This is a genomic window from Glutamicibacter bergerei, from assembly GCF_054495185.1.
The window spans coordinates 1,784,556-1,899,898 of record NZ_CM137131.1 but is presented as its reverse complement, the minus strand read 5'-3'; the positions used below and the strand labels follow the sequence as shown (position 1 = coordinate 1,899,898).

Genomic DNA, 115,343 nt, shown 5'->3' with positions numbered 1-115,343 from the left:
AAGACACCGCACATTGAAGCGTGCAAGCAGCCAATCCATGAGCGCCTGCGCCACGGTATGCAATGGTGCAAAACGCTGTGGGTGGATGGTCACCGAATAACTTTCCTCCGCAGGTTGCCCAGGCCACCGCTGACCATAGGAGATGAGTGCAGCTTGGTCATCAAAGTAATCTTGCCCGGCGATGACGGGGCGCCGGTAACCTTCTAACTGCATGCGATGTTCCTTCCATCCGCCGAGATAACCGCCGGCTAGTGCCCGAACTCGTCCGAGTCGGTAAATGGTCCGGCGCCGGTATCCAGCGCCTCGATTTGCGCCATCTGCGCCGTACTGATCTCGAAGTCGAAGATATCTAGGTTCTCGGCCTGCCGCAGGGGGTTTGCCGATTTCGGCGCGGCCGCCCGCCCGGACTGTACATGCCAACGCAAGGTCACCTGCGCAGGCGTCTTAGCGTGCGCCGCGGCAATCTGCACGAGTGTCGGATGCTGTAAAAATTCAGATTTCCCCCGCCCCAATGGTGAATAGGCTTCGGTGAGCACCCCGTGTTCGGTGTTAAACGCCTGCCACGGTGCACTGCGTCGCTCGGGGTCCAGCTGAATCTGATTAACCGCCGGGGTGAGTCCCGCATCAAGCAAAACCTGTAATTGTGCGGGCTTAAAGTTTGAGACGCCCGCTGCGCGAATCACCCCTTCGTCCACAAGCTTTTGCATCTCGGTGAAGGCTTGAACAAAGGTGCCCTGCTCCGGGTTGGGCCAGTGAATAAGGAATAGGTCCAGGTAGTCCAGGCCTAAACGATTCAGGGAATTTTGCAACGCTTGGCGCACCCCGGTGGCCGAATGCCACTGCTTGTTGAACTTTGTGGTCACAAAAACTTCGTCGCGCGGCACCCCACTATTTCGAAGTCCCAGACCCACCGCTTGCTCGTTTTGATAGTTTTCTGCCGTGTCGATCCGGCGGTAACCAATGTTGAGGGCCGAGGTGACCGCGTCACTGGCTTCGGACTCGCGCATCGGCCAGGTTCCTAAGCCGATCGCGGGCATCAAGAAATCACCGGGCAATTTAAAGGACGAAATATCTGCACTCATAGGCCTGAACCTATCAAGTCCGGCAAACTTCTGGCGACACACCGAGAAATAAAACGGTGCAGTGTGGCCTGCCGGCATTAACGTTATTTCGGCGCTTCCTGCGCCAACTACCCACAAACTGTGAAGGCTCAACATGAGCGAATTTGGTGTGCTCGCATTACAGGGCGACTTCCGTGAGCACCTTGCCGCGCTCGACGGCTTGGGAGTCAAGGCTCGCATGGTGCGCACGCTCGATGAGCTGAAAGCCGTGGATGCGCTGGTCATTCCCGGTGGGGAGTCTTCTGTGATCGACCGGCTCACCCGCAACTACGGTCTGGCGCAACCGATCACGGAGCGCATCGCGGCTGGCATGCCCACTTATGGGTCCTGTGCCGGAATGATCATGTTGGCGGACCGGCTAGAAAACCCTGCGGTCACCAGTACCGGGGAGCAACAGCAGACCCTGGGCGGAATCGATATGTTGGTACGCCGCAATGCCTTCGGGAGACAGGTCGATTCCTTCGAGCACACGCTCAAATTTGCCGGCCACGACCTCACCGCGGTGTTCATTCGAGCTCCCGAAGCAGTTCAAGTAGGCCCCGACGTGGCTGTGCTCAGTACGGTGCCTGCGCCCGATAGCCGTGCACAAGGTAGAATCGTTGCAGTACGTCAGGGAAATTTGTTGGCCACTAGCTTTCATCCGGAAGTTACCGGAAGCAGGGCCATCCACGAATTTTTTGTTAATCTCACGCGAGGAGACGCTTAAAGCATGTCAGGCCACTCCAAATGGGCAACCACCAAGCATAAGAAGGCAGCCATTGACGCCAAGCGCGCCAAGGCCTTCGCTAAATACATCAAGGGCATCGAAGTTGCCGCTCGCGCCGGCGGCGCCGACCTGGCCGGTAACCCGGCACTGGAACTCGCCGTCAGCAAGGCGAAGAAGAACTCCGTGCCCATCAACAACATCGATCGTGCGGTTAAGCGCGGCGCCGGACTTGACGGCGAAGTTGTTGACTACACCGAGATTATCTATGAGGCCCGCGGCCCGCAGGGTTCGGCACTGCTCATCGAGTGCCTGACCGATAACAAGAACCGCGCAGCTTCCGAGGTCCGCGTGGGCATCACCCGCAACGGTGGCACCGTCGCCGATCCGGGCTCCGTGTCCTACCTCTTCGCCCGCCAGGGTGTTGTACGTCTGCCCAAGGGCGAGCTGACCGAGGATGACCTGTTGATGGTTGTGCTCGATGCCGGCGCCGATGAAATCGTCGACGAAGGCGAAACCTTCGCTATTGTCTGCGATCCGTCGGATCTGCGTGCTGTAGCTGCCGCGCTGGATGAAGCGGAAATCGCCTACGAAACCGATGAAATGGAATTCATTCCGTCGATGAAGGTTGATTTGGACGTTGAGGGTGCACGTAAGTTCTTGCACTTGTACGACGCGCTGGAAGAACTCGACGATGTGCAGGGCATTTACACCAACGCCGATCTGTCCGACGAGGTCCGTGCGGCCCTCGACGATGAGCAGTAGGACTTGGCCCTACGTGTCGTAGGCGTCGACCCCGGACTGACCCGCTGTGGTTTGTCCGTGGTCGACGTCGCAGCCAACCGCAAGGTTGAGCTGATTGATGTCACCGTCGCCGGCACCCCGCCGGGCACCCCGCTAGACGCGCGGCTGCTCACCATCGCCGACGCAATCGATGCCTGGCTTGATAAACATCAGCCCGACGTACTCGCCCTAGAGCGGGTTTTCGCCTCGGCCAACGTTTCTACCGTCATCGGTACCGCCCAGGTCACCGGCGTCATTATTCTTGCAGCCGCCCGGCGCAATATTCCGGTGGCGCTACATACCCCCACCGAGGTCAAAGCCGCGGTGACCGGCAGCGGACAGGCTACCAAGGCAGCCATCGGCAAGATGGTCGCCAAGATTTGCCGGCTCGATGAGCCACCTAAACCCGCAGATGCCGCCGATGCGGTGGCCCTGGCCATCGCCCACGGGTGGCGTGGTGCGGCCGTTGGCTCCAACGCTTCGGCCTCAGCATCCGCCGCACGCACTGGTTCCCAACAGCTGACCGCCGCGCAGCAGGCATGGATTGCCGCCGAAGCTTCCTCAAAACATCGTGCGGCTCGTCGTTAATCGCCATTCGTAACTATCTTCGATAAGCTAGAATTGTTCGAACATACTTTTGAGGAGTGGCATGATCAGCTCACTGACCGGCACGGTCCAGGCGGTAACCCTAAACACCGCGGTTATCAACGTCAACGGCTTCGGCATGCTTATCCAAGCTACCCCCGGCACGCTATCGACCTTGCACGTAGGCCGTGAAGCTACCGTGCATACCGCGATGGTGGTGCGCGAAGATTCGATGACGCTGTTTGGCTTCGCTACCCCCGACGAACGTGAGGTATTCGAAGTAGTTATCGGCGTCTCGGGTGTTGGCCCCCGCACGGGTCTGGCGATCTTGGCGGTACACACCCCCGAAGAGGTCCGCATTGCGGCGAACACCAAAGACACCGCCGCCTTCACCAAGGTCTCCGGCATCGGCCCTAAGGGTGCCAGTCGGATCGTGCTGGAGCTCAACGGCAAGCTGATCCCCACCGGCGTAGACACCGCTACGGCACGTCCGGGCACCGACTCGGTCTGGGAGCCACAGGTCATCGAGGCGCTAACCGGTCTAGGCTGGACCGAAAAGGACGCGCAATCAACGCTGAAGGCACTGGGCAAGGCGAACCCTGAAGTTGTCGAAACCGGCAACGTCTCCGAAATTCTGCGTGCGGCGCTACGTAGCATGTCCACCGGCACCCGTGCCCGATAGGATAACCCTGTGAATGATTCCTCGCAGCTGACCAACGCCGGCAGTGAACCCGAAGAGCGGGTGATTGAAGCAGCCCTGCGTCCACGCAACCTGGACGACTTTGTCGGTCAGGGCCGGGTGCGCCAACAGCTCTCACTCATGCTTGAGGCAGCGAAGATCCGCGAGCGCACCGCCGACCACGTACTGCTCTCCGGACCTCCCGGATTGGGAAAAACGACACTCTCGATGATTATCGCCGCGGAAATGAACGCCCCGCTACGCATCTCCTCGGGCCCTGCCATCCAGCACGCGGGAGACTTGGCCGCCATTCTCTCCTCGCTCACCGAGGGTGAAGTGCTCTTTTTGGATGAGATTCACCGGATGTCCCGGCCAGCGGAAGAAATGCTCTACATGGCCATGGAAGATTTCCGCGTCGACATTATTGTCGGTAAGGGCGCCGGGGCCACCGCCATCCCGTTGGAACTTCCGCCATTTACTTTGGTGGGGGCGACTACTCGTGCCGGGCTGCTTCCGGGGCCGCTACGCGACCGCTTTGGGTTCACCGGACATCTAGAATTTTATGCAGTTGAAGAACTCGAACTGGTACTTCGCCGTTCGGCGATGATGCTTGATTTACGCGTGACTTCCTCCGCCTTCAGTGAAATCGCCGGACGCTCGCGTGGCACCCCACGTATCGCGAACCGCTTGCTTCGTCGCGTGCGGGACTGGGCGCTGGTGAACAAACTTGAAGAGATCGATCACGGCGCTGCCGCTGCAGCACTTGAGATGTACGAGGTTGACCCCAAGGGGCTAGACCGTCTGGACCGCTCGGTACTCGAAGCACTGTGCCTTAAGTTTGGTGGGGGACCGGTAGGACTGTCGACGCTGGCCATCGCGGTGGGCGAAGAAAGCGAAACCGTAGAGACCGTCGCCGAGCCCTTCTTAGTTCGTGAAGGGCTCATGGGACGCACCCCGCGCGGACGTATCGCGATGCCAGCTGCTTGGGAGCATTTGGGCCTCGCGGTGCCTAAGGATGCGATCTTTGCCGGAACCCAAAGCTATGAATCCGATGAGGATTAGATGAATACCTCTACTCTGCCCGCGTAAATGGCTTGGTGCTTTGCTTCTAGCCATTAGACTGGAGACGCCCGACACACGCCCTGACTTTGGCGTGCCCGGGCGTCTTCGCTCTTTAAACGAATCGTTAGCAGGTATTACAAGTGAATTCCCTCGTCCTTGCACAGGGAGCCGGTGGCGGCTTCAATCCATCCATGATTCTGATGGTCGCACTCTTCGCAGTGCTGATCATCATGATGATCCGTGGCCGCAAAAAGGTTTCCAAGCAGCAAGAAGCACTGAAGACCAAGTCGGTTCCAGGCGCCAAGGTGATGACCAACTCGGGCATCTTCGGTACCATCATTTCCATCGATGAGCAGGATCGTGTGCTTGTCGAGGTCGCCAACGGCGTTGTGCTCACCTTGCACCGCCAGGCTATCTCCACCTTCTTGGACCCAGCAGTAACCGAGGCTCCCGCCGAAGAAGCCGCTGACACTCCTGCCGTCGCCGAATCCCCAGAAGAGAGCCTTCGTCGTTTGAACGACCAGGGCAAGGACGACCGCAACGCCTAAGGCAGGCACCATCGTGGTGGCTGTCTAGCACGCCACCAGTTCAAGAAAGCACAATAGATGTCATCAATTGGACCTGTAAAACAGGCACGCAAGGCGTTGCTGTGGTTACTGGTCGTCGTCATCATTGCAACCGGTGTTCTGGTTGCTGGTGTGTCGACGGGCAAGACCGGCGCGGCCCCAAAGCTGGCGCTCGACCTCGAAGGCGGCACCCAGATGATCCTGGCGCCCCGGGTTAAAGGCGACGTAGCTATTAGCCAGGAGCAGCTCGATCAAGCGGTGGAGATCATTCGCCAGCGTGTAGATGGTTCCGGTGTTTCGGAAGCCGAAATCACCACCCAGTCTGGACGTAACGTCGTCGTGTCGATGCCCGGTACCCCGGATGCTGAAACTCGCCAGCTGATCCAAGCCTCGGCGAATATGGAATTCCGTCCGGTGCTCATTACCGGTTCCTACGAGGCAACTCCAAAGGAACAGCGCACAGCTGACAAGGACATTCCAGCGCCAACGGCCAAGCCGGAGAATCCTTCGGATACCAGCTGGATCACCAAAAAGCTCTATAAAGAGTTCGAGGCCTACGACTGCCCTATCGAGCTCGAGAAGCGTGAAACCACCGAGCACGATCCAAAGACCGCGATGATTTCCTGTGATCCGCGCCAGGGAGTGAAGTACATCCTCGGCCCGCAGGAAATCCCAGGTGACCAAATTTCTGATGCCTATGCCAACTTGGCACGCGGTGTGCAGGGTGCGGTTACCGGCGAGTGGGTTGTGGTGATCGAGTTCAACAAGCAGGGCGCCGCAACTTTTGCGGAAACGACTCAGCGTCTCATCGCGTTGCAGGGTTCACAGAACCAGTTCGCCATCGTGCTTGACGGAACCGTCATCTCAGCTCCAACCACCAATGCGGTGATCTCCGATGGTCGCCCACAGATTTCTGGTGGCTTCACCGAGGAATCTGCGCAGGCGCTGGCCCAACAGCTCAAATACGGCGCACTGCCGATCAGCTTTGATATTCAGTCTGAGCAGCAGGTATCAGCCACACTCGGTGGTGACCAGCTCAAGGCAGGTATTATCGCGGGCATCATTGGTCTAATCTTGGTGTTCATCTATTCGCTCTTCCAGTACCGCGCGCTGGGTCTCGTCACGATTGCTTCGCTGATCGCAGCTGGCCTACTGACCTATCTTTCGCTTGTACTACTTGGCTGGGCGATGAATTATCGCCTATCCCTGGCAGGTGTGGCAGGTCTGATCGTGGCCATCGGTTTGATCGCTGACTCCTTCATCGTTTACTTCGAACGTGTCCGCGATGAGTTGCGCGATGGCCGGTCATTGGCCAGCGCCGTCGATGTAGGTTGGTCGCGCGCTAAGCGCACCATTCTTGCTTCGAAGGCAGTGAACGTGCTGGCCGCTATCGTGCTCTATCTGGTAGCAGTGGGCAACGTGCGAGGGTTCGCCTTCACGCTGGGCTTGACCGCAATCATCGACCTCATCGTCGTGTACGGTCTGACCCACCCAACATTGATGCTGCTGGCACGCACGAAGTTCTTCGCCGACGGACACCGCCTCTCCGGCCTGGATCCATCGCTGCTTGGCGCGGTGCCGCTATACCGCGGTGCCGGCAAGGTGCGCAGCTTTAATGAAAATGCGCAGGAGAACCGCGGCAAGAAGAACTCTAAGGCGAGCGGTGAGGCTGCCAAGCGGCTGACCATCGCCGAACGTCGTCGCGCCGAAGCAAACCGGGAGGAGAACAATGAATAAGCTCGCAGAGTGGGGCAATCAGCTCTACACCGGGAAGCGCTCCTACCCGTTCACGCAAAAGCACCGCTTGTGGTTCCTGATCGCAGGGATCCTGATGATCTCCGCGATCCTGGTCCCAGTGGCTAAGGGTGGGTTCAACCTCGGAATCGATTTCCGTGGCGGTTCGGAATTCATGGTCTCTGGTGTCCAGAACACCCAGGTCAGCGTCGGCGAAGACGTAGTCAAGAACGCCGCAGACGGCGCCGAAGCCACAGTCACGAATATCGCTCCGGGCACCATGCGCGTGCAGACCGATCGACTCAGCGATGATCAGACGATCAGCGTTGCCGGGGAACTGGCCCAAGCCTACGAGGTGGAAGCTAGCGAGGTGACCAGTAACTTCATTGGTCCAACCTGGGGACAGGACGTTTCGCGCCAGGCGCTGTTAGGCCTCTTGGTCTTCATCGTGCTGGTGGGTCTGCTGATGGCAGCGTACTTCCGCACCTGGAAGATGTCCGCCGCAGCCATCATTGGTCTACTGGTAGTGATCATCATTACCGCCGGAATTTATTCACTGTCCGGTTTTGAGATCACGCCCAGTGCGATTATCGGCTTCCTAACGATTCTCAGTTACTGTCTGTACGACACCGTGGTGGTCTTCGACAAGGTTCGAGAGAACACCAAGAACTTTGATCAACAGACCAAGCGAACTTTCCAGCAGCAGGTGAACCTCGCGGTGAACCAGACGTTGGTGCGTTCGATCAACACCTCGGTGGTTGCAGTGCTGCCAGTGGCTTCGATCTTGTTCATCGGTTCCTACCTGCTCGGTGCCGGTACGCTCAAGGACCTGTCGCTGGCGTTGTTCGTCGGTATTATCGTCTCGGCACTATCGACCCTCTTCGTTCAAGCGCCGCTGTATTACCAGCTGCGTCACGGCGATGAGGACGTGCAAAAGCACAATAAGAGGATGGAAGCGCTGGACGCCTAAGCACTAAAAACCTTCTTGGCATCAAGCCACGAGCGAAGTGCCCCGGATCAACCGATCCGGGGCACTTTTTTATAGTAGTGTCGAACGGGTAATTAGTTGTCATTGCGCGAATGTGCTATAACGAATGAACTAAAACATTGCACGGCGCCGGCATCGCTAGCTTGGCACCTAGCACCGTTAGGACCGGCAACGGTGGGAAGGAGCGAGGCATGGCTAACACGCCGACCCCGAACAATTCGAAGCGACGCTCTATCTCACGTCTAGTACGCTTTGCGGGCCGAGGAAGCACCCCCAGCACCTCGCCAACTTTGGAACCGCTGCTGCGCACGGTCAAATCCAAACACCCCAAGGCTGATCTGGACCTGCTGATCCACGCCTACGAGGTGGCAGAAAAGTACCACGAGGGTCAAAAACGTAAAAGTGGCGACCCCTACATCACCCACCCGGTGGCCGTGGCGACGATCCTTGCAGAAATGGGTATGACAGGTTCGATCCTGGCTGCCGCGTTGTTGCATGACACCGTGGAAGACACCGACTACTCGCTGGAATCGGTCACCAAGGAATTTTCCGAAGAGATCGCGATGCTCGTCGATGGGGTGACCAAACTCGACAAGGTCACCTACGGGGATGCCGCCCCGGCGGAAACCGTGCGCAAAATGGTCGTCGCGATGTCCCGCGATATCCGCGTGCTGCTCATCAAATTGGCTGACCGTCTACACAACGCGCGCACCTGGCGCTATGTCTCCCCGGAGTCCAGCTCGCGCAAGGCGAAGGAGACCTTAGAGATCTTCGCTCCGCTGGCGCACCGGCTGGGTATGAACGCGGTTAAATGGGAACTGGAAGACCTTTCCTTCGCAGCCCTGCACCCACTGGTGTACCAAGAGATTGTTCGCATGGTGGGGGACCGCACCCCGGAACGCGAAAAATACCTCGCCGGCATCCGCGAACAGCTGAACAATAAACTTAACGAACTCAACGTCCATGCCCAAGTCTCCGGCCGACCGAAGCACTACTACTCGATCTACCAGAAGATGATCGTGCGCGGTAAAGACTTCGACGACATTCACGACCTGATGGGCGTGCGGATCACCGTGGACTCGGTGAAGGATTGTTATGGCGCACTGGGTGTAGTGCACTCCGAATGGAATCCGCTGCCCGGACGTTTCAAAGACTACATCGCCCTGCCTAAGCTAAACCTTTATCAGTCTTTGCACACCACCGTGATGGGCCCAGAGGGCAAGCCAGTGGAAATTCAGATCCGCACCCATGAGATGCACCTGCATGCCGAAAACGGGGTGGCAGCACACTTCCAGTACAAGCACGGCGACCGGTCAGATGCGATGCTCTCACCGGAGAAGAACATGGAGTGGCTACGCTCCTTAATGGAGTGGCAGGAAGACACCACCGACTCCGAGGAATTCCTCGACGGGCTGCGCTACACCATCAACTCCGCCGAAGTTTACGTGTTCACCCCCAAAGGTGACATCATGTCGCTGCCGGTGGGTGCTACACCGATCGACTTCGCCTACTCCATCCACACCGACGTCGGCCACCGCACCATCGGCTCCCGGGTGAATGGCAAGCTCGTTCCGCTGCATACCGAGTTGAAGCAGGGCGACGTGGTGGAGGTCTTCACCTCCAAGGCCGAAGACGCCGGCCCTTCGCAGGACTGGCAGAACTTCGTCAAATCCCCGCGGGCCAAGGCTAAAATTCGCGCGTACTTCTCTAAGGAACGCCGCGAGGAAGCGATTGAAAAGGGCAAGGAGCTGCTCACCAAGGAGCTGCGCCGCAATCAGCTGCCACTGCAGCGATTGATGACCCATGAGTTGCTGACCACCGTGGCCACCAACCTGCACCACGTGGATATTTCAGCGCTCTACCAGTCGGTGGGTGATGGGCACACCAGTGCACAGAACGTTATCGAACATCTGGTCTCGCTCACCGGCCCTCCGGCGGGCGAACAGGTTGATGAAGAAGCCGTCGTCAGTACGAGCCTGTCCAAGCCCACCACGGGCAACGACGCCGGCGTCATCGTTCAGGGTGTCGGCGATGTGCTGGTCAAGCTCGCTCGTTGCTGCACTCCGGTCCCACCGGATGAGATCCAGGGCTTCGTCACCCGCGGCGCCGGAGTATCGGTGCACCGCACCGACTGCCTCAACCTCGCACAGCTTGCCCAACAACCTGAGCGGCTGGTTCAGGTATCTTGGGCGGAAAAGCACCACGGGGTGTTCCTGGTGGAAATCCAAGTGGAGGCGTTGGACCGCAAGTCACTGCTTTCCGATGTCACCCGGATCTTGTCCGAAAGCCACCTGAACATTCTCTCGGCCAGCGTGCAAACCAGCCGCGAACGAGTGGCGATCTCACGGTTCTCCTTCGAAATGGGCGATCCAAAGTTCCTGAGCCATGTGCTCAACCAGGTCCGCCGCATCGACGGGGTCTACGACGTCTACCGCACCACCGCAGGAAGCCGGCGCTAAACGCTAAACCCTGCCGGTTTAGGCAGCACGCGCCTCATAGGACTGCACCAACCGTAGTGCGCGCGCCACCGGGGCACTAGCCTCCAGTTGGGCCAGGCTTTCGCCCACGGCGTCCAGATTCAAAAACGGATCACCGAGGCGTTGCACTTGATTAAACACCGAGGTGGCGATCGGCAACGGGTCATAACAGGCCACATCGCATACCGTGCGCAATGAACTGCTCAGCCTGACCCGCTTGCGATTGACCACATCCTCATCGTCAATCGGCAGCTGCACAAATTCAAAGTTCAGCCCGTTGCCCGGCCGGTAAGGCCGGTGATAGAGGTCCGATGAAATACAGACGGTGTTCACATGCGGCAGTAAGCCGTGAATCCACGCGGCGGTCTGCTGGCAGAAAATATCAGTTCTGCCAAAGTGCCGACCGGCAAGAAACGCGGCTATTTGCGCCCGCGCGGTCGAGTCATAACGAAACCTGCTCTCCACAAAACACCCGCCAATGGATTCGCGCAGCAACCCATGGGTAGCCATGGCGCCGAGCTCATTGCGGGTAAAAGGTTCGCCGACGATAAACAGGTCTTCGGGGATACGCAACGCGGCGACGCGCTGTCCGGTAACTTTTTCCATAAAGCTACTGAACCAGCAAGCGCCGCCGCGTAGGGGGTGTTTGTGCGATCTGTGGATTCTAGTCGAGATCCGCCGCAGACTTCTCCAGGGTGTTCAACCACATCTGGCGAGCCTCCAGGGCCTCCTGAGCCTTCGCGATCCGCTTGGCATTACCCTGCTTTTTCGCTGCTTCAAGATCGTCTTCCAAAGCTGCAATGGTGTCCTGCAACTGCGAAAGCATCGAGTTCGACCGAGCCTTGGTCTCCGGATTTGACCGGCGCCACTGCTCTTCTTCGGCACCCTTGACGGCCTCTTCAACCTGACGCAATGCCGATTCCACTCGCTGGAGGTCCGCGCGTGGCACCTTGCCAGCTACTTCCCAACGGCTACGAATTGAATCGAGTTTCTGCTTGGTGATGGAAAGATCCTTCACCGGTACCAGGGCACGAGCCTCTTCAAGCAGCGCCTCCTTGACGATCAGGTTTTCACCGTATTCGGCGTCGACCTTCGCATTTTCCGCGGCGCGAGCCTGGAAGAATACATCCTGCGAGGCACGGAAGCGGCTCCACAGTGCGTCGTCATCCTTACGCGAAGCACGGCGGGATTTTTTCCACTCGTCCATCAGTTTGCGGTACTCGGCGGCGGTGCCTGCCCAGTCGGTGGAGCTTTGCAACGCCTCGGCGCGGCTGATCAGCTCCTCCTTGGCAGACTTCGCCTGCGCGTTGGTGGCATCGAGCTGTGAGAAGTATGCCCGGCGGTGCCGGTCAAAGGTGGTGCGCGCGGCACGGAAACGTTTCCAGAGCGCATCTTCGGTGGCACGCGGCAAGCGTACGGCCGAACGCTGAGTTCCCTTCCACGTTTCGAACAGTTCGTTCATTGCGGTGGAAGCGGTCTTCCACTGGATCTGCTCGGGGCGCTTCTCAGCCAATGCTTCGGCTTGCTCCACTAAGGCTTCGCGGACCTTGAGCTGTTCGGCGCGGGCGGCCTCGGTGACCTGACGCTGTTCGCCAGCCAGAGCACTCACCGCGGTACGTGCAGCGGCGATCCGTGCTTCGAGCTTAGGAATATCGCCGACCAGATGACGTTCGGCCACGGTGGCGGCCAAGGTATCCAAGGTCTTCGGCATATCGCCGCTTGGTGCCTTGGCACTCACGCGCTGTTCGAGCAGCATCAACTGGGACAGGACATCGTCGTACTTGCGCACAAAGTAGGCCAAAGCCTCATCCTTTGTGGCATCCGGGTACTGTCCGACCGGGTGCTCGGCGCCGTCAATGATGACAAATACATGCCCATCGTCGGTGACGCGGGCAAATTTTGCCGCTTCTTCAAGGGGGGTACTGTGGTCGACGGGCTGAGCCACAACCTGCTTTGCCACTGGCTTATGCGCCTGTGGCAAGGGGATGTTCGGGCTGTCGTCGGATTTCTGACTGGTGGTCACCGCTGAAACTCTTTCGCTTTACTGTTCGCTTGCTTTGGCTAACTCTACCTGTGAGCTGCACTTCTTAGTAAGCCGACGTGCACAGTATTGCTAGCTGTTGCGTCGTAAGATGGATAGGCAACCATTTTGTATGAAGGAGTTTCATGGCACGCAAGGCCTCATTATCAGGTTTCCCCGAATGGCTTCCCGCCGAGCGGGTCGTCGAACAACATGTGTTGGACACCTTGCGTCGCACCTTTGAACTGCATGGTTTTGCCAACATTGAAACGCGCGCGGTAGAAACCCGCGGGCAGCTACTGCGCAAGGGCGAGATCGACAAGGAAGTTTACGGCCTCTCCCGGCTGGCGGCTGAAAATGAAGATAAGCACGATCCCAACGCACTAGCCCTGCACTTTGATCTGACGGTGCCTTTCGCCCGCTACGTGGTAGAAAATGCCGGACACTTGGCTTTCCCCTTCCGCCGCTACCAGATGCAGAAGGTGTGGCGCGGCGAGCGTCCGCAAGACGGCCGCTTCCGCGAATTCACCCAAGCAGATATCGACGTCGTTGGCGAGGGCACCCTCGCCTTTAGCTACGACGTGGAGCTGGCACTAACCATTGCCGATGCGCTGTCCGCACTGCCGATCGGCGACTTCCGTTTGCGCGTGAACAACCGCAAGCTGGCCGAAGGCTTCTACCGTGGTCTGGGCCTAGAAGATCCGGACGCGGTGTTGCGCGCCATCGACAAGCTGGAAAAGATCGGCAACGAGGCGGTCGCCACGATCCTCATCGACGAGGTCGGCGCCACCCGTGAACAGGCCGACGCCGCGCTGGCCCTGGCTGCCATCCGCACCCTGGATACCAGCTTCGTGGAGCAGGTGCGCGCGCTCGGCGTAGAACACGAACTCTTAGACACCGGGCTCGATGAACTCTTCCAGGTCATCGACGCCGCCTCCAAGCGCGCCCCGGGCAAGGTGATGGCGGACCTGTCCATCGCCCGCGGCCTCGATTATTACACCGGCACCGTGTACGAGACCGTGCTGGTGGGTCACGAATCCTTGGGTTCGATCTGCTCCGGCGGACGCTACGAATCGTTGGCTTCCAAGGGGAAGAAAAATTATCCGGGCGTGGGCCTGTCCATTGGAGTCACTCGTTTGGTCTCGCGGATCCTTGCCGAAGAGCTGGTGAGCGCCGCGCGCACCGTGCCGTCGGTGGTATATGTCACCTTGGCTGATGACGATTCCTGGCACCAAGCCCAAGACGTTGCAGCTTCGCTGCGTGGCCGGGGGATCGCCTGCGAGGTCGCCTCGAGCGCCGAAAAGTTCGGTAAGCAGATCAAGTTCGCAGACCGACGCGGGATTCCGTTCGTTTGGTTCACCCAGGAAGACGGCACCCACGAGGTGAAAGATATCCGCACCGGTGAGCAAATCACCGCCGATCCAAGCAGCTGGACCCCACCGGCAGAAGATCTGTACAACACCGTCAACTAGTTGCGGTGCACTAAACTCGTCAACGAGAAGAACTGAAGAGATTTCTAGTCTCAACCGACCGAAAGGATCGTAGTGCTACGCACTCATCAGCTGGGCGAACTTCGCGCCGAGCACATTTCACAGCAGGTCACCCTCACCGGTTGGGTTGCGCGTCGCCGCGACCACGGTGGCGTGGCGTTCCTCGATCTGCGCGATGCCTCTGGTTTCGCCCAGGTAGTCGTACGTGATGAAGAGGACTTCCACCCGCTGCGCAATGAATTCGTGTTGCAGATCAAGGGCACCGTTGAGCGTCGCCCGGCGGGCAACGAAAACCCGAACCTGCCGACCGGCGAGATCGAGGTGATCGCCGATGAGGTGATCGTGCTGAACACCGCAGCCCCGCTTCCTTTCCAGATCGATGAGCACGTTGAGGTCGGCGAGGAGGCGCGTCTGCGTCACCGCTACCTTGACCTGCGCCGTCCGACCCCGACCCGCAACCTGCGTTTGCGCTCCGAGGTCAACCGTGCCGCGCGTAACCTGCTGCACGATGAGGGCTTCGTCGAAATCGAAACCCCAACGCTGACCCGTTCCACCCCGGAAGGCGCCCGCGACTTCGTCGTGCCGGCACGCCTTTCCCCGGGCTCCTGGTACGCCTTGCCACAGTCCCCACAGCTGTTCAAGCAGCTGTTGCAGGTCGGTGGCTTTGAAAAGTACTACCAGATCGCTCGTTGCTACCGCGATGAGGACTTCCGCGCGGACCGCCAGCCAGAATTCACCCAGCTGGATATCGAAGCCTCGTTTGTTGAGGAAGACGACATCATCGACCTCGGTGAGAAGCTGGTCAAAGAAATCTGGTCGTTGATCGACGTGCAGGTCCCCACCCCGATCCGCCGCATGGCGTACTCCGAGGCGATGGCCAAGTACGGCAGCGACAAGCCAGATCTGCGCTTCGGTCTGGAATTGACCGAAATGACCGAATACTTCTCGAACACTTCCTTCAAGGTGTTCCAGTCCGCGTATGTCGGTTCCGTGGTCATGCCAGGTGGCGCATCCCAGCCACGACGCACCCTAGATGCTTGGCAAGAATTTGCTAAGCAGCGCGGTGCCAAGGGTCTTGCCTACGTCCTACTCAAGGAAGATGGCGAGCTGGCTGGTCCAGTGGCGAAGAACCTGTCCGACGAGGAGAAGGCCGGCTTGGCCGAGGCGACCGGCGCGAAGCCCGGCGACTGCATCTTCTTCTCCGCGGGAGACAAAACCGAATCGCGTGCACTGCTTGGCGCGGTCCGCGTGGAAATCGGTCACCGCACCGGTCTGATCAAGGACGGCGACTGGGCTTTCGTCTGGATCGTTGACGCACCAATGTTCGAGCCAGCTTCCGCCGCCGTAGCCTCCGGCGACGTGGCAGTGGGTGCCGGCGCATGGACCGCCGTGCACCACGCGTTCACCAGCCCGAAGCCCGAGTTCATGGACACCTTCGACACCGATCCGGGTTCGGCCCTGTCCTACGCGTATGACATCGTCTGCAACGGTAATGAAATCGGTGGCGGTTCGATCCGTATCCACCAGCGTGACGTACAGGAACGTGTCTTCAAGCTGATGGGCGTGTCCGACGAGCAGGCGCAGACCCAGTTCGGCTTCCTGCTGGAGGGCTTCAAGTTCGGCGCCCCTCCACACGGCGGCATTGCCCTGGGCTGGGACCGCGTACTGCAGTTGCTTACCGGTTCCGAGTCGATCCGCGACGTCATCGCCTTCCCGAAGACCGGCGGCGGTTTTGATCCGCTGACCGCTGCTCCTGCGCCGATCACCCCGGCACAGCGCAAGGAAGCCGGCATCGACTTCAAGCCAGAGAAGAAGGTCGAAGAGACCGTCAAGGCCGAAGCTAAGTAGCCTTCGGTCGCTTCAAGAAGCCGGATGGAACGCACTTTCGCGTTCCATCCGGCTTCTTTTTTGCATCAAAGTCGGTCAAGAGATGGATTAATGATGATTTTAATACTAGGTTATTTTTCAACCTAGATATTTCGATCCAAGGAGACCGTTTGGCCTCGGCAGAACCGGACGGCATCATCGAGCGATACCCGGAAAGCGACCGCGCATGGGCGCAGGACTTCGGCCTGGCCATGTGGCTGAATGACCTGACTGATTCGCAGAGCGATCAAGAACTGGAAAATGCGTTGGCTGCCATCCGAGATAGCGGCCAAGGTGCAGAAGATCTCTTTGGCGATCCAAGCGAATACGGCGAAGTCCGGTCCTACGCGCGATTGACGCCGCAACAGCTCGCGGATTCGGAGATGTCGATCAACAGCAGTGTGTTGCTACTGGCTGGTTTTGGCCTTGTGGTTGGCCTACTGTGCGCCGGTTTTGGAACTTGGGTCGGGTTCCGTGATGGATGGGCTTCGAATTCGTGGCACTATTGGCAGCTTGCCGCCTTGAGCGCAGGCACAGGAATCGCATTATCCGGGCACCTGTGGTGGCTCTACCGGTTGAAAGGCAGGTTCGCCCGATCATGGACGCTGGGTTTGGCAGGAATAGTGGTTTCCATCGCAGCGGCTGCGATCATCGCAGTACTCGGCGGTGAAGAAGCCATGCAACTGCCCAACTGGCTAGCGCCGATCCTCGGGATCGCACTGGCCGTCGGTGTCTTTTGGCTACCATTCAATAAAGAACCTGCAGCACCGCGTAACTGCGCCTCAGCTTTCACCGATCCAGAGACCTGGTTTGCCGAATCCACACGTTTGTTGCGCGGACGCTACGGAATGCGGGGTAAAGAAGCGGCATCTGCATTGGAGCCTGCCCGCGAGCACTGGTCGAATATGAGCGTGGAAGGCGGTGAGGCAACAATTGTCGAAGAATTCGGTACGCCGGGCGAATTCACCATAGGACTCGGAGTCAACACCGCAAATGCGCTGAAGCGACGCTGGTTGATGCGCCGCTTGCTGCCACTGGCATTAGTAGTTTTATACGGCACAAGCCTCCTGCCGGAGGTGCTTGCCCCGGACCGCAGTGGCTGGGATATTTTCTTCGGAGTTTGCATTCTGATTTATGCAGTAATTACGCTCTACGAGTTACGCTCCGCAAATCGCGCGGAATACGTGCAATCGAAACTTGCCGAAAGGCGCGCCCACGCCCGCGGTCTGGAAGAAGGCCGCGATGAGTAAGGATTCACCATTTCCCGGCAGCTGGCAACGAGCCATGCTACCGATGCTTTTGTTGGCTGAATTATCTACGGGGCACGCCCACGGTTACGCCCTGTCCAAATCCCTGCAGGACCGCGGTTTTGGGCCGATCAAGGGCGCAACGCTCTATCCCGCATTAGCGAAGTTGGAAGCATCGGGACTCGTTGAAACCCGATGGGAAGAAGGGCAAGGCGGGCCGGGGCGGAAGGTCTACGAACTCTCGGATTCCGGCTATGCCGAGCTAGAAAGCCATCGCGCAAACTTCGATATGCTCGCGCAGCTGGTGAGAACTACCGGACGCTAAGCCAGCTCCGCCGAATCAACGATCACGGTGAACGGGCCGGTGTTTGTCAGCGACACGTTCATCATCGCGCCAAATTTTCCGGTCGCAACCGTGGCTCCCAACTCACGCAGGTAGCGCACGAAGTACTCGTAGAGCGGCTCGCTGATCGGGCCGGGTGCCGCATTTGACCATGAGGGCCGCCGCCCCTTGCGCACCGAACCGTAGAGCGTGAATTGGCTGATCACCAGCAACGGTGCATCAGTTCCGGCCGCCGAGGTTTCATCTTCTAAAATGCGCAACTGCCAGATTTTCTCCGCAACCTTGCGCGCGGTGTCCTGGTCATCGTCGTGCGTCACGCCCAAAAGAATAACCAGCCCCGGGGCATCTAATTTGCCGACAACTTCCCCTTCGACCTCGACGTGGGCGTTGCTGGCAACCTGGATGACGGCGCGCATAGGGCAGGGTCCTTTCAAAAGGTGGTGGGTGGTGGGTGGTGGCGGTGAAGTGTTGAGCTGCACCGCGCAACTATCAGAATATCGGTAGGCTGGGTCTGTGAACGATTTGCTGGATGCCCTGGATGACGGTTCGATCAAGCGGCCGCGCCCACCCCTTGCGGTACGTATGCGCCCCAAGACGCTAGATGAACTGGTCGGCCAAGGCCACCTGCTGGGCCCCGGCTCGCCGTTGCGGCAACTCGCCGAACATCCCGAAACCGGTTTGGCCGGGCCTGCCAGTGTGATCTTGTACGGCCCGCCAGGTATTGGCAAGACCACCATCGCCCACGTGATTGCGCGCGCCACGGACCGTAAATTTGTGGAGCTTTCGGCAATTACCGCCGGGGTGAAAGATGTCCGCCGAGTGATCGAGCAGGCCAAGGATGACCGCGATCTACGCGGGGTGACCACGGTGCTTTTTCTCGATGAGATTCACCGCTTTAACAAGGCTCAGCAGGACGCATTGCTTCCCGGGGTCGAAAATCGGGTGGTGGTGCTGGTCGCTGCCACCACCGAAAACCCCTCCTTTTCGGTGATTTCTCCGCTACTCTCGCGCTCCTTACTGCTGACTCTGCGCCCGCTGACCGATGCGGATCTCGCGCAGCTCCTTGATCGTGCGGTGGCGGACGAGCGAGGTTTTGACGCGCAGGTAATCCTTCCCGAAACGCAGCGAGACGCGATCGTCCGGCTGGCCCAAGGCGACGCCCGGCGTTCCTTGACGGTGCTGGAAGCCGCCGGGGCGGTGGCCTGGAACGCTTCCGGGACAAAGCCGGAACCGCCGATCGAAATCCAAGACGAACACGTCCAGCTCGCCATGGATCAAGCGGTGCAACGTTATGACAAGGACGGGGACCAGCACTACGACATCATCTCCGCGTTCATCAAATCCATTCGCGGCTCCGACGTAGATGCCGCCCTGCACTATTTGGCGCGCATGCTCTCCGCGGGGGAGGACCCGCGGTTTATCGCCCGCCGGCTGATGATCAGTGCCAGCGAGGACATCGGCATGGCCGACTCCAGCGCACTGCCGCTGGCCGTAGCCGCCGCCCAATCGGTAGCGCTGATCGGCATGCCCGAGGCGCGGCTGATCCTTGGGCACGCCACCGTGCACCTGGCCACCGCGCCGAAATCAAACGCCGCCTACACCGCGGTCAACGAGGCCATCGCCGACGTGAACGCAGGCAAGGGCTCGCTGGTCCCAGACCACCTGCGCGACGCCCACTATCCGGGAGCTAAGCAGTTGGGCCACGGGGTCGGCTACATTTATTCGCACGATGCCCCGCATTCGATCGCCAGCCAGCAGTATCTGCCCGACGATCTGCTCGGCACCAACTACTACCGTCCCACGGCCAACGGCACCGAACGCACGTTGAGTGATCGACTGGCAAAGCTACGGGAGATCATTCGCCGTAAAGACAAGAAGAAACGATAGCGAGCTACGTTACAACGGGCCTGGCTGGCCCCTGCATTCGTGTAGACTTGATCTTTGGCTGGCAAGCTAAGTTGCGCCCGCGAGTAATCGCAGGGGTAACAAGGTTGCAGTGGTTCAGGGGCGCGACGCCCCAACACTCTCCGTCCCGGAGGCCAGTAGATCCCGTCGCTAAAACGAAAAGGACACACTTATGGCTAACGCCCGTGCCCGCCGTACCGTGCGCCTCTCGCGCGCACTCGGCCTTGCCCTGACTCCAAAAGCTGAAAAGTACATGGAGCGTCGTCCCTACGGTCCCGGCCAGCATGGTCGCGCCCGCAAGAAGCAGGACAGCGATTACGCGGTACGTCTGCGCGAAAAGCAGCGTCTTCGTGCCCAGTACGGCATCCGCGAAGTTCAGATGCTTAACGCTTTCAAGGAAGCAAAGCGCCTCGGCGGCCAGACCGGTGACAACCTGTTGGCACTGCTCGAGTCCCGTCTAGACGCTCTGGTTCTGCGTGCAGGCTTCGCCCGCACCATCCAGCAGGCTCGTCAGCTAGTTGTGCACCGCCACATCCTAGTTAACGGCCAGCGCGTGGACCGCCCATCGTTCAAGGTGCAGCCGGGTCAGCTGATCCACGTGCACGAAAAGAGCGAGAAGATGGTTCCTTTCCAGATGGCAGCAGCCGGAGAGCACGCTACCGTGCTTCCAGCAGCTCCTGCTTACCTGGACGTGAAGCTGGAAGCCTTGCAGGCTACCTACCTGCGCGCTCCTGAGCGTGCAGAGATCCCAGTGACCTGCGAAGAGAACCTCGTGGTCGAGTACTACGCACGCTAAACTTAGTGTGTGTTTGGTGGCCCGCAACCGACTCGGTTGCGGGCCACTGGCTTAACTACCTTTAATCGCCTCCGGTTCGATAAGGTGGACTGGCAGCAAGCACCCAAAGCAGAAGAGGAAGCACATGTCGGGTTCGGATATTGCAGGGCTCATCGCGGCCGGCGTCTTTGCCATCTTGGTGGCACTGTTGGCCGTACCAATTATCAAGTTGGGCAAGGTGTTTGATGAGCTTCGCAACTCGATCAAGGACCTCTCCGACGGGACCACTCCGCTGATCGGCGAGGTTGTTAACACGGTGGCCACGACCAATGACCAGCTCAAGAAGGTCGACGCGATCACCTCAAACGTCTCCGATGCGAGCGCCAACGTCTCCGCGCTGTCCTCCTTGGTGGCAGCCACGGTGGGCAAGCCACTGATCAAGGTCGCAGCTTTCACCTCGGGTGTGAAGGCAGCGATGAACGCGAATGCCAGCGGCAAGGGCCGCCGTAGCCGTTAGGGGAGACTAGAATGAAGAAGCTTTTGTGGGTTGTTATTGGCGTGGGCGTCGGAGTCCTCGCCACCAAAAAATACACCGAAGTATCCTCCGGGGCGGCGCTAAACCGTCAGGTCGGTAAGTATGCCGATCGCATCTCGGAGGTAGTGGGAGCATTCCGTGAGGGAATGAACTCCCGCGAAGTAGAACTACGTTCCGCCTTAGGCGTGGACACCGCTAAGTGAAGGGACCATCCGTAACACGATGAAAACGCAGGAAATTGCACGCCGCTGGGTAGACTTCTTCGTCTCCAAGGGGCACACGGCGGTACCCAGCGCGTCGCTGGTCTCATCTGACCCTTCGCTGCTCTTTACGGTGGCCGGCATGGTCCCGTTCATCCCTTACCTCACCGCACAGGAAGAGCCGCCCTACACGCGCGCTACCTCGGTGCAGAAGTGCATTCGCACCGGTGACATCGAAGAGGTCGGTAAGACCTCACGTCACGGCACCTTCTTCCAGATGTGCGGCAACTTCTCCTTCGGCGATTACTTCAAGCGCGAAGCGATCCACTTCGCCTGGGAACTGCTCACCGGTTCGATCGAAGACGGTGGCTACGGGCTAGATAAGGCTCGTCTCTGGGTCACCGTCTACGAGGACGGCGACGAAAAAGACACCGAAGCTCGCAGCATCTGGGAAGACGAGATCGGCATGCCTTCCGAACGCGTAGTCGGCACCGGCAAGGAAGATAACTACTGGAACACCGGCCAGCCCGGCCCCGGTGGCCCCTGCTCGGAAATCTACTACGACCGCGGCCCGGAATACGGTGTGGATGGTGGCCCGGCCGTCGACGAAACCCGTTTTGTCGAAATCTGGAACCTCGTCTTCATGCAGTACCGGCTTTCCGCGGTACGCTCCAAAACCGACTTTGATGTTGCCGGCGAACTGCCCAAGCGCAATATCGATACCGGTCTGGGTCTGGAACGTCTGGCAATGATCTTGCAGGGCGTGGAGAACATGTACGAGACCGATCAGCTGCGTCCGGTGCTCGACAAGGCCGCGGAACTCGCCGGCATCGTATACACCTCCACCGAGGACCCGGCAGACCCGAACCACGCCAACGACGTGCGCCTGCGCATGATCGCTGACCACACTCGCTCCTCGCTGATGCTCATCTCCGATGGTGTCACCCCGGGTAACGAAGGCCGCGGCTACGTACTGCGCCGACTGATCCGCCGTGCCGTGCGCGCGCTGCGCCTGATGGGCGTGGACACCGCGGTTCTGCCAGAGCTGCTGCCGGTCTCGCGCGACGCGATGAAGGGTGTCTACCCAATCGTCGCCGAAGACTTCGAACGTATCGCACGCATCGCCTACGCAGAGGAGCGCGCCTTTAGCCGCACCATCGCCTCGGGCACCATCCGACTGGACGACGCGCTGAAATCCGCTCAGGCCGAAGGACACAACCTCTCCGGAGATGACGCCTTCACCCTGCATGACACCTTCGGATTCCCGATCGACCTGACCTTGGAAATCGCTTCCGAGGCGGGGCTTGCGGTAGATGAGAAGCGCTTCCGCGAACTGATGACCGAACAGCGCACCCGCGCCCAGAAGGACGCCAAGTCCAAAAAGGGTGGGCACGCTGATCTGAGCGTATTTAACCAGTTGGCGCAGGCCGGCAAGGTCAACTTCACCGGTTATGACACGCTCGTGGGTGAATCAAAGATCCGCGGTATCGTTTCCAACGGTGCGGTGGTGAACTACGCCGAGCAGGGTCAAGAAATTGAACTGGTGCTCGACGAGACCCCGTTCTACGCCGAATCTGGCGGCCAAGCCGGCGATATCGGCTTGATCACCGGCGACGGCTTTGTCCTTGAGGTCACCGACGTGCAGGCTCCGGTGAAGGGGCTGAACGTGCACAAGGTGATCGTGCGCGAGGGTGAACTTCCCGCCGACGCGCTGGTGCGCACCCAGGTAGATGCAATCCGTCGCCACTCCGGTGAGCAGGCCCACTCGGCCACCCACCTGGTGCATGCCGCGTTGCGTCAGTTACTTGGCGACACCGCCACCCAGGCCGGTTCTTTCAACAAGGCTGGCTACCTGCGCTTTGACTTCTCCTGGACCGAGGCACTCTCGGCCCAGGCACGTACCGAGGTTGAGGAGGTCGTGAACCTCGCGATCGCCGCCAACCACCAGGTGGTCACCAACGAGATGGCTTTGGCCGAAGCGCAGCAGCTGGGCGCGATGAGCCTGTTCGGTGAAAAGTACGGCAGCGCGGTGCGCGTCGTTGAGATGAACGGCGCCTGGTCCCGCGAGCTCTGCGGTGGCACCCACGTGCCAACCACCTCACGCATCGGCCAGCTCACCTTGCTCTCCGAAGCCTCTGTCGGTTCGGGCAACCGCCGCGTCGAAGCACTGGTAGGCATGGAGGCGTTCCGTCACGGAGCGGCCGAACGTGCCCTAGTTTCCGAGCTGTCAGGCCTCTTCCGGGTGCCTTCAAATCAGGTTTCCGAGCGGGTCAATGACACCGTGGCGAAGTTGAAGGCAGCGGAGAAGCAGATCGCCGAGCTGAAGAGCCAGGCGATGCTCGCACAGTCGGCAAAGCTGTTGGAGAAGGTCGAAACCATCGGCCAAACCCGGCTCTTGGCGCACAATGCCGGGACCATCGATTCGGCCGATGCGCTACGCACCATGGCGTTGGATCTGCGTGGCAAACTTGGTAGCGAAGCGGCTGTCATCGTGCTGATCGGCGAGTCAAGCTCCCGTCCGCTGGTGCTCGCAGTGACTAACGATGAGGCCCGCAGCAACGGCTTTAAGGCCGGCGCGCTGGTTCGCACCGCAACCGGGGTACTCGGAGGAGGCGGCGGCGGCAAGGACGATATGGCTCAGGGCGGCGGCCAGGACGTGTCAAAGATCGATGACGCGCTGGCAGCAATTCGGGCGGCACTTGCCAATGGCTAATATTGCGTTCGGCGTCGACGTGGGCCTGGCCCGCGTCGGCGTCGCCGTGTCCGATCCCTCCGGAATCCTCGCCACCCCGGTGATGACACTGCGCAGGGACCTGAAGAAAAACTCTGATCGACGCATGTTATTACGCATGATCGTTGACCGGGGCGTGTCCGAGGTATTCATCGGCGAACCGAAATCACTGGCCGGAAACTCAACCGAATCCACAAAAATGGCTCGTGACTACGCGATTGCCTTGGCGGAAGAGGCAAATGAGGCTAAAATCGAGGTTGGAATTTTTTTGGTCGATGAGCGTTTGAGCACGGTCAGTGCCCATCGTTCATTGCATGCCTCAGGTCGCCGCATGCAAGATCACCGCCAGGTCGTTGACCAGGTGGCAGCCGTCGAAATCCTGCAACAGGTGCTTGAAATGCGTCGCAACTCCGTGCGTGTGCAAGCCAGCCGTATCGTGTTGAAATAACGGCGCGACGCGAGAAACCACTTGGGAGAATTAATGCGAGATGAAGCCCGCCGCAAACGGCAGCGTGAAACCCACTCCGAGCTTTACGCACGTTTTGCTGCCGGGCAACGCTCGGTTTTACCCGAGGCTTCGAGCCCGGAACTGACCGGCGGAGGAGTGTATCTTGACGCCGACGCTGGCGCGCCAGAGCACTCTGCACCGGAATCCGCGCCGGTCGCACAGGATTTCTCGCAGCCCGAACCCGAGTACCACGACGAGCCCGGCACACAACAGGCGTTGCGTGCCGGCTCGGCCGGCCACGGTGGCAAGGCGCGCAAAAAGCGTAGCAAACGCCGCCGTAACTTGGTGATGCTGGCAACTTTCCTGATCTTTGCCGTGGTTGTCGCCGGATCTTTCTACTTCATTCGCTCGCTGTACAAGCAGTTTAACCCCGATGATTACCCGGGTCCTGGCGGCCAAGCGGTGGAATTCACCGTGGAAGACGGCTGGGGTCCGGCCCTCATTTCGCGCAAGCTTGATGACCTGGACGTCGTGGCCAGTGACAAGCTGTTCATGTCGGCCATCGACAATTCGGATGCCAAAAGCAAACTCATCCACCCCGGCACCTACCTGCTCAAGACGCAGATGTCCGCCGCGGCTGCCGCGGACGAGCTGATCGACAAGCGACCGGATAAGGTCTTTTACGTCGGGCTGAAGGCAAATATGCGCCTGAGCGCTACGTTGGAAGAGATTGCCAAGGGTTCGGGCCTGAAGCTTGAAACCCTTCGTAAACTGGCTGATCAGCCAGAAAAATTCGGGCTACCCAGCGAATCAACAAACCTTGAAGGCTGGCTGCACCCCGGAGAATACCGCTTCCCGTTGGACACCAAGGCCGACGAGGTACTGACAACCATGGTTGACTCCACCAAAAAAGCGTTGACCGATGCCGGCGTCAGCGACCTGAGCGAAGGCTATCAGGCGCTAAAGATCGCCTCTATTTTGCAGGCCGAAGCCACCCCGAAGGATTACGAGGTCGTTTCCGGAGCCATCCAGAACCGGCTGGACCCAAATAATAACGAAACTCATGGGCTGCTGCAGACCGACTCCACCGTGATTTATGGGCTGAACCGCTATTCGCTGCAGTTCACCAAAGCGGAGAAGAAGGACGCTAGCAACAAGTACAACACCTACGTACACACCGGCCTGCCGCCGACTCCGATCGGATCCCCGGCCACCTCGGCGATCAACGCCGCGGTGAACCCACAGGATAACGGCTTCTACTATTGGGTCACCGTGAACACCCAAACCGGTGAGACGAAATTTGCCTCCACCTATGCGGAACATCAGGTGAACCACGCACAGTTCAGCGCCTGGTGCGACGCAAACCCTGAGGTATGCAAATGATGCGAGCGGCGGTGCTCGGCCAGCCGATTAGCCATTCCAAATCGCCGATCCTGCACCGGGCCGCCTATGCGTTGCTCGGCGCAGACATTAACTACGAGGCGATCGAGCTGACTCCCGCCGACGCTGGAGAATTCGCGCAACAGCTGCGTGCCAACCAGTGGGCCGGCTGTTCGGTGACGATGCCGCTCAAAGATGTCTTCGTGCCACTGATGGACGAGGTGTCGGACCGCGTGGCCCGGCTCGGTGCGTTGAACACCATTGTGGTATGCCGCGATGGAAGACTCTACGGAGAAAATACGGATGTTGATGGGATCGTGTTGGCCTTGGCCGACGCGGGCGTGCGGCACAGTAGCCAGGCCACCATACTTGGCGCGGGAAATACCGCGCTGGCAGCTATTGAGGCGACCGCCGAACTGGGCACTACCGAGCTGAAACTTGTGGTCCGTGACCCGGCCCGCGCTAGCCTCGCCATCTCCTTGGCCCAAGAACTTGGAATGCGCGTTGAGCTCGTCGAAGTTAATTCGTTTGACGAGCTCGGAATTATCGCCGATCCACTGGTCATCAGCACCTTGCCGCCGCGTGCGGCGGACAGTTGGGTGGCGCCATTAGGCGCCGGGCGAGGCATCCTGCTGGACGTCGCTTATGACCCTTGGCCCAGCGAGCTGGCGCAGAACTGGGCTGGAACGGTGATTTCCGGGCTTCATATGCTGGTGCATCAAGCGGTGGAACAAGCCCGTTATTTCAGCGCTTTACCCTTTGATGAGCTAACCCGTGAACGCGTCACAAATGCGATGTATCACTCACTTGGGCTTCATCGACGCGGTTAAAGAAGCCATGTCATGGCAAAATAGAATCCATGTTGCGTTGGTTGACGGCGGGCGAATCACACGGCCCGGCACTCGTTGGAATTCTTGAAGGTCTACCCGCCGGAGTCTCGGTGGACAGTGAAGTGGTGCGCGATGCGCTCGCTCGGCGACGTCTTGGCTACGGCCGAGGCGCGCGAATGAAATTTGAAAAGGATCAGGTCAGCTTCCTCGGTGGCGTGCGCCATGGCAAAACCCAGGGCGGCCCGATCGCCATTGAAATCGGGAATACCGAATGGCCTAAGTGGGAGCGCGTGATGAACGCGGACCCGGTAGACCTCGACGAACTGGCCTCGATGGCGCGTAACGCCCCATTAACCCGGCCACGTCCGGGCCATGCCGATTTCACCGGAATGCAAAAGTACGGGTTCGACGATGCACGTCCGGTCCTCGAGCGTGCTAGCGCGCGAGAGACCGCTGCCCGCGTCGCCCTCGGCTCGGTAGCCCAAGCCTTCCTGGCCGGCCTTGGCATCGAACTTGTTTCACACACCACCGCTATTGGTGCGGTCGCCGCTCCGGTTGATGCGCCGCTGCCAACCTTGGCCGACGTGGACGCACTGGACGCCGATCCACTGCGTTGCTTCCATGGCGAAACCAGCGCGGCAATGGTTCTTGAGGTCGATGACGCGCATAAGGCAGGGGAGACCCTCGGCGGTGTGGTTGAGGTGCTCGCCTACAACCTGCCTCCGGGCATCGGCTCCTACGTGCACTGGGATCGCCGCTTAGACTCGCGTCTGGCCGGAGCCCTGATGGGTATTCAGGCCATCAAGGGTGTTGAGGTCGGCGACGGTTTCCTTACCGCAGCGCGACGCGGTTCGGCCGCGCACGATGCAATTATCCCCGCCGAATCCGGCGGAATTAAGCGTGAAACCAATCGTGCCGGCGGCATCGAAGGCGGCATGAGCATCGGCGAGGTACTGCGTGTACGCGCCGCCATGAAGCCGATCGCCACAGTGCCCCGCGCGCTAGCCACCATCGACACCGCCACCGGTGAAGAAACCACCGCGCACCATCAGCGTTCGGACGTCTGTGCAGTTCCGGCCGCCGGAGTGGTCGCCGAGGCGATGGTCGCACTGGTACTGGCGCAGTCGTTGCTAGAAAAGTTCGGCGGCGACTCGCTGAATGAAACTAAGCGCAATATCGACAGCTACCTGGCGAATATTCCTGCCTCGCTGGGCTCGACCGGGGTCTAAATGATTTACCTGATTGGTCCGATGGCCAGCGGCAAGTCCACCGTGGGCAGGTCGCTGGCTAAGGCCTTGGGCACTAGTTTTGCCGATTCCGACGTGCATATTGTCGCCCAGCATGGGTCGATCGCACAGATTTTTGCCGAGCACGACGAGGCCTACTTCCGTGACCTTGAGGTGGCGGCTCTGGCGCAATTACGTGCCGGGGTGATCGCCACCGGTGGCGGCGCGGTATTGCGCGAAGAGAATCAACAAGTGTTACGCGGCGGCACGGTCATCTACTTAGCGATGACTTTAGAGACCGCTAAGCGTCGCCTCGCGGGGGACACGCACCGCCCACTGCTCGCTGGTGACCAAACCCTCACCACCTGGTCCCGGCTCTACGAGACCCGCCAAGAAATTTACGAAAACCTTGCTGATCTGACCTTACAGGTTGATAATTTGAGTCTCGCGCAGCTCGTTGAGGCGATCGAGTCGCATGTGATTCACGCCACGAGATAGCAAAACCTACAGCGCTCCCGCGTACGCTGGATAGATCAGCACCATCAGGAGGAACGTCAAGGATGCCACTCGCACCAACCACACTTCAGGTCACCGGAGCCACCCCAGCGGAGTCATATCCGGTCATGGTCGGTAACGGCTTACTGGGAGAATTGCCCGAACTTTTGGGTCCGGCAGTTAAGAAGGTTCTGGTCATCCATCCTCGCGCCCTGCGCGCCACCGGTGACGTCGTTCGCGACGACCTGGAAAAAGCCGGGCTTACCTCGCTGACCGCTGAAATTCCCGATGCCGAAGAGGGCAAGCACATTCAAGTTGCCTCCTTCTGTTGGGAAGTACTGGGCAAGAACGACTTCACCCGCAGCGACGCAATTGTCGCCGTGGGCGGCGGAGCGGTCACCGACCTCGCAGGCTTCGTGGCCGCCACCTGGCTGCGTGGGGTGAAGGTGATCCACGTGCCAACCTCGCTGTTGGGTATGGTCGACGCCGCCGTGGGCGGCAAAACCGGTATCAACACCGCCGAGGGTAAAAACCTCGTCGGTTCCTTCCACCCGCCGGCGGGTGTGCTGGCGGATCTTGATGCGCTAGCCACGCTGCCTAAGCACGAACTGGTCACCGGCCTCGCCGAAGCAGTGAAGTGCGGGTTCATCGCCGATGAGCGCATCTTGGAACTGATCGAAGAAGATCCCGAAGATGCGATCCGCGCCGACAGCGACCGGTTACGCGAAATTATCGAACGCACCATCGCGGTGAAGGTCGAGGTGGTTTCACGCGACCTGAAGGAAGCGGGGGACCGCGAGTTCCTGAACTACGGCCACACCCTGGCCCACGCGATCGAATTGTCCGAGCGTTACAACATCCGCCACGGCGCGGCAGTGTCCATCGGGCTGTGCTTCGCCGCAGAGCTGGGCCGTTCGGTGGGGCACACCCCCGACGCGGTCACCGAACGGCACTTCAGCATCCTGAAGTCCTTGGGCTTGCCTACCAGCTACCGCAACGACAAGTGGATGGCGCTGCTAGACGGCATGAAGCGCGATAAGAAGACCCGTGGTGATCAACTACGTTTTGTAGTGCTCGACGCCATCGGCAAACCACGTATTTACGAGGTGCCGGATAACTCGCTGTTATTCGCCGCCTACCAGGAAATCGGAGAGTAAGCATGAGCGAATTCACCGCATACGCCATTGACGTCGCATCGGTAAACCACGAAGGCGTGGGCACCTCCATCGACGGAGTATTGATTGACCCGAACACTCTGCGTCCCTTCATCAACGATGAACAGGCCGCCGATCGTTCGATGGCCAATGGCACGCCTACCGACCAAGTGGTGATCCACATGGCTCGTGGCGAGCTCGCGCTGGCCGGTAATCTGATTGCCGAATCACGTTTTGAAGACCCAACCAATGCGCACTTACGCGTGTTGGACACCGAGCTGACCCGCTTGCAAGGTGATTTCGATCGCGCTATCAACCGCTTGCGCAAGCTGGTGGATGAATTTTCGGGCACCTACTACGAGCCGCTGATGCAGCACCACCTGGGCATGTCATTCTTCGCAAAGGGTGACTACAAGGCAGCGGTAACCCGGTTCCGCACCGCATTGGAGCAGCGCCAGCAGATGGGTTCTTCGCAGCATTTGCTCAACGCGTCGGCCGGTTGTTTACGACTGGCCGAGGAACGTGCACAAAATTAGTCATTAGCGCAGTTTGCTATAGTGATAAATGGATTTTTGATAATGCCGGTGTATGCCGGCAAAAAATAGAGGATTGAGGACCCGTGGCGGATACAACTGACATCAAAAATGGTCAGGTCATCAAGATTGACGGCCAGCTTTTTACCATCATCGACTTCCAGCACGTTAAGCCAGGCAAGGGCGGCGCTTTCGTCCGTACCAAGATGCGCAACGTGATGTCCGGAAAGGTCTTGGATAAGACCTACAACGCCGGCACCAAAATTGAGCTGGCCACCGTTGACCGCCGCGATTACCAGTACCTCTACCAGGATGGCGAAGACTACGTCTTCATGAACCTGGAAGACTACGACCAGATCACCGTTTCCGGAGTCACCGTGGGAGACGCAGCAGGCTACCTGCTGGAGAACCAGGAGCTGACCATCGCAATGTACGACGGCAGCCCACTGTACCTGGAACTGCCAGCATCCGTCGTTCTGGAAATCACCTACACCGAGCCGGGCCTGCAGGGCGACCGCTCGTCGGCTGGTACCAAAAACGCAACCCTGGAGACCGGTCTGGAAATCCAGGTTCCATTGTTTGTTGAGCAGAACACCAAGGTGAAGGTTGATACCCGCACCGGCGATTACCTGGGACGTGTCTCCTAGTGAGGGCCCGCGCTAAGGCGCGACGTCGTGCACTTGAGTTTCTTTTTGAAGCCGAGGCCCGCGACGTTGATGCGCTTAGTGTAGCGATCGGCCGCCGCGACAATTCTGACATCGTGCTTAACGAGTACTCGCTGACAATCCTTGAGGGCGTTATGGCCCACCTGGACCGCATCGACGAGGTGCTTGAAAGCTACGTTAAGGGCTGGACCATCGAGCGTATGCCGGGCGTTGACCGCATGGCGCTGCGCATCGGTGTCTGGGAAATCCTGTACAACGACGACGTTCCGGACGCGGTTGCCGTGGCCGAAGCGGTCGTGAACGTACGTGAACTATCCACCGACGAATCTCCAGAATTCGTCAACGGTGTGCTCGGACGCATTCAGAGCGTCAAGGACACCCTGATCGACTAATCCTCGACTTCATAATCTACCGAGAGCCGGAACCTGCTGGGTTCCGGCTCTCGGTATTTAAATACGCTTAACGCAGCACGAAGAAGATGAAACTCACAAAGGCATCACGGTCCTTTAAATTCTCCGGAACCAGTTCATCCGGTGCCTCCTTGGAGTAGGGCGGCTCGCTGATCAGCTCGATGCTGAATCCGGCCCTCGCAAAGGCGTCGGACATTGCATGCAGCGGACGGTGCCAGTAGGTCAGGCTGCCTTGCTGACCGTCAAATTCGAGCTCATCGGTGTACCTGGTGGTCTTAAAGTACTGGACACCCTGATGAGTCAGCGGGTACAGCAATGGGTGGTTCACCGAGATTAGCAAGCGTCCGCCAGGTTTGAGCACACGCCGCAGCTCGGCCAGTGGAGCGCTCCAGTCTTGCAGATAGTGCAAGACCAAGGAGGCGCAGGCATCGTCAAAACTATTCTCGGCGTAGGGCAGAGGCTCGCTTAGGTCCGCGCACTTCAGCTGGGCCTGCGCGCCGAGCCTGCGTCGGGCGATATCGAGCATGGCTTGACTGGCATCAAACCCGTGGACCGTGGCCCCACGTCGGAGCAATTCTTCGCTGAGCACCCCGCCGCCGCAGCCGACATCAAGAATCGTTTTACCTTGCACTTGCCCGGCGAGCTTGAGCATCGCCGGGCGCTCATAGTAGGCGTTGAGCAGGCTGGTTTCATTTTCGGCGTTATACGCCTCGGCGAAGGTGTCGTAGTTGGTGTCTTGACTCATGTGGGCAAACCGATCCATTTCCTCGCAGGTCGCTGATTCTCCGAGGCTAACAGCCATGCCGGTGCGTGAGCTTCGAAAATCTTGCCGGTCAGCTGGTAGTTCTCACGTAGTTCTGGTTTTGTTACGTGAGTGTGTGTCTGGCGTGAGCGGGAAACCTTGAGGAGCTACATCACACTATGGCGTACCTGCTTACCCCTACCAGTGTGCTCAAATCGACAGGTAGATGGTCATCGAGCGTGACAAAGAGCGCGAATTAGCGCACTTTGCGGGGGATCGTGAGAGCGCGCGGATCATCCTGTGAAAGAAGTCATAGGTCATTCACGGGTATGCATAGGTTTCCGCTAGGGAATGATGGCCGGATCATGATAATTTGAACTAGCAATATTCCTTTAAATCCCGTCCCGTGAGGCGGAGAAGGGAGAGGTGCACACCGATGAATGAAAATTCACAGCACGATGTGGCTCGCACGGTTTTGACCGGCGAAGACATCGAACGTGTACTGACCCGTGTGGCCTTCGAAATTATCGAAGCCAACAAGGGCACCGAAGATCTGGTGCTGCTAGGCATTCCGAGCCGCGGTTATCCGCTGGCCCAACGCCTAGCACAACGCATCGCCGCTTCGACGCCGAACCAGCTGGACCCCGCGTCGCTGGTCGGACAGCTGGACATCACCATGTACCGTGACGATCTGCGTCACTCCACCACCCGCACCCCGGCGCCTACGCGCCTGCCTGCCGGTGGCATCGACGGCAAGGTCGTCGTACTGGTGGACGATGTACTCTATTCCGGACGCACCATTCGCGCCGCGCTGGACGCGCTCTCGGACTGGGGACGGCCGCGCATTGTGCGACTGGCTGTGCTCATTGACCGCGGGCACCGCGAGTTGCCGATTCGTGCGGACCACGTAGGCAAAAACCTGCCCACAGCAAAAAGCGAAAAGGTGCGCGTGCACCTGGCCGAAATCGACGGAAGCAACGAAGTCATCATCGAGGCCAGCGCATGAAACACCTGCTATCCACCGCGGACTTGAGCCGCGAAGAAGCCATCGCGATCCTGGACATCGCCGAAGAAATGCGCGAAACCGGCACCCGGCAGGTCAAAAAGCTTCCGGCGTTGCGTGGCCGCACCGTGGTGAACCTGTTTTTTGAGGACTCCACCCGCACCCGCATCTCCTTCGAAGCCGCCGCTAAGCGCTTGAGCGCCGATGTGATCAACTTTTCGGCCAAGGGCTCCAGCGTGTCCAAGGGCGAATCGTTGAAGGACACCGCGCAGACGCTGCTGGCCATCGGCGCGGACGCGGTAGTGATCCGCCACCCTGACTCCGGGGCACCGGCACGCCTGGCGGCCACCGACTGGATCGGGCTGCCGATCGTCAACGCCGGGGATGGCACCCACGAACACCCCACCCAGGCGTTGCTCGACGCGTTTACGCTGCGCCGCCAGCTGGCGCTGCGCGAGGGCGTCTCTCCGCTAGGCCGGGGACTGGACGGGCTGAAGGTCGCGATCGTCGGTGACATCCTGCACAGCAGGGTGGCCCGCTCAAATTTGTGGCTACTGAACACGCTCGGCGCATCGGTGACCATGGTCGCCCCGCCGACGCTGCTGCCGGTCGGCGCGAGCGCTTGGCCGTGCAAAATTAGTTACTCGCTGGACGCGGTGATCGAATCCGGGGTGGATGCGGTGATGATGCTGCGTGTGCAAGGCGAGCGGATGCGGGCAGCGTTCTTCCCGAACCCACGCGAATACTCGCGCTACTGGGGGCTGGATGACACCCGACTCAAAGCGCTTGAAGCCAAGGGGCACGACACGCTGATCTTGCACCCTGGCCCGATGAACCGCGGTCTTGAAATATCCTCGGCTGCCGCCGATTCGCCAGCGTCGATGGTCCTGGAACAGGTCACCAACGGCGTTGCGGTCCGCATGGCAAGCCTCTACATGCTGCTTTCCGGCGACCTGATCTAAGGAACCTAAGATGAAGTATTTGATTCGACAGGCCGCCGTTCTCGGCGGTCAAGCTACCGACGTGCTAATCATTGACGGCAAGATCGCACAGCTCGGTGAACTCAGCGACGCCGAGGCTACGGTGATCGAAGCCGCCGGGCTGGTATTGCTGCCGGGGCTCGTTGACCCGCATACGCACCTGCGCGAACCGGGCCGTGAAGATGCCGAAACCGTGGAAACCGGTTCCCAGGCCGCGGCTCGCGGCGGTTACACCGCGGTGCACGCGATGGCCAATTCCACCCCGGTGGCAGATAACGCCGGCGTCGTCGAGCAGGTTTACGAGCTGGGCCGCAAGGCTGGCTGGGTGGATGTTCGCCCGGTCGGTGCGGTGACCGTAGGACTGGGCGGGCAGCAGCTCTCCGAGATCGGCGCGATGGCAGATTCCCGCGCGAAAGTGCGGATGTTCTCAGATGACGGGATCTGTGTCTCCGATCCGCTGCTGATGCGCCGTGCGCTGGAATATGTGAAGGCCTTCGACGGGGTGATCGCCCAGCACGCCCAAGAACCACGGCTCACCGAGGGTGCCCAAATGAACGAGGGCGAGGTGTCCGCGGTGCTCGGCATGACCGGCTGGCCGGCGGTCGCCGAAGAATCGATCATCGCCCGCGACGTGCTGCTTGCAGAACATGTCGGCGCACGCTTGCACGTGTGCCACGTGTCAACCGCCGGATCGGTGGAGATTATCCGCTGGGCCAAGGCCCGCGGCATCGCCGTCACCGCCGAGGTCACCCCACACCACCTGTTGCTGACCGATGAAAAGGTGAAAACCTTTGATCCGGTGTACAAGGTCAACCCGCCGCTGCGCCGCGAAGAAGATGTGCTGGCGCTGCGCGCGGGCGTCGCCGATGGAACCATCGACGTGATCGGCACCGACCACGCCCCGCACCCGAGCGAAGCGAAGGACTGCGAATGGGGTGTCGCGGCCATGGGCATGACCGGGTTGGAAACCGCGCTGTCCATCGTGCAGCACACGCTGGTTCAGACCGGGCTGCTTTCCTGGGCCGACGTGGCGCGGATTACCTCGTTCACCCCGGCGAAGATCGGCAGCCTAGCAGATCAGGGCCGCCCGATCGCCGTAGGTGAACCGGCCAACCTGACCTTAGTGGACCCGGCGGCACGCTGGATCGTGGACCCGTTCACGATGGCCACCAAGGGGCGCAACTCACCGTTTGCCGGGATGGAGCTGCCAGGTGCGGTGCGCGCCACCTTCTTCCACGGTCACCCCACCGTGCTCGACGGTGCGCTGGCTACCCCGCGGGTGGCTAATGACTAGCGGGGAGCTCACCAGCGTGCTGGTCACGATCGGGATCGCGGTACTTTTTTGTGCGCTGATCCTGATCGGCTGGCGCAATATGAAACGACGACAGACCGACATTCCGGCGCCTTATGCCGGGTTCGACGACGAGCCTGAACACCAGTTCACCGGCATGTACGTGGCCACCACCCGGTATGAAGACTGGTTGGATCGGATCGCCGTCCATCAGCTCGGAGTGCGTTCAAACGCCACCTTGGAACTGGGTAGCGGCGGGGTGCATCTGCTCCGTCCGGGCACCACCGACCTGCACATTCCGTGGAACGCGTTTGTGAAGGTGGCCCGGTCCGCCGGCATGGTCGGCAAGTTCGTCGAACGTGACGGGCTGATCGTGATCACCTGGACGAAGGATGATTTCACCTTCGATACCGGATTCCGTCCTCGCTACCACGAGGACACCGCAAAGATTTATCAGTTGCTGGCGTCGCACCAAGCCGACGCGGCCGAGCAGGAGACAGACTAAGTGAATTCCCTGAGCAACCTACCAGCAGTGTTGGTACTCGAAGATGGCCGCATCTTCCGTGGACGTAGCTACGGCGCCGTAGGCACAAGCCTTGGCGAAGCAGTGTTCACCACCGGAATGACCGGGTACCAGGAAACATTGACCGACCCTTCCTACGCGCACCAGATCGTCGTGCAGACCTTCCCACACGTGGGAAACACCGGCGTGAACAGCGAAGACCCGGAGTCCACTCGGATGTGGCCGGCCGGCTATGTGGTGCGCGACGCGGCCCGACGCCCCAGCAACTGGCGCAGCGAACGCACCTTGGATGAAGACCTGGTCGAATACGGCATCGTCGGTATCCGCAACGTGGATACCCGCGCGCTGACCCGTCACCTGCGCGACGCCGGGGCAATGAAGTCCGGCATCTTCTCCGGTGAGGCCGCCGCACAGCCCGAGACCGAACTGATCGCCGCCGTCAAGGCGCAGCCAGCCATGGCCGGACGGAACATCTCCGCCGAGGTTTCGGTAGCTACCGCGTATACCGTGGAACCGGCCGATCACGGATTTAGTGGCGCACCACTGCACACCGTGGCCGCCGTGGACCTGGGCATGAAGTCGATGACCCCGCACCGTCTGGCCGAGCGTGGCCTGCGCGTACACGTTTTGCCGTACAACGCGACACTGGAAGAAATCAAGGCCACCGGCGCCACCGGAGTGTTCTTCTCCAACGGCCCCGGTGACCCGGCGGCAGCTACCGCACAGGTGGAACTGGTTCGCGAGGTACTCGACGCCGGCATGCCATACTTCGGCATCTGCTTCGGCAACCAGATCCTGGGCCGCGCACTGGGTTTTGACACCTACAAGCTGCGCTTCGGACACCGTGGAATCAACCAGCCGGTTATGGACAAGTCCACCGGCCGGGTGGAGATCACCAGCCAGAACCACGGCTTCGCCGTCGACGCACCGCTTGAATGCGCCGTCACCGCACCGGTGGAACGCTTCGGCAAGGTGGAAGTCTCGCACTTCTCGCTGAACGACCACGTGGTGGAGGGCCTGTCCTGCCTGGACATCCCGGCCTTCTCCGTGCAGTACCACCCGGAGGCAGCATCCGGTCCCCACGATGCCGCCTACCTCTTTGACCGTTTCGTTTCCGCGATGGATTCCGCCGCAGATAAGGACAGCAAGTAATGCCTAAGCGCACCGATCTCACCTCAGTACTCGTCATCGGTTCGGGCCCGATCGTCATCGGCCAGGCGGCCGAATTTGATTACTCCGGCACCCAGGCACTGCGGGTGCTCAAGGAGGAGGGCCTGCGGGTCATCCTGGTGAACTCCAACCCCGCCACCATCATGACCGACCCGGAATTCGCCGATGCCACCTACATCGAGCCGATCACCCCGGAGGTCGTGGAGAAGATCATCGCCAAGGAACGCCCCGACGCGATCCTGCCGACCCTGGGCGGGCAGACCGCACTGAACACCGCCATCGCACTGGACAAGGCAGGCGTGCTTGAAAAGTACAACGTCGAGCTGATCGGCGCGAATATCGAGGCCATCGAGCTGGGCGAGGACCGCGAGAAGTTCAAGGGCGTCGTGGAGCGCTGTGGCGCCGAATCGGCGAAGTCACAGATCGTGCACACGCTGGAGGAGGCTTTTGCCGCCGTCGAGATTCTGAACTACCCGGTGGTAGTGCGCCCTTCGTTCACCATGGGTGGACTTGGCTCGGGCATGGCTTATGACGCGCAGGATCTGCGCCGTATCGCCGGAGCGGGCCTGCAGTACTCGCCGACCACCGAGGTGCTCCTGGAGGAGTCCATCCTGGGGTGGAAGGAATACGAGCTGGAAATGATGCGCGACAAGAACGACAACGTCGTCGTCGTGTGTTCGATCGAAAACTTCGACCCGGTCGGCGTGCACACCGGCGACTCGATCACCGTCGCCCCGGCGATGACGCTGACCGACCGCGAATACCAGAACCTGCGTGACATCTCCATCGCGGTCATCCGCGAGGTGGGCGTGGACACCGGTGGCTGTAACATTCAGTTCGCGATCGAACCGGACACCGGACGAGTGGTTGTCATCGAGATGAACCCACGCGTCTCGCGTTCCTCGGCGCTGGCCTCCAAGGCCACCGGCTTTGCGATCGCGAAGATCGCCACCAAGCTCTCGCTGGGTTACACCCTGGACGAGATTCCAAACGACATCACGCAGAAGACCCCGGCCTCCTTTGAGCCGGCGCTGGACTATGTGGTCGTGAAGGTCCCACGCTTTGCCTTCGAGAAGTTCCCGGCAGCCGATAAGACGCTGACCACCACCATGAAGTCCGTGGGCGAGGCGATGGCGCTGGGCCGCAACTTCACTGAGGCCCTGCAGAAGGCGTTGCGTTCGCTCGAGCAGAAGGGCTCGGAGCTTTCCTTCGAGCCGATTCCGGAAGAAGAGCATGAGGCGGTGCTGGCCTCGATCGTGAAGGGCTCCACCGAGCGCCTCTCGCTAGTGCAGCGTCTGCTGTTCTCCGGGGTCTCCATCGAGAAGCTCTTTGAAACCACCGCGATCGACCCGTGGTACCTGGATCAGCTGGCGCTGATCAACGAGACCGCACAAATGATTGCGGCGAATAAGGACCTGTCCGAAGAGGTCTTGCGCGAAGCGAAGCGCCACGGTTTCTCCGACGCGCAGATCGCGGCGCTGACCGGTAAGCCTGAAGCGGTCATCCGCGGAATCCGTCACGCGTTGGGTGTGCGCCCGGTCTTCAAGACCGTGGACACCTGCGCGGCCGAGTTCGAGGCGTTCACCCCGTACATGTACTCGACCTACGACGAAGAGACCGAGGTTGTCGCCCACGAGAAGCCCTCGGTAATCATCCTGGGTTCCGGTCCAAACCGGATCGGCCAGGGCATCGAATTTGATTACTCCTGCGTGCACGCGGTGATGGCCTTGCGTGAAGCAGGCCACGACACCGTGATGATCAACTGCAACCCGGAAACCGTGTCTACCGACTATGACATTTCCGATCGTCTCTACTTTGAGCCGCTGACCTTGGAAGACGTGCTGGAAATCATCCACGCGGAAGAAGCGACCGGCGGAGTACTCGGGGTGTTCGTGCAGCTTGGCGGTCAGACCCCGCTGAAGCTCGCAGCCGAGTTGAAGGCAGCCGGCGTGCCAATCCTGGGTACCTCCCCGGAGGCCATCGACCTCGCCGAGCACCGTGGCGCCTTCCAGCAGGTGTTGGATAACGCCGGGCTGATCGCCCCGAAGAACGGCACCGCGGTGTCCTTCGCCGACGCGAAGAAGATCGCCGACTCGATCGGCTACCCGGTCTTGGTGCGCCCTTCCTACGTGCTGGGCGGACGCGGTATGGAGATCGTCTACGACGAGGCGCACCTGGAACGCTACATCGCCAACGCCACCGAAATCACCGTGGACCACCCGGTCCTAGTGGACCGCTTCCTGGAAGACGCCATCGAGATCGACGTGGACGCCCTGTTCGACGGCACCGACCTGTACGTCGGCGGCATCATGGAGCACATCGAGGAGGCCGGCATTCACTCCGGCGACTCGGCCTGCACCTTGCCTCCGATCACCCTGGGCCCAGACGTGCGTGACCGCGTGGCAGCCGCCACGCGCGCCATCGCCGACGGTGTGGGCGTACGCGGTCTGATCAACATCCAGTTCGCGCTCGCCTCAGATATTCTCTACGTGATCGAAGCGAACCCACGCGCCAGCCGTACCGTGCCATTCACCTCGAAGGCTACCGGCGTACAGCTGGCCAAGGTCGCGGCATTGATCGGCGTGGGACACACCATCGCCGAACTGCGCGGCAGCTCCCTGCCGGCTACCGGAGATGGCACCCACCTGCCAGATTCGGCGCCGATCGCGGTGAAGGAAGCGGTGCTTCCCTTCGCTCGCTTCCGCACCCCGGAGGGCAAGGTCGTCGACTCGCTGCTCGGCCCAGAGATGCGCTCCACCGGCGAGGTCATGGGTATCGACAAGTACTTTGATACCGCCTTCGCCAAGTCCCAGGCGGCGGCGAACAACCCGCTGCCTACCGGCGGCAAGGTATTTGTTTCGGTGACCAACCGTGACAAGCGCTCCATCGTGATCCCGGTCAAGCACCTGGCGGACAACGGATTTGAGATCCTGTCCACCGGTGGTACCGCAGAGGTACTGCGCCGCAACGGCATCCCGACCCAGGTGGTCGGCAAGGTCCATGAGGGCGGCGAGTCCATCGTTGATCTGATCAACGCCGGGCAGATCGGCCTGATCTTGAACACCCCAACCGGCTCCGAGGCACGCGGGGACGGCTACGAGATCCGCGCCGCCGCGGTGTCGGTGGGCACCCCAATTATCACTACCGTCGCCGAGTTTGGTGCCTGCGTGCAGGCTATCGACGCGCTACGTGAGTACGAGTGGGATGTCACCAGCTTGCAGGTGCACGATCAGAACCTGCGCGGTGCGCGTAATGCCTAACTTCGGAACCCGCCTTCGGGCGGCGATGGAGGCCTCCGGGCCGCTGTGTGTGGGAATTGACCCGCACCCGGCGTTGCTTCAGGCGTGGGGGCTGGAAAACAGCCCCGCTGGGGTGCGATCTTTCTCACTGACCGTGGTGGAAGCCATGGTTGGTGTGGCAGCAATTTTGAAGCCTCAGGTCGCGTTGTATGAGCGCTTCGGGTCCGCAGGATTTGCGGTTTTGGAGGAAACTCTCAGCTTGGCAAAATCTGCGGGAATATTAACCCTCGCAGATGCTAAGCGTGGCGACATTGGTTCGACCATGGCGGCCTATGCCACGGCATGGTTGGACGATGCTTCACCGCTGGCTTCGGACGCGGTGACGCTCAGTCCGTACCTCGGTTATGAGTCGCTTCGTCCGGCCATTGATCTGGCCGCGCAGACCGGTCGTGGAGTGTTCGTTTTGGGGCTCACCTCGAACCCTGAAGGGCCCTCTGTGCAGCACGTTGGCGGTGAAAAGTCGGTTGCAAAATCGATTATTGACCAAGTCATCGCAGAAAATGCGGGCGCTGAAGATATGGGCCACGTGGGTCTGGTGGTAGGCGCAACCATTGGCGATGCACCGGCGAAACTGGGCATCGATCTGAGTGCAACGAAGGCGCCATTGCTCACCCCTGGGCTCGGTGCCCAAGGGGCCACGGCACGTGATATCGCCGCCGCATTTGCCGGTAGCTATTCACAAGTACTGGGTACCAGCAGCCGGGACATCCTCAAGGTGGGGCCAAGTGTAAACGCCTTGCGGGCGAAAGCGGCGCAAGTTCGTGATGAATTATTGGCCGCGGGCTAAATAACTAGCACAATCGCGTTGTGGCTACTACAGTCTCTGGTAGCCACAACGCGATTACTCTTGCAAAATGCGCGTTTGATCGCTATGTTCACTCTCATAGCCTTAGTCCACTACACATGAAGGATGGCTGAACGATGGTACTGCGAGAACTCTCAGACGAAGACCGTATTCGGGCTCGTGCCAAGGCATTGGCAGCTCGCACACGCCGTGCAGAACTTAAAGCCCAGTTCAGTACCGGCAAGATCTCCATCACGGAGGTACTAGACTTGGTATACGAAGACGAGGCTGTGGGACGCATGCGTGTCATGGACCTTCTGGAATCGGTGCCGGGTGTTGGCGAAGTTCGTGCAGCAAACCTGCTGGAACGTCTTGGCATTTCCCCTTCGCGTCGCTTGCGCGGTTTAGGCCGCAAGCAGCGCACGGCGATCACCGAACACTTCAAGCAATCGCCACCAAAAACGAAAGTGTAGTCAATGACCGCTGCGTCGGTAACTGTACTAGCCGGCCCCACGGCCGTAGGTAAGGGCACCGTCTCCACCTACATCCGAGATAACTATCCTGATGTCTGGCTTTCGGTCTCGGCCACAACCCGAGACCCACGGCCAGGCGAAGAGGATGGAGTTCATTACTTCTTCGTCGGGCCTGAAAAGTTCCATCAACTGGTCGATGGCGGTGACATGTTGGAATGGGCTGTGGTGCACGGGCAGAATAGCTACGGGACCATTCGTTCCACGGTTGACGACGCGGTGGCCAATGGCAAGAAGGTCCTGCTGGAGATCGATCTGCAGGGTGCACGACAGGTTAAAGAGACGTTGCCTGAGGCAAAGTTTGTCTTTTTGGCCCCGCCAACGTGGGATGAATTGGTGCGCCGACTGATCGGTCGTGGCACCGAAACGGCCCAGGAGCAGCAGCGTCGCCTAGAAACCGCTAAACTAGAACTTGCGGCGGAATCAGAATTCGATGTCACCATCGTTAACGATGATGTTTCACGCGCCGCCGAAGAGCTTGTGGCCCTTATGGGCCTGAAGAATGACTAAAGGGAGTCCTGTGTCCAATCTAGAGGGAATCATTAACCCATCGATCGACTCGTTGCTTGAGACCAACGACTCGAAGTACGCGCTGGTGCTCAACGCATCAAAGCGCGCACGTCAGATCAACGCCTACTACGCGCAGCTAAATGAAGGCCTGTTCGAGTATGTTGGTCCATTGGTTGAGACCAAGTTGAACGAAAAGCCACTGACCATCGCATTGCGCGAACTGGACAGCCAGCTGCTCAAGGTCACTCGGGCTGAAGTTACCGAAGACTAATATGAGAGATGGCGCCCCGATCGGGCGCCATCTTTTTTCTTTAACCACCAGCTTTTTCTTTAACCACCAGGTAATAAATCACCGAAGGATATTTCGCGTGTTGCGTATCGTTTTGGGCGTCTCGGCTGGGATCGCCGCCTACAAGTCCGTGTTGTTGCTGCGCCTGCTCAAAGAGGCCGGGCATCACGTCGACGTCATCCCGACTGCGAAGGTCGAAAACTTCGTTGGCAACGCCACCTGGGAAGCCCTGTCGGGCAATCGCGTGACCTCCAACGTTTTTGACGCGGTCGAATCGGTGAACCACGTGCGCTTAGGTCAGCAAGCAGACCTGGTGCTGATCGTGCCAGCGACGGCGGACCTGATGGCCAAGGCGGCGGCGGGGATCGCCGATGATTTGTTGACCGGCACGCTGCTAGCGACCCGGGCCCCGGTAGTGATGGCCCCGGCAATGCACACCGAAATGTGGCAACACGAGGCCACCCGCGCCAACGTGGCCACCTTGCGCGCACGTGGGGTGACCATCATCGAACCGGCTAGCGGGCGGTTGACCGGAAAAGACTCCGGACCGGGACGACTTCCAGAACCCGAAGATATTTTTGCGCAGATTACCCCGTTGCTCAGCACCCCGATCCTGGCCGGCCAGCGAGTGTTGATCACCGCTGGTGGTACTCGCGAGCCTTTGGACCCGGTGCGCTTCTTGGGTAACCGTTCCTCCGGCCGCCAAGGCGTGGCACTGGCGCAGGCCGCCCGTGATGCTGGCGCCGAGGTGACGTTGCTGGCCACTCACCTCGAAGTTGCCCCACCGGCTGGGGTGCGTCTGGTGCATACATCGAGCGCGTTAGAGCTGCGCGCGGCGGTGTTCGCCGAGGCTCCAGGTCACGATGTGCTGATCATGAACGCCGCGGTGGCCGACTTCCGCCCGGCAAACATCGAAAATTCGAAGATTAAAAAGCGCGACGAACACTCCGCTCCGGTGATCACCTTGGTGCGCAATCCAGACATTCTGGCCGAGATTGTGCAGGCACGTGCGCAGGATGCGACGCTGCCCTCACTGATCGTCGGGTTCGCCGCCGAAACCGGTGACGAGCAGGGCAGCGTGCTGGACTACGGGCGCTCGAAGTTGGCGCGTAAGGGCTGCGAAATGCTCGTGGTCAACGAGGTGGGCGCGCAGCTGACCTTTGGACAAGACACCAACAGCATTCAGGTGCTGTTTGCCTCGCAGGCTCCGAGTGTGCAGGCTACGGGAAGCAAACTCGAGGTGGCCCGGGTGGTCATAGAGCAGATCGCCAGCGCAATAATCGGACATCCGCACGTCACAAAGTGAGCCGCACCATATGGTGTTTGGTCACGTAACGTCGCAACTAAAGCCAATCGGTCGGTCAGACCAGATAGAGTAAAAAGGTGACTTCAACTACCCCCGAACTTCGTCTTTTCACCTCGGAATCCGTTACCGAGGGACACCCAGACAAAATTTGCGACCAGATCTCGGATGCGATCCTCGATGCCATGCTGGCGCAGGACCCGAACTCTAAGGTCGCCGTCGAAACGCTGACCACCACCGGACTGGTGCATGTGGCCGGCGAGGTGACCACCAACGGCTACGTAGAGATCCCCGAGATCGTGCGCAGTACCATCCTGGACATCGGCTACGACTCCTCGGCCAACGGCTTTGACGGGGCGCGCTGTGGTGTGTCGGTCTCGATCGGACAGCAGTCCCAGGAAATCCACGACGGCGTGTTCAACTCGCTGGAAGCGCGTGAAGGTACCGCCAAGGACCCCCGCGATATGCAGGGCGCCGGCGACCAGGGCCTGATGTTTGGCTACGCCTCGGATGAAACCGATTCGCTGATGCCTACCCCGATCTTCTTGGCTCACCGTCTGTCCGAGCGACTGACCCAGGTGCGCAAGAATGGACGCATGCCGCTGCTGCGTCCGGACGGCAAGACTCAGGTCACTATCGGTTATGACGGGGACACTCCGGTCTCCATCGACACCGTGGTCGTTTCCAGCCAGCACGCCTCGGAATACGAGTTGGCGACCTTGAAGGCAGACCTGCTCGAAGAGGTTGTCACCCCGATTCTTGAGCGTTCCAATCTGGACACCTCAGCCACCAACGTGATCCTGAACCCTTCGGGTCCTTTTGTGATCGGCGGACCGGTAGGCGATGCCGGGCTCACCGGACGCAAAATCATCGTGGACACCTACGGCGGCTTCGCCCGCCACGGTGGCGGCGCGTTCTCCGGCAAGGACCCTTCCAAGGTTGACCGTTCGGCCGCCTACGCGATGCGTTGGGTAGCGAAGAATGTGGTCGCCGCGGGGCTTGCTCGCCGCGCCGAGGTTCAGGTTGCCTATGCCATCGGCGTGGCTCGCCCGGTGGGTCTGTATGTGGAGACCTTCGGCACCGAAACCGTAGACCCGGCCAAAATCACCCGCGCCATCAACGAAATCTTTGACCTGCGCCCACTGGGCATCATCGAAGACCTGGATTTGCTACGTCCGATCTACCGTAAAACCGCCGCGCACGGCCACTTCGGACGTGACGACACCGACTTCACCTGGGAGCGTACCGACCGCGTGGATGCGCTGCGCAGCTGGTTTAACGCCTAGGACCTAGCGTGCAGCAAGACGCCCTCATATCAGCACCCGTGCCGGCCCGTATCAAGCGGGTTGCTCGGGTGCTGATTGATTCTTCCGTGCCACATCTGGACCGGCTCTTCGACTATCAGGTGCCCGAGTCAATGCTGTCCACCGCGGTGGCCGGCACACGCGTGAAGGTGCCTTTTGGGGCGCAACAACTGCCTGGCTTTATCACCGAGGTGCTTGAAGACTACGCCTCGCCGATCAAGCTCAAGACACTGTCTAAACTGGTCAGCGACAAGGTGGTGCTGCACCGCGAGGTTTATGAAGTCGCCGAACTAGTAGCACAGCGTTATGCCGGCACCGTGTGGGATGTGGTGCGCCTAGCCGTCCCGGCACGCGCGGCCAAGGTCGAAAAGGAAGAACTGCAAGAGGTAGCCCCCACGCTGCCTGAGCATCCAAATCAGCTCGAACATTACGAGCTGGGTCCCGAGGCGCTCCAAGCCTGGGCCAACGGGGATACGCTGCGCGCGGTAGCCACCTGGGTGCCGAACTTTTATGGCTCGTGGCCCGGATTTTTGCTTGATGCCTGCCGTCCGGTGTTGGCCCGCGGGCAGCGCGTGCTCCTGCTGGTGCCCGACGCCAGTGATCTGGCTCGACTGGCCGAACACTTGGACGAGCACTTCGGTAAAGACAGTTATGCGCGGCTGCAGGCCGACGATGGGCCGACCCCACGGTACCGAAATTTCCTGCGCGCCATCGGCGGGCAGGTGCAGATCGTCATCGGCACCCGATCCGCCGCGCAGTGTCATATACCGCAGCTGGGGCTGATCGTGCTCTGGCAAGATGCAGATCAATCCCACCGCGAACAGCGCGCGCCGTACCAGCATGCGCGTGAGGTGGCGTTGTTGCGCAGCACCCATAGCGATTGCTCGCTGCTCATTGCCTCACCTTCGCGCTCGGTCGAAGCCCAGCGCCTAGTGGCTACCGGATGGGCCACGGAGCTCAAGGTGCCCCGGGCGGTGCTGCGCGCGCAGACCCCGCGCGTGGTGGCCACCACCAATGACTTTGAAATGGAACGCGACCCGGTGCTTGCCCGTGCTCGGATCCCGTCGCTCGCCTGGCGTGAAGCAAGCAAGGCACTGGAAACCGGGCCGGTGCTGGTGCAAGTGGCGCGCACCGGTTTTATGCCCGCGCTGGCCTGTCAGGACTGCCGAACGTTGGCCCGCTGCCCGGCCTGTCAGGGTCCGTTACAACTTGGCGGGTCAACCCACCATATTTCCTGCAAATGGTGTGGTGAACAGTATCGCGAATACCGTTGTGCCGAATGTAATTCGCCACGGATCCGCGCGGCAAGCATTGGCGCGGATCGTACCGCGGACGAGTTGGGTCAGGCGTTTGCCAAGGTGCCGGTCATTTCTTCTACGGGGGCCAAACCAGTGCGCCGGCTGGAGCGCAAACCCGCGCTGGTGGTGGCAACCCCCGGGGTGGAGCCGGTGGTGGACGGAGGATACAGTGCCGTGCTACTACTGGACGCGGACAAAATGATGGCCCATGACTCGCTTCGTAATACCGAGGAGGTGCTCAGCCGTTGGTTTAGCGCCGCCTCGTTGGCCTCGCACGATGGGGTAGTGGTGCTGACCGGCACGCCGAGCCCGGCCGGCGCGGCACTGGTGCGTTATGACCCGGCAAGTTTTGCCGAGCGTGAATTGGGGGAGCGTCGTGAACTGGGACTGCCTCCGGCGGTACGAAGCGCCGTGGTCTCCGGTCCCGGGGCCGAACGGTTAATCGCTGCCATGGCACCGCAACTGCGTGAAAAGCTGGCGGTGCACGGTCCGACGATTATTGATGGCCCGCCGATCGAACACCGCTACGTGCTGTTCTTTTCCTACGCCGACGGCCACCTAGTTACCACCTCGCTGCGAGCTTTGCGGGCGCGGATGTCCGCGGCTAAAGATCCGGTAGTGAACATCGCGGTGGATCCCGACGAGGTGCTTTAGCCCAAGATCAGTCCGGCAATTGCTGCAGAAATTTGTCGATCGCCGCCGCGGTGTCGCCGGCCTTTTCGTAGTGAATCAGGTGTCCGACGTTCTCCAGCATGACTAGCCGCGCGTCGCCAAAGCTTGCACGGAGCTTCTCTTGGGTTTCCGGGGTGCCTAACTCGTCGAGCATGCCGCCGACCAGGAGTACCGGAATGTGAATATCTGCGCTGTATTCGCCCACGGTGTGCGCGATAGATGCCTGATATGCCTGCGCAAGGGTTACTCGTGAATGAAAGCCACCAAAGTAGGCGCGGTGCTGTTCGCGCACGTACTGGCGCATGGCGCGGTCTTTACTCTTGGTCATCACCACGCTCATTGCGTCGGAGAATAACTCCGAGCGCAGAACCGCAGAACCGAGGCGTTCGGGAAGTTTTGCGCAGACCTCGTAGTAAAATCCGGTGAGTTTGGCCATCAGTGCCTGCGAGGAATCCAACGCCAGCTCGGAGATCGGGTTCAGCAGCACAAGCCTGGAAAAGTCGCGTTCGGTAGCCAGTTTGGCGGCCACCAGCGAGCCAAAAGAATGTCCGAGCAAGATGGCGTTGGAAGGCAGGGCGAACTCGTCGGCCAACGTGGACAAGGCCGTCGCGTATCCGTCGACGTCATGGGGTAGGTCCATCGAGCTGGAGGAGCCGAAACCAGGTAGATCGGGCACGAGGATGGTGTATTGCGGCAGCTGGTCCACGATGCGTTGCAGCCCATGATGATCGCCACGAAAACCGTGGATCGCAAAAATCGTTCCGGCGCTTGGCTGCCCGCTGGCCGGGTAACTGTAGACCTTGGTGGTGGATCCGTGCAGGGTATGGGTGGTGACCAGTTGGGTGCGTGGCGTCATGTATTTAACCCTACCCGTCGAGCAACGCCAGCGCGGTGCCCTCGTCGATGACCAGCTCGGTGATCAGCTTGCCATTCAGTGCCCCGCGGACGGCTTGTAATTTGCCGCGTCCCGAGACCACGCAGAAGCGTCTTGGGACCTTGCGTAGTTCTGCCAAGGTGGGGCCGGTGGCTCGAGCGTTGATTTCGATGTGCGCGTCGTCGCCGTTTTTGTCGAAAAAGACCGTCGCCACGTCGCCTACTACACCCATCTCACTGAGCTGTCTTGTCTCGGCCTTACTGAGGTAACCGCCGCGGTACACCTGCGAGGCGAGGTTTGAGTTGGCCGCTCCCAAGGAGAAGACCGCCAAATTCATTTCGCGTTGGATATTAAGCACACGATGTATGGAGGTTTCCTGCCACATCGCCTCGCGGGTGCTGGCCTTGTCGAAAAATGCCGGGACCGGGAACTGTTCGGTGCGGGCGGTAAAGGCTTGGCCGAAGCGGGTCAGGATTTCGCTGGCGTAGCGCACCCCGCTGGAGACCGGGTTGGCCGCCCCGTTTAGTTGCACGACCACCGAGTCGTGGGTGGGGTGGCCGGTCAGTGCCGCGGAGACCGCCTGCATGGTTTGGCCCCAGGCGACACCGATGGTCATTGAGGAGGACACGATCGTGCCCAGCAGATAGGCGGCATGTGCCGAGACGCGTTGGAGCAGTTCGGTGTCATCCATCGACCCGTCGGTGGGTACTAGATGCACGTTGATCCCGTATTTTTCGGCTAACTGGTTACTGACTAATGCCGACAGGTTAGCCGAGGGGTTGATCTTCACCGAAACCATTCCGGTGCGTTTGGCGTGGGCGAGCAGGCGAGAGACCGTGGATCGTGAAACGCCGAGTTCACGGGCAATCACTTCCATCTTGATGTCCTGCAGGTAATACAACTGTGCGGCGCGTAAGGCGTCCTTGGCTTTGGGGTTCGTATGCACGGATGTGTCAGGATTTGGCAGTTTATAGGGGCCGTTCCCGGGGGATATCTGCATCAATCAGACCATTTCTGCACGTTTGTGCATTTCGTTTGACCGTTTTGTTCCATGGTGACAAGACTAACTGTTGACAGACACCAACAGTCAAAAAAGGGGCATGCAATCGTGAATCGGGACCAGCTAGAGCAACTACGTGCACGGCCAAAGGCGCGGGTGCTCGTTGTCGGCGGTGGCATCAACGGTGTGGCGACTTTCCGCTACCTCGCGATGCAGGGAATCGATGTGGCACTGGTGGAGCGCGGCGACTACTGCCAAGGAGCCTCCGGGGCAAGCTCACATATGATCCACGGTGGGATCCGTTACCTCGAAAACGGTGAATTCCGCCTCGTCCACGAATCGGTCCAGGAACGCAACTCGTTGCTGGAGATCGCTCCGCACTACGTGAAGCCATTGCAGACCACGATCCCGATTTTTTCCACGTTCTCCGGCATGCTCAGCGCGCCGATGCGTTTCTTAACTCACAAGTCCGGCAAGCCGACCGAGCGCGGTGCGGCGCTCATTAAAGCCGGATTGATCATGTACGACGTGTTCGCCGGCATCGGCGGACGCAACACCCCATGGCACAACTTTAAAGGCACCAAGGCGGCCCGCAAGGATCTGCCCGAACTGCGCGAGGACGTCAAATACACCGCCACCTACTTTGACGCGTCGGTGCACAATCCCGAACGCCTGACCCTCGACGTACTGCGCGACGGTCTGGGTGCCAGCGATCAGGCGCGCGCTAGCAACTACGTGGAGCTAACCACCGTCACCGACGGCACCGCGACGCTACGCGACGTCCTGACCGGCGAGCAGTTCGACTTTGAAGCCGAGGTCATCATCAACGCCACCGGCGCCTGGGTGGATCTGACCAACGCCGAGCTTGGTAAAAACACCAAATGGACCGGTGGCACCAAGGGCTCACACATCGTGCTTGATCACCCAGAGCTGCTGGCGGCGACCGGAGGACGTGAAATCTTCTTCGAAAACGAAGACGGTCGCATCGTACTGATCTACCCAATGCTTGGCCGGGTACTGGTGGGAACCACCGACCTGGAACACGACATGCGTGAACCAGCGGTGTGCACCGACGAGGAAGTCGCGTACTTCTTCGATTTGATCGGCCAGGTGTTCCCGCGGATTTCCGTGAGTGAAGAGCAGATCGTCTACAAGTTCTCCGGTGTGCGTCCACTACCGAACCACGACGACACCGCCCCGGGCTTCGTCTCCCGTGATTACCAGGTGAAGGAAACCCGGCTGACCGATTCCACCATGATGCTTTCACTGATCGGTGGCAAATGGACCACCTTCCGCGCGCTGGCTGAAAACCTCGGAGGCAAGGCATTGGCCTTCCTTGGCGAGAGTGAAAAGCACAGCACGCAAGGTGTGGCTATTGGCGGCGGCAAAAACTTCCCCACCAATGAGGGCCAGCTGGCCGCCTGGTACGCGGCCCGTGAGGATCGTGCTCCGCATGCGCGGCTACGCGTCCTGCTCGAGCGTTATGGCACCGGAGCGGATCGGGTGCTTGCTGAAGTTGGCGAGCACGAAGAGCTGCTGACGCACAGCAGCGAACTGTCCGTTCAGGAACTTTCCTACCTGGTCGCGCACGAACAGGTCGGCCGCTTGATCGACGTGTTTATTCGCCGCACCAACCTCGCCTTCCGCGGGTTGGTCACCAAAGATTTGGTCACCGAGGTCGCCTCGCACCTCGCGGAACCAATGGGCTGGGATCAGACCCAGACCGCAGCCGAGATCGACCATTCGCTCTCGGTCCTTGCAGAAAGCCATGGGGTCATCCTCGCGTAACCTGCACCGGCCGGCGGTAGGTTGCCGCCGGCTTTCGAAACCACTAAGAGGTCAATGTTGTCCACTCACGTGTTTCTTGCCGAATTAGCCGGCACTTTCATTCTCATCCTCATGGGCTCGGGCGTATGCGCCAACGTAGCACTCAAGGGAACCCTTGGTAGCGCCGCCGGTTGGCTGGCGATCAGCTTCGGCTGGGGCCTTGGTGTTTACTGCGGTGTCTGGATCGCCGGTATTTCCGGTGCGCACCTGAACCCTGCGGTCACCCTTGGGTTGCTGATCAACCCGGACGCCGCCGAATATGCCCCCGGTGTTGCCAAAACATTCGCCAACACCATACTTTATTTCCTCGCTCAGCTTGTGGGTGCGTTCCTCGGTGCCGTTGGTACCTGGTTGGCTTACAAAAAGCACCTCGACGACAAGCAGAACGCCGGTAACCAGTTGGGCGTATTCGCCACCGGTCCTGCGATCCGCTCCTACGGCTGGAATGTGGTCTCCGAAATCTTCGGTACCTTCGTGCTCGTCTTTGTGATTGCCGGTTTCGGTAAGACACCACATGAGCTTGGCCCGCTAGCGGTCGCGTTGCTCGTGGTGGCCATCGGTCTATCCCTTGGTGGAGCGACCGGTTATGCAATCAACCCAACACGTGACCTCGGTCCACGACTGGCACACGCTATCCTTCCTATCAAGGGCAAGGGATCATCGGACTGGGCCTACGCCTGGGTTCCGATCGTTGGTCCTGTCATTGGTGGTCTACTTGGCGGCGTCGGCGCCGGCTTGCTGTTCTAGAAAGAGAGATGTGAATCATGAGTGAAAAATATGTTATCGCCATCGACCAGGGGACGACTAGTTCCCGAGCCATCGTCTTCGATCACGCCGGCGAGGTAGTCTCGGTCGGTCAGCTCGAGCACGAGCAGATCTTCCCGGCCGCCGGCTGGGTTGAGCATGATGCAGCTGAAATCTGGAACAACATCCGCGAAGTTATCGGCCAGGCGCTATCCAAGGCGAACCTGACCCGACACGACATCGAAGTAGTTGGCATCACTAACCAGCGTGAAACCGCCGTGGTGTGGGATAAGAACACCGGCGAACCGGTGTACAACGCGATTGTTTGGCAGGATACCCGTACCCAAGAGATCGTTGACGAACTGGCTGCCAATGGCGGAGTAGATCGTTACAAGGACCGGGTAGGACTGCCGCTGGCAACCTACTTCTCCGGAACTAAGATCAAGTGGATTCTGGACAACGTTGAAGGTGCACGCGAACGCGCCGAAGCTGGAGATTTGATCTTCGGCACCACCGATAGCTGGGTGCTATGGAACCTGACCGGTGGCATCGACGGTGGCGTGCACGTCACCGACGTAACCAACGCCTCGCGCACCTTGTTCATGGACCTGAAGACTCTGGCCTGGGATGAAGAAATCCTTGCCGACTTTGGTGTGCCGGTATCGATGATGCCGCAGATCCGTTCCTCCTCCGAGGTGTATGGCACCGTGGCTGGCAACCAGTTGCTACGCGAAGTGCCTGTGGCCGGCATTTTAGGTGACCAGCAGGCAGCCACCTTCGGACAGGCCGCGTTCACCGCGGGTACCGCGAAAAACACCTATGGCACCGGCTGCTTCTTGATCTTCAACACCGGCACCGAGATCGTGCATTCGTCCAACGGGCTGCTGACCACGATGGCCTACAAGCTGGGCGACGCCGCTCCGGTCTACGCGCTGGAAGGCTCTATCGCGGTAGCCGGTTCGCTGGTGCAGTGGCTACGAGACAATATCGGCATGATCGCTACCGCTCCAGAGATTGAAGAGCTGGCGGCCAAGGTCGATAACAACGGTGGCGTGTACATCGTGCCTGCTTTCTCCGGTCTCTTCGCACCTTATTGGCGGGCCGAAGCACGTGGCGCGATAGTGGGTTTGACCCGCTTTGCGAACAAAAACCACATCGCCCGTGCCGCCTTGGAAGCTACCGCATTCCAGACCCGCGAGGTGCTGGACGCAGTCAACGCCGACGCCGAGGTACCGCTGACCGAGTTGAAGGTCGACGGTGGCATGGTGGCCAACGAGGCATTGATGCAGTTCCAGGCCGACATTCTTGGGGTGCCTGTGGTTCGTCCAAAGGTCACCGAAACCACCGCACTGGGTGCCGCCTATGCGGCCGGGCTCGCGGTGGGCTTCTGGAAGGACCTTGGCGAACTGGAATCGAACTGGTCTGAGGACAAGCGGTGGGAGCCGGCGATGGAGGACGCAGAGCGCGAACGCAGCCTGCGCCTGTGGAAGAAGGCCGTGACTCGCACCTTTGACTGGGTGGACGAAGACACCAAAGCATAGTCAGCCTCACCACGCACAAACGCAGACGTCGAACCCATGAGCAAAGGGTTCGGGGTCTGCGTTTTTTTCGGTGCCGGCCGGTGGGGGATTGGGGGTAGGCGGGCACGGTCTGCTGGTTAACTTTCCTCGGGTGAACCAGGCGGATCAGTTGAACCAGATGGATCGGGTGGAGCTACAGGTGCGGCCTCATGATCGGGCGCATCGCCTAATTGCAGGGCTCCCCAATAGGTGTTGCGCCGAGGTTTTTGCTCAGGATCAAGATGCGCTGGCAGGATCACGTGGGGTAGGCCATCGACGTCGACGATTCTAATCTGATCCACGTGGCGACTGTGGTGCCCATCGGGACACAATCCTGCCCCGGACTGCACGCTGGTAGTACCACCGTCGGCCCACGAGCGTTGATAGTGATCAATTTCTACGTGATCTGGCGGTGTAGTGCAGTCGGGCACGATGCAGCCGCGATCTCGGGCTAACACCGCCGCCCTGACGTACCCCTCGTGATAGCGCCTGGATCGACCTAGATCTAGTGGTTGGCTGTTGCCGCCTAGGACAACCGGAATGATGTTGGCTTCGGCTAACGTTCGTCGAAGTTCTCCAGGCGGTAAGTGCACCCCATTTGAGGTGACGGCGTGGGCTTCGGCGAGATTCTGTAGGTCACTTAGCCACATGTAAACAAAGATGCGTGGAATGACTGGTTTGATTTTGCCTCCGCTGGCAGGCGAGGTGAGGATGGCCATGAAGGCGTTAAGTGCGCGCAGCTCGGAAGTCACCGTCTCTTCGTGATTGCCCGTTGGTTCGGGCTTCGTGGTGCAGTTCGGGGTGCCATCGGCTTCAGATTGCTTGTCCGCCGGCTTAGCCCATGCGGGCATCGGGGTCTCGGGCTGTAACCATGTTGGGGTGCTGGGCGTTGCCGCGGGATGCGCAACTGGCTGCTGCGCTTTGGTTGCTGGCGACGGATCAGGAACGAAAGCGGCAGGCTCTGCGGTTGCGTGACGTGCGGCCTTGCCCGCTTGGGTGCGCCAGTCTGCGGATTGCACGCGGATCGAACGGATTACCTGAGCGTGGGCGGCCAAGGTGCGCAGGGTGAATTCATGAACGCCGTCGATGACCGGGCCGATGAATAGGCCCAGCGCCGGTGGTTGTTTTTCGCAGTGCAGTTCCTTGTAGATCCCGATCCGGGTACTGATCTCCTTACTCGCGGCATTGGGACCAAGCTGCGCTAAGGCGCGGGCGGCGTGGGTCTCTAAGAGTTGCCCGTCGGTGTCCCTGGCGGTGAGCTGCGCCGGTGTGCCGTCGAAGGTGGTGTCTTTGGGTTCGAGTTTTTCAAGTCTGCGGGCGGTCACCGTGATGCTGCGTCGGTTTGCGCCGCCGTCGGCATAGAGCCTGGCCAGCTGGGGCATGCGTGGTTCACAAGACTCGCCCTGGGCGGTGCGCCGGCCGATGAGCAGGTGGGCGTCGTCGATGCGCCGTTGTGCCTCGAAATAGTTCAGTCCTAACCAGGAGGCCAGCAAGTCCCCGGCAGATTTGTAACAGGTTCGGCCCACAGCGAGTTGCGGTTCACCCTCCAGAATGCAGGTGCCGGCGCGCAACTGATCGAAGCTTTCAAGGCTCAGCGCGTGTGCGCCGCTGAGCTCCGCATCAAGGGCGGTGGCCAGTTGTTCGTGGTGGATCTGCTGGGCGAATTTTTCCACGAGGTCGCAGTAGGCAAGCACGAGGCGTGGATCGCGATGCTGATGCACTAGCTGGCCAATGGCGGTGAACAGGGCCAGGGTCAGGGAGCCTAAACGCAGCATCATGTCACCGGTGAGCTGCGTCCCGAGCTGAAGCGGGGCGGCGCACAGGGTGTGCAAGGTGGCGATGAGCGCTGGCGTGTTCATGAAGCTATTCTTGACCCGGTAGCGAGGTGTGGGGCCATGGTGGGTGCCGGCTGTGGATAATCGCGCGCGAATTCATCGGACACCGGCGCGAGGGTTGTGAGCGATGACATTGGCTCGGTGGTGGAGCGAGCATTTCACGGATGCGCCGTTGCGAGTTGAACTGCGATAGAATCGGCGTATGCATTTTCAGCGCAACCTAGGCTAAGCACGGCCAATGGCCGTACCCCCGAGTGGTGATTTGGGGGCTTTTGTTGTGTCTGGACCCGAACCAAGTTTTCCGTCAGGAAATTTTTCCGCAAGTGTGTGAGAAGAGCTCAGTGACATCATCGACGAACGAACCCAGAACCTACGATTTTAAGGACCTCGAGTCCAAGTGGCTACCGGTATGGGATGAACTTGAAGTGTTCAAGCCCGCCGATGACGGCAGCCGCGAGCGTCGCTATGTGCTGGATATGTTCCCGTACCCCTCCGGTGACCTGCACATGGGTCACGCCGAGGCTTTTGCTATGGGCGATGTGGTGTCGCGTTACTGGCGGTTGCGTGGCTATGACGTGATGCATCCGATCGGCTGGGATTCCTTCGGCCTGCCGGCGGAAAACGCCGCTATTAAGCGCAATGCGCACCCGGCGGAGTGGACCTACAAAAACATTGACACCCAGGCGGAGAGCTTCAAGCGTTACGCGATCTCCGCCGACTGGGATCGCCGGTTGCACACCTCGGATCCGGAATACTACCGCTGGACCCAGTGGCTGTTTAATAAGTTTTACGAAAAGGGCTTGGCCTACCGCAAGGACCACCCGGTGAACTGGTGCCCGACGGACCAGACCGTGTTGGCTAATGAGCAGGTAGTTAACGGTGCCTGTGAGCGTTGTGGCACCGCGGTGACCAAGAAGAGCCTGAACCAGTGGTACTTCAAGATCACCGATTATGCGGATCGTCTGCTGGAAGATATGGACGGGCTCAAGGGTCACTGGCCTGAGCGTGTGTTGCTGATGCAGAAGAACTGGATCGGCCGTTCCGAGGGCGCCCAGGTGACCTTCGGCATCGCCGCGCAGGATCAGTTGGAAGAGGTGAAGATCCCGGTCTTCACCACCCGTCCGGACACCTTGTACGGTGCGACCTTCATGGTTGTTGCCGCCGACGCCGCGCTGGCTGGCGAGCTGGTCACCGATGAGCACCGCGCCGCCCTGGAAGAATACCAGGAGCAGGTTAAAGCGCTCTCCGAGATCGAACGTCAGTCTTCGGAACGTGAGAAGACCGGCGTGTTCTTGGGTCGTTACGCGATCAATCCACTCTCTGGCGAGAAGCTGCCGGTCTGGGCCGCGGACTATGTGCTGGCCGATTACGGTACCGGTGCAATTATGGCCGTGCCCGCGCACGACCAGCGTGACTTGGACTTTGCTCGCACCTTTGACCTGCCGGTGCGCGTGGTCGTCGAAACCGGTGAAGAGGATCCGGCAGTTTCCGGAACCGCGACCACCGGCGAGGGCCAACTGATCAACTCCGGTGAGCTCTCCGGTTTGACCAAGACCGAGGCCGTCGCGAAGGCGATCGAGATTGTTGAGGCCGCCGGCACCGGTGAGCACACGATCAACTACCGGCTCCGCGACTGGCTGCTCTCCCGCCAGCGCTTCTGGGGTACCCCGATCCCGATCATTCACTGCGCCGACTGCGGTGAGGTCCCGGTTCCCGATGACCAGCTACCGGTACGCCTGCCAGATAACCTGCGCGGCGAGCAGCTCGCTCCGAAGGGCACCAGTCCGCTGGCTGCCGTCGAAGAGTGGGTCAACGTGGACTGCCCGAAGTGTGGTGGCGCCGCCAAGCGTGACACCGACACCATGGATACCTTTGTCGATTCCTCCTGGTACTTCCTGCGTTTTGTTTCCCCGCACTACACCGAGGGTCCTTTTGACCCGCAGGCCGTGCGCGATTGGATGCCGGTAGGCCAGTACGTCGGCGGCGTGGAGCACGCGATTTTGCACCTGCTCTACTCGCGCTTCTTCACCAAGGTCATTTTTGATCTGGGCTTGATCGACGTGGACGAACCATTTAGCGCGCTGCTGAACCAGGGCCAGGTGCTCAACGGTGGCAAGGCGATGAGCAAGTCGCTGGGCAACGGTGTTGACTTGGGCGAGCAGCTGGACAAGTTTGGTGTGGACGCGGTGCGTCTGACGATGATCTTCGCCTCCCCACCGGAGGACGACGTGGACTGGGCCGATGTGTCCCCATCGGGCTCGCAGAAGTTCTTGGCGCGCGCCTGGCGTATCGCCCAGGACGTGCAAAGCGCACAGGGCGTGGATTACACCACCGGCGAGAAGTCCTTGCGTCAGGTCACTCACCGCACCGTGCACGAGGCCGCTCAGCTGCTGGACTCGGGCAAGTTTAACGTGGTGATCGCCAAGACCATGGAATTGGTCAACGCGGCGCGTAAAACCATCAATTCCGGTGCCGGCGCAAGTGACCCTGCGGTACGCGAGGCGGCGACGGTCACCGCGCAGCTGCTGAGCATGTTTGCGCCATACACCGCCGAAGATATGTGGTCCCAGCTGGGCTACGAGCCAAGCGTCGTAAATAGCGCCTGGCCGCAGGTTGACGAGTCGTTGCTGGTTGACGACACCGTCACCGCCGTGGTGCAGATCAAGGGCAAGGTCCGCGCGCGCCTAGAAGTTCCGCTGGACATTTCCGAGGACGATCTGCGTGCGCAGGCTCTGGCTCACGAAACGGTGATCCGCATGCTCGATGGCAAGGAGCCGCTGAAAGTGATCGTCCGTGCGCCGAAGCTCGTGAATGTGGTTCCGGCACCGTAGGCTCAACCCATGAGCGAACGCACAAAGAGTCCACGCGCGGGCTGGCTGCCTAAATGGCTGGCCCCGCGTGGGCTTTCGCGTACCCGGATCGGCGTGGTCACCGACTCCGCCGCCTGCCTGCCTAGTAGTTTGCTGCAAAGCGCCGACTTCGCCTGCGTGAATATCCCCATTATCGTCGACAACCATGTGCACGGTGATGATCTGAACGCGCTGATGATGGGCCTGGCAATGGGCAAATCGGTGAAGACCTCACGCCCAGCACCGGGGGAATTCACCCGGGTTTACCGGCAGTTGCAGGATGCTGGTTGTGAGTCAATTATCTCTATTCACATGTCCGGTCAACTTTCGGGCACGGTGGACGCCGCCCGGCTGGCAGCAAATGATGTTCAGCTGCCGGTAACGGTGGTCGATACGCGTACCGTAGCGATGCCCCAAGGCTTTGCCGTCGCCGATGTGCTGGCCGCCCGGCAGGCCGGTGCGCCGCTCGAAATGTTGGCCCAGATCGCGCGTTCGGCCACACAAAATTCTGTCTATTTTGCGGTGCCCAGCCTAGAGCAGTTACGCCGTGGTGGGCGGATCAGCACGATGTCCTCGGTGCTTGGTAATCTGCTCAACGTTAAACCAATCCTGCACATCGATGATGGGCTGATTCAACCCATTGAAAAGCCGCGTTCTTTTGCTCGAGCCCAGGCTCGTCTCGTAGCGCTGGGTACCGACGCGGCCAGCAAGGCTGCCGGGCCGGTGCGCATCGGAGTGATGCATTTTGGGGCCGCGGAACTGGCCACCGAGGTGGCTAACGAGCTGGCTTCGCTGAGCGAGGAGCCGGTGCAGATCGAATCCTTACCCGCAGTGCTTGCCGCGCATACCGGGATTGGGGTCCTTGCGGTGGCCGTCGGGCCACTGAATCCACAGCCCGACACCGCGCAGCGCACCAACGACTAACTTTGGCGCAAACTGTGGCTCATGGGGCGCCACGACTTCTTCTCTAAATTTGCGCCACGGCCGACCCGTTTGCGCTTCGCCGTGTCGCGCGTGGCCGCGCTCGTATTGGTGCTTGTGGTGCTGGTTTGGGTCGCCTTCTCCATTATTTTTGCTCCACCACCGGCAGCCGAAGAATTAGAAGCAATCCCGCTGGTCGCCGATCCGCAACATCCTGCCGCGACCCAAGCGGTCAACATGATTACCGTGCATGTGGTCGGTGCGGTCAAAAAACCCGGAGTGTATGAACTAGCCGAGGGCTCGCGCATCATCGACGCCATTAATAAGGCCGGTGGGATGAGCAAAAAGGCTGCTCCCGAACTTCTCAATCTGGCGGCCAAACTCACCGACGGGCAACAAATCATCTTGCCCGGTGCCAGCAGCAGCTCTCCGGCCGAAGCTACGAAAGCCCCCGGCACCGGCGCGAAGATCTCCTTGAACCAAGCCGACGAGCAAACGCTGATGACCTTGCCCGGGATCGGTCCGGCGTTAGCCAAACGCATCATCGACTTCCGCACCAAGAACGGCCCCTTTACCAGCGTGGAGCAACTAGACGCCGTCTCCGGTATCGGGCCGGTACTACTGGGTGAACTAACCGAGCTGGTGGTCCCATGAAAACGGATTTTCGGGGTCTGTGGGTGCTCGCAGGGGCGTGGCTGACCGCGTATTTGAAACCGGCCTTGCCAGTAATGCTGGTGGTGCTGGTGGTCTTCTTCGTGATTCTGGCATTTTTACTGCGCCAGCGTCACGACTCCCCCTCGTCGGCCCCCTGGTTTACCGGGCCGCTCTTATTGCTTTTAGCCGCGATCAGCGTCAGCGCGCTCGGCTCTGGGAACAATGAATGTTTATTGCCCGGCGAAGCCGAACAGCAACGCAAGGTGATCATTGCCTTCGACGGGCAACCCAGACTTGGCGCAGACGATGTCAGCCAAGGAGCTGCGCAGATACTCAAATACTGGCACGAAGAACAATGGGTTAGCTGTCCTATTGAGGTGTATCTGAGCGTACCCTACAGTCTCGAAGTCACCGCCGATAACTTTGAAACAATCCTTGCTCTGCAAGCCACCGATTCAAACGGCTCGTTTGCCTGGTGGGCGCGAGCGCAGAGCCAGCCGGTAGTTCTCAGTTCGCAAGATCCTAACGCCGCCGATTACCTAAAAACACGGTTTGCATCCAGCTTGCAAGGTCTAAGCCATGAAGCTCAGGGGCTACTGCCTGGAATGCTTTATGGGGATCGCTCGGGGCAGAGCGAAGAGCTTTCGACAGCTATGAAAAATAGTGGCTTGAGCCATCTGACCGCGGTCAGCGGTTCAAATGTGGCGTTGCTCGGGGCGATGGTGTTGGTGCTCCTGCGACTTTTTACCGTTCCCAGAATCCCTGCCGCCATCTTGAGTATCGCTTTTTTGGGGTTGTTTATTTGGTTTGTGGGGCCAGATCCCAGCGTACTTCGGGCCGGACTGATGGGAATGATCGCCACCATTTCGTTGCTGCTCGGCCGTGGCAGGGGATCGCTGGGCATCCTAAGCTTGTCCGCGACGATCTTGCTACATCTGGATTCCTCGCTCGCGGTAGATCCGGCATTCGCATTATCGGTGCTGGCAACACTAGGTATTATCGTGCAGAGTCCGGCGCTCACCGAGATTTTCTCGCGTATTTTCCCGCCATGGTTTGCACAGCTCACCGCAATTTGCTGTGCCGCCCAGTTCACCTGCCTTCCGGTGATTATCGCGTTGAACTCAAACTTTAGTTTGTACGGATTGCCGGCGAACCTCGTAGTTGCCCCATTATTGCCGCTGATCACCACCGTCGGGGTGCTTTGTTTATTGCTGTGTACCGCTTTGCCGGGTCTAATACAGGTGCTGGTGTGGGTGCCTGGGCTACCGGCCGGGTGGATCGGGAAAATAGCGTTATGGGTGGTCGAGTTACCTGGTGCTTCGCGCCCGTGGCCAGCGGGCGTTGCCGGTATCAGTCTGGCTATTGGATTCTCTGTCGTCTTCACCGTATTACTTGTGACCGGCCGTGAAAGTGAACATCTGGCCGTGCACCGAGTCGCTGCCGGAGGCTTGACCGTAGCACTGGTGGCGATGTCTGCGATTGTTGTACCGGCGACCTTGTTCTATCGTCCCGATCTTGGCGGAGAATGGAACGTTGCAATGTGTGATGTCGGGCAGGGGGACGCTTTTATGATCCATACCGGTCCAGGAGAAGCCTGGCTGCTGGATTCGGGTCCACCCGATGGGGACGTGGAATCTTGCGTGAAACGATTAGGAATCACGAAGCTGTCCAAGGTGTTTATTACCCACGAGCATGCCGATCATTTTGGCGGAATACCTGAAATTGAGGCTTCCGGAATCGAGATCGGCGAGCGACTAGTGTCCTCTGATTTTGGTCCGGATCTCTGGCAAGGTGCGCAAGCTATCGCACCGGGGGATAGCGGGGGCAGCGACGTGGTGCGGTATCGGGTGATCGGCCCTGATGAGGTCAGTGCGCGCTATGCAGAGCCCAATGACACTTCTTTGGTGATCGTCTTCGACTTTATTTTGGATGGGGGAGTAGTCAGCTTCTTTACTGCCGGAGACTTAGAAGAAGCTGCGATGCACCAGTTGCTGGCGAGCCAACCACAACCACCGGTACAAGTGCTCAAAGCATCGCATCATGGGGCGAAAAACGGTGGAGTCGAAGTCATCGAGAAGCTCAAGCCTCAAGTGATTTTGGTGTCCGTGGGCGAAGACAACTCATACGGTCATCCACATCAAAAAATTCTTGACGCCGCAAAACACGTTGGCTCAAAAGTTATCAGGACGGATCAGGAAGGTAGTGTTCTGCTCACATTCGAAGCGGACAAGGTGCTGGCCAAGGCGATTGGAGCTGTAGTTCGGTAGGATCAAGGTACCGCACGACGCATAAAGGAGCTCGATGGCACGCGCGCAAGCATCCCCGGGAATATCGTGGAGGGATTTAACTCCTCAACCACTGATCCTACTGACCGGATCCGAGCAATATCTGGCTTCCCGGGCGTTCGAACTATTGCGTAGCCAAGCGGCAACACGCGAAGACATTCAACATACGCGGCTCAACGCGGCCACCTATGAGCCCGGAGAACTATTGCTTGCAACGAGCTCCTCGTTGTTCTCTAGCGCCAATCTGGTCGAAGTCCATGACCTCGCCAGCATGAATGAGTACTTCCTCAAAGACGCCTTGAACTACCTCAAAGATCAGGCCCCAGAGAACGTGCTGATTCTGCATTATTCAGGTGGCACTCGAGGCAAAAAATTATTGGAGGCCATCAAGGCTGCCGGAGCGCTGATCGTCAATTGCCAACCGATCAAACGAGACGCTGAAAAAATCGATTTTGTGCAGGCCGAGTTTAAGGCCGCCAAACGCCGAATCACTAATGATGCGGTGAAGTCGTTGGTTGCAGCGGTGGGTAATTCGCTGGCAGAGCTTGGCTCGAGCTGTCATCAACTAATTCAAGACACCACTGGGACCATCGACCAAGAAGTAGTGGATCGCTATTACGGCGGACGTATTGAAGCGACAGCCTTCAAAGTGGCTGATGCGGCGCTGGCAGGAAATGCGCAGCTCGCCTTAACTACCCTGCGTCATTCGCTGGATACCGGAACTGATCCAATCCCAATTGTTGCAACGTTGGCGATGAAAATTCGTCAATTGGCTAAGGTGCTGGGAGTCAATGAGCCTGCGGCATCGTTAGCTTCAGAACTTGGTATGGCGTCGTGGCAGGTGCAGGCTGCACAGCAGCAAGCCCGCGGGTGGAAGCGTGCGGATGTTGCCTTGTGCATTGAAAATATTGCGCAAACGGATCGCATGGTTAAAGGTGGTGGCCGTTCTCCAGGTTATGCCTTAGAACGTGCCATCTTGTTCATTGCGTCCAAGGCCCCACAACGTTAGTTCGCCTGCTTGGCGTCTGCGGCTAATTTCTCGTAAAAGGACCAAAAGTCTGTCATTGGACGAGGTGTCCCGCCGAGTAGATCTTCTAGATACTGCAGGTGTGCCTGCCATCCGGTCAGATAATTAGTGGCTTGATCCGACAGCTGACTGTGTACGAGTGATAACTTGGTACCCGTTGAGTTGCCGGTGAGTCGTAGTTCCAGCATTGAAAGGTTCTCGTCGGGGAACTTCCGAGTCATGATCAAAAGTTTCCCTGGTTCGCACCGTTGGATTAGACAAGTGCACCAGTAGTCTGGGGCGTGTTGAATTTCCACAACCTGTCCGACTTCGAAGTTAGCCAAGCGAGGTTCGCCAAGCCACTTGCTTAGCTGGGCACCTTGAGTCCATGCGTGCCATACCTGGTCAGTCGTGACCGGAAACTGCCAGTGATGGATGACCGAGGAGTTCTCGGATCCGATCCAGCTATTGAGTTGAGGCATGCTCACAGGCTAGCGCACGGATGAAAATGGCGGTTAAAACGCAAGATCCCCGAATCCCAAAGGATTCGAGGATCTTGCTGAAGTTTAGCGGTGCTTAGAGGGCGTTAACCTTCTTGGCGATTGCCGACTTACGGTTAGCAGCGTTCTTCTTGTGAAGAACACCCTTGCTAACTGCCTTGTCGAGCTTCTTGCTAGCCAAACGCAGTGCGTCAGTTGCCTTCTCCTTGTCAGCGGTGGCGACTGCCTCGCTGACGTTACGGATAAGGGTCTTGACCTCCGAGCGGACTGCTACGTTACGTAGACGAGCCTTTTCGTTGGTAAGGTTACGCTTCTTCTGGGACTTGATGTTTGCCACTTTAATAAACTCTCTCGTTTATCGTCAAATACGGTCGGTAGAGGGTTCATCCTTCGGGCCATCGACTGAGCGGTGTGGGGCACCTATGGCGACCCAAAGGGGGCGTGTCACCCAACCTGCGTGACACACAAGAATTAACTCTAGCAGAATGGCCGTCTAACAACTAACGCTTAGCGCTGCTTGTTTAGGGTGTTCACCACATTGTTAAAACGCTGCTCATCAAGGAATGCACCCTCACGACGCACCGAACTTTGGCTGAGTCGAATAATTCGATCTAGCTTGACCTCGCTGGGCCGCCGTTCCCGATCCCAATCACCGGTACCGATATCCATGTAGTCCGAATTTCGGTGGCCCTCAAAATTCTTGTCCTTGCTGGTCAGCATCAAGCCTAGGAGCCACTTTCCATCGCGTCCGATAATCAATACCGGGCGGTCCTTGCCTTGGCTGTGATCTTCCTCGTAAGGAACCCAGCCCCAGACAACCTCACCGGGATCTGCTTGGCCGTCAAGATTCGGGTTGTACTCGTAGTGCACGGTGCCTCGAAAGTCTCCGGGATATGCAGAACCGGGCTGAGTAGCTGAGCCGTTGGATGCTGCTTGCGGATGCCGAGATCGGCTTGGTGCCTGAGTTGGCTGACGGGTAGTAGTTGTGCCGGTTGCTCCGTTGCTACGTGAGGAGTTAAAAATTTTAACCGCACGCAGTGCAAGGGAAAGAATCTTCTGTGCATTCAAAGCCATGATCGACAAACTATCAGGGCGCGCGCTTCCAAATAGGTAGTGACGCGTAAATCATGACAGAATGGAGCCTAATTCCGCGTAAATTCTTAGTTAGTAAATGAGGTCTGTTTAGGTGTCTCCATTGGCCCGCACCGCCCAGGTGCCAGCCGCGACCGATCCGTCGCTCATCCGTAACTTCTGCATTATTGCCCACATCGACCACGGTAAATCAACCTTGGCCGACCGCATGCTGCAGTCCACCGGCGTGGTTTCTTCGCGCGATATGAAGGCCCAGTATCTGGACCGCATGGATATTGAGCGCGAGCGCGGTATCACCATTAAATCGCAGGCAGTGCGCATGCCGTGGGAAGTCGACGGCGTGACCTATGCGCTGAATATGATCGACACGCCAGGACACGTTGACTTCACCTACGAGGTTTCGCGCTCCTTGGCAGCCTGCGAAGGCGCCATTTTGTTGGTTGACGCGGCCCAAGGCATCGAAGCGCAGACCCTGGCTAACCTTTACTTGGCTATCGAGAGTGATCTGAACATCATTCCGGTGCTAAACAAGATCGATTTGCCTAACGCCCAGCCGGAAAAGTATGCCTTAGAATTGGCTAACTTGATCGGTTGCGAAGTTGAAGACGTGCTGAAGGTCTCGGGTAAAACCGGTGAAGGCGTAGAAGACTTGTTAGACGAAGTAATCAAGCAGCTGCCTGCGCCTAAGGGCGTGGCTGACGCTCCGGCTCGAGCAATGATTTTCGACTCGGTGTATGACACCTATCGTGGTGTGGTTACCTATGTTCGTGTGGTTGACGGCATGCTTCGTCCGCGCGAGCGTATTCAGATGATGTCCACCGGCACTACTCACGAACTACTTGAAATCGGCGTTTCAGCACCTAACCCGGTTCCGAGTAAAGGCTTGGGTGTGGGTGAAGTAGGCTACCTGATCACCGGCGTGAAGGACGTCCGCCAGTCCAAGGTTGGCGATACGATCACCAATAGCATCAAGCCTGCCACCGAATCTTTGGGCGGCTATGAGGACCCGAAGCCAATGGTCTTCTCGGGCTTGTATCCGATGGATGGCAGTGACTACCCGGCGCTGCGTGATGCGTTGGATAAGCTCCAGCTCAACGACGCTGCACTGGTTTATGAACCAGAAACGTCGGTAGCACTAGGCTTCGGCTTCCGTGTTGGTTTCTTGGGCCTTTTGCACTTGGAAATCACCCGTGAACGCTTGGAAGCCGAGTTTAATCTCGATCTGATTTCCACCGCTCCAAACGTGGTGTACGAGGTCATGCGTGAAGACAAGGTCATGATCACCGTGACCAACCCATCGGAGTTCCCAGAAGGCAAGATTCTTGAGGTTCATGAACCTCTGGTTTCTGCGACTATCCTTGCACCAGCTGAATTTATTGGTTCGGTGATGGAACTGTGCCAGGGCCGTCGTGGCACGTTGCGCGGTATGGACTACCTCAGCGAGGAGCGCGTAGAAATGCGCTACACCTTGCCACTGGCGGAGATCGTGTTCGACTTCTTCGATCACCTCAAGTCCCGCACCCGCGGATATGCCTCCTTGGATTGGAAGGCCGACGGCCAGCAAATTGCTGACCTAGTCAAGGTCGATATCTTGTTGCAAGGTGAGCAGGTCGACGCTTTCAGTGCGATCACCCACCGCGACAAGGCCTACGCATACGGTGTCATGATGACCGGAAAGCTGCGTGAACTGATCCCGCGCCAACAGTTTGAGGTGCCAATTCAGGCAGCTATCGGCTCACGCATTATTGCTCGTGAATCCATTCGAGCTATTCGCAAGGACGTGCTAGCCAAGTGCTACGGTGGCGATATTAGCCGTAAGCGCAAGCTGCTTGAAAAGCAGAAGGCCGGTAAGAAGCGTATGAAGATGGTCGGTCGTGTGGAGGTTCCGCAGGAAGCCTTCATCGCCGCCCTATCCACTGGTGAAGAGAAAAAGAAGTAAATGCCCTCAGTTTTGCCTGACGGCGATCCGGCTCCGGCCGATGGTCTGCTCCCCGCATTATGCTCGCACAATGCGCAGGAGCGGACCATGTCCTTCTACGTGCATATTCCGTTTTGCACTGTGCGTTGCGGTTATTGCGACTTCAACACCTATACAGCGAAGGAACTTGGTTCTGGCTCCAGCCAGGCCAGCTATGCTGCCACGGTCAGCCAGGAAATCAGTTTCGCCCGCGGCGTGATGGACAAGTCTGACATTGCGCATCGCGAAATTGAAACCGTATTTTTCGGGGGAGGCACCCCGACCTTGCTACCCGCTAGTGACCTTGTTTCGGTATTAGGACGCATTAGCAGTGAATTCGGGCTCAAACCCGGTGCCGAGGTCACCACCGAGGCGAACCCCGATTCGGTGACCCGTGAAAGTCTTCAAGAGCTTAAAGATGGCGGATTTACTCGAGTCTCCTTTGGGATGCAGTCTGCAGTTCCCCATGTGTTGGCGGTCCTAGAACGTACCCATGACCCCAAGCGCGTTCCACAGGTAGTTCAGTGGGCACGCGAGGTGGGCTTGGACGTGAGCGTGGATTTGATCTATGGAACGCCGGGGGAGTCGGTGGAGGACTGGCGTGCCAGTATCGAGGCGGCGCTATCCTACGAACCTGATCATATTTCTGCCTACGCGCTCATTATCGAAGAGGGAACTAAACTGGCGGCGCAAATTCGGCGCGGGCAGGTTCCTAATATTGATGATGATGATCATGCCGAAAAGTATCAGCTAGCCGATGAGATGTTCGCTGCAGCCGGTTACCAATGGTACGAAGTCAGCAACTGGGCCAAGGGTGACGAGCATGCTTGTCGCCATAACGTTGCGTACTGGCAAGGTGGTGACTGGTGGGGCGCAGGCCCTGGAGCGCACTCGCACGTGGGCGGATTGCGCTGGTGGAATGTGAAGCATCCTGCCGCTTACCAACAGCGTATCGACGGTGGCATCTCTCCGGGACACGGTCGCGAGTTCCCTGACGCCGAAGCAGTCCAGTTAGAGCGAACGATGCTCCTGACCCGACTCAGCAGCGGAATGCTTATCGCAGAGCTTGATGAGCATGGCCGGAAGGCTGTGGCAGGTTTAATCGCCGATGAGTTGATTGATCCGAAAGCTGCTTTTGCTGGATCTGTGGTGTTAACGCAACGAGGCCGGCTCTTGGCCGACCTGGTTGTTCGTGAGTTGTTAGATTTCTAAAGCATAGAAAAGTTAGTTACTTCATCAACCGCAGGTTAATGAGGTAACGGTATGGGCGTCCCTTGTTGACCTGAATGGCGGCATGGGCGCCCATTAGCGTCATGTAGACCCACAGTGCCACGGTGAGTACAGCGAAGATCCAACCGATGCCCGGGATCAGGGTGAGCACGTTCAGAATGATTGCCAAGATAGTCAACGGGAACGTGAAGTTGAACGCTTCCTTTGACTCCTGAGAAGTGAAGGGCCCGCGGTCGCGGTACACGGCAAAGATGATGGCCGCTGGGATGCAACCTAGTATGGCGCCGAAGTGCGACATCATTGCCCATTGGCGGTCCTCGGAAGGAGACAAGGGTAAAGCTGAGACCTTGGAACCTTCGAAACGTGAATTCTCCGGCGGTACGGTCTTGCGTGTTGTCACGTGGCTCTTCCTTGTCTCGATAGGGTGATGCTCCAATTCTATCGAGGTTCTAGCGATGTAAAGGCCAACCCGCCCTGAAACTCCAACTATTAGTCAATCGTTAGGAAACCGTAATCTTCACTGGTGAGGAAATCGATCAGCTCCTCAACCTTGCCTAACAGCTGTGGTTCTAGCTGAGAATAGTGGTCAACGTGGGAAAGGATGCGTTGCCAGCCCAGACCAATATCCTCTGCTGTGGAGTGTGGCCAACCGAACTCCCGTAATATTCCGGTTTTCCAGTCGGTGCCGCGCGCAATGACCGGCCATTTCGTAATATTAAGCGCCGAGGGTTTAACCGCCTGCCAGACATCGACGTACGGATGGCCCAGGATCAGCACATGTTGCGCTGCTCCGGGGACCCGCATTGCTTCCTTGACGATGTGTTCTTCTTTGGTTCCAGAAATAAGGTGATCCACTAGGATCCCCAAGCGCCGTTCCGGTGAAGGATTAAACGCTCGGATTGCTCCGGCAAGATCATCAACTCCGTGTAAGGGCTCCACCACAATGCCTTCAACGCGCAGGTCATGGCCCCAGACTTTTTCGACCAACTCTGCGTCGTGTTTACCTTCGACCCAAATACGACTGGCCCGGGCGGTACGAGCTTTCAGGTCAGTGACCGCACGAGAACCGGATGCCGAAACTAACTTCTTAGGTGCTGCCGCTTTAGGCTGCGGTTCTACGATCTCGACCGGTTCTCCTTCGAGCAGGAATCCGAACCCGGCCTGGAATGAACGTGTCTTGCCGCGACGGTCCTCCAACACGATGACACGCATTCCTCCGGACTTTTCGGTGCGAACCACTTCACCGACCCATCCGCTGTCCACGTCTTCCAATAACAAACCGACGGACACCGGAATTTGACGCAGTTTTTTGGGTGCTGGTGCACTGAGGTCTTGCGCTCCCCAGGAGTAATTGGACACGTACTGCCTTTCGCTGTGATCGAATACGCTCGAAATCCAATGCTAGCAACCGATGAACGTATTAGACTTGGCACTTGATAGGTTCGAGTGCCAAAACCTTGCGTGGTTTCATAGGAGGTGTTGAGGTGAGTGAGTTTCGACGGCTAGACGTCTTGCGCGCCATTGTGGAGGACTACGTCCAGTCGCATGAACCAGTTGGGTCCAAGGCATTGCTCGATCGTCATAACCTCGGAGTCTCCGCGGCGACGATCCGTAACGACATGGCATTGCTGGAAGAAGAAGGGCTGATCGCGGCTCCGCACACCTCTTCAGGGCGTATTCCCACGGAGAAGGGCTACCGCCGTTTTGTTGATCAGATAGGTGAGCTGAAGCCGCTGTCTAGGGCCGAACGCGAAGCGATCAATAAGATCTTAGATAGCTCCCAAGATCTCGACGAGGTACTTCATAGCACCGTTCGGTTGTTGGCACGCCTGACAAACCAAGTCGCCCTAATTCAAGTGCCACACTATGACACTGCGTCGTTGCGAAATTTGGATCTTGTGGGATTAGGCTCCGCGCAGGTGTTGATGGTGATGATTGCCTCTAATGGGACCGTAGATCAGCGAATGATCTCGACCGCGAGAGCTTATAGCGACGAGGAACTGCACGCGCTGAAGCTGACTTTGCTTAACGCTCTGGGCGGAAGGCAACTTGCTGAGCTCGTGGGAAGCCTAAAGTTGGACACAGTCCCGCCACAGCTTCACGAAGATCCTTTGTTCGAATCGATCGTCGATAGCTTGCAGGAAATGGCACGAGCCGCGAATGCACAGCGCATCGTGATGGCCGGTACTGCTAATCTGGCGCGTTCCTCGGGTGACTTCCCGCTGACGCTGACCCCAGTTCTGGAAGCCTTAGAAGAGCAGGTAGTTTTGCTTAAGCTATTTTCCGAGCTGGAAGCTGACTCACGTGGTGTAGCGGTGACCATTGGTACCGAACATCATTACGGACAGTTATCCGATGCAACGGTGATTGCCACAACCTATGGTTCGGACGCACGTAGCAAACTGGGCGTACTTGGACCGACCAGAATGAATTACCCTTCATCGATGGCATCGGTACGCGCGGTAGCGCGCTACCTATCGAAGATTTTGACGAATTAGTTTTCGTCGCCACTAAAATTTTTATTTTTACGAAAGGACACGGCGAATATCGTGAGCTCGCATTACGAGACGCTGGGTGTTGCTAAGGATGCGACCCCGCAGGAAATCAAGAGTGCCTACCGCAAACTGGCACGCAAGTTGCACCCCGATGTGAACCCCAGTGAAGGTGCTGCTGAGCAATTTAAGCTGGTCACCCGCGCCTACGAGGTCCTTTCAGATGAAAAGAAGCGCGCCAACTTTGACGCGACCGGGGACCTCAATGGCAACGGTCAGCAAGGTTTCGGTGGTGGCGGCGGTCAGAACTTCGGTGGTTTTGGCGATATCTTCGAACAGTTCTTTGGCGGGGGACAAGCCCAGGGGCCGGCCTCACGTACGCAGGCTGGCCGCGACGCGCTGATCACCATCACCATTGATTTGGAAGACGCGGTCAAGGGCACCGTCTACCCGCTGGAAATGGAAACCGCTGTTACCTGTAAGGCCTGTGACGGTTCATGCTGCCGCCCAGGCACCAGCCCGGTCACCTGTGAAACCTGCCATGGTGCGGGTCAGATCCAGCGGCCGGTGCGTTCCTTCCTCGGACAGATGATGACCGTTGAAACTTGCCCTGCCTGCCGCGGGTTCGGTACCACTATCCCTGATCCATGTAATGAATGTAATGGTGAAGGCCGCGTGCGCGAGCACGTGTCGAAGTCGCTGAATATTCCTGCTGGTGTTGATTCGGGAACCCGAATTCAGCTCCGCGGTCAGGGCGAAGCCGGTCCTGGTGGGGGACCGAACGGTAACCTCTTCGTTGAGGTTGATGTTCGTCGCCACAAGGTGTTTGAGCGCGCACAAACCGATCTGCATGCGAAGATGACCATTCCTATGACCGCTGCCGCCTTGGGCTGTGAACTGAAGCTTGAAACCTTCGATGGCGAGCAGCAGATCAATGTCGAGTCCGGTGCCCAAGATGGGGATACCATGACGCTTCCAGGCCTTGGTGTACCACGCCTACGCGGTGGCAAGCGTGGTGACGTAATCGTGCACTTGCAGGTGGAAACCCCAACCAAGTTGGATGCTGCACAGCGTGAGCTGCTTGAACAGCTCGCAGAACTTCGTGGGGAAAAGCTCACCTCAGGTCGCGTTGAGCAGTCCGGCGGGATGTTCTCCCGGTTGCGCGATAAGTTGAACCAGCGCTAACCATGAGCAATCACAGCTTTGTGATCTCCGCGGAGCAAGGTGCACTAGCCCTGGTGGGGGAAACTCTAGAACTCACCGGTGCTGAAGCCCATCATGCGGTGGCCGTGAAACGTGTGTCTTCCGGCGAAGAGCTTGATCTGCTCGATGGTACCGGTTTGCGTTTGCGCGTTAAAGTGTTGGACGCGTCCAAGGAGTTGTTGCGCGTCATCGTGCTTGAACGTTTACAGGAAGTTCCTCCGGCACACCGAATTGGACTGGTTCAGGCTTTAGCTAAGGGTGACCGTGACCTGCAGGCCGTGGAGTCAGCCGTGGAGCTCGGTGTGTTTACGGTCCGTCCGTGGCAGGCAGATCGGTCCATCGTGCGATGGAGCGGAAGTAAGACCGAGAAGGCAATGGCTAAGTGGCGTTCGCTAGTGCGTTCGGCGCAGAAGCAATCACGTCGTGCTTTTGAACCTGAAGTCTTGGAACCGGTTAATACCAAGACTCTGAGTACCCAGATTCGCCACTTGTGCGAATCCGGTGAGTTAGTTTTGATTCTTCATGAGGCAGCGCAACTATCTGTAGCGCAAGAAACGCAGAACTGGCTAAGCCAGGCGTCCAAGCAGGCCGGTGTCACCTTGGTGGTCGGACCCGAAGGCGGTATCAGTGACGCTGAGCTTGAACAGTTTGTTGCTGCTGGTGCCCGCCCAGCCTTGCTAGGGCAGCATGTCTTGCGTGCTTCGACCGCAGGACCTGCAGCCTTGGTCCTGGTTCGGCACCTGCTGGGTGAGTTGTAAACCGTTAAACAAAAAATGTTCAGTACAACCAAGTGGTTGTGCTGAACATTTTTGTGGCTCAACGAGCCGAAATTTACTTGATGGTGAACTCACTGGACACCGAAGCGATTTTCTTCGTGGACCCGTTTTCCTGTCCCCAGAAGGTCAGCTTGTAGGAGCCCACTCCTAGTTGAGTGGTGAAGCTGAATGAGCCATCTTGTTTGATCGACGATGCTTCGATAGCCTCAGCAGCGGTCAACACGGTCAGCTTGCCTGTTTTGTCCTTGCTTTCCAGACTGTAGTAGACGCCGTCGGTAAAGTTGGCGGTTCGCCCGGAGAATTTGATTTGCCCGGCCTTATTCGTGGCGCCAAATTGCGGATCGATAATCCAAATTGGCGCCATGAAGCTTGCATCTCGTTCGTATGAATCTGCGAGTCGTAAGTCTCCGAAAACCGTTGCATTAGCTTGACCGTCAACCAGGATTTTTACCTTCGGAGGCAATGTGCCAATGAACAGACCCGCGTTAGAAGCGGCAGCGGTTGAAGTGAAGACTAGTTGCTGAATGCTGCGCTCGGACAGTCCGCGGTCGAGTTTAGCGCTGAAGACCTTAGCCGGAAGATCAAGGGTAATGACGTTTTCCTTGTTCATGGACACGCCAACTTCGCTTGATGGTTTCAGATGTGTGTACCACTCAGGATTTACTGACTTTTCATTAAGCAGGTAGGAGATGGAATCTCCAATGGGCTCACCAGTCATATTTTTTGCAGCGTATTCACGGTAGAGATATACGCCAAGATCCGTGTTTTCTAGCCAATAGATAGGCAACCGGTCAATTGATGAATGATGTTCAACCGAGTCGCTTGCAGCGGGTAGGGACAGCGACGTGGCGGTCGAGCTAATCGGCATCTGGTGTGATTCCTCGCGCGAAGCAAGACCACAGCCGGCTGCCGCGACGAGACTTAGGCTGACTCCAATAACGGCAACCCGCTTTGAAACCATTCTCGTGAATCTACCCTGCACTACTTACCAATCCGTTGATCAATCGTTTAACGTCGGGGCATTAAATGCCCTGACGCTCACATAGTTTGGCACACGAAGCTGAGCAAAAAAGCGGAAATCTGGCGTTTCGACGCATTCTTAACCAAATCTATACCTTGGCCACCAGCGATACTTAAGAAACACTTCAGATGCATTGAGCCCTTGCTCATGGCGAAAATCTTCCCGAAGGCTGACCGTCATGGATAGACTGTAAGGTACGAGAACGAACCATCGCCAAGCTTTATAAAAGGGGCACTAAGCACTGCATGCAGGTTGAACATAATAAGATACCGGCCGAGTCAGACTCCGCGTCCATGACCATCACCTTCGAGACTCCCGAACTTATGGTCGCGACGCTAGGTCCTAGTGATGAATTATTGCGCATCCTGACAGGTGCTTATCCTTTGGTGCAGTTCCGCCCTAGCGGTGCCACCTTGACCTTGATCGGCGAACCTATCCAGGTACGTAAAGCGCAGCGGGTTACCGAAGAAGCACGGGCCTTAGCCAGCCGCGGTTCGCGGATGAGCGCAGATACGATCGAGCAAATCATTAAGATGCTCTCTGCCGGCGGTGGTGATACACCCACCGACGTGCTGGGTCTGAAGATCCTTTCTGGACGTGGCCGATCGATTCGACCTAAGACGCTGAATCAAAAAGGTTATGTCGACGCGATCGAGGACAACACCATCACCTTTGGTGTGGGTCCAGCCGGTACCGGTAAAACTTTCCTTGCGATGGCCATGGCGGTGGCAGCCTTGCAAGCCAAGGAAGTGAGTCGAATTATCTTGACCCGCCCGGCGGTAGAAGCGGGGGAGAAGCTAGGCTTCCTTCCCGGAAGCTTGACCGAAAAAATTGACCCGTACCTGCGTCCGCTTTACGACGCTTTGCACGAGATGATCGACCCGGAGACCATTCCGCGTCTTATCGAAGCTGGAACGATTGAGGTGGCCCCGCTCGCTTACATGCGCGGGCGCACACTCAATGATGCATTTGTCATTCTGGACGAGGCGCAGAACACCACCAGCGAGCAAATGAAAATGTTCCTCACTCGTTTGGGCTTCGGATCCAAAATGGTGATCACTGGGGACGTGACTCAAGTGGATCTGCCAGGAAACGCGGTCTCCGGATTAGCCATGGTCATCGAAGTGCTCGAAGATATTGATGACATCAAGCTGTGCCGGCTGGATGCCGGGGACGTGGTGCGTCATCGACTGATCGCAGACATTGTCACGGCTTATGACCGTTGGGATACCAAAAAACGTGAACAACACTCTCGGGGACGGACCAAGTAATGAGCGTGGAAGTAAACAACGAAACCGACTATGAGGTGGACCTGCACGATGTGCAGAAACTCGCCGACTCGATTACCGAGGCGATGTTCATCCACCCGGAAACCGAAGTTTCTATCGTCTTCATTGATGAAGATGCGATGAGCGAATTGCACGTGGAGTGGATGGACCTAGAAGGTCCCACCGACGTGATGAGCTTCCCCATGGATGAACTTCGGCCAGGTTCCGAAACCGCTCCGTCGGAAAGCGGGATCTTAGGCGACATCGTGATCTGCCCAACCATCGCCGAGGCTCAGGCGAAGGCTGGCGGGCATGCGGTCCATGATGAGATTTTGCTGCTCACCACTCACGGCATGTTGCACCTGATGGGCTTCGACCACGAAGAACCAGAGGAAAAGGCCGAAATGTTCACCCTGCAGCGCCGACTACTCGAAGGCTACACCGGCCGCCCAGCACCGAAAGAAACGGTGGAATAGCCGGTGGGCGCAGTACTACTCATTTTGGCATTGGTCTTCATGGCCAGCGCCGCAATTTTAACGGCCGCCGACTCAGCTTTCTACGCATTGTCGCGTAATGCGGCCGAGCGGTTGCGCAGCGAATCAGACTCAAAGTCGCTGAGTCGCATCCTTGACGACACCGAGTCCCACGCCCAAGCAATCCGCTTCTGGCGTATCTGGTTTGAAACCGCCTCCGCGGTGGCGGTAGCCCTACTGGCGGCCCGCTGGATCGAAAACCTCTGGCTAGCCGGACTACTGGCCACCGTGGTGATGGCGGCCATCGGTTTTGTGCTGGTGAGCGTGTCACCTCGGCGTTATGGACGTTCCAATGCTCGCAACGTGGTTCGTACGACGGCACCAATGGTGCGCCTGTTGCGTCTTTTATTGGGTCCGATCACCAATTGGCTGGCCAGCATCGGTACCGCGATGAGCCCGGGAACGGGTAACGACGAAGACGGTTACCTTGGCAAAGAACGCCTACGCGACATGGTGGATCGCGCCAGTGAAGGCGAAGACCTTGACGAAGAATCTGCCGAACTAATCTCCTCGGTAATGGACCTGGAAGAAACCAACGTGCGTGCGGTCATGGTGCCGCGCACCGACATGGTGGTGCTCACCGGGGAACACACGATTAACAGTGCGCTGGAACTGTTTATGGCCTCCGGCTATTCACGGATCCCACTGATCGGCGAAGATACCGACGACATTCAAGGCATCATCTACCTCAAGGACGTGATCTCCGAGATCCACGGCCTGCAGCAGGCGGAGCGTCTGGAAGATCTGGCCCGGCCGGTACGCTTTGTGCCCGAATCAAAAAATGCCGCAGACCTTCTTCAAGAACTGCAGCAAGAAGCCATTCACCTCGCGGTGGTGATTGATGAGTATGGTGGCACCGCCGGGTTGGTCACACTTGAAGATCTGATCGAAGAGATCGTCGGCGAAATTGACGACGAATATGACCGTTCACGTAACGAGATCATCGAGAATCCAGACGGTTCGCTGTTCGCCATGGCCTCGGTGTCCATCGATGATGTGGCAGATCACTTCGACGTGCTGATCGATGATGAAGATGTTGACACCGTCGGTGGGTTACTCTCGAAGGTGCTGGAATCCGTTCCAGTACTCGGCTCCACCGCCGATGTTCACGGACTGCGGCTGACCGTGGTGGCCCTCGCGGGTCGCCGAAACCGTATTGGCAAAATCCATGTAGAGCGTCTGGAAACGGACGCATCCGACCATAATGAGAACAACGAGGTATCCGCCGATGAGCGATAACGAGAAAATGATGCCCACCAGTGGCTGGCCCGAGAACTTCCGTTCGGGTTTCACCTCTTTTGTGGGACGCCCGAATGCCGGAAAATCGACGCTAACCAACGCGCTAGTCGGCCAGAAAGTCGCGATCACCTCGGCTAAGCCGCAGACCACGCGGCACACCATCCGCGGTATCGTGCACCGCGAAGACGCCCAGCTGATCCTGGTTGATACCCCCGGGCTGCACCGCCCGCGCACCTTGCTAGGTCAGCGCCTCAACGACTTGGTCGCACAGACGCTATCTGAGGTGGATGCCATTGGTTTCTGCTTGCCGGCCAATGAGAAGATCGGCCCCGGTGACCGCTTTATCGCCACCCAGTTGGCGCAATTGCAGCGCAAGCCAATCATCGCCCTAGTCACTAAGGCGGACCTGGTTGACCGCGAACAGCTCACAGCGCAGCTAATGTCGGTGGCCGAACTGGGTGTGGAACAGTTTGGCGAAGATGGTTTTGCAGCCATCATCCCGGTTTCCGCAGTGAAGGAATTCCAAGTTCAAGAGGTCGCAAACGTGCTCGTGGAGCACCTGCCGAAGGGCCCACCACTGTACCCGGACGGTGAACTCACCGACGAGCCTGAGCTGAAGATGGTCGCCGAACTTATTCGTGAGGCTGCCCTTGAAGGTGTACACGACGAGCTGCCACACTCTTTGGCTGTAGTGGTCGAAGAAATGATCCCACGCGAGGGACGCAGCGAAGACAAGCAGTTGATCGACATTCACGTCTCGTTGTTTGTGGAACGTTCAAGCCAGAAGGCGATCATCATCGGCAAGGGCGGATCACGCCTGCGCGAGGTGGGATCCAACGCGCGCCAGGGCATTGAAAAGCTTTTGGGTACCAAGGTCTTCTTGGACCTGCACGTGAAGGTTGCCAAGGACTGGCAGCGCGACCCGAAGCAGCTTGGCCGTTTGGGCTTCTAAGCACAGCCTGGCATGAGCCGCCGGCCCCCGGATCACCTCAGCTCGAGGAGATCCGGGGGCCGGTTTTTTAGCCGGCCGAGGGTGGCGGATACCGCAAAAAACCATAACCTGACTGGGCTTCGTGTGCCGGTGTGTGGCGAGCTGGGCGCACGTCCCGTTGTTTCACCGTGTTTAAGCAGCGCGCCAAGACGCAACTGCGTAGCCTGGCTCGGAGTGCTTACCCGCGTGCATCAGTGTCTCGTCTGTGCGAGCCGCTAGCGCAGTCGCTTGAGCATGAGCCGACGTGGTTTGACGAACTTCTGGTGGATCCGATCGCGCCACGGCGTTGCGACGGCATCACGCCACGCATCATTGCCGTGCACGTCTTCACTGCTCAAGTCATAGCCGGCGAGATATCGCGGGGAGCCATCGGTCCGATAGCGGGCTGCGTGCGCGGTGCCCGTGACCGCGGCCAGACGCGGCAGGTGCTCGCGATCGAACCACTGGTTGAACTCGTCTTCGTCATCTACCGGGATGTCCGTTTGTGACGTGTAGTGCCAGGGTTGGAGCCCGCCCTGTGCTGCGTCCCCGATCGAGAGCAGAGCCTGTAGACGGCGAAGACGGAACGCCTGGGTGGCATTGTCGCTGGTCCCCAGGAGCCTGGCCAGGAACGCCGCCGGGTCACCCAGGGTGCCCAAATCACTCACCTGTTGCCGGGAAACGTAGATCCACGTTTCGTGCTCCGAGATGGCGGTGAGGATATCGACTGGCACCTCTGGTACCGCTTGCCGCGCCCGGCGCGCATCTGCCTCGGTCCACCGTAGCCCCGGGATCTCAAATAGCAGGGTTTGTTCGGCGGGGTCCGGCGCTCCGGTTGGGTTCAGGTCCAAGGGAATTTCCTTTCTAGGATGGGTGGCTGTCTGCGATGACATCCTGTTCACCCTATCGAGTGAGCCTCCTGGATTGTCCGAGGTGGTTCAGGCGCCTTCGGCGAGGTGGCGGATTACGTCGGCGGCGGAGCCCGTCAGGGCGTTGCGCCATCTGGGTGCAGATCGGTGAACCCTTTGCGTAGCGATCGGGCCGGCCGCCACAAGCCCGGCAATTCCTGCCCTGATGATGATCGTCTTCATCCGTTGCCTTCCTCAGCCTGGTTGCCCCGGCCGGTGTGCAATTCGCCCTGAGCTCCTATTGTTCGCGCATTTCACCCGAAGTGTCCATGGATATCGAGCCGATCCCGAGGATCGCTTCCCCGCCTGATGTCCACTATTTGACACAATTGAGTAGCAAATCACGGTGCTCAACAAACCGGTGTTATGCTCAAAATGTGCATTTCGAGCTTCTACTTCTAATCTGCCGCTGCGAGGATCCAAGAGACCGTTAGTGGTCAATTCGGCCGACCTTCTCGCCGCGGAGTAGCTCACGTCTGGCCCCACACAACTAAGCACCAACATTGTCTAGGGGATAACCGAAATGCAGAACATGCAAAAATCTTCGAACATGCCAGTCCACAAGTATGTTCCATTCCAGGATCAGATCGAAGTCAACCTTCCAGATCGCACCTGGCCAGATAAGTACATTACGAAGGCTCCACGCTGGTGCGCGGTTGACCTGCGTGATGGAAACCAGGCGCTCATCGACCCGATGAGTCCAGAGCGCAAGCACAAGATGTTTGACCTGTTGGTCCAAATGGGTTTCAAGGAAATCGAAGTCGGTTTCCCTTCCGCTTCGCAGACCGACTTTGACTTTGTCCGTCAGCTGATCGAACGCGGCATCCCTGATGACGTCACCATCCAGGTGTTGACCCAATCCCGCGAGCACCTGATCGAGCGCACCTATGAGGCGCTCGAGGGCGCCAAGCAGGCAATCGTTCACCTGTACAATTCCACCTCGATCCTGCAGCGCGAAGTTGTCTTCCGCCAAGACGAGGATGGCATCGTTGATATCGCGGTACAGGGTGCACGCCTGTGCAAGAAGTACGAAGAGCAGCTGACCGGTACCAAGATCACCTATGAGTACTCACCAGAGTCCTACACTGGCACCGAACTGGCATTCGCCAAGCGAATTTCCGAGGCTGTAGCCGAAGTTTTGGAAGCCAGCCCGGAGAACAAGATGATCTTGAATCTGCCGGCCACCGTAGAAATGGCTACCCCGAACGTGTACGCGGATTCGATCGAGTGGATGCACCGCAACTTGGCGAACCGTGACTCGATTATCTTGTCGCTGCACCCACACAATGACCGTGGAACCGGTGTTGCTGCCGCCGAGCTGGGTTACCTGGCTGGCGCGGATCGCATCGAAGGCTGCCTGTTCGGCAACGGTGAACGTACCGGCAACGTCGACCTGGTAACCCTGGGCATGAACATGTTCGGTCAGGGCGTGGATCCACAGATCGACTTCTCCGATATGGACCACATCCGCCGCACCGTCGAATACTGTAACCAGTTGCCAGTTCCAGAACGCAGCCCATACGGTGGCGACCTGGTCTTCACTGCTTTCTCCGGATCCCACCAGGATGCGATCAAGAAGGGCTTGGAGGCGATGGGCGCAAAGGCCACCGCCGCGGGCAAGGAACTGAACGATATGGTCTGGGCCGTCCCATACCTGCCGATCGATCCGATGGATATTGGTCGTTCCTACGAAGCAGTGATCCGCGTGAACTCACAGTCCGGCAAGGGCGGTGTGGCTTACCTGCTGAAAAACGATTACAACTTGGATCTGCCACGTCGTGCGCAAATCGAGTTCTCCGGAGTAATTCAGAAGAAGACCGAAACCGAAGGCGGCGAGGTTTCCTCGTCCACTATTTGGAACGTCTTCCAGGACGAGTACCTGCCAGTCAGCGAAGACTCTGGATTGGATGCCTGGGGTTATTACCAGATTGCGTCGGCGACCGCTGCCTCGGCCGAAGACGGAAGCTTCCAGTTGGACGTGAAGCTGATCATCGATGGTGTGGCACATGAGCGTAGCGCTCAGGGCAACGGCCCGGTGTCCGCTTTGGTCAAGATGCTCAACGATGATGGAGTAGACCTGCGCGTCTTGGACTACACCGAGCATGCAATGAGCGAGGGTGGCAACGCGCGTGCGGCCTCATTTGTTGAATGTGCCGTCGGTGATCGTATCCTCTGGGGCGTCGGGATGGACACCAATACCAACATCTCGGCACTGAAGGCAGTTGTATCTGCCGTCAACCGCGCGATTCGCGACGCTGCTTAGCTACCTACCGCAAGCATCAAAATGCCAGGAACCCTTTGGTTCCTGGCATTTTTGATTTCCGCTGACGCGAAAGAGAGCCACGATCCCTTTAGTTCACCTCTGCGCTCGAGAACGATCAGGATGAGGAACAGACCGACAGCCGTCAAAAAGTTCCATGGGGTTGGTGACTGGCGAAGCCAACCATCCGGCACCTGGTTGCGTGCGAGAAATACCCGGCGTGGACTCTGACGTAGCCACTGGCAGCGCTGAGCGAAGGATCCACGGTGGTGAATTGCGATTTTTCCAGTTTCAAGTGGGAGAATTGAAGACGTGTCACGTTCCGGCTTTGCTTCACGCAGTTACCACACCCGTGGGTTAGTGCTGCGTACCCATAAACTGGGCGAAGCAGATCGCATCATCACCCTGATCACTCCCAAGGGACTGGTACGGGCGGTGGCCAAGGGCGTGCGCCGCACTTCATCGCGGCTCGGCGCCACCTTGGAACCATTTATGGAAGTTGACGCGCTGATCGTGATGGGGCGAAATCTTGATGTCGTCTCGCAGGCTCAGCTACGCCATCCTTATGGGCAACAGCTAGTGAGCGACTACACGAGTTATACGGTGGGTACGGCGATGGTTGAAATTGCCGAGAGACTGCTCGAAGCCGATGCGGATTCCACCGGCAAACAGTACTTGCTGCTTCATGGTGCTATCGCGCTGTTGTCAAAACATCGGGTTGATTCCGGAGCAGTCCTTGACTCCTACATTCTCCGGGCGCTTTCTATTGCTGGTTGGGCTCCGTCATTTACCGACTGTGTTAAGTGTGGGAAGCCTGGTCCGCACGAAGCTTTGCACGTCCAGTTGGGCGGAGTGGTGTGTGCCGACTGCCGGCCTCCGGGATCTTTGGCACCCCATCCGATTACCCTTGGTTACCTACAGGCGTTACTCACCGGCGACTGGGACTCGGTGGCTGAAGCCGGACCGCGAGCCAAAAAACAGGCAGCCGACATTGTTGCCAATTACCTGCAGTGGCACCTGGAGCGTGCCGTGAAATCGCTGAAACACGTGGAGAGAACATGAGCAAGCTTCGCCCGATTACCGGCCGACCTGGTCCAGCCAAGCCTTACCCGCACCCGGATAACCCGGTGATGCCCAGCATCCCCGCAGCCTTAGTGCCTGAGCATGTAGCGATCGTTATGGACGGCAACGGACGTTGGGCCAATCAGCGCGGATTGCCTCGCACCGAGGGGCACCGGGCCGGCGAAGCTGCGCTGCTGGATGTGATGGCCGGAGCGGTGGAGCTGGGAATCAAGCATGTCTCCGTCTACGCCTTCTCCACCGAGAACTGGAAACGAAGCCCCGAGGAAGTACGTTTTCTGATGGGATTCTCACGAGACGTGCTGCGGCGCCAGCGCGATACGCTCAACTCGTGGGGAGTGCGAATTCGCTGGTCTGGTCGCGAACCGCGATTGTGGAAGTCGGTGATTAACGAGCTGCGAGCCGCCGAAGAACTGACAAAAGATAATCTCGGCTGCCAGCTGACCATGTGTGTCAACTATGGTGGGCGAGCCGAAATTGGTGATGCGATGTCAGCGATCGCGGCAGATGTTGCCGCCGGCAGGTTGAAGGCTTCCTCGGTAGGAGAGAAGACTTTGGGCAAGTACCTCTACGCGCCGGAACTGCCAGATGTAGATCTTTTCTTGCGTACCAGCGGCGAGCAGCGTACGAGTAATTTCCTGCTGTGGCAGTCAGCGTACGCAGAAATGGTGTTCCTTGACCAGCTGTGGCCCGATGTAGACCGTACTACGCTGTTTACCGCCGTACAGCAGTATGCACAACGCGATCGCCGCTACGGCGGAGCCGTAGACAAGCCAAAGAGCTAGCGCTTGCGCTGGAACATCTTCAGCCACAATGTGAGATCTCGATAGGCCGCGGCCCTGGTTGGTTCTGCAGAGGTGAACACGTCGTGCATGGCCCCAGGGATTTGTGACAGAGTGACAAAACTGCCCAGTTTGATGGCCCGCAAGCGGGTCTGCTGCACATCGATCACGGAGTCAGAGTTCTGCATAATGGGGGAGTAGTTGGTACTCAGATGCGACGCATTTGAACTGAGCACCAGAATTGGTTGGGATAGATCCAAGCCTTTGGCGACGAGGGCGTGCCCATCGAGGATGGTTTTCATCCAGGCGGTAGTTGGCTGGAATGCGTAGCGCGGCCGCCACAGCCGGTGGATGTCCCACTCGCCGACTCCTTGATCACTCAATGAATGCCAGTAGTGATCGCGTTCGGGCAGCACGAGTTTGCGCCGCCCGTTATTACGACCAATAGCTTCCAGGATCCCGTGCATGGGAACGCGTAAAAATGCAGTTCCTTGGAATTCCAGCCAGGGGGCATTGAGCACTAAAGCTTGGACACGGGCTGCGGTACGAGCTAACCACAGGGTGAGGATCAGTCCGCCCTGGGAATGTCCTTGAGCGATGATCGGGAGATCTGGATGTGCTGCGCCGAGTAGCACCATGGAGGCGTCGAGCTCTTCGTCATACACTGCCAGGTCATCGACGTAACCTGGTATTTCATGCTCTGCGCGGAGGCTGCGCCCGTAACGACGTAGATCAAGCGCGTAGAAATGATAACCGCGAGCTTCCCAAAATTCTGCAAGCTCCCGGTTGTAGAAATAGTCGCTCCACCCATGCAGACTCAACACCACTCCGTTGTAGCGACGCGGCAGCAAGGTGCGCCAGCCCAGGGGCTTATAACGGACTAAGGTGCCGACGGCCGGGCCTTCATCATCAACACCGAAGTCCAAGGTCGTGTATTCGAATCCTTCACCTAATGGATCCGCGACCCATTGACCGGGTTCTGTGGTGTCGGTGAAATCCGGCCATTGCCCGCTGGATGAGTACGTTGAGCCCTTCATGTCTTGAAGCATACCGATCTCAAGTTGTCTGTTTGGGGATCTTCGCGGGAAACTATTAACCATGCGCATTTATCCTCTGGTCTTCAAGCATGTTTTCACCAAGATGGAACCTGAAAAGGCCCACTATTTTGCTTTTGACGCCATCAAGCTCGCGCAACGCGTGGGTTTGACCAAGGCAGTCCGAAAGTTTTTTGCCCCTGACCCCAAGCTTCGTCGTACCGTGATGGGGATTGATTTTCCTTCGCCGTTTGGTCTGGCGGCAGGGTTTGATAAAGGTGCCACCGGAATTTTGGCGCTCAGTGACATCGGGTTCGGACATGTGGAGATCGGTACCGTCACCGGTCAAGCCCAGCCGGGCAATGAGTTGCCTCGGCTATTCCGCTTGGTCGAAGACCGCGCAGTCATTAACCGCATGGGCTTTAACAATGAAGGCGCCGAAACCGTAGCCGCACGCGTTGCTACTGCACGCCAGCACCTGAAGGCCGACTACACCGGAACTCGCCCGGTAATCGGTGTGAATATTGGTAAAACCAAACTGGTTGAACTTGAAGATGCCATCGGCGACTACCTTGAATCGACCCGCCAGCTGGCAAACCATGCAGATTACCTAGTTGTTAATGTCTCCAGTCCCAACACCCCGGGCTTGCGGCTGTTGCAGAGTGTTGAGTCATTGCGTCCGCTGCTGCGTGAAGTGGGAGAGCTGGCCGATCAAGTCGCCGGACGTCACCTGCCATTGCTGGTGAAAATAGCTCCCGACTTGAGCGACGAAGATGTTGCCGATGTTGCGAAATTGGCAACCGAGCTCAATTTGGACGGAATTATTGCCACCAATACGACTATTACGCGCGACGGTCTAAGCAGTGACTCTGCACGAGTGGAAGAAATCGGTGCCGGTGGGCTCTCCGGAGCACCGCTAAAACGTCGTTCATTGCAGGTATTGCGCCAACTACGTGAGTTGGTTCCTGCCCAGATGACGTTGATTGCCGTTGGTGGCGTGGAAAATGCTGCCGACGTAAAGGCGCGCCTGGAGGCGGGCGCAGACTTGGTTCAGGGTTACACCGCCTTCCTCTATGAAGGTCCTTTTTGGGCTCGTGCGATTAATAAGGAACTTGCCCGCAGCCTGTAGGGCAGCACCGTGGAAATAAACGATCCCCTGAAACTTGGTTTCAGGGGATCAGTCGTTTAACCGGCTAATCGTTGCCGGGGGAGAAACAAAACGCCTAATGGACGCGGTGAGCCGATGTGGTGGGACGATCGTGGCACCAGATTAAATCCTTGTAGGCGCTGCATTGGACCTTGTATCTCGCATTACAAAGGAAGTCCGTACGTACAGGGAAGGCATCAAAACATAAATATTTTAAACCTTGTGAAGACAAATACAAATCTATAACATTGTGTAGAAGACTACTGGTTAATGCCCACTGCGTTTTCGAGCATTAAGAAGGGCGGACCCGCTGGGGTCCGCCCTAGAAGATTTGGACTGCGAGACTAGTCGATATTTGCGCCGCGCTTAACCTGCGGCTTAGGAAGACGTAGCTTGCGGAACTGCATTCCGCGCATTGCTGCATACATGCGTAGTCCTCGGTCCATCGACCCGAACTTGGCGACCAATCGACGCTTGAGCAGTATCGTGGTCACAATCAGTTCGATGATCACCAGAGCGATAACGACCCAGAGTGCACCCTGGACGTACATTTGCACGCTGAGATTCTGGTTGAAAGTCAGTGACAAGATCAAGAAAGCGAAGATCACGAACATCATGAATTCACTGAACATCCAGCGGGAATCGATGAAGTTGCGGGCATAACGCTTCTGCGCGCCCTGATCACGTGGCATGAGGTAGCGCTCGTCGCCAGTTTCGTTAGCGATACGCAAACGATTCTGCGCTTCGATACGACGCTGGCGATCGGCTTCTTTCGCGGCCTTGCGATCGGTGGGCACCAGCGGACGCTGGCGGCTAGCCTGCTGTGCGCTGCGCTTCGGGGTCGGTCCGGTCTTGCGGCCGTCCGTTGTTTCAGGAGCCGAGTCTGCCGGCTCTACATTTGCGGGGGATTGAGAGTCATCTTTTTTACGTCCAAACACGCCCCTATCCTACCGGGTTGTTGGCTACCTAGTGACATTGGCAACCGCGGTCATTGCTAGGCTGAATGCATGACAATCAATTCTCCAGTCGACAGCTCAAACCATGGCGTCGATGTTACTGCCCTAAAAAGTCATGTCGAGAAGAACTTTGAGAAGATCCTCGAAGAGCTCAGCTCACTGGTCGCCATTCCCGGCGTTGCTTGGGAATCATTTGATCCAGCGAACCTTGAACGGAGCGCCGAAGCCGTAGCCGCTCTCGCCCGCGATGCTGGCATGGACACCGTCGAAATTCTGCGTGAAGCAGACGATAACGGCATCATGGGAGCCCCCGCGGTAGTTGCCCGCCGCAAGGCCGCCCCCGGCAAGCCAACGATTCTGCTCTATGCACATCACGACGTGCAGCCTCCGGGAAATGACGAAGACTGGAACACTCCAGCATTTGAAGCAACCCGCGTAGGGGAGCGGCTCTATGGTCGTGGCGCCGCAGATGACAAGGCCGGCATCATGGTTCATATTGCGTCGTTGCGCGCGGTGCTGGAGTCCGTGGCGGACTTCGGCGTGGGCGTCAGCTACTTCTTCGAAGGCGAGGAGGAAGCTGGCTCACCATCCTTCCGGAACTTCCTCGAGGCGCATCAGGAAAAGCTCGCAGCCGACGTGATCATCGTGGCCGATTCATCGAACTGGGCGGTGGGGACCCCCGCGCTGACAAGTTCGCTTCGCGGCATGGCTGCCGCAGAAATCACCGTCCGCTCCCTGGGGCACGCAGTGCACTCGGGCATGTTTGGTGGCCCGGTGCTCGACGCTCCGATCCTTGCGGCAAAACTCATCGCTTCCTTCCATGACGAAAACGGTTCCGTCGCTGTATCAGGTCTCGTGGCCAACGACAGCGCCGAAGTCGACTTCGATGAGGCCGAATTCCGCCGCGATAGTTCCGTGCTTGACTCGGTGCAACTGGCAGGCACCGGAAAGATCACCGACCGTTTATGGAATAAACCAGCGCTGAGCGTCATTGGAATGGATATGCCTAGTGTTGATCGCTCGTCAAATACCTTAATTCCGCAGATGCGCTTTAAGGTGTCAATGCGATTGGCGCCAGGACAAGAGCCGCAACAGGCACTGGCTGCGTTGGAAGCACACGTGAAGTCGGTGGATCTGCGCGGTGCCGAGGTCCAGTTTGTCGCCACCGAAGGCGGAAACGCCTACCAAGCAGATCTTGAAGCTTCGGCGAACGACACTGCACGCTGGGCACTCGAGCAGTCGTGGGGAGTAGAGCCGGTCAGCATGGGGCTGGGAGGATCCATTCCTTTTATCGCCGACCTACTCGACGTATTTCCACAGGCGCAAATATTGGTCACCGGCGTGGAAGATCCTGATTCGAGAGCGCACTCGGCTAACGAGTCGCTTCATATTGGGGACTTCCAGAAAGCAATTGTTGCCGAAGCATTGCTTTTGGCACGGATTAACTCGACGGGACTATGAACCGCGTCATATGACGAGAAGATCAAAGAGCATTTTTGATCCTCGCGACGTAGTATTGAATCAAGAAAAGATGCCGTTTAGCCCGATGCACTTCGGGATGAGGGCGTCACATCAAACAGTATGGGAGGAAAATCATGACTGTAGCCGTTGACCAGACCGCGGGTGACTCTACCGAGGTGCCAACCCACGAGGTGGCAATTTCCGACGTAGCTGCGCAGAAGGTACGTTCACTTCTTGAGCAGGAAGGCCGCGATGACCTTCGTTTGCGTATCGCCGTTCAGCCCGGTGGCTGCTCTGGCCTGATTTACCAGCTCTACTTCGATGAGCGCATGCTTGAAGGCGATCACGTACGCGATTTTGATGGCGTAGAAGTGGTTGTCGACAAGATGAGCGTGCCGTACCTGTCTGGCGCTTCGATCGATTTCGAAGACACGATTTCCAAGCAGGGGTTCACCATTGACAACCCTGCCGCATCCGGATCTTGTGCCTGTGGAGATTCCTTCCACTAGGCCACAAGGAACTAACGCCGCTGTTTAAACGTTGAAGAAATTTCTCGTTCAAACAGCGGCGTTTTTCGGTATTCCGGGGTCTAAGAGGGTAAGCTCTACAGAGAGTAGTAAAACTATGTTTCCCTTCGTGAGCCACCTCACCGTGCAACTCGTTTAACCGCGAGGTGACTTATGAAGACCACATTCTGCACCAACAAAGAGGAAGGGCCGTCTGTGAGTTCGCAATACCGAACCGGCAGTCGCGGATCTGCCAAAGCTAAAGTTATTGCTTTGGTCGGCGCCGGCGCATTGCTGCTGACGGGATGTACAGCGGAGGCTAAACGCGGGTGGCTCCCTAACGTGGAGCGCGACACCACGAACCACACTGGAGCAATCCAGGATCTATGGGTTCACTCCTGGATCGCCGTGATCATTATCGGTGTGATGACTTGGGGCCTGATGCTTTGGTGCGTCGTGGCTTACCGTCGTCGCAAGACCGATACCGGCTACCCGCGTCAGCTCAGCTACAACCTGCCATTGGAGATCTTCTACACGGCCATTCCTTTGGTCCTTGTTTTGGTCTTCTTTAGCTTCAATAACACCGTTGAGAAGTCAATCAACGCACCTGTAGATTCCGAGGTCGTCGTTGACGTCCGCGCGAAGCAGTGGTCGTGGGACTTCAACTACAACTACGAGGGCCAGAAGAAGTACTTCGCTGGCGAACAGGCTCACCTGAACACGGATGGCTCGGCAGGCGTTGAAGAAACCTTGCCTACCCTGTACCTACCTGCAGGTAAGTCGGTAACTCTCGAGCTCAACAGCCGCGACGTTATCCACTCGTTCTGGGTTCCAGCATTCCTTCAGAAGCTGGATATGATCCCGGGAAAGACCAACTACATTTACCTGACTCCACAGGTTGAAGGTACCTACGCTGGTAAGTGCGCCGAGCTTTGCGGCGAGTACCACTCGGAAATGCTCTTCAACGTCAAGGTCGTCAACGACGCCGAGTTCAAGGCCCAACTTGCCAAGATGGAAGATGGCCACATTGGCGAAGAATACGACCGCCAGCCCAACAAGGTTAACTCCGTTGTTGTGGAGCACGGCCATGAAGAGGGAGGAAAGTAGTCACTATGACAACGTTTGAATACGCTACCGACGACGTCAAGTCGATTGCCCCATCTGTCGTGCCGAGGTCAAAGGGTCGTATCTTCGTCGACTACATCACGACGACTGACCACAAGAAGATCGGGTACATGTACCTGATCACCTCGTTCATCATGTTCTGCATCGGTGGCGTCATGGCGTTGCTGATCCGTGCTGAGCTGTTCGAACCTGGCATGCAGATCCTGCAGACCAAGGAACAGTACAACCAGCTATTCACGATGCACGGCACCGTCATGCTTCTGATGTTCGCAACTCCGCTCTTCGCGGGTTTCGCCAACGTCATGATGCCTCTGCAAATCGGTTCCCCAGATGTGTCCTTCCCACGTCTAAACGCGTTGGCCTTCTGGTTCTTCTCCCTGGGTTCGACCATTGCACTCGCTGGCTACCTCACCCCTCAGGGTGCTGCTAGCTTCGGTTGGTTCGCTTACGCGCCACTGTCGAACACCACCTTCTCGCCGGGCGTCGGCGGAGACCTCTGGGTCTTCGGTCTTGCTCTGTCGGGCTTCGGTACCATTCTTGGCGCCGTCAACTTCATCACCACGATCATCTGCTTGCGCGCACCTGGCATGACCATGTGGCGTATGCCGATCTTCACCTGGAACATCTTGATCACCTCGATCTTGGTTCTCATGGCTTTCCCACCGCTAGCAGCTGCGCTGTTCGCACTGGGTGCCGACCGACGCTTCGGGGCGCACATATTCGACCCGGACAATGGCGGTGCGGTCCTGTGGCAGCACCTGTTCTGGTTCTTCGGTCACCCTGAGGTCTACATCATTGCGCTACCGTTCTTCGGTATTGTCTCTGAGATCTTCCCGGTCTTCAGCCGCAAGCCAATCTTCGGCTACAAGGGTCTGGTCTTCGCGACCATCTCCATTGCTGCGCTTTCGGTTTCCGTTTGGGCTCACCACATGTACGTGACCGGCTCGGTAATGCTGCCATTCTTCGGCTTCATGACGATGCTGATCGCGGTGCCAACAGGTGTGAAGTTCTTCAACTGGATCGGTACTCTGTGGCGAGGTTCGATTACTTTCGAAACCCCAATGCTGTGGAGCATCGGCTTCATGATCACCTTCCTGTTCGGTGGCCTGACCGGTATTATCCTGTCGGCTCCGTCGCTTGACTTCCACGTTTCGGATACCTACTTCGTGGTTGCTCACTTCCACTACGTGGTCTTCGGTACCGTGGTGTTCGCCATGTTCGCCGGATTCTACTTCTGGTGGCCAAAGTGGACCGGCAAGATGCTCAACGAGCGTTTGGGCAAGATCCACTTCTGGCTGCTGTTCATCGGCTTCCACGGAACCTTCCTCATCCAGCACTGGTTGGGCGTTATGGGTATGCCACGTCGTTACGCTGACTACATGCCTGAAGATGGCTTCACCGAGATGAACCAGGTTTCCACCGTGTTCGCCTTCATCTTGGGTATGTCGATGATTCCGTTCTTCTGGAACGTTTGGGTTACTCACCGCAATGGCAAGATGGTTGAAGTTGATGATCCATGGGGCTTCGGTGCATCGCTGGAGTGGGCAACTTCTTGCCCACCACCACGTCACAACTTCCACTCGATTCCACGTATCCGTTCCGAGCGCCCAGCGCTTGATCTGCACCACCCAGAACTGAGTGGCCGTGCTACTCCTACTGCTGGTGCCGCAAAGATCTTCGGACCGGCTGACCAGAAGGACCTGTAAAGATGAAAGTTGAATCCTGGATCTTCCTGGGTGGAATCTTCTTCTTCACCCCTATCGCGGTCGTCTACGGTTACATGACTAACTGGGATGAATGGGTTGGCCTGCTAGCACTGCTCATGCTGGTTGGCTTGTCCGCCATGGTTGGCGGCTACCTGTACTTCACCGCAAAACGTGTTGGCCCTCGTCCAGAGGATCGCATTGACGGTGAAATCCACGAGAGTGCCGGCGATGTCGGACTGTTCGCACCGTGGAGCTGGTGGCCACTGGTTCTTGCCAGTGCCGCAGCAATCGGCTTCCTTGGCTTAGCCCTTGGATGGTGGGTTATGTTCATCGGTGTGGGACTGTGCGTAATCGGTCTTGTTGGCTGGGTTTACGAATACAGCCGCGGCGATCACGCTCACTAAGTAGTTCTCCTAGCGGGGTGACAAGTTTTCACTTGTCACCCCGCTAGCATTTTAACTAGCACTTCCGTGTTCAAGGAGACCAACATGCGCTACTCACCGACACCACCGGTCACCGGCACGATCGATGCCCAAAGCAAGACCAGCAAGTACCGGCAGATCCGTCACATCCTCAAAACGCACGCCCGTGAAGCTTGCAAGCCTGGATACAAACTCCCGCCAGAACGCGAACTAGCCACGCACTTCGGAGTGGCTCGGAAAACTATCCGGCAGGCCATTGACGCCTTGGTAGACGAGCAGGTACTGAAGCGCGTGGTGGGCATTGGCACGTTCGTCGTTCCAGAAAAAATGGACCTGCGTGTTCGTCTGCACTCCTATTCCGAAGACATGATGCGCCGCGGCATGGTTCCGGACGCTCGAGTCCTCGAATTCGACGAGGTCAAAGCTTCGCCCTACCTCAGCGCCCAACTCATGGTCGAAGAGGGAGCTGGAGTAGTCCGCTTCAAGCGCTTGCTACTGGCCGACGGCACACCTATGAGCCTGGATGAAAACTACATGCCTGCGGACCTGGTACCCGGCTTCGTTGACGGACCGCCACCGTCCAAGCTTTACCAGGCGCTCCACGAGCGTTACAGCATCCTGCTTGAATGGGGTGAAGACCAGGTTGAAAGTACAGCCGCCAGCAGTGCACAAGCTCTACTGCTGGGTGTTGAGCAGGGGTTTCCGCTCCTGCAGATCACTCGCTATGCGTACATCGGCGAACGCCTGGCCGACTACTCGGTCTCGCTGTACCGCTCGGATCGCTACAAGCTCTTTGTACCGCTTCAACGGCTCGGAACACGCACTCCACGCTATACAGACAATTTCTAGCCTTAGAAGCGATCCTGTCGTGTGCCAGTGATGCCAGCGCCCGCGATCAGGGGACAGCAGTAATGGAGATTGGTTCCTGACCGTTTACACCGTGCCATCGGGTGCTCCGCCTGTAGCCCGGCCCGTGCTCAGGCCCAACATGACACAGAAGGCTATGTGATTGGCACGGGAAGCCAGCTGCGAAGCGGATACTGCTGGGCAAACCGAGACCAGCGACCTAATCCCAAGTGGGACCGGCTTCTGAGTTTGCCGCCCAGTTGCTGGCGTCTTGCTGAAGCGTAAAGACCGTGCTCAGTGGCGTCCGCCCAGGGCGGATGAACAATCGCACGGAACTGAATCCGTCCAGGTTCCTGTCCAGGCCACCGCGGGTTTCTCCTGGAACATGCAGTCTCAGCAAATTCCGCACCGATACACCGTTGATTTTCCGTCAACGCTTGCGATTGTCTCTGCGGTCATCTTGAAGAACGCCTGGACGCGGTGCCGCACGGGCTGGCACAGAGCGGGATGTGAGCGTGGTGGAGTCTTGCTCACTGCAGGTGCTAACTTTCTTGGCAACGCTATAGAACCGAGGGGGAGCAGCTGGCATGAAGCCTGCTTAACCCAGAAGAGGGACACACCAGTAGGTGTGTCCCTCTTTCTGTGACTAATGCGAGTCGAGGTTACTTCTCGATCGAGTCTTGCTTTTCACCTTCGACCTCATGGTGGCCGTGGGCTGCGTGTGCAGCTTCGAGCTCCGATGGGGTCACTGGGGCAACGCGATCCTCGAAGAAGAACTTCGACAATGCTGCGCGACGCTTCTCCGAACCGGAGACGTGTCCTGCAGCATCCGGCTGAGCCGGGATGTACTTGTTGTCGTTGTAGCTGGTGAGCAAGAAGCGCTTGTACACGTCAACTTCCTCGTGCTTCTCCGAGAAGCCACCTTCAGGCGACATCTGGATAATGCCAGCTTCACGGCCGTGCAGCACGATCTCGCGATCCTTACGCTGCAACGACAAGCAAATACGGCGGGTAATCCAGAAAGCGAAGATCGGGCCCAGGAAGAAGAGTGTGCGCAGCCAGTAGGTTACGTCATTCAATGACACATGGAAGTGGGTCGCCATCAAGTCCGAGGAGGCAGCTGCCCACATGACGCAGTAGAAGACGACACCAGCAGCACCCATTGCGGTACGGAATGGAGCGTTACGCGGGCGGTCCAGCAAGTGGTGCTCGCGGTTATCCTTGGTTACCCAACGCTCGATCCATGGCCATGCGAACATCACCATGAACAGCACGCCGGCAGGAACCAAGGCAGGAAGCAGAACGCTCAACACCAAGGTGTTATCGCCCCATGGGAACGGGATGATCCATTCGAAGCTGAAGTTACCAAGGTAACCAGGCATCAAACGCAACGCGCCATCAACGAATCCGATGTACCAGTCCGGCTGGGTACCAGCAGAAACAGGTGATGGATCGTATGGACCGTAGTTCCAGATCGGGTTGATCTGGAAGAGACCCGAAATGAACGCCACGATACCGAAGACGATGAAGAAGAATCCACCGGCCTTCGCTGCGTACACCGGACCAACAGGGAAGCCAACAACGTTGTCGTTGGTGCGGCCTGGGCCAGGGTACTGGGTGTGCTTATGAGTCACAACCATGAACAAGTGGATGACCAGCAGCAAGATGATGACCGCCGGAACGATCATGATGTGCAACGAGTACAGGCGAGGAATGACGTGAACGCCAGGGAACTCGCCACCGAAGAAGAACATCGACAGGTAAGTGCCAACGATCGGCAGAGCCTTCATCACGCCGTCGATAATGCGCAGACCGTTACCGGAAAGCAGATCATCGGGCAGTGAGTAGCCGGTGAAACCAGCAGCCAGACCCATGATCAGCAGCACGCCGCCGACAACCCAGTTCAGTTCACGTGGGCGGCGGAAAGCGCCGGTGAAGAACACGCGCAGCATGTGCACGGACAGCGATGCTACGAAGAGCAGTGCCGACCAGTGGTGCACCTGGCGCATGAACAAACCGCCACGGACATCAAAGGAGATGTCCATGGTCGAAGCCATAGCCGCTGACATGCCGATGCCCTTCAACGGGACGTAAGAACCGTTGTAGGTGATGTGGGTCATCGAAGGATCGAAGAAGAAAGTCAAGAAAGTACCGGAGAGCAGCAGCAGTACGAAGGTGTACAGCGCTACTTCACCGAACATGAATGACCAGTGGTCAGGGAAGATCTTACGACCAAATTCCTTGACCATGCCCGAGGCACCGACGCGGGAGTCTACGAAGTTCGCAAGACGACCGGTAGTGGTTGACGGGGTGTATTCATTCGTTGTTGCCATGATTATCCACGCTCCCAGTAGCTTGGGCCTACAGGTTCGTGGAAGTCGCTCTGTGCTACGAGGTAGCCGTCAGCGTCCACGGTAATAGGCAACTGTGGAAGTGCGTGACCTGCCGGGCCGAAGATAACCTTGCACTCATTGGCGAGGTCGAAGGTCGACTGGTGGCATGGGCACAGCAGGTGGTGGGTGTGCTGCTCGTACAAGGCGATCGGGCAACCCACGTGGGTGCAGATCTTCGAGTAAGCAACAATGCCATCTACGTGCCAGTCTTCGCGGCCCTCGGAAATGTTCATTTCCCGTGGGTCCATGCGCATGAGCAGTACAACTGCCTTAGCCTTTTCGTTCAGCATGTTCTCTGCATTTTCCAGACCCTCAGGGATCACGTGGAAAGCGGAGCCAAGCTGGACGTCCGAGGCCTTGATCGGGGTACCCGATGGGTCACGAGTCAGACGAACGCCGGTGTCCCACAAAGTGTGACGCATCTGCTCGATCATCTGATGTGCGGTCTTACCGGTGCGGTCAAGGTCGCGGAACATGAAGATTGCTGGGATCGGTGCCAAAGCGATGGCACCAATCAAAGTGTTGCGGATCAGCGGACGGCGCTTGATACCGGTTTCTTCGATCACGGTGTCGATGATATCGACTGCATCCTGGCGATCTTTTTCGGAGCTGATTTCGTGACGTTGTTCAACGAGTTCATGGTCCGGCATCAGAGTCTTAGCCCAGTGAACGATACCCACACCAATGCCGAGCATCGCGAATGCGGTGCCTAAGCCCAGTGCAGCGTTCTGCACACGCAGTTCTGCGAAGGTCATTTCGCCCAGGTGACCCAGGACGAAGTAAGCCACGAAGAAGAACAGCGTGCCAATGATGGAGATGGTAAATAGCAGCGCAACTTGGCGCTCGTGTCGCTTGGCTGCGCGCGGATCGCGATCTGCGAGACGCGGACGATGTGGGGGGAGTCCTGGATCCGGGAACCGGTCCTGAGCTACATCGTCAGCCTTAGCAACGGTGCCCGATTCTTCGGGACTGCCGTGACTATGGTCGCCCATGTTTCTCTCTCATCCTTCTGTTAGGAATTTATGTACGTAGTGATGTTTGCGGTTTTCACCGCGAAAGCCTTAGGAAGGACGCGAGGTCAACCAAATGGTGAAGGCGATAATGATGCCCAAACCGGCGGTCCAAACGAAGAGACCTTCAGCCACTGGGCCAAGGTTTCCAAGAGCAGCGCCACCGGCAGAACCATTAGCTTCAATGGTCTTCAAGAAGGTGATCACATCACGCTTCTCATCGGGGGTGATGTTCGAGTCGTTGAACACTGGCATGTTCTGCGGACCGGTAGCCATCGCTTCGTAAATGTGCTTCTCTGAGACGCCTGCTAGCGTCGGAGCAAACTTACCGCGGGTCAACGCGCCACCACCGGCAGCGGCGTTGTGGCACATTGCGCAGTTCACTCGGAATACGGTGCCACCGTGGGCGGCGTCGCCCTTAGTGGTATCCAGCGCATCTTCGTCTGGAATTGCTGGACCTGCACCGAGGCTCGCAACGTAGGCCGACAGCTGGGAGATCTGCTCATCGTCAAACTGTACTGGCTTAGCCTGAGCCTGTGGCCCCTGCATCTGCATCGGCATACGGCCGGTGCCTACCTGGAAGTCAACTGATGCTGCGCCGACGCCGATCAACGATGGGCCGTCTGCGGAGCCTTCGGCGCTCATGCCGTGGCAGGTCGCACAGTTGGCTACGAAAAGCTTCTGGCCTTCCTCTACATCGGAAACCGATGCAGAAGTGGTATCCGCTGCCTTCGCTTCGCTTACGCTGCCTGCTGCAGTGTAGAGACTGCCGGTGACCAGCAATCCGAACAACAGCAGGGCCACAGCGGCGAGCGGGTGGCGGCGCTTTTTCGAAAGAGCCTTCACTTGCTGGTTCCTCACTTAGTTTCTTGGTGTGGTGTTGCCATACTTCCGTGGAGGCAACTGATGGATATTAGTTACCTATTTTAGGAAGTAGATGATCGCAAACAGCGCGATCCACACTACGTCAACGAAGTGCCAGTAATAAGACACAACGATGGCGCCGGTCGCTTCAAAGTGACCAAACTTCTTAGCCAACATTGCTCTACCTATGATCAGCAAGAATGCGATCAGGCCACCGAGCACGTGAATGCCGTGGAAGCCAGTAGTGATGTAGAACGATGAAGCGTACGAGTTCGAGTTCATTGCAACGCCTTCGCTCACGAGCACGGCGTATTCATAGGCCTGAACAGAGACGAAGATCGAGCCAAGAATGAAGGTAACGATGAACCATTCGATCATTCCCCATTCCTTGAACTTAAAAAGTCCGCCGGAACGGCGAGGCTTGAACTCTTCGGCTTTGAACACGCCAATCTGGCAGGAGAACGAGCTGGACACCAGAATCAAGGTGTTAACCAGCGCGAACGGTACGTTCAGCTTTGAAGTTTCGGTCGCCCAAAGCTCGGGCGCGGCAGCCCGGAGGCTGAAATACATGGCGAAGAGGGCGGCGAAGAACATGAGCTCGCTGGAGAGCCACACCATCGTTCCCACCGACACCATGTTTGGGCGGTTCGGCGCATGTGGCGCCGTCGTATTTGGGGCATGAGTCGCAGTTGTCACACTGTCATTATGTCTCTAAATAGGCCTCAGATACCAATGCAAACCATGGTTCTTTAGGGTTTGGTACGCCACATTATGAGAACAACCGCGGAAACATGCGGAAGTAGCCGAGAAACTCTTTCTACAATTTGTAGAGGTTGAGTCGGCGCGCCGCACGAAACAATCGCTTAAGCAACACAAATGTTGCCTAATTGAGGTCTTTTTTGACCCAAAAATAGTCTTTTGACCGCGCATCACGTGACGACATGAACTAGCAGTGAGGGGGAGCCGTGGATAGGCTTATATACGTGTCAACGAGCCTTGCAAATGAAAAGTTCCCAACGTGGCCAGATCTTTTGGCCTCCCTAATTAGCGGCCAGAATCTGAGCCGTGAAGATGCCGCCTGGGCCATGAATCAGATCATGACCGGTGAAGCCAGCGATGTGCAGATCGCCGGCTTCCTTGTAGCGCTGCGCGCCAAGGGGGAGACGGTGGCAGAGCTTACCGGCCTTGTTGACTCCATGGTGGGCAATGCGCGCGAACTTATCATCGACGCACAAACGTTAGACATTGTGGGAACTGGTGGCGATCGACAGAACACCGTAAACATCTCCACCATGTCTACCTTGGTATGTGCCGGCGCCGGCGTTAAGATCGTGAAACATGGAAATCGGGCCTCATCCTCGTCTTCCGGTTCTGCAGATGTCCTGGAAGCCTTAGGGGTTCATCTGGACGTACCAATCGAGCGCCTTGTAGAGGTCTACGAAAAGGTCGGCATTGCCTTTTGCTTTGCCAATATCTTCCACCCCTCTATGCGCCATGTGGCCGGAGCCCGTCGAGGACTGCGCGTTCCAACGGCCTTTAACTTCATGGGCCCGCTGACCAATCCGGCACTTCCTAGCGCGTCGGCAATTGGTTGCTCGGATCTGCGGATGGCACCGATTATGGCCGGCGTGCTAGCCAGCCGAGGCGTGCGTGGCCTGGTATTCCGAGGAAATGACGGACTTGATGAAATGACCACCACCGCACCGAATATGGTCTGGGAGGTGCGAGACGGAAAAGTTGAGGAATTTACTTTTGACGCTCAGGAAGTAGGCATTACCCGAGCTACGCTAGATGATTTGCGTGGGGCCGATGCTGCCTACAACGCCAGCGTCGTCCGAGACATCGTCTCCGGAGCCAAAGGTCCGGTGCGTGACGCGGTGGTGCTCAATTCGGCGGCTGGAATGGTCGCATTTGATCAAGATGCCCGGGGCGGCTTTGTCGAAAGGATGCGAGCAGCAATGCGTCGCGCCGAAGAATCCTTGGATTCCGGCGCCGCAGCCAAGGTTTTAGATGCATGGTCTTCGACGACCTCATCGATTGCAGGAAAGTAGCCTCGTTATACAACTAAGGGAGCTTGTCTAAGGTGAATAATCACCTAGACAAGCTCCCTTAGTTGTACTCTGAGCGCTAGTCGTCCAAGCCCAGCGAAAAGGCAGCTTCTAAGTCGTGAGCCGAATAGGCGCGAAATGCAATGTGAGTCTGAGTCTGGCGAATACCAGGAATTTTCGATAGACGATTGGCGATAACTTCGGCCAGGTCTTCGTGCTTGTGGACCCGAGCCACAGCGATCAAATCCCAGTCTCCGGCAACAGAGTAAACCTCGCTGATTCCTTCGATTTCTGAAATCTGCTGCGCCGACTCAGGAATACTGTCGGTTGCCGTCTGAATCATGACGAATGCGGTGACCATGAAAGCCTCTCAACGTTGAATAGTTCCCCCATGTACAGGGATTGCTTCACTAAATAACTGTAGTGCACCCGGAGTCTGACTCCCACGCGTAAGACGAAGATCGTCAGTGCTTTAAACAGAACTTAAAGTTTGTTTAACTCAGTACAATGCTTTAGGGTTGTATCATGATCGTTTTGACAATCGACCAACGACGCTCTCGTCAGGGAGAAGACAAAGTCGAGGCGCTGATTAATCAGGCCAATAATACAGTGACGCACGTGCGCCCATTTCAGCGTACAGCTGGCGACGAAGTGCAGGCAGTATTTGACGACGCCATGGAGGCCATCCATCTTGCTGTCATGATGGCCGCCTCGGGAGACTGGAGTGTAGGTCTCGGATACGGGGAAGTGGAGCTTCCCCTGCCGAAGGAAACCCGTGCCGGTCGTGGGCCCGCGTTCGTTTTTGCACGCGAAGCGGTAGAACGGGCAAAAAACACTAACGCTCATCTGTCGGTAGCAGGACCCACCGAAGAAGCCAGTCGTTTAGAAGCAGAGCTACAGCTCACCGCTTGCATCGTTTCCAAGCGCCGTGCCACGGCTTGGGAGGCCGGAACGCTCGCTGACCAAGGGCTTACTCAGCAGCAAATTGCCACGCGTCTTGGTATCACGCAACAAGCGGTGTCATCTAGGCTCTCAGCAGCCCTCTGGTTTGAAGCTAATCGGATGATGGAAGAGGCCACTAAGTCTCTTTCCAAGCAATTACGTAAATTGGGGGAGTGAACTTGGTTTGGACGGCGTGGTCGCTACTAGTATTCGCGGTGCTTATTTCTGGCTCCGCAATTTTCCTCGCTGGATCGAACGGTAGTAGGGCGAAAGTTCGTAATCTTCTCACCATTGGTGCCGGTTTAGTTTCCTTGGGGGCGTTGATCCTTGGCCTACTAGCCAAGTCCTCAGACCTACCGCCTGCAGTTCCCGACGTATTGATCATCGCTGTGAGCGTACTCTTTGCGGTGAGTTTCGGTGGTCCACTGACCGAATTGATCTTCCACCTGGCATGGCGCCATGATCAAAGGCAGGATCGACAAAAGACCGACCCATCACCACTCCGTGGTGGCTTATGGATCGGTCTGCTAGAGCGAACGGCTATCGTTGCGACACTTTGGGCTGATTGGCCCGAGGGTATCGCAGTAGTGCTCGCGGTGAAGGGGCTAGGTCGTTTTTCGGAACTGAAAAACCATCAGGCAGCCGAGCAGTTTATCCTCGGCACCTTCGCTAGTTGCCTTATTGCTGCCGGCGGATACGGACTAGGCGTTTTGTTGCTTCGCTGATCGTTTGGAAAGCAACGAGCCGATCAATCTGCGACCTAAAAGGAACACGCCTAGGACGAGGATCGTGACGATGACAAATGCAATGGCTGCAGTTGAACCCATCGCAATTCTTAGCGCCATTCCCACGGCTACGGTTCCGAGCCAAACGAGTAAACCTGTAGGCCAGACCCGGTTGATCGTCAGCCATGGTCGAGATATCAAAGTCATCACTATGTAGGCGGCCAAGAACGGAACAGCCGTTTCGAAAATGCCGCCGATATCTAATGCATGTTCGTGTTCACGCCGGCCTAAGATGGCAAAGAGAATGATCAGTGCGAGGTCAATAACGGTCCAGAGCGGCCAATTGCGAATACGTTCTTTCATGTCTCCATCATATGTACCACGATCCTCTGCGATCCTATTCAGCCGGCAAGTGTATGTTGAATCACTTACTGAGTTGACGTGCCAAGGTTCGAGACCGCTCGTATCGAACTGGCCTCCATTAGCATTAGCTACATGAGAATTTGGCCAGGGGCGTCCTGGATGCAACGACATCAGATTGTTCTGTACCTGATCGCCATCGTGTTCGGCGCAGTTCTTGGGCTCCAGGTCTCCAGTGTTCGGCCATCGCTCGAAGCCTCAATCAATCCGTTTCTTGGCCTCCTGCTTTACGCAACGTTCTTAAGTTTGCCGCTGACAAAACTACTCGTATCGTTCCGCGATCTGAGATTTATGGCGGTCCTGGGTTTGGTCAATTTTGTCCTGGTACCCGCCATCGTTTTTATATTGACAAGGTTCATCGCCGATGATCAGGCCTTGCTCTACGGTGTGCTCTTAGTATTGCTAGCGCCGTGCATCGATTACGTGATTGTGTTTGCAGGAATTGCTGGGGGAGATAGTACAAGGTTATTGGCGGCTACACCGCTTCTCTTGTTATTACAGGTTCTTCTAGTCCCTGCCTACATGTTCCTTATAGCGGGTTCCGATACCCTGGCATTGATTGACCCGAAACCCTTTTTGCGCGCTCTACTCGGGCTGATTGTGGTCCCGTTTATCGCCGCATTCTTAACGCAGCTGTTAATGAAGAGGTTTGCATTCGCCGTCAGAATCGGCTCGTGGGCTGATTATCTGATGGTGCCTTTGATGATGGGTACGTTACTTAGCGTGGTTGGTTCCCAGATCAATGCCGTAGCAAGCCAGTTTCAAAACCTGGCTACGGCCATCGCGCTCTTCGTCGTATTTGTGGCCGTTATGGCAGCAATATCAACCGCGGTTGGAAAACTGTTTCATTTGGAAACCGCCCCGCTGCGTGCGGTGACTTTTAGCGGGGTGACCAGAAATTCCTTGGTTGTCCTGCCACTTGCGCTGGCGCTGCCACCAGAGCTTTCACTGGCTTCCGCGGTAGTGGTATCACAAACCTTAGTTGAGTTAGTTGGCATGCTGGTCTTGATCCAGCTAGTCCCCAGATTCGTCACCGCTAAAAGCGGCATAAATGATCACAAAGGTTTGATTTGATAGGTACTCAGCATCAACGAAGGACTTGACTCCGCCCTCAGGCCAATTTTGCGGAGCGAGTTCAATCCTCTTCAGTTCCTAGCTACGACCACCGGGAGGGCCTAGGAATAGCATGGTGGAGAACACAGCGACAATTGCTACGAACAACAGGGCAGCAGTTAATACCGGCCGGGCAACAAGCCAACGCATTGTTGCATCAGTCCATTTTCTATCACCAGGGTGATCAGAAGCTGCAGTACGCCAGTCGCCGACAAGTTTTCCGTTCTTTTCCAACCACTTGTCGAACGGGATGGTCAGGTACGGAATGACCGAGGTAGCTGCGGCGCCAACAATCAATCGCTTACTCCAACGCTGATTCATTCCGACAAGTATCGACATGACTACGTAGGACAAAAATACAAAGCCGTGAATAAATCCAGCGACAGACACTGGCCAGTCTCCAACTTTCACACCGTATTTTAGAATCATCGCAATGATGAGCAATGTCCAGGTGACGGCTTCGGCCCGGGCTACGGTCCGATACAAAACGCTTGGCGACATAAGCTGTTTTCAGTCCTTGCTGTGGTGGGGGAGAGGTGCGCCCAAAAGGGATCCTTGGATCAAGCTTATCGGTTCAACCACAATCAGACTGAACAGCTTTCTTAGGCCGCTGTTCAAAGTTGCTAACGGAAGAAGGCTCACCGTTGGTCAATCTTGATAAAAGTTGCTTACTTTTTGCACCGGGGGAGCAGAAGGTGCTGGATACGAGCTCACTGTTGAAGTGGACGTCGTCAGCTAGTGATGTTCATTGCGCTGGGCTGCACGAGCATCAATTCCCGCAAGTTTCTCGATAAGCGACAGTCCTGTGGCGTTTCCCGGCCAATGCCGGTGAAGTAAGTCGACACCCGCAGAACGGATAACTGAGCGTAGGACGAGGGCCACAATTATGACATCGTCGGCTTGTCCAATAATTGGAATGAAATCTGGGACAAGATCAACAGGGGACAGCAAGTAGACCAGCAGTAAGGCGAGTTTGATCTTCACCGAACGTGGCGCAGTTTTATCCGCAGCCATCCTTCGAATGACTCTGATGAGATCAGGCAGCAGACGAAACGCTTCAGGTATGCTAACTGTTTCCGGATGGCGTCTGGCATATAACCAGAGGGCGATTAAAAGTATGAGATAGAAAGCCAATAGCCCCGCAAGCATTCCTGCAATTGCTTCCCACATGAAATCCACGCTAAGCCCGGCAGCTCTGATTTTTCTTTGAAGCCAGCACCAGAATAACGTGGGCAGGTGAGCTGGTAGACATTCGTTCAGGTCCAAATGTATGACTCAGAGGCTGGAAGCAAGACCGGCCATTAGCTGGCATGTTGGGGGTCACTGGATTTCAACTACTTGACATAATGTAGATTATCGGCTCAATATCAAGCTGGCTGAAAGTGGCAGAAGTTAGCCAATAATCAGAACTGCACGTACGCTCAGCTAGCTGCTGCGAACCTGGCTCACGGACTCATCCTGGTTGCTGACGGCAAGGCGATACTCGGCAAAATCTAGCGCTTGGCCAATGAACTGCTTGAGGCGTTCGTCTTGCATCGAGTAAATTACGTGGCGACCAGATTTGCGTGTTTGCAGAACGCCGGTCGTCCTGAGCCTGGCGAGCAGCTGCCCAGCGACGGTTGGACTGACACCAACATATTGCGCAAGCTCAGACAGTGAATGCTCGGCTTTGCTTAGCGCCCACAACATTTGCAGCCGAGCAGGATCTGACAGGGTCTTCAAAATCGTCATCGACATGTCCAGCAAATCATTGGAAATGATCTCTTCGCGTGTTGGCGATCCAGCATATTCACTGGTCATCTTCCTCGACTCCTCTGGCTCAGCGATAATTCGGACTTAGTGCTCCCAACGCCTCACTGCACTTACAGCCCTCGGTGCAACCATTATGGACACGCTTAGCTCCAAAGCGATAGTAAAGATCAGAAGTTGCCAATACCAAGTGCGCATGTGCTGGTGAGATTAGCACTACTCCCCCTATAATGCTTGATAATTCAACTTATATTATTCTTGGTCTATCTGTGTGTTGTTAGCGTGATTTCGATTCTTTCTCAGGCCGTTGGCATCGAAATCATGTAGCAATTTACGCTGCGTACAGCCAAGTAAATTGGCAGTCAGTCCGGCTAGTGGGAAGATTTGTATATGCCTTCACCACTATTGCCCTCTGGACTGTTGCGCGCCCGTGGCGCCGCAAAGCGTAGGCGCCGAGTAGTTTCCCACCTTCAGGGACAAGGGCTTATTCTCGATGATCGCCAGAACGACCTCATAGGCTTACTGACCCGAAATCTTGCACACCTCAGTGAACAAGAGCAGCGTGGAACGTATATTTATGGTCCGCCAGGCCGCGGAAAATCCATGCTTATAGATGCCATCTGCGCGGATTTAGATCAGAAGTCGACGGCACGTTTTCATTTTCATGAGTTCTTTCAAACGATCAATAATCCAAGCAAACGTAGGAGTGACCAAAGCTCGGGTTCGGTATTTACCGAAGGCCTCCAGCGCGAACTGCAGGGTTTGAAGGTTCTGTTCTTTGATGAGTTCCACTGCGTCGAACCAGGGGACGCAATGTTTATGGCTAAGATGGTGAACTACTGCGAAGAGGCTGGAATCTTCATCATCACGACGTCAAATTATGCCCCAGAAAAATTACTGGATGACGAATATTTCCATCATCTGATCGAGCCAACCATTGCGAAAATTCGATCGTCCTTCGAAGTATTTGAACTCGACGCTGCGGTTGATTACCGCATGCTGGAGACGCCAGAACAAATGCGACTCAGTGGCTACCGTTCGGGCACGCTAAACCCCGGATACTCCCCCATTGATGAAACTGACTTCACTGAGCAGCTCCCCGTTGGCTATGACCATATAGGCCCTGTCCGGCTAACCGGAACGAGCATTGAAATATCATTTAGCCAGCTTTGCCGTACACGACGCAATACCGCTGATTACCTTGAGCTAGCGTCTCGTTTCAATTGCTGGCATATAACTTCCGTACCCTCCAGCGAGCACATGCCGATGGACGAGGAACGCCGATTCGCCAACCTCATAGATGTTTTCTATGACAAGGACATCGAAATTCACTTATACACCCAAGACCGGCTGGAATTTCTTGGGCACCAATTACATGACACAGAGCGCGCACGGCTGAAATCTAGGTTGGCGCAGTTAGCAAACACCTTGAATACAACTGATCGGATTATGAAGTGAATTCACCTCAGCAGCTAACCTCCGAGGATCTGACCGACCTAGTAGTGACCATTCTGTCCCAGGCCGAGGATCAGGTTGTGCCGATCGTCCAGCTGGGTCATCCAGTGCTTCGACAGCAAGCACAACGCTATACAGATCAGCTACCCAAAGAACTACTTGAAGAACTGTTGGATGTCATGCGAGCCACCATGTACGCGGCTCCTGGTGTCGGGCTTGCGGCACCACAGATTGGGATTCCGCTAAAGATCGCTGTTTTGGAGGATCTGTATCCCACCGATCCAGAAACTGCGCAGCTACGCGAACGAGCACCGTTAGAGTACCTAGAAATCTTCAATCCCACCTATCGTGCCGTCAGCGATCGACAGGCGACTTTCTATGAAGGATGCTTGTCCTTCGATAACTTCCAAGCTGTCGTGATCCGTCCGGCAGATATCGCCGCCGACTTCGAAGACCGTGAGGGAAACAAACTCAGCCAAGAGTTTTCTGGCTGGCAAGCTCGCATCGTGCAACACGAAACCGACCATCTTGCTGGCACCGTCTATATCGACAAAGCCATTACTCGGTCGCTGATTGGGCAGGACGAGTTATATCGCTACCCGGGTCTTGAGATTGCACAAGCCCGAGAGGAGCTGAACTTCTAATGGACATTAGCACTACGGCTCAATGCCCTGTCTGCGAACAGAACCTCGGCCTCACCACGCAGCCGCGGCGTAGCCTGAGTTGCCCTGAGGGACACCGCTTTGACGCAGCTAAACAGGGATATTTCAATTTCCTCACCGGACGTGGAACAAATTTCCTCGAAGATACCGGACCAATGGTTCTCGCCCGCGAAGAATTCCAAAACGCCGGGCATTACGAACCACTGGCTGAATTGCTCAGTGAATCTATCAGCGGGCATCACCCAGAAGATTCACTAGACCTATTGGACGCAGGAGCCGGCACCGGTTACTACCTGAACAAGATCATCGAGTCCCTGCCCGGATCCAAAGTTGATGCACTCGCCCTAGATATTTCACGCTACGCCATGCGACGGGCCGCTAAGGTTCCCCATACGCTTGCAATGGTATGGGACGTTTGGCGCCGGCTACCGTCGGCCAATAATTCCCGCGATGTAGTGCTCAACTGCTTTGCACCGCATAACCCGGAGGAGTTTCATCGCGTCTTACGGGCTAATGGTGTCTGCATAGTTGTTACCGCGGCAGCCGATCATCTCCAAGAGGTCCGTGAACCGCTGGACATGCTCGGCATCGCGGAGAACAAAGAATCCTCGTTGATCGAAAAATTTGCGGCTCATAGCCTTCTGCACCAGCACAGCCGTCAGTTGAAGTACCCGATGGAACTGAGCACCAACGACTTGTTCAATCTTGTATTCATGGGTCCGGCAGGGCACCACCTCTCCCCCGAAACATTGCGCGCCAAAACCGAATCCCTCGGGGCGCAAAGTGTCAACGCATCCTTTGGCGTACATACATTCGTCCGTAAGGGCTAGAAAATACCCCAAAATGACTACCGCTTTTATTCACGCCTTACGGCAGAATAGAGAAAAGGCCACTCGCAATTGGCCCTTGCTCATTTGAACAGAGGTGGATGCCATGACAACGGCAGAATGGATTGTCAGCAACGCGTGGGTCATTTGGCTCGCGCTATTTCTGCTGTTGGCCATCATTGAGATGATTTCGTTAGATCTGTACTTCATCATGCTCGGTGTTGGTTCGCTAGGCGGAGTCGCCGTCGCATTACTTGACGGCCCCGTTTGGCTACAGGTAGTTATTTTTTGCCTGCTGTCGCTTCTGATGATTTTCTTAGTCCGGCCTATCGCCATTAAACATCTAAAAAAATCGCCCGAAGGATTTAGGACGAATATTGAACGGCTTATCGGCCAAGACGCGCTGATTCTGGAGCCCACCTCACGCCTGTCTGGTTCCGCCAAGATCGCCGGTGAAATCTGGACCGCCCGTGCTGAAGCTAATGCTGCGACGATGTTGCCAGGTTCCTACGCGGTGGTTAGCCGCATTCAAGGGGCTACCGCATATTTGAATCCAGCGCCGCCTACAGAGTCCAAGTAGTTTCAAAGACTTTTTACCTCATTACTACGCACATGGAAAGAGAGTACACACCATGGAAAACGGCTTTGGCCTGACCATCGTACTTGTCGTCCTGGCGATCTTCGTGATCGTCGTACTGTTGCGCAGTGTTCGAATCGTGCCACAAGCACGAGCCGGCATTGTGGAGCGCCTCGGCAAGTACAATAAGACCCTAAACCCAGGGCTTACGATCCTCATCCCATTTGTGGATCGACTTTTGCCACTTCTCGATCTTCGTGAGCAGGTTGTTTCTTTCCCGCCACAGCCGGTGATTACCGAAGATAACCTCGTGGTTTCGATCGATACCGTGATTTACTTCCAGATCACCGAAGCACGCGCAGCGACCTACGAAATCGCTAACTACATTCAGGCAGTCGAGCAGCTGACCACCACTACGCTTCGTAACGTCGTCGGTGGTTTGAACTTGGAACAGGCTCTGACCAGTCGCGACCAGATCAACGGTCAGCTTCGCGGAGTATTGGACGAGGCTACCGGCAAGTGGGGCATTCGTGTTTCACGCGTCGAGCTCAAGGCTATCGATCCTCCGGTCTCGATTCAGGATTCAATGGAGAAGCAAATGCGTGCCGACCGAGATCGCCGTGCGGCGATCTTGACCGCAGAAGGCGTTAAGCAGTCCTCGATCCTGACCGCAGAAGGCGCACGCCAGTCCTCCATCTTGAAGGCCGAAGGTGATGCTCAGGCATCGATCTTGCGCGCTGATGGTGAAGCTCAAGCGATCCAGAAGGTCTTTGATGCAATTCACGCCGGTAAGCCGGATTCTGAATTGCTTGCTTACCAGTACCTGCAGACCTTGCCTAAGCTGGCCGAGGGTACAAGCAACACCCTATGGGTCATTCCAAGTGAACTGACCGAAGCGCTTAAGGGAATCGGTAGTGCTTTTAGCAACACCGAAAACCCAGCTACCGGTTCGGTTCAGCCACCACAAAGTGGTTCGGGAATCTAATTTCCACTCTTTAGGGTGAAACACATCAGCTCGATGGCGGGGTGCGCATGACGTACCCCGCCATTGACGCGTATAATGGATGTTTTGGTGTCCAAATTATTCCTTGGGAATTATCTTGTGCCATCAATCGTTGATACGTTTGTAGCGAATTCTTTTTAACATCGCGGAGGGAAAACATGAGCGATCGCAGCCTACGAGGCATGCGCCTGGGTGCACAGAGCATGGAATCTGAGGCAGGTGTGGAGCCGGCTGCCCGTCAGCGTGTGGAGTACCGTACCGAAGAGGGTGAACGTATATTCATCGTCTTTGCAGCCGAAGCCGAAATCCCTGCTACTTGGCTCACCAAGAACGGCAAGGAGGCGAAGCTCGTCCACGGCGAAGCTAAGGCCCCTGAAGCAACAAACGAGAAGCCAGTACGTACCCACTGGGACATGCTGCTGGAACGTCGTAGCGTAGAAGAACTTGAGAAAATCTTAGGTGACCGTCTGACCCAGCTGCGCACTGCGCGCGGCGAGGCTGTCTAGGTTTCTAAGCTTTAAAAGGAGTGGTGGTTTCCAACCCTAGGGTTGGAAACCACCACTCTTTTGTTTTGCCTCGGTGAGGTCACTTCTTTGAGGTCAGCTTCTTCCAGCGAGCACTCATGCCCCAACGGGTCACATTCCACATTGCTTCAAAGACAATGTTTCCACTCATCTTTGAATCACCGAGTTCGCGCTCCACGAAGGTCACCGGAACTTCTACGATCTTCTTACGTAGCATCGCTACACGGAAGGTCATATCGACCTGGAAACCGTAACCGCGTGACTCTACGGCATCAAAATCGATGGCTTCGAGAGTAGAACGCTTGAAGGCGCGGTAGCCTGCGGTGATATCGCGTAATCCCAAACCGAGCATGGTGCGAGCGTAGAAGCTGCCACCTCGGGAAATCAGCTTACGATGTAGCGGCCAGTTGACGACTTCGCCGCCCTTGACCCAACGTGAACCAATGACTAGGTCAGCGCCTGCTGCGCTGGCTTCTAGCAAGCGTGGCAGTTGTTCTGGCATGTGTGAACCGTCGGCGTCCATTTCTACGAGGACGTCATAGTCGCGCTCGAGCGCCCAGCGGAAACCAGCAATGTACGCGGCTCCAAGCCCGTCCTTGCCGGTGCGGTGTAGAACGTGGATCGATGAGTCCTCGGCTGCGAACTTGTCGGCAAGCTCACCGGTGCCGTCCGGGGAGTTATCGTCCACGATCAGAACATCCGAATCCGGAACGGCCTGGCGAAGACGCCCCACTGTCAGCGGGAGCGACTCCAATTCGTTATAGGTCGGAATGATCGTAATGACGCGCACGCGGCGGCACCTTTCTAGATATACAACAGAAGTTCCACCCGGCGAACCGGGCGGAGAGTCAAGCCAAACTTAAATTATAGACACCCCTGAATCGGGCGACACTATCAGACACAGCAATCCCCGGTGACTTCGGCCCAATCTCACATCTTTGAAGAACGCGAAATGTTATCTAATGTCACCGGGGATCGCTATCGTGCTGCGTCGTTTCGAACGCAATGCTACTGCATCACGATGAGGCGCTATCCCCCAGCCTAACCGTTTACCCACCCCGATTGTCAACCATAAGATGACTACAATCTTCATCAAATATTTACACGTCAAAGGCTAGATTCGTGATACTGAGGAACTTCTAAGAAGGACGATTACGCTGTCGGCTCATTTAGTTGATCCAGCTGATCGAACAGCAAAACACCGGCGCGTACGGTACGCAAGCAGGTAGGGATCTCCTGATCAACCACCGGCAACATCGGAGTTCCGGCTCGCGCATCTGTACTCCACGAACTAATCCGCTCATCGGGAGTTTGAATGGCCAGTTCGGAGGCACTCCAGATCGCAAATGTTGCCGGAGCACCAATTAACAACTGTCCAGCGAAGGGATTCATCTCCCCCATTGCGCGGTAGGTCGAACGGGTTTGACCCATAAACCCAGCTCGAGCCGAAATTCGACCGGATTCGTTGCTCATGCTCATGGCGGCGCGCACCACGGCCCAACCGTTGACTTCGGTCACCGGAGCGTCTGATCCGAGAACCAGTGGAACGCCGCTGGAGAGCATCGCGGAGAGATTGTTCATCGTTGCCGCGCGTTCACCCAGGCGTTGCTCGTACATGCCTTCAGGCCCGCCCCAGAGTGCATCAAAGCCAGGTTGCATGGAAACGGTAATCGAATAGCTGAGCAAGCGCGCACGCGTCGCCTCGTCAACCATCTCGGCATGTTCTAAACGGTGACGGGCAGCTTGCAGCTTAGCGACGCCAACCTGTTCGGCTGCCGCATCAAATCCCTCAAGCAACAAGTCCAATGCTGCATCACCAATGACATGGAAGGCTGCTTGGATTCCCTTGCTCGAGCAGGCGACCAAATGAGCGGTGATTTCTTCGATGCTCAAGTAAGCCAGTCCGCGGTTGCCGGCATCATCGGCATAATCTTCGCGCAGCAGTGCCGTCCGAGACCCGATCGAACCGTCAACACACAGATCTCCACCCAAGCCAAGTACCCGGCCCTGTGGGAAGGAACGAATTAGTTGCTCAGCGGCGGTCTCTTCCTGCACTAGCTCACCCCAGTAGGCATATACCTGAGGATGGTCCGCTTGATCAGCGGCTAACAGCTGGTCCAACGCTTCGCGTCCCTCAAGGTGTGGTGCTGCCATTTCCACGACCGTCGCAAAACCGCGGGCTGCGTAGTGTTCTAAAGCCACGCGCTGGAATTCTTCAACCCCAGGGCCTTCGGCCAGCAGTGCTTGGCGCACCTGATCATGTTCGGCACCGCGCACCACGCCGGAGGCAATTGAGCCCAAACCTAAGCGGTCTAATAGTTCACGGTTAACCAGGGCACTGTGTACATCACGGCGTGCAAGGTAATACGGTCGGCCGCCGGCAGCGGAACTCAAATCGGTTTCGCTCGGCAGGCTCGAATCCACCCAGCTGGTTTCATCCCAGCCCTGGGCGATGATTACCGACTCGGCACCTTTGGCTCGGGCCGAGAGCAGTTCAAGCAATTGACTGCCAGAGGAGGCTGCCCCCAGGTCCGCTCCCCCAAGGTTTCGGCCCAAGGCGGCTAGGTGCGTGTGAGATTCAACGAATGCTGGGGTGATCAGCGCACCGGCAAGGTCAATGACTTCGTCTGCCTTCTCTACATACCGCTCGGCAGCTTCTTCACCGCCAAGCCACGCGACGGTGTCCGAATCAATGAGTAGCGCCGTTGCGAAGGGGTCAGCGGCCGAATAGATAGTTCCATTGCGGTACAAGGTAGTTGCCACGAGTTATTTCCTTTACTCTCTGAACATTGCGGTTGATCAGAGGACGTTGGAGTAGGCGACGACGCCACGTTTGACGAGGTCCACTGCTTGACGAGCGGACTTCACCAGCTGGACCGGGAGGTCCGTGTTCTTGCCAAATTGATCTAAGGTGTCAATGACCTGCTTAGCCCAGCGCACAAAATCGCCAGGGGCCATATCTGAACCGCGTAGCGAGCTGTTCAGCGAGGACCCACGGGACCACTTATACATGGGCCAGATCAGGCCAGCTTCCGGCGGCGCGGTTTGGTTCAGCGACATAGCTTCTTCGGCGTCCGAGAGTTTGCCCCAGATATTAATTGTCCGAGTCCAAATATCGCCAACACGTACCGTCGGCATCTTGGGATCTGGACGGTCATAGTCACGCCGGCCCTGATAGACCAACGCGGCGACCACTGCACAGAGTTCTTCGGGATTAAGACCGTTAAGTTTACCGGTTTCTAGCACCTGGCTGGTGAGCAGATCACGTTCACCATAGATCCGGCGCAGGCGACGGCCGGAGTCGGTAATGTCGTAATCTTCACCATCATTGCTCGGCACTAGGTACTCAAATAACTCGAGCACCTTACAAACTTTATCGAATTCTGTGGCGATGGTATTGGTGCGTCCACGAATGGCCCGACGGGACTTATCCGTATCCTTCTTCAGCTTCCAATACCTATCGGCCCAACGCATATGTGCGTCACGGTCAGAACAGGCATGGCAAGGGTGCTCTTTCATCGCCTCACGTAGCGCAGCAATTTCCCGTTCGAAGGAGTCTGCCCCCTCAAAATTGAAGCTTGGCGCATCCTGTCGTGGTGGACGCTGCTCCTCAATCGCAGAACGTAAAGAGGCTGCCAGCGCACGGCGCTCCTTAGGGCTGTTACCGGTGAACCCCTTCGGGATGCGGATGCGGGAAACGATTTCCAGCGGTCCGTTCAGGTCTTCCACCGAGATTCGGCGCAACTGGCCTTCTTCGGTGAGCACGGTCTGCCGGGGATTGTAGAGTGACTCGTCCAATGCAACGATCACGCCGCGTCCAAAGCGTCGCGCGCCTGGCAGGTCGATGACATCTCCGCGAATTACCGACTGCAACGAAGTTTCAGCCGCCGAGCGACGCAGCGTCTTGCGATCTTTGGCCGACCGCTTTTCCGCTTCGGAAATGTTGCGCTGTAGTTGAAGGTATTCGCGGAAGTCCCCCAGGTGGCATTCCATGGATTTTTCGTATCCAGCCAGCGATTCTTCGCGCGAACGAACCTGGCGCGCCATGCCAACTACCGAGCGGTCCGCTTGGTACTGCGCAAAGGACGATTCAAGAATCTGCCGTGTTTGCTCACGTCCAAACTGAGCGAGCAGGTTGGTAGACATGTTGTAGGTCGGGCGGAAGGACGAGTTCAGCGGATAGGTACGTCGCGAGGCCAGTCCGGCTAACGCCTCTGGCTCAATGTCGGGGTTCCACAGCACAATGGAGTGGCCCTCTACGTCGATTCCTCTGCGTCCGGCACGCCCGGTGAGTTGGGTGTACTCCCCCGAAGTGATCTGAACATGGGATTCGCCGTTAAACTTCACAAGTTTTTCAAGCACCACAGAGCGCGCTGGCATGTTAACACCCAAGGCGAGCGTCTCGGTAGCAAAAACCACCTTGATCAGATTTCGTGCGAATAGATCTTCCACGATTTCTTTGAAGATTGGCAACAGACCTGCATGGTGACTAGCAAAACCACGTACTAAACCGTCACGCCACGACCAGAATTCTAAGACGTCGAGGTCTTCACTGGGGATTCGATGGGCCAGTTCGTCGAGCACCTCAGCGATCTGGCCAGCTTCTTCGTTAGAAGTCAGCCGCAAGTCTGCCATGGCGCACTGTTGGACCGCCATATCGCAGCCCTTACGCGAAAAGATAAAGAAAATTGCAGGAAGAAGTTCGGCTTTTTCCAACCGCGAAATGACATCGCGGCGACTCACCCTTAGGCTTTGCCCTGGGCCCTGAGCCCGACCTCGTTGTGGTCCTCTTCCGCCTCGGTGTGAGCGTCCTGTGGGGCGGTGTCCGCGCACGAGTTTGCGCAGTTCCGGATTTACGCTGATTTTCGCGTCATCATCGGCGGCCTGCTCAAAAGCTACGTCTTCGGCAAACAAATCAACGAGCTGCGGACCAACCATGACATGTTGGAAAAGTGGCACAGGGCGATGCTCAGAGACGACAATGTCGGTTTGTCCGCGGACAGTATCTAGCCATCCACCAAATTCTTCGGCGTTCGATACGGTGGCTGAAAGCGATATGGTCTGCACGTTGGACGGCAGATGGATGATGACTTCTTCCCAGACCGCACCGCGGAACTTATCGGCCAGATAGTGCACCTCATCCATGATCACGTAGCCCAAGCCGTCCAGCGTTCGCGAGTCAGCGTAGAGCATATTGCGTAGCACCTCGGTGGTCATCACGACCACCTGGGCCTCGCTGTTGATCGAGGTGTCGCCGGTGAGTAGACCCACTGTTTCCGGTCCGTAGCGTTTAACCAATTCGGAGTACTTCTGATTACTCAACGCCTTAATTGGCGTCGTATAGAAGGCCTTGCGGTTCTCCTGTATTGCTTGGTAAATGGCGAATTCGCCTACTACGGTTTTACCGGCTCCGGTGGGCGCCGCCACGAGGACACTATGGCCCTTCGCCACTGAATGGCAGGCTTGGGACTGGAACTCGTCGAGAGTAAACGACATGCTGGCGCGGAAGTCAGGCAAATAGGTGCCGTTCTCGACCTGTCGCGCCTTGGAATTCGCGTATCGTTCCGCGGGTGAAGTCACTATCGGCCGTTCACTTTCTGGAACGGGGTTGCCGTTCCGAAACACATATTTAGAGGGGCGCTAGACCTCGGTGCTAGGGGTATCGATCGAGGAGGCTGACCCAGCTGCCATGTTTTCGTTGGCAGCGTCTTGTTCCGCCTGTTTCTTTGCGTGTTTTTTATCGTTGATGTAGCAGAACAGTGTGGCTGCCGCAAAGGTCAGGAACAGCGGTCCGGCTAGGGCGAACATGGTGATTGCATCGCCGCCTGGAGCTGCCATGGCTGCCACCAGAGCGATGATGAACACCGTGATGCGCCAGTTTTTGAGAATCAGCTTGGAGGAGAGTACTCCAACCATGTTTAGCCCGACCATCAGTACTGGTACCAACATGGCTAGGCCGAAGGCGAGCAGCAAGCGGAAGATGAAGGGCAGGTAGGTATCGATGGTGAAGAGTGTTTCGGAGTTTGCCGCAGCAAGGCTCACGAAGAATTGCAAAGCAAAGGGCAACACGAAGTACGCCATAGCTATGCCAAAGAGGAAGAGTGGTACGGCTACCGCGGCGAAGGAGTAGCTGAGCCGGCGTTCCTTCTTTTTGAGTCCCGGGATGATGAACGCCCAGATTTGATAGATCCACACCGGGGACGATGCGACCACACCAACAAAAATCGCGACCTTAAGCATGATGTCAAAAGGTGACATCACGGAGGTGTAGGTAATGGACCCACCTGCGGCACGAACCGGTTCGATGAGCAACGCCAAGAGCTCGTCGTAGAGGAAGAACCCGGCTACGGTGCCTATCACCAGGGCGATCAACGACTTAAAGAGTCGGTTGCGAGCCTCAATCAGGTGAGCTTTGAGGGACATCCGCCCCTCAGCGTCTTTGGACCGCGACTTCTTTTTAGTGCGCGGTTCTTTATCTTTGCTATTTACCACTGAAGAGGTCTACGAGTTGTTCTTTTCATTGGGATTAGGTTCGTTGACGGTACCGTCAACGGTTTCAGGCTTGTCGTCGTCTTTCATCTGACGAACCTCAGACTTAAAAATACGTAGCGACTGACCCAAAGACCGAGCCATGCCTGGAAGCTTTGGAGCGCCGAAAAGTAGTAATGCTAAAACGATAATGATAGCTAAGTGCCATCCCTGTAAACCAAACATGTGGTTCCCCTTCTCTCAAACTTAAGTCTACGTCAGAACAGATTCAGATCGCGCATGTTTTGCGCCTGACCCCGGTTACTGCGACGGGCCACACGTTTGACGCGACGTGCCTCAATTCGCTCAGCCTTACCGAGGTGGCGTAACTCGGAAATTTCTTCCCGCTCGCCATGCGTTGCATCGGTTCCGTGCGGGTAACGCCGAACCACCGGTTCATAAGCTACCACCGTTCCAGGTTTAGCAAATTCCCCGCTGATATGGTCCGCCGCGTCAGAGGCGCCGTCGAGCACGGACATGGCTCGACGGAACAGGCGGAACCCGGCAAGCACCGCTAAGAGCAGTGTCGCGAGAATCAGCACGGTCCATAAGAGAACCCAAAACCACCAAGGAAGCATCTATCAATCCTCATACATTCTGATAGCGTCGTCCAACCATTTCTCCACGCGTTCGCGTGTAGCATCAGGGCCGACAACAACAATCTTACCGCCGTGGCGTGCAACCCATGGAGCAGCTACCAGATGGTCTGAAAGTCGAACTTTTGCCAAGTGACCTGATTCAACCTTGGATTGAGACCATGCTATCGGGTTGAAAGCCTCGATAACTGCCACGGCTTCGGCAGCTACATAAAATTCAACTTCTAGATCATCACTGTTTGCCGAATAGCTGAAATCAAGCTTCTCATAGTCTTGATGACGTTCGCCAAGAACAAATGGTTCCTCGGTGAGTTTCACATCAAGAACCCGATCAACGCGGAAGGTGAGGATGGCCTGGCGCTTGCGACACCAAGCGCGCAAGTACTGCACTGGCCCGTCCTCGATCAGCCTAATCGGTTCAATCTCACGTCGTTGGTGAGTTTGGGAATTCGCCGAGTAGTAATCTATATCGGCGACAACTTTGGTGCGTAGCGCCTGAATGAGCTGGGCGGGAGTGTCATGCTCACGTACCTGAGTCAGCGCAAAACCCAGCGCTCCGTTCCACCCATCAAACCGTGCCACGGCCGCATTGATTTTTTGCAGCGCGCTACGCAAGACCTCGCGGTGTTCAAAGGCGGGGATGCTATCTAAGGCGTTCAGGCCACCAAGCACTGCCACTGCTTCCAAGGGAGCGAGTTTTTGCGGTTCGGCAAGAAACGCTGCGTTAGTGATGGTAACTTCATCCGAGTCGAGGTCACCATCGTTGACGTTGATCAGTTCATCGTGCTGCCCATTGGGCACTCCACACATCATGATCATCGCCAGTTCATCGCGAACTTTGGCTTGGGTCATCGAATAACGTTCACATAGCTCGCCAATCGTCACCGAGCCCTGCGCGACAACGTACTGGATCATGTCGATATTACGCATGACCTGTTGGGCCGTCGAGCTACGTCCGAGGGCGCGATGCGGTTTAAACTTGACGTCTTTCAGCGCTGAAAGCTGTGCAATATCGTGCTGAGCTGCCCGGGCATCTTTGAGGGTATTGGCCACCTGTAACGCCAGTTCGCGCGGTTGCATGACTTTGACTGCCGGGCCAAAACTGGCCAATTCTGCGGCGAAAGAGTGCTGGTCTGCATAACCAATATTCAACGTTGCTGAGCTACGAGTTCCGTTGATAGCTCGAGCGC

Annotated in this window: 111 protein-coding genes (2 of these 111 cut by a window edge); 77 read left to right on the top strand and 34 right to left on the bottom strand. The window is 57.6% G+C overall.

What is annotated here, in order from left to right:
• Positions 1 to 213 carry the 5' end (the start) of a DUF6226 family protein gene (locus ACX5K5_RS08755; RefSeq protein ID WP_459174303.1) on the bottom strand. The gene continues 435 nt to the left of window position 1, outside the view, so the window shows 213 of its 648 coding nt (coding positions 1-213); it begins with the start codon at positions 211 to 213; its stop codon lies off the left edge, out of view.
• Between the two features lie 35 nt (positions 214 to 248).
• Complete coding sequence (locus ACX5K5_RS08750; RefSeq protein WP_441663939.1) at positions 249 to 1,082, bottom strand: aldo/keto reductase; 834 nt, start codon at positions 1,080 to 1,082, stop codon at positions 249 to 251.
• A 133-nt stretch (positions 1,083 to 1,215) separates the two neighbouring features.
• On the opposite strand from ACX5K5_RS08750, the gene pdxT reads away from it, so the two are divergent.
• The 9 genes from pdxT to ACX5K5_RS08705 all read left to right on the top strand — a co-directional run bounded on the left by pdxT (position 1,216) and on the right by ACX5K5_RS08705 (position 10,680).
• Positions 1,216 to 1,827 (top strand): pyridoxal 5'-phosphate synthase glutaminase subunit PdxT, encoded by a 612-nt coding sequence (gene pdxT / locus ACX5K5_RS08745; RefSeq protein WP_441663938.1) that lies wholly within the window; start codon positions 1,216 to 1,218, stop codon positions 1,825 to 1,827.
• Positions 1,828 to 1,830: 3 nt separating this feature from the next.
• On the top strand, positions 1,831 to 2,589 hold the full coding sequence (locus ACX5K5_RS08740) for a YebC/PmpR family DNA-binding transcriptional regulator (protein ID WP_096257792.1): 759 nt from the start codon (positions 1,831 to 1,833) through the stop codon (positions 2,587 to 2,589).
• Positions 2,590 to 2,592: 3 nt separating this feature from the next.
• Positions 2,593 to 3,195 (top strand): crossover junction endodeoxyribonuclease RuvC, encoded by a 603-nt coding sequence (gene ruvC / locus ACX5K5_RS08735; protein ID WP_346059375.1) that lies wholly within the window; start codon positions 2,593 to 2,595, stop codon positions 3,193 to 3,195.
• A gap of 61 nt (positions 3,196 to 3,256) precedes the next feature.
• Positions 3,257 to 3,874, top strand: coding sequence for a Holliday junction branch migration protein RuvA (gene ruvA, locus ACX5K5_RS08730; protein WP_441663937.1), 618 nt, complete (start codon positions 3,257 to 3,259; stop codon positions 3,872 to 3,874).
• 9 nt (positions 3,875 to 3,883) lie between these two features.
• Positions 3,884 to 4,933: a Holliday junction branch migration DNA helicase RuvB gene (gene ruvB / locus ACX5K5_RS08725; RefSeq protein WP_096257789.1), complete on the top strand. Its 1,050-nt coding sequence runs from the start codon at positions 3,884 to 3,886 to the stop codon at positions 4,931 to 4,933.
• 140 nt (positions 4,934 to 5,073) lie between these two features.
• Entirely contained in the window at positions 5,074 to 5,481 is a 408-nt protein-coding gene (gene yajC / locus ACX5K5_RS08720; protein WP_096257788.1) for a preprotein translocase subunit YajC, read from the top strand.
• A gap of 57 nt (positions 5,482 to 5,538) precedes the next feature.
• Positions 5,539 to 7,236 (top strand): protein translocase subunit SecD, encoded by a 1,698-nt coding sequence (gene secD, locus ACX5K5_RS08715; RefSeq protein ID WP_346059374.1) that lies wholly within the window; start codon positions 5,539 to 5,541, stop codon positions 7,234 to 7,236.
• Complete coding sequence (gene secF / locus ACX5K5_RS08710; RefSeq protein ID WP_459174302.1) at positions 7,229 to 8,203, top strand: protein translocase subunit SecF; 975 nt, start codon at positions 7,229 to 7,231, stop codon at positions 8,201 to 8,203. Before secD ends, secF begins: the two co-directional genes overlap by 8 nt.
• 209 nt (positions 8,204 to 8,412) lie before the next feature.
• Positions 8,413 to 10,680 (top strand): RelA/SpoT family protein, encoded by a 2,268-nt coding sequence (locus ACX5K5_RS08705; RefSeq protein WP_096257785.1) that lies wholly within the window; start codon positions 8,413 to 8,415, stop codon positions 10,678 to 10,680.
• 18 nt (positions 10,681 to 10,698) lie between these two features.
• Here ACX5K5_RS08705 and ACX5K5_RS08700 read toward each other — a convergent pair whose 3' ends face one another.
• Together ACX5K5_RS08700 and ACX5K5_RS08695 are read right to left on the bottom strand one after the other, a co-directional pair.
• Positions 10,699 to 11,304, bottom strand: a complete 606-nt coding sequence (locus ACX5K5_RS08700) for a hypothetical protein (RefSeq protein WP_096257783.1) — start codon at positions 11,302 to 11,304, stop codon at positions 10,699 to 10,701.
• A gap of 58 nt (positions 11,305 to 11,362) precedes the next feature.
• Positions 11,363 to 12,721 carry a DUF349 domain-containing protein gene (locus ACX5K5_RS08695; protein WP_096257779.1) on the bottom strand — a complete coding sequence of 453 codons (1,359 nt, stop codon included), beginning with the start codon at positions 12,719 to 12,721 and terminating at the stop codon, positions 11,363 to 11,365.
• 143 nt (positions 12,722 to 12,864) lie between these two features.
• On the opposite strand from ACX5K5_RS08695, the gene hisS reads away from it, so the two are divergent.
• The 4 genes from hisS to ACX5K5_RS08675 all read left to right on the top strand — a co-directional run bounded on the left by hisS (position 12,865) and on the right by ACX5K5_RS08675 (position 17,646).
• A complete protein-coding gene (hisS, locus tag ACX5K5_RS08690; RefSeq protein ID WP_188686066.1) occupies positions 12,865 to 14,190 on the top strand; it encodes a histidine--tRNA ligase in 1,326 nt (441 codons plus the stop codon).
• A 72-nt stretch (positions 14,191 to 14,262) separates the two neighbouring features.
• Positions 14,263 to 16,056 carry an aspartate--tRNA ligase gene (aspS, locus tag ACX5K5_RS08685; RefSeq protein WP_441663935.1) on the top strand — a complete coding sequence of 598 codons (1,794 nt, stop codon included), beginning with the start codon at positions 14,263 to 14,265 and terminating at the stop codon, positions 16,054 to 16,056.
• A gap of 149 nt (positions 16,057 to 16,205) precedes the next feature.
• Positions 16,206 to 17,324: a hypothetical protein gene (locus ACX5K5_RS08680; RefSeq protein WP_188686064.1), complete on the top strand. Its 1,119-nt coding sequence runs from the start codon at positions 16,206 to 16,208 to the stop codon at positions 17,322 to 17,324.
• Positions 17,317 to 17,646 carry a PadR family transcriptional regulator gene (locus tag ACX5K5_RS08675; RefSeq protein ID WP_188686062.1) on the top strand — a complete coding sequence of 110 codons (330 nt, stop codon included), beginning with the start codon at positions 17,317 to 17,319 and terminating at the stop codon, positions 17,644 to 17,646. The genes ACX5K5_RS08680 and ACX5K5_RS08675 overlap by 8 nt, the downstream gene beginning before the upstream one ends.
• Here the strand turns inward: ACX5K5_RS08675 and dtd are convergent.
• On the bottom strand, positions 17,643 to 18,080 hold the full coding sequence (dtd, locus tag ACX5K5_RS08670) for a D-aminoacyl-tRNA deacylase (protein WP_096257773.1): 438 nt from the start codon (positions 18,078 to 18,080) through the stop codon (positions 17,643 to 17,645). The genes ACX5K5_RS08675 and dtd overlap by 4 nt on opposite strands.
• 97 nt (positions 18,081 to 18,177) lie before the next feature.
• Here dtd and ACX5K5_RS08665 point away from each other — a divergent pair, with 97 nt between their 5' ends.
• The 14 genes from ACX5K5_RS08665 to nusB all read left to right on the top strand — a co-directional run bounded on the left by ACX5K5_RS08665 (position 18,178) and on the right by nusB (position 30,933).
• Positions 18,178 to 19,551 carry a replication-associated recombination protein A gene (locus ACX5K5_RS08665; RefSeq protein WP_346059371.1) on the top strand — a complete coding sequence of 458 codons (1,374 nt, stop codon included), beginning with the start codon at positions 18,178 to 18,180 and terminating at the stop codon, positions 19,549 to 19,551.
• Between the two features lie 190 nt (positions 19,552 to 19,741).
• On the top strand, positions 19,742 to 20,365 hold the full coding sequence (gene rpsD, locus ACX5K5_RS08660; protein WP_096257772.1) for a 30S ribosomal protein S4: 624 nt from the start codon (positions 19,742 to 19,744) through the stop codon (positions 20,363 to 20,365).
• Between the two features lie 124 nt (positions 20,366 to 20,489).
• A complete protein-coding gene (locus ACX5K5_RS08655) occupies positions 20,490 to 20,861 on the top strand; it encodes a DUF948 domain-containing protein (RefSeq protein WP_188686059.1) in 372 nt (123 codons plus the stop codon).
• 11 nt (positions 20,862 to 20,872) lie between these two features.
• Positions 20,873 to 21,082 (top strand): hypothetical protein, encoded by a 210-nt coding sequence (locus tag ACX5K5_RS08650; protein WP_096257770.1) that lies wholly within the window; start codon positions 20,873 to 20,875, stop codon positions 21,080 to 21,082.
• 19 nt (positions 21,083 to 21,101) lie between these two features.
• The gene (gene alaS / locus ACX5K5_RS08645; RefSeq protein ID WP_459174301.1) at positions 21,102 to 23,792 is read left to right on the top strand and encodes an alanine--tRNA ligase; all 2,691 of its coding nucleotides are present in this window, start codon (positions 21,102 to 21,104) and stop codon (positions 23,790 to 23,792) included.
• Complete coding sequence (gene ruvX, locus ACX5K5_RS08640) at positions 23,785 to 24,258, top strand: Holliday junction resolvase RuvX (RefSeq protein ID WP_096257768.1); 474 nt, start codon at positions 23,785 to 23,787, stop codon at positions 24,256 to 24,258. The genes alaS and ruvX overlap by 8 nt, the downstream gene beginning before the upstream one ends.
• A 33-nt stretch (positions 24,259 to 24,291) precedes the next feature.
• Entirely contained in the window at positions 24,292 to 25,641 is a 1,350-nt protein-coding gene (mltG, locus tag ACX5K5_RS08635) for an endolytic transglycosylase MltG (protein ID WP_442346388.1), read from the top strand.
• Positions 25,638 to 26,468, top strand: a complete 831-nt coding sequence (locus tag ACX5K5_RS08630) for a shikimate dehydrogenase family protein (protein WP_459174300.1) — start codon at positions 25,638 to 25,640, stop codon at positions 26,466 to 26,468. Before mltG ends, ACX5K5_RS08630 begins: the two co-directional genes overlap by 4 nt.
• A gap of 29 nt (positions 26,469 to 26,497) precedes the next feature.
• Positions 26,498 to 27,697: a chorismate synthase gene (aroC, locus tag ACX5K5_RS08625; RefSeq protein ID WP_096257765.1), complete on the top strand. Its 1,200-nt coding sequence runs from the start codon at positions 26,498 to 26,500 to the stop codon at positions 27,695 to 27,697.
• The gene (locus ACX5K5_RS08620) at positions 27,698 to 28,192 is read left to right on the top strand and encodes a shikimate kinase (RefSeq protein WP_096257764.1); all 495 of its coding nucleotides are present in this window, start codon (positions 27,698 to 27,700) and stop codon (positions 28,190 to 28,192) included.
• Between the two features lie 62 nt (positions 28,193 to 28,254).
• Positions 28,255 to 29,346 carry a 3-dehydroquinate synthase gene (gene aroB / locus ACX5K5_RS08615; RefSeq protein WP_346059369.1) on the top strand — a complete coding sequence of 364 codons (1,092 nt, stop codon included), beginning with the start codon at positions 28,255 to 28,257 and terminating at the stop codon, positions 29,344 to 29,346.
• Positions 29,347 to 29,348: 2 nt separating this feature from the next.
• Entirely contained in the window at positions 29,349 to 29,879 is a 531-nt protein-coding gene (locus ACX5K5_RS08610; RefSeq protein ID WP_096257762.1) for a tol-pal system YbgF family protein, read from the top strand.
• 83 nt (positions 29,880 to 29,962) lie between these two features.
• Positions 29,963 to 30,523, top strand: coding sequence for an elongation factor P (gene efp, locus ACX5K5_RS08605; protein ID WP_096257761.1), 561 nt, complete (start codon positions 29,963 to 29,965; stop codon positions 30,521 to 30,523).
• Positions 30,523 to 30,933, top strand: a complete 411-nt coding sequence (nusB, locus tag ACX5K5_RS08600) for a transcription antitermination factor NusB (protein ID WP_096257760.1) — start codon at positions 30,523 to 30,525, stop codon at positions 30,931 to 30,933. The genes efp and nusB overlap by 1 nt, the downstream gene beginning before the upstream one ends.
• 67 nt (positions 30,934 to 31,000) lie before the next feature.
• On the opposite strand, the gene ACX5K5_RS08595 is transcribed toward nusB, so the two are convergent.
• Complete coding sequence (locus ACX5K5_RS08595) at positions 31,001 to 31,696, bottom strand: class I SAM-dependent methyltransferase (protein ID WP_459174299.1); 696 nt, start codon at positions 31,694 to 31,696, stop codon at positions 31,001 to 31,003.
• A gap of 433 nt (positions 31,697 to 32,129) precedes the next feature.
• Between ACX5K5_RS08595 and pyrR the strand changes: the two genes are divergently transcribed.
• From pyrR to ACX5K5_RS08530, 13 genes are all read left to right on the top strand, one after another.
• The gene (gene pyrR / locus ACX5K5_RS08590) at positions 32,130 to 32,699 is read left to right on the top strand and encodes a bifunctional pyr operon transcriptional regulator/uracil phosphoribosyltransferase PyrR (RefSeq protein ID WP_096257759.1); all 570 of its coding nucleotides are present in this window, start codon (positions 32,130 to 32,132) and stop codon (positions 32,697 to 32,699) included.
• Positions 32,696 to 33,658 (top strand): aspartate carbamoyltransferase catalytic subunit, encoded by a 963-nt coding sequence (locus ACX5K5_RS08585; protein ID WP_459174298.1) that lies wholly within the window; start codon positions 32,696 to 32,698, stop codon positions 33,656 to 33,658. Before pyrR ends, ACX5K5_RS08585 begins: the two co-directional genes overlap by 4 nt.
• Positions 33,659 to 33,668: 10 nt before the next feature.
• Positions 33,669 to 34,970, top strand: coding sequence for a dihydroorotase (locus ACX5K5_RS08580; protein WP_096257757.1), 1,302 nt, complete (start codon positions 33,669 to 33,671; stop codon positions 34,968 to 34,970).
• Complete coding sequence (locus tag ACX5K5_RS08575) at positions 34,963 to 35,472, top strand: PH-like domain-containing protein (protein WP_459174297.1); 510 nt, start codon at positions 34,963 to 34,965, stop codon at positions 35,470 to 35,472. Before ACX5K5_RS08580 ends, ACX5K5_RS08575 begins: the two co-directional genes overlap by 8 nt.
• Positions 35,473 to 36,642 carry a glutamine-hydrolyzing carbamoyl-phosphate synthase small subunit gene (gene carA / locus ACX5K5_RS08570; RefSeq protein ID WP_459174296.1) on the top strand — a complete coding sequence of 390 codons (1,170 nt, stop codon included), beginning with the start codon at positions 35,473 to 35,475 and terminating at the stop codon, positions 36,640 to 36,642.
• The gene (gene carB, locus ACX5K5_RS08565; RefSeq protein WP_096257754.1) at positions 36,642 to 39,920 is read left to right on the top strand and encodes a carbamoyl-phosphate synthase large subunit; all 3,279 of its coding nucleotides are present in this window, start codon (positions 36,642 to 36,644) and stop codon (positions 39,918 to 39,920) included. Before carA ends, carB begins: the two co-directional genes overlap by 1 nt.
• The gene (pyrF, locus tag ACX5K5_RS08560) at positions 39,913 to 40,746 is read left to right on the top strand and encodes an orotidine-5'-phosphate decarboxylase (protein WP_459174295.1); all 834 of its coding nucleotides are present in this window, start codon (positions 39,913 to 39,915) and stop codon (positions 40,744 to 40,746) included. Before carB ends, pyrF begins: the two co-directional genes overlap by 8 nt.
• A 134-nt stretch (positions 40,747 to 40,880) precedes the next feature.
• Positions 40,881 to 41,216 (top strand): integration host factor, actinobacterial type, encoded by a 336-nt coding sequence (mihF, locus tag ACX5K5_RS08555; RefSeq protein ID WP_096257752.1) that lies wholly within the window; start codon positions 40,881 to 40,883, stop codon positions 41,214 to 41,216.
• A 3-nt stretch (positions 41,217 to 41,219) separates the two neighbouring features.
• Positions 41,220 to 41,783 carry a guanylate kinase gene (gene gmk / locus ACX5K5_RS08550; RefSeq protein ID WP_096257751.1) on the top strand — a complete coding sequence of 188 codons (564 nt, stop codon included), beginning with the start codon at positions 41,220 to 41,222 and terminating at the stop codon, positions 41,781 to 41,783.
• 10 nt (positions 41,784 to 41,793) lie between these two features.
• Complete coding sequence (gene rpoZ / locus ACX5K5_RS08545) at positions 41,794 to 42,054, top strand: DNA-directed RNA polymerase subunit omega (RefSeq protein WP_407646312.1); 261 nt, start codon at positions 41,794 to 41,796, stop codon at positions 42,052 to 42,054.
• Positions 42,055 to 42,154: 100 nt separating this feature from the next.
• Positions 42,155 to 43,378: a bifunctional phosphopantothenoylcysteine decarboxylase/phosphopantothenate--cysteine ligase CoaBC gene (gene coaBC / locus ACX5K5_RS08540; RefSeq protein WP_459175435.1), complete on the top strand. Its 1,224-nt coding sequence runs from the start codon at positions 42,155 to 42,157 to the stop codon at positions 43,376 to 43,378.
• 77 nt (positions 43,379 to 43,455) lie between these two features.
• Positions 43,456 to 44,661 (top strand): methionine adenosyltransferase, encoded by a 1,206-nt coding sequence (gene metK / locus ACX5K5_RS08535; RefSeq protein ID WP_096257748.1) that lies wholly within the window; start codon positions 43,456 to 43,458, stop codon positions 44,659 to 44,661.
• Between the two features lie 8 nt (positions 44,662 to 44,669).
• Positions 44,670 to 46,631, top strand: coding sequence for a primosomal protein N' family DNA-binding protein (locus ACX5K5_RS08530; RefSeq protein WP_459174294.1), 1,962 nt, complete (start codon positions 44,670 to 44,672; stop codon positions 46,629 to 46,631).
• A 7-nt stretch (positions 46,632 to 46,638) separates the two neighbouring features.
• On the opposite strand, the gene ACX5K5_RS08525 is transcribed toward ACX5K5_RS08530, so the two are convergent.
• Both ACX5K5_RS08525 and ACX5K5_RS08520 read right to left on the bottom strand, forming a co-directional pair.
• Complete coding sequence (locus ACX5K5_RS08525) at positions 46,639 to 47,505, bottom strand: alpha/beta fold hydrolase (protein WP_459174293.1); 867 nt, start codon at positions 47,503 to 47,505, stop codon at positions 46,639 to 46,641.
• A gap of 10 nt (positions 47,506 to 47,515) precedes the next feature.
• Positions 47,516 to 48,469 carry a sugar-binding transcriptional regulator gene (locus tag ACX5K5_RS08520; protein ID WP_229677130.1) on the bottom strand — a complete coding sequence of 318 codons (954 nt, stop codon included), beginning with the start codon at positions 48,467 to 48,469 and terminating at the stop codon, positions 47,516 to 47,518.
• Between the two features lie 105 nt (positions 48,470 to 48,574).
• Here ACX5K5_RS08520 and ACX5K5_RS08515 point away from each other — a divergent pair, with 105 nt between their 5' ends.
• From ACX5K5_RS08515 to glpK, 3 genes are read left to right on the top strand one after another with little or no spacing between them, the layout of a single operon-like run.
• Complete coding sequence (locus ACX5K5_RS08515) at positions 48,575 to 50,311, top strand: glycerol-3-phosphate dehydrogenase/oxidase (protein ID WP_188686040.1); 1,737 nt, start codon at positions 48,575 to 48,577, stop codon at positions 50,309 to 50,311.
• Between the two features lie 54 nt (positions 50,312 to 50,365).
• Complete coding sequence (locus ACX5K5_RS08510) at positions 50,366 to 51,097, top strand: MIP/aquaporin family protein (RefSeq protein WP_459174292.1); 732 nt, start codon at positions 50,366 to 50,368, stop codon at positions 51,095 to 51,097.
• Positions 51,098 to 51,114: 17 nt separating this feature from the next.
• Entirely contained in the window at positions 51,115 to 52,635 is a 1,521-nt protein-coding gene (gene glpK / locus ACX5K5_RS08505) for a glycerol kinase GlpK (protein WP_188686039.1), read from the top strand.
• A 116-nt stretch (positions 52,636 to 52,751) separates the two neighbouring features.
• Here glpK and ACX5K5_RS08500 read toward each other — a convergent pair whose 3' ends face one another.
• Positions 52,752 to 54,512, bottom strand: coding sequence for a hypothetical protein (locus ACX5K5_RS08500; protein ID WP_459174291.1), 1,761 nt, complete (start codon positions 54,510 to 54,512; stop codon positions 52,752 to 52,754).
• A 317-nt stretch (positions 54,513 to 54,829) separates the two neighbouring features.
• On the opposite strand from ACX5K5_RS08500, the gene leuS reads away from it, so the two are divergent.
• The 5 genes from leuS to holA are packed head-to-tail and all read left to right on the top strand — an operon-like array spanning position 54,830 to position 62,206.
• A complete protein-coding gene (gene leuS, locus ACX5K5_RS08495; protein ID WP_459174290.1) occupies positions 54,830 to 57,319 on the top strand; it encodes a leucine--tRNA ligase in 2,490 nt (829 codons plus the stop codon).
• Positions 57,320 to 57,328: 9 nt separating this feature from the next.
• Entirely contained in the window at positions 57,329 to 58,261 is a 933-nt protein-coding gene (locus tag ACX5K5_RS08490; protein WP_188686032.1) for a DegV family protein, read from the top strand.
• 21 nt (positions 58,262 to 58,282) lie between these two features.
• Positions 58,283 to 58,912 (top strand): helix-hairpin-helix domain-containing protein, encoded by a 630-nt coding sequence (locus tag ACX5K5_RS08485; RefSeq protein ID WP_443437894.1) that lies wholly within the window; start codon positions 58,283 to 58,285, stop codon positions 58,910 to 58,912.
• Positions 58,909 to 61,179: a ComEC/Rec2 family competence protein gene (locus ACX5K5_RS08480; RefSeq protein WP_459174289.1), complete on the top strand. Its 2,271-nt coding sequence runs from the start codon at positions 58,909 to 58,911 to the stop codon at positions 61,177 to 61,179. The genes ACX5K5_RS08485 and ACX5K5_RS08480 overlap by 4 nt, the downstream gene beginning before the upstream one ends.
• Positions 61,180 to 61,213: 34 nt before the next feature.
• Positions 61,214 to 62,206: a DNA polymerase III subunit delta gene (gene holA / locus ACX5K5_RS08475; RefSeq protein ID WP_188686028.1), complete on the top strand. Its 993-nt coding sequence runs from the start codon at positions 61,214 to 61,216 to the stop codon at positions 62,204 to 62,206.
• Here the strand turns inward: holA and ACX5K5_RS08470 are convergent.
• The 3 genes from ACX5K5_RS08470 to ACX5K5_RS08460 all read right to left on the bottom strand — a co-directional run bounded on the left by ACX5K5_RS08470 (position 62,203) and on the right by ACX5K5_RS08460 (position 63,777).
• Positions 62,203 to 62,685 (bottom strand): SRPBCC family protein, encoded by a 483-nt coding sequence (locus tag ACX5K5_RS08470; RefSeq protein ID WP_459174288.1) that lies wholly within the window; start codon positions 62,683 to 62,685, stop codon positions 62,203 to 62,205. The two genes, holA and ACX5K5_RS08470, sit on opposite strands and share 4 nt — an antisense overlap.
• 94 nt (positions 62,686 to 62,779) lie before the next feature.
• Positions 62,780 to 63,040, bottom strand: a complete 261-nt coding sequence (rpsT, locus tag ACX5K5_RS08465) for a 30S ribosomal protein S20 (RefSeq protein ID WP_096257737.1) — start codon at positions 63,038 to 63,040, stop codon at positions 62,780 to 62,782.
• 170 nt (positions 63,041 to 63,210) lie between these two features.
• On the bottom strand, positions 63,211 to 63,777 hold the full coding sequence (locus tag ACX5K5_RS08460; protein ID WP_459174287.1) for a type II toxin-antitoxin system PemK/MazF family toxin: 567 nt from the start codon (positions 63,775 to 63,777) through the stop codon (positions 63,211 to 63,213).
• A 112-nt stretch (positions 63,778 to 63,889) separates the two neighbouring features.
• On the opposite strand from ACX5K5_RS08460, the gene lepA reads away from it, so the two are divergent.
• Both lepA and hemW read left to right on the top strand, forming a co-directional pair.
• Positions 63,890 to 65,734 (top strand): translation elongation factor 4, encoded by a 1,845-nt coding sequence (gene lepA, locus ACX5K5_RS08455; protein WP_096257735.1) that lies wholly within the window; start codon positions 63,890 to 63,892, stop codon positions 65,732 to 65,734.
• Entirely contained in the window at positions 65,735 to 66,964 is a 1,230-nt protein-coding gene (gene hemW / locus ACX5K5_RS08450) for a radical SAM family heme chaperone HemW (protein WP_188686024.1), read from the top strand. It begins immediately after the preceding gene.
• A gap of 16 nt (positions 66,965 to 66,980) precedes the next feature.
• Here the strand turns inward: hemW and ACX5K5_RS08445 are convergent, their stop codons facing one another.
• Both ACX5K5_RS08445 and ACX5K5_RS08440 read right to left on the bottom strand, forming a co-directional pair.
• Positions 66,981 to 67,382, bottom strand: coding sequence for a DUF4870 domain-containing protein (locus ACX5K5_RS08445; RefSeq protein ID WP_188686022.1), 402 nt, complete (start codon positions 67,380 to 67,382; stop codon positions 66,981 to 66,983).
• A gap of 89 nt (positions 67,383 to 67,471) precedes the next feature.
• Positions 67,472 to 68,341, bottom strand: a complete 870-nt coding sequence (locus ACX5K5_RS08440; RefSeq protein ID WP_096257732.1) for a DUF3097 family protein — start codon at positions 68,339 to 68,341, stop codon at positions 67,472 to 67,474.
• Positions 68,342 to 68,466: 125 nt separating this feature from the next.
• Here ACX5K5_RS08440 and hrcA point away from each other — a divergent pair, with 125 nt between their 5' ends.
• Genes hrcA through ACX5K5_RS08425 form a run of 3 tightly spaced genes read left to right on the top strand, consistent with a single transcriptional unit; the run spans position 68,467 to position 71,435 of the window.
• Complete coding sequence (hrcA, locus tag ACX5K5_RS08435; protein WP_096257731.1) at positions 68,467 to 69,480, top strand: heat-inducible transcriptional repressor HrcA; 1,014 nt, start codon at positions 68,467 to 68,469, stop codon at positions 69,478 to 69,480.
• 51 nt (positions 69,481 to 69,531) lie between these two features.
• Positions 69,532 to 70,659, top strand: a complete 1,128-nt coding sequence (gene dnaJ, locus ACX5K5_RS08430; RefSeq protein ID WP_096257730.1) for a molecular chaperone DnaJ — start codon at positions 69,532 to 69,534, stop codon at positions 70,657 to 70,659.
• Between the two features lie 2 nt (positions 70,660 to 70,661).
• Entirely contained in the window at positions 70,662 to 71,435 is a 774-nt protein-coding gene (locus ACX5K5_RS08425) for a 16S rRNA (uracil(1498)-N(3))-methyltransferase (protein WP_096257729.1), read from the top strand.
• Positions 71,436 to 71,508: 73 nt separating this feature from the next.
• On the opposite strand, the gene ACX5K5_RS08420 is transcribed toward ACX5K5_RS08425, so the two are convergent.
• Entirely contained in the window at positions 71,509 to 72,321 is an 813-nt protein-coding gene (locus ACX5K5_RS08420) for a GerMN domain-containing protein (protein WP_096257728.1), read from the bottom strand.
• A 398-nt stretch (positions 72,322 to 72,719) separates the two neighbouring features.
• Here ACX5K5_RS08420 and ACX5K5_RS08415 point away from each other — a divergent pair, with 398 nt between their 5' ends.
• The 4 genes from ACX5K5_RS08415 to era are packed head-to-tail and all read left to right on the top strand — an operon-like array spanning position 72,720 to position 76,466.
• The gene (locus tag ACX5K5_RS08415; protein WP_188686016.1) at positions 72,720 to 73,745 is read left to right on the top strand and encodes a PhoH family protein; all 1,026 of its coding nucleotides are present in this window, start codon (positions 72,720 to 72,722) and stop codon (positions 73,743 to 73,745) included.
• A complete protein-coding gene (gene ybeY / locus ACX5K5_RS08410) occupies positions 73,745 to 74,218 on the top strand; it encodes an rRNA maturation RNase YbeY (protein WP_188686014.1) in 474 nt (157 codons plus the stop codon). The genes ACX5K5_RS08415 and ybeY overlap by 1 nt, the downstream gene beginning before the upstream one ends.
• 3 nt (positions 74,219 to 74,221) lie before the next feature.
• Entirely contained in the window at positions 74,222 to 75,514 is a 1,293-nt protein-coding gene (locus tag ACX5K5_RS08405; protein WP_096257725.1) for a hemolysin family protein, read from the top strand.
• Entirely contained in the window at positions 75,504 to 76,466 is a 963-nt protein-coding gene (era, locus tag ACX5K5_RS08400; RefSeq protein WP_459174286.1) for a GTPase Era, read from the top strand. Before ACX5K5_RS08405 ends, era begins: the two co-directional genes overlap by 11 nt.
• Positions 76,467 to 76,720: 254 nt before the next feature.
• Here the strand turns inward: era and ACX5K5_RS08395 are convergent, their stop codons facing one another.
• The gene (locus ACX5K5_RS08395) at positions 76,721 to 77,335 is read right to left on the bottom strand and encodes a hypothetical protein (RefSeq protein WP_459174285.1); all 615 of its coding nucleotides are present in this window, start codon (positions 77,333 to 77,335) and stop codon (positions 76,721 to 76,723) included.
• A gap of 580 nt (positions 77,336 to 77,915) precedes the next feature.
• Here ACX5K5_RS08395 and leuA point away from each other — a divergent pair.
• The 3 genes from leuA (at position 77,916) to ACX5K5_RS08380 (ending at position 81,517) form a co-directional block, all read left to right on the top strand.
• Positions 77,916 to 79,655, top strand: a complete 1,740-nt coding sequence (gene leuA, locus ACX5K5_RS08390; RefSeq protein WP_459174284.1) for a 2-isopropylmalate synthase — start codon at positions 77,916 to 77,918, stop codon at positions 79,653 to 79,655.
• Between the two features lie 309 nt (positions 79,656 to 79,964).
• On the top strand, positions 79,965 to 80,714 hold the full coding sequence (gene recO, locus ACX5K5_RS08385) for a DNA repair protein RecO (protein ID WP_188686008.1): 750 nt from the start codon (positions 79,965 to 79,967) through the stop codon (positions 80,712 to 80,714).
• A complete protein-coding gene (locus ACX5K5_RS08380; RefSeq protein WP_096257721.1) occupies positions 80,711 to 81,517 on the top strand; it encodes an isoprenyl transferase in 807 nt (268 codons plus the stop codon). The genes recO and ACX5K5_RS08380 overlap by 4 nt, the downstream gene beginning before the upstream one ends.
• On the opposite strand, the gene ACX5K5_RS08375 is transcribed toward ACX5K5_RS08380, so the two are convergent.
• The gene (locus ACX5K5_RS08375) at positions 81,514 to 82,551 is read right to left on the bottom strand and encodes an alpha/beta hydrolase (protein ID WP_459174283.1); all 1,038 of its coding nucleotides are present in this window, start codon (positions 82,549 to 82,551) and stop codon (positions 81,514 to 81,516) included. The genes ACX5K5_RS08380 and ACX5K5_RS08375 overlap by 4 nt on opposite strands.
• Positions 82,552 to 82,612: 61 nt before the next feature.
• On the opposite strand from ACX5K5_RS08375, the gene ACX5K5_RS08370 reads away from it, so the two are divergent.
• Positions 82,613 to 83,677: a quinone-dependent dihydroorotate dehydrogenase gene (locus ACX5K5_RS08370; RefSeq protein ID WP_459174282.1), complete on the top strand. Its 1,065-nt coding sequence runs from the start codon at positions 82,613 to 82,615 to the stop codon at positions 83,675 to 83,677.
• A 362-nt stretch (positions 83,678 to 84,039) separates the two neighbouring features.
• Here the strand turns inward: ACX5K5_RS08370 and ACX5K5_RS08365 are convergent, their stop codons facing one another.
• A complete protein-coding gene (locus tag ACX5K5_RS08365) occupies positions 84,040 to 84,633 on the bottom strand; it encodes a DUF3043 domain-containing protein (RefSeq protein ID WP_459174281.1) in 594 nt (197 codons plus the stop codon).
• A gap of 69 nt (positions 84,634 to 84,702) precedes the next feature.
• Between ACX5K5_RS08365 and ACX5K5_RS08360 the strand changes: the two genes are divergently transcribed.
• The 6 genes from ACX5K5_RS08360 to ACX5K5_RS08335 all read left to right on the top strand — a co-directional run bounded on the left by ACX5K5_RS08360 (position 84,703) and on the right by ACX5K5_RS08335 (position 90,720).
• Positions 84,703 to 86,112: a dipeptidase gene (locus tag ACX5K5_RS08360; RefSeq protein WP_459174280.1), complete on the top strand. Its 1,410-nt coding sequence runs from the start codon at positions 84,703 to 84,705 to the stop codon at positions 86,110 to 86,112.
• Between the two features lie 134 nt (positions 86,113 to 86,246).
• Entirely contained in the window at positions 86,247 to 86,621 is a 375-nt protein-coding gene (locus tag ACX5K5_RS08355) for a HesB/IscA family protein (protein WP_188685996.1), read from the top strand.
• Between the two features lie 213 nt (positions 86,622 to 86,834).
• The gene (ctaC, locus tag ACX5K5_RS08350) at positions 86,835 to 87,725 is read left to right on the top strand and encodes an aa3-type cytochrome oxidase subunit II (protein WP_459174279.1); all 891 of its coding nucleotides are present in this window, start codon (positions 86,835 to 86,837) and stop codon (positions 87,723 to 87,725) included.
• A gap of 5 nt (positions 87,726 to 87,730) precedes the next feature.
• Complete coding sequence (ctaD, locus tag ACX5K5_RS08345; protein ID WP_459174278.1) at positions 87,731 to 89,449, top strand: aa3-type cytochrome oxidase subunit I; 1,719 nt, start codon at positions 87,731 to 87,733, stop codon at positions 89,447 to 89,449.
• 2 nt (positions 89,450 to 89,451) lie between these two features.
• Positions 89,452 to 89,853, top strand: a complete 402-nt coding sequence (locus ACX5K5_RS08340) for a cytochrome c oxidase subunit 4 (RefSeq protein ID WP_105674155.1) — start codon at positions 89,452 to 89,454, stop codon at positions 89,851 to 89,853.
• 84 nt (positions 89,854 to 89,937) lie between these two features.
• The gene (locus tag ACX5K5_RS08335; RefSeq protein WP_459174277.1) at positions 89,938 to 90,720 is read left to right on the top strand and encodes a GntR family transcriptional regulator; all 783 of its coding nucleotides are present in this window, start codon (positions 89,938 to 89,940) and stop codon (positions 90,718 to 90,720) included.
• Positions 90,721 to 91,379: 659 nt separating this feature from the next.
• Here ACX5K5_RS08335 and qcrB read toward each other — a convergent pair.
• From qcrB to ctaE, 4 genes are all read right to left on the bottom strand, one after another.
• Positions 91,380 to 93,050, bottom strand: a complete 1,671-nt coding sequence (gene qcrB / locus ACX5K5_RS08330; RefSeq protein WP_346059065.1) for a cytochrome bc1 complex cytochrome b subunit — start codon at positions 93,048 to 93,050, stop codon at positions 91,380 to 91,382.
• 2 nt (positions 93,051 to 93,052) lie between these two features.
• Positions 93,053 to 94,102 (bottom strand): cytochrome bc1 complex Rieske iron-sulfur subunit, encoded by a 1,050-nt coding sequence (qcrA, locus tag ACX5K5_RS08325; protein ID WP_096254028.1) that lies wholly within the window; start codon positions 94,100 to 94,102, stop codon positions 93,053 to 93,055.
• Positions 94,103 to 94,171: 69 nt separating this feature from the next.
• The gene (qcrC, locus tag ACX5K5_RS08320) at positions 94,172 to 94,966 is read right to left on the bottom strand and encodes a cytochrome bc1 complex diheme cytochrome c subunit (RefSeq protein WP_096254030.1); all 795 of its coding nucleotides are present in this window, start codon (positions 94,964 to 94,966) and stop codon (positions 94,172 to 94,174) included.
• A gap of 75 nt (positions 94,967 to 95,041) precedes the next feature.
• Positions 95,042 to 95,680 (bottom strand): aa3-type cytochrome oxidase subunit III, encoded by a 639-nt coding sequence (ctaE, locus tag ACX5K5_RS08315; protein ID WP_170947700.1) that lies wholly within the window; start codon positions 95,678 to 95,680, stop codon positions 95,042 to 95,044.
• Between the two features lie 287 nt (positions 95,681 to 95,967).
• On the opposite strand from ctaE, the gene trpD reads away from it, so the two are divergent.
• Positions 95,968 to 97,035 (top strand): anthranilate phosphoribosyltransferase, encoded by a 1,068-nt coding sequence (trpD, locus tag ACX5K5_RS08310; RefSeq protein ID WP_459174276.1) that lies wholly within the window; start codon positions 95,968 to 95,970, stop codon positions 97,033 to 97,035.
• A gap of 76 nt (positions 97,036 to 97,111) precedes the next feature.
• Here the strand turns inward: trpD and ACX5K5_RS08305 are convergent, their stop codons facing one another.
• Entirely contained in the window at positions 97,112 to 97,393 is a 282-nt protein-coding gene (locus tag ACX5K5_RS08305; RefSeq protein WP_096254034.1) for an Lrp/AsnC family transcriptional regulator, read from the bottom strand.
• A 164-nt stretch (positions 97,394 to 97,557) separates the two neighbouring features.
• On the opposite strand from ACX5K5_RS08305, the gene ACX5K5_RS08300 reads away from it, so the two are divergent.
• Both ACX5K5_RS08300 and ACX5K5_RS08295 read left to right on the top strand, forming a co-directional pair.
• Positions 97,558 to 98,151 carry a sigma factor-like helix-turn-helix DNA-binding protein gene (locus ACX5K5_RS08300; RefSeq protein ID WP_096254035.1) on the top strand — a complete coding sequence of 198 codons (594 nt, stop codon included), beginning with the start codon at positions 97,558 to 97,560 and terminating at the stop codon, positions 98,149 to 98,151.
• Positions 98,152 to 98,189: 38 nt separating this feature from the next.
• Positions 98,190 to 98,699, top strand: a complete 510-nt coding sequence (locus ACX5K5_RS08295; protein ID WP_443459498.1) for a hypothetical protein — start codon at positions 98,190 to 98,192, stop codon at positions 98,697 to 98,699.
• Here ACX5K5_RS08295 and ACX5K5_RS08290 read toward each other — a convergent pair.
• Entirely contained in the window at positions 98,676 to 99,062 is a 387-nt protein-coding gene (locus tag ACX5K5_RS08290) for a DUF3054 domain-containing protein (RefSeq protein WP_459174275.1), read from the bottom strand. The two genes, ACX5K5_RS08295 and ACX5K5_RS08290, sit on opposite strands and share 24 nt — an antisense overlap.
• 198 nt (positions 99,063 to 99,260) lie before the next feature.
• Here ACX5K5_RS08290 and ACX5K5_RS08285 point away from each other — a divergent pair, with 198 nt between their 5' ends.
• Positions 99,261 to 100,193 (top strand): arsenic resistance protein, encoded by a 933-nt coding sequence (locus tag ACX5K5_RS08285; protein WP_346059068.1) that lies wholly within the window; start codon positions 99,261 to 99,263, stop codon positions 100,191 to 100,193.
• 78 nt (positions 100,194 to 100,271) lie between these two features.
• On the opposite strand, the gene ACX5K5_RS08280 is transcribed toward ACX5K5_RS08285, so the two are convergent.
• The 3 genes from ACX5K5_RS08280 to ACX5K5_RS08270 form a co-directional block, all read right to left on the bottom strand.
• Positions 100,272 to 100,733: a DUF3817 domain-containing protein gene (locus ACX5K5_RS08280; RefSeq protein ID WP_459174274.1), complete on the bottom strand. Its 462-nt coding sequence runs from the start codon at positions 100,731 to 100,733 to the stop codon at positions 100,272 to 100,274.
• 234 nt (positions 100,734 to 100,967) lie between these two features.
• Positions 100,968 to 101,402, bottom strand: a complete 435-nt coding sequence (locus ACX5K5_RS08275; RefSeq protein WP_096254043.1) for a YkvA family protein — start codon at positions 101,400 to 101,402, stop codon at positions 100,968 to 100,970.
• A 255-nt stretch (positions 101,403 to 101,657) separates the two neighbouring features.
• The gene (locus ACX5K5_RS08270) at positions 101,658 to 102,032 is read right to left on the bottom strand and encodes an ArsR/SmtB family transcription factor (protein WP_346059617.1); all 375 of its coding nucleotides are present in this window, start codon (positions 102,030 to 102,032) and stop codon (positions 101,658 to 101,660) included.
• Positions 102,033 to 102,371: 339 nt separating this feature from the next.
• On the opposite strand from ACX5K5_RS08270, the gene zapE reads away from it, so the two are divergent.
• The 6 genes from zapE to ACX5K5_RS08240 all read left to right on the top strand — a co-directional run bounded on the left by zapE (position 102,372) and on the right by ACX5K5_RS08240 (position 107,011).
• The gene (gene zapE, locus ACX5K5_RS08265; RefSeq protein ID WP_096256462.1) at positions 102,372 to 103,439 is read left to right on the top strand and encodes an AFG1/ZapE family ATPase; all 1,068 of its coding nucleotides are present in this window, start codon (positions 102,372 to 102,374) and stop codon (positions 103,437 to 103,439) included.
• Positions 103,436 to 104,080 (top strand): peptide deformylase, encoded by a 645-nt coding sequence (locus ACX5K5_RS08260; protein WP_096256461.1) that lies wholly within the window; start codon positions 103,436 to 103,438, stop codon positions 104,078 to 104,080. The genes zapE and ACX5K5_RS08260 overlap by 4 nt, the downstream gene beginning before the upstream one ends.
• Positions 104,080 to 104,928, top strand: a complete 849-nt coding sequence (locus tag ACX5K5_RS08255) for a putative RNA methyltransferase (RefSeq protein ID WP_188685970.1) — start codon at positions 104,080 to 104,082, stop codon at positions 104,926 to 104,928. Before ACX5K5_RS08260 ends, ACX5K5_RS08255 begins: the two co-directional genes overlap by 1 nt.
• Positions 104,929 to 105,031: 103 nt before the next feature.
• The gene (locus ACX5K5_RS08250) at positions 105,032 to 105,505 is read left to right on the top strand and encodes an NfeD family protein (RefSeq protein WP_188685969.1); all 474 of its coding nucleotides are present in this window, start codon (positions 105,032 to 105,034) and stop codon (positions 105,503 to 105,505) included.
• A gap of 52 nt (positions 105,506 to 105,557) precedes the next feature.
• Positions 105,558 to 106,487, top strand: coding sequence for an SPFH domain-containing protein (locus ACX5K5_RS08245; protein WP_229677124.1), 930 nt, complete (start codon positions 105,558 to 105,560; stop codon positions 106,485 to 106,487).
• Positions 106,488 to 106,663: 176 nt separating this feature from the next.
• The gene (locus ACX5K5_RS08240) at positions 106,664 to 107,011 is read left to right on the top strand and encodes an RNA polymerase-binding protein RbpA (RefSeq protein ID WP_096256459.1); all 348 of its coding nucleotides are present in this window, start codon (positions 106,664 to 106,666) and stop codon (positions 107,009 to 107,011) included.
• Positions 107,012 to 107,090: 79 nt separating this feature from the next.
• Here ACX5K5_RS08240 and ACX5K5_RS08235 read toward each other — a convergent pair whose 3' ends face one another.
• The 7 genes from ACX5K5_RS08235 to ACX5K5_RS08205 form a co-directional block, all read right to left on the bottom strand.
• Positions 107,091 to 107,819: a polyprenol monophosphomannose synthase gene (locus ACX5K5_RS08235; RefSeq protein WP_096253956.1), complete on the bottom strand. Its 729-nt coding sequence runs from the start codon at positions 107,817 to 107,819 to the stop codon at positions 107,091 to 107,093.
• A gap of 362 nt (positions 107,820 to 108,181) precedes the next feature.
• Positions 108,182 to 109,792 (bottom strand): amidohydrolase, encoded by a 1,611-nt coding sequence (locus ACX5K5_RS08230; protein ID WP_459175412.1) that lies wholly within the window; start codon positions 109,790 to 109,792, stop codon positions 108,182 to 108,184.
• A gap of 36 nt (positions 109,793 to 109,828) precedes the next feature.
• Complete coding sequence (locus tag ACX5K5_RS08225) at positions 109,829 to 112,609, bottom strand: DEAD/DEAH box helicase (RefSeq protein WP_459175411.1); 2,781 nt, start codon at positions 112,607 to 112,609, stop codon at positions 109,829 to 109,831.
• Between the two features lie 60 nt (positions 112,610 to 112,669).
• Positions 112,670 to 113,521: a twin-arginine translocase subunit TatC gene (gene tatC, locus ACX5K5_RS08220; RefSeq protein ID WP_459175410.1), complete on the bottom strand. Its 852-nt coding sequence runs from the start codon at positions 113,519 to 113,521 to the stop codon at positions 112,670 to 112,672.
• 9 nt (positions 113,522 to 113,530) lie between these two features.
• Positions 113,531 to 113,743 (bottom strand): Sec-independent protein translocase subunit TatA, encoded by a 213-nt coding sequence (tatA, locus tag ACX5K5_RS08215; protein ID WP_096253960.1) that lies wholly within the window; start codon positions 113,741 to 113,743, stop codon positions 113,531 to 113,533.
• A 32-nt stretch (positions 113,744 to 113,775) separates the two neighbouring features.
• Positions 113,776 to 114,135, bottom strand: a complete 360-nt coding sequence (locus ACX5K5_RS08210; RefSeq protein ID WP_096253961.1) for a hypothetical protein — start codon at positions 114,133 to 114,135, stop codon at positions 113,776 to 113,778.
• 3 nt (positions 114,136 to 114,138) lie between these two features.
• A protein-coding gene (locus tag ACX5K5_RS08205) for a helix-turn-helix transcriptional regulator (protein WP_188685961.1) crosses the window boundary here: on the bottom strand, positions 114,139 to 115,343 show its 3' portion. It continues 799 nt past the right edge of the window; the window shows 1,205 of its 2,004 coding nt (coding positions 800-2,004); the start codon falls outside the window, past its right edge; its stop codon occupies positions 114,139 to 114,141.

Bases quoted from the DNA above. Each gene is read 5' to 3' on its own strand.
- ACX5K5_RS08210 (WP_096253961.1), bottom strand. From the start codon at position 114,135: ATGCTTCCTTGGTGGTTTTGGGTTCTCTTATGGACCGTGCTGATTCTC.
- ruvA (WP_441663937.1), top strand. From the start codon at position 3,257: ATGATCAGCTCACTGACCGGCACGGTCCAGGCGGTAACCCTAAACACC.
- ACX5K5_RS08270 (WP_346059617.1), bottom strand. From the start codon at position 102,032: ATGACCAGTGAATATGCTGGATCGCCAACACGCGAAGAGATCATTTCC.
- ACX5K5_RS08375 (WP_459174283.1), bottom strand. From the start codon at position 82,551: ATGAAGGGCTCAACGTACTCATCCAGCGGGCAATGGCCGGATTTCACC.
- ACX5K5_RS08340 (WP_105674155.1), top strand. From the start codon at position 89,452: ATGAAAGTTGAATCCTGGATCTTCCTGGGTGGAATCTTCTTCTTCACC.
- glpK (WP_188686039.1), top strand. From the start codon at position 51,115: ATGAGTGAAAAATATGTTATCGCCATCGACCAGGGGACGACTAGTTCC.
- ACX5K5_RS08380 (WP_096257721.1), top strand. From the start codon at position 80,711: ATGAGCAAGCTTCGCCCGATTACCGGCCGACCTGGTCCAGCCAAGCCT.
- ACX5K5_RS08415 (WP_188686016.1), top strand. From the start codon at position 72,720: ATGCAGGTTGAACATAATAAGATACCGGCCGAGTCAGACTCCGCGTCC.
- hisS (WP_188686066.1), top strand. From the start codon at position 12,865: ATGGCACGCAAGGCCTCATTATCAGGTTTCCCCGAATGGCTTCCCGCC.
- ACX5K5_RS08740 (WP_096257792.1), top strand. From the start codon at position 1,831: ATGTCAGGCCACTCCAAATGGGCAACCACCAAGCATAAGAAGGCAGCC.
- mihF (WP_096257752.1), top strand. From the start codon at position 40,881: ATGGTACTGCGAGAACTCTCAGACGAAGACCGTATTCGGGCTCGTGCC.
- ACX5K5_RS08580 (WP_096257757.1), top strand. From the start codon at position 33,669: ATGAAGTATTTGATTCGACAGGCCGCCGTTCTCGGCGGTCAAGCTACC.
- ACX5K5_RS08620 (WP_096257764.1), top strand. From the start codon at position 27,698: ATGATTTACCTGATTGGTCCGATGGCCAGCGGCAAGTCCACCGTGGGC.
- secF (WP_459174302.1), top strand. From the start codon at position 7,229: ATGAATAAGCTCGCAGAGTGGGGCAATCAGCTCTACACCGGGAAGCGC.
- aroC (WP_096257765.1), top strand. From the start codon at position 26,498: ATGTTGCGTTGGTTGACGGCGGGCGAATCACACGGCCCGGCACTCGTT.
- gmk (WP_096257751.1), top strand. From the start codon at position 41,220: ATGACCGCTGCGTCGGTAACTGTACTAGCCGGCCCCACGGCCGTAGGT.
- ACX5K5_RS08595 (WP_459174299.1), bottom strand. From the start codon at position 31,696: ATGAGTCAAGACACCAACTACGACACCTTCGCCGAGGCGTATAACGCC.
- ybeY (WP_188686014.1), top strand. From the start codon at position 73,745: ATGAGCGTGGAAGTAAACAACGAAACCGACTATGAGGTGGACCTGCAC.
- ctaD (WP_459174278.1), top strand. From the start codon at position 87,731: ATGACAACGTTTGAATACGCTACCGACGACGTCAAGTCGATTGCCCCA.
- ACX5K5_RS08425 (WP_096257729.1), top strand. From the start codon at position 70,662: ATGAGCAATCACAGCTTTGTGATCTCCGCGGAGCAAGGTGCACTAGCC.
- ACX5K5_RS08355 (WP_188685996.1), top strand. From the start codon at position 86,247: ATGACTGTAGCCGTTGACCAGACCGCGGGTGACTCTACCGAGGTGCCA.
- rpsD (WP_096257772.1), top strand. From the start codon at position 19,742: ATGGCTAACGCCCGTGCCCGCCGTACCGTGCGCCTCTCGCGCGCACTC.
- ACX5K5_RS08300 (WP_096254035.1), top strand. From the start codon at position 97,558: ATGATCGTTTTGACAATCGACCAACGACGCTCTCGTCAGGGAGAAGAC.
- qcrB (WP_346059065.1), bottom strand. From the start codon at position 93,050: ATGGCAACAACGAATGAATACACCCCGTCAACCACTACCGGTCGTCTT.
- ACX5K5_RS08525 (WP_459174293.1), bottom strand. From the start codon at position 47,505: ATGACGCCACGCACCCAACTGGTCACCACCCATACCCTGCACGGATCC.
- ruvX (WP_096257768.1), top strand. From the start codon at position 23,785: ATGGCTAATATTGCGTTCGGCGTCGACGTGGGCCTGGCCCGCGTCGGC.
- ACX5K5_RS08240 (WP_096256459.1), top strand. From the start codon at position 106,664: ATGAGCGATCGCAGCCTACGAGGCATGCGCCTGGGTGCACAGAGCATG.
- ACX5K5_RS08510 (WP_459174292.1), top strand. From the start codon at position 50,366: ATGTTGTCCACTCACGTGTTTCTTGCCGAATTAGCCGGCACTTTCATT.
- ACX5K5_RS08655 (WP_188686059.1), top strand. From the start codon at position 20,490: ATGTCGGGTTCGGATATTGCAGGGCTCATCGCGGCCGGCGTCTTTGCC.
- mltG (WP_442346388.1), top strand. From the start codon at position 24,292: ATGCGAGATGAAGCCCGCCGCAAACGGCAGCGTGAAACCCACTCCGAG.
- ACX5K5_RS08485 (WP_443437894.1), top strand. From the start codon at position 58,283: ATGGGGCGCCACGACTTCTTCTCTAAATTTGCGCCACGGCCGACCCGT.
- leuA (WP_459174284.1), top strand. From the start codon at position 77,916: ATGCAGAACATGCAAAAATCTTCGAACATGCCAGTCCACAAGTATGTT.
- ACX5K5_RS08370 (WP_459174282.1), top strand. From the start codon at position 82,613: ATGCGCATTTATCCTCTGGTCTTCAAGCATGTTTTCACCAAGATGGAA.
- ACX5K5_RS08630 (WP_459174300.1), top strand. From the start codon at position 25,638: ATGATGCGAGCGGCGGTGCTCGGCCAGCCGATTAGCCATTCCAAATCG.
- dtd (WP_096257773.1), bottom strand. From the start codon at position 18,080: ATGCGCGCCGTCATCCAGGTTGCCAGCAACGCCCACGTCGAGGTCGAA.
- alaS (WP_459174301.1), top strand. From the start codon at position 21,102: ATGAAAACGCAGGAAATTGCACGCCGCTGGGTAGACTTCTTCGTCTCC.
- ACX5K5_RS08490 (WP_188686032.1), top strand. From the start codon at position 57,329: ATGAGCGAACGCACAAAGAGTCCACGCGCGGGCTGGCTGCCTAAATGG.
- ACX5K5_RS08360 (WP_459174280.1), top strand. From the start codon at position 84,703: ATGACAATCAATTCTCCAGTCGACAGCTCAAACCATGGCGTCGATGTT.
- qcrA (WP_096254028.1), bottom strand. From the start codon at position 94,102: ATGGGCGACCATAGTCACGGCAGTCCCGAAGAATCGGGCACCGTTGCT.
- ACX5K5_RS08700 (WP_096257783.1), bottom strand. From the start codon at position 11,304: ATGGAAAAAGTTACCGGACAGCGCGTCGCCGCGTTGCGTATCCCCGAA.
- holA (WP_188686028.1), top strand. From the start codon at position 61,214: ATGGCACGCGCGCAAGCATCCCCGGGAATATCGTGGAGGGATTTAACT.
- carB (WP_096257754.1), top strand. From the start codon at position 36,642: ATGCCTAAGCGCACCGATCTCACCTCAGTACTCGTCATCGGTTCGGGC.
- aroB (WP_346059369.1), top strand. From the start codon at position 28,255: ATGCCACTCGCACCAACCACACTTCAGGTCACCGGAGCCACCCCAGCG.
- ACX5K5_RS08470 (WP_459174288.1), bottom strand. From the start codon at position 62,685: ATGCCTCAACTCAATAGCTGGATCGGATCCGAGAACTCCTCGGTCATC.
- ACX5K5_RS08255 (WP_188685970.1), top strand. From the start codon at position 104,080: ATGGACATTAGCACTACGGCTCAATGCCCTGTCTGCGAACAGAACCTC.
- ACX5K5_RS08585 (WP_459174298.1), top strand. From the start codon at position 32,696: ATGAAACACCTGCTATCCACCGCGGACTTGAGCCGCGAAGAAGCCATC.
- ACX5K5_RS08335 (WP_459174277.1), top strand. From the start codon at position 89,938: ATGCGCTACTCACCGACACCACCGGTCACCGGCACGATCGATGCCCAA.
- ACX5K5_RS08275 (WP_096254043.1), bottom strand. From the start codon at position 101,402: ATGTGGGAAGCAATTGCAGGAATGCTTGCGGGGCTATTGGCTTTCTAT.
- hemW (WP_188686024.1), top strand. From the start codon at position 65,735: ATGCCCTCAGTTTTGCCTGACGGCGATCCGGCTCCGGCCGATGGTCTG.
- ACX5K5_RS08610 (WP_096257762.1), top strand. From the start codon at position 29,349: ATGAGCGAATTCACCGCATACGCCATTGACGTCGCATCGGTAAACCAC.
- ACX5K5_RS08515 (WP_188686040.1), top strand. From the start codon at position 48,575: ATGGTGACAAGACTAACTGTTGACAGACACCAACAGTCAAAAAAGGGG.
- ACX5K5_RS08750 (WP_441663939.1), bottom strand. From the start codon at position 1,082: ATGAGTGCAGATATTTCGTCCTTTAAATTGCCCGGTGATTTCTTGATG.
- pyrF (WP_459174295.1), top strand. From the start codon at position 39,913: ATGCCTAACTTCGGAACCCGCCTTCGGGCGGCGATGGAGGCCTCCGGG.
- ACX5K5_RS08420 (WP_096257728.1), bottom strand. From the start codon at position 72,321: ATGCCGATTAGCTCGACCGCCACGTCGCTGTCCCTACCCGCTGCAAGC.
- ACX5K5_RS08245 (WP_229677124.1), top strand. From the start codon at position 105,558: ATGGAAAACGGCTTTGGCCTGACCATCGTACTTGTCGTCCTGGCGATC.
- ACX5K5_RS08575 (WP_459174297.1), top strand. From the start codon at position 34,963: ATGACTAGCGGGGAGCTCACCAGCGTGCTGGTCACGATCGGGATCGCG.
- secD (WP_346059374.1), top strand. From the start codon at position 5,539: ATGTCATCAATTGGACCTGTAAAACAGGCACGCAAGGCGTTGCTGTGG.
- era (WP_459174286.1), top strand. From the start codon at position 75,504: ATGAGCGATAACGAGAAAATGATGCCCACCAGTGGCTGGCCCGAGAAC.
- ACX5K5_RS08480 (WP_459174289.1), top strand. From the start codon at position 58,909: ATGAAAACGGATTTTCGGGGTCTGTGGGTGCTCGCAGGGGCGTGGCTG.
- ACX5K5_RS08460 (WP_459174287.1), bottom strand. From the start codon at position 63,777: ATGGCTTTGAATGCACAGAAGATTCTTTCCCTTGCACTGCGTGCGGTT.
- ACX5K5_RS08305 (WP_096254034.1), bottom strand. From the start codon at position 97,393: ATGGTCACCGCATTCGTCATGATTCAGACGGCAACCGACAGTATTCCT.
- ACX5K5_RS08280 (WP_459174274.1), bottom strand. From the start codon at position 100,733: ATGTCGCCAAGCGTTTTGTATCGGACCGTAGCCCGGGCCGAAGCCGTC.
- ACX5K5_RS08675 (WP_188686062.1), top strand. From the start codon at position 17,317: ATGAGTAAGGATTCACCATTTCCCGGCAGCTGGCAACGAGCCATGCTA.
- ACX5K5_RS08250 (WP_188685969.1), top strand. From the start codon at position 105,032: ATGACAACGGCAGAATGGATTGTCAGCAACGCGTGGGTCATTTGGCTC.
- tatA (WP_096253960.1), bottom strand. From the start codon at position 113,743: ATGTTTGGTTTACAGGGATGGCACTTAGCTATCATTATCGTTTTAGCA.
- zapE (WP_096256462.1), top strand. From the start codon at position 102,372: ATGCCTTCACCACTATTGCCCTCTGGACTGTTGCGCGCCCGTGGCGCC.
- ACX5K5_RS08650 (WP_096257770.1), top strand. From the start codon at position 20,873: ATGAAGAAGCTTTTGTGGGTTGTTATTGGCGTGGGCGTCGGAGTCCTC.
- ACX5K5_RS08500 (WP_459174291.1), bottom strand. From the start codon at position 54,512: ATGAACACGCCAGCGCTCATCGCCACCTTGCACACCCTGTGCGCCGCC.
- ACX5K5_RS08290 (WP_459174275.1), bottom strand. From the start codon at position 99,062: ATGAAAGAACGTATTCGCAATTGGCCGCTCTGGACCGTTATTGACCTC.
- ACX5K5_RS08705 (WP_096257785.1), top strand. From the start codon at position 8,413: ATGGCTAACACGCCGACCCCGAACAATTCGAAGCGACGCTCTATCTCA.
- pdxT (WP_441663938.1), top strand. From the start codon at position 1,216: ATGAGCGAATTTGGTGTGCTCGCATTACAGGGCGACTTCCGTGAGCAC.
- pyrR (WP_096257759.1), top strand. From the start codon at position 32,130: ATGAATGAAAATTCACAGCACGATGTGGCTCGCACGGTTTTGACCGGC.